Annotated in this window: 106 protein-coding genes, 1 tRNA gene, 1 other RNA gene and 2 pseudogenes (1 of these 110 running past the window's edge); 50 read left to right on the top strand and 60 right to left on the bottom strand. The window is 48.4% G+C overall.

Going from position 1 to position 115343, the window contains the following annotated elements; translation table 11 throughout:
• On the bottom strand, positions 1-2022 hold the 5' portion of the coding sequence (locus Q0698_RS10360; protein ID WP_298636437.1) for a pitrilysin family protein. Its footprint begins 834 nt before the window's first position; only the first 2022 of its 2856 coding nucleotides appear in the window; its start codon is at positions 2020-2022; the stop codon falls past the left edge of the window.
• A gap of 247 nt (positions 2023-2269) precedes the next feature.
• Between Q0698_RS10360 and katG the strand changes: the two genes are divergently transcribed.
• The 5 genes from katG to Q0698_RS10335 all read left to right on the top strand — a co-directional run bounded on the left by katG (position 2270) and on the right by Q0698_RS10335 (position 8336).
• Positions 2270-4462, top strand: a complete 2193-nt coding sequence (gene katG, locus Q0698_RS10355) for a catalase/peroxidase HPI (RefSeq protein ID WP_298636436.1) — start codon at positions 2270-2272, stop codon at positions 4460-4462.
• Positions 4463-4821: 359 nt separating this feature from the next.
• Positions 4822-5223 carry a hypothetical protein gene (locus Q0698_RS10350; protein ID WP_298636435.1) on the top strand — a complete coding sequence of 134 codons (402 nt, stop codon included), beginning with the start codon at positions 4822-4824 and terminating at the stop codon, positions 5221-5223.
• A complete protein-coding gene (locus Q0698_RS10345; RefSeq protein ID WP_298636434.1) occupies positions 5213-5431 on the top strand; it encodes a helix-turn-helix transcriptional regulator in 219 nt (72 codons plus the stop codon). The genes Q0698_RS10350 and Q0698_RS10345 overlap by 11 nt, the downstream gene beginning before the upstream one ends.
• A 230-nt stretch (positions 5432-5661) precedes the next feature.
• Positions 5662-7125, top strand: a complete 1464-nt coding sequence (locus tag Q0698_RS10340) for a M24 family metallopeptidase (protein WP_298636433.1) — start codon at positions 5662-5664, stop codon at positions 7123-7125.
• Positions 7126-7235: 110 nt separating this feature from the next.
• Positions 7236-8336, top strand: coding sequence for an energy transducer TonB (locus Q0698_RS10335; RefSeq protein ID WP_298636432.1), 1101 nt, complete (start codon positions 7236-7238; stop codon positions 8334-8336).
• Between the two features lie 93 nt (positions 8337-8429).
• Here the strand turns inward: Q0698_RS10335 and Q0698_RS10330 are convergent, their stop codons facing one another.
• On the bottom strand, positions 8430-9077 hold the full coding sequence (locus tag Q0698_RS10330; protein ID WP_298636431.1) for a Crp/Fnr family transcriptional regulator: 648 nt from the start codon (positions 9075-9077) through the stop codon (positions 8430-8432).
• Positions 9078-9167: 90 nt separating this feature from the next.
• Between Q0698_RS10330 and Q0698_RS10325 the strand changes: the two genes are divergently transcribed.
• Together Q0698_RS10325 and Q0698_RS10320 are read left to right on the top strand one after the other, a co-directional pair.
• Complete coding sequence (locus tag Q0698_RS10325; RefSeq protein ID WP_298636430.1) at positions 9168-10013, top strand: sterol desaturase family protein; 846 nt, start codon at positions 9168-9170, stop codon at positions 10011-10013.
• 542 nt (positions 10014-10555) lie between these two features.
• Positions 10556-11524 (top strand): alpha/beta hydrolase, encoded by a 969-nt coding sequence (locus Q0698_RS10320; protein WP_298636429.1) that lies wholly within the window; start codon positions 10556-10558, stop codon positions 11522-11524.
• Between the two features lie 46 nt (positions 11525-11570).
• Here Q0698_RS10320 and Q0698_RS10315 read toward each other — a convergent pair whose 3' ends face one another.
• From Q0698_RS10315 to Q0698_RS10235, 17 genes are all read right to left on the bottom strand, one after another.
• On the bottom strand, positions 11571-12935 hold the full coding sequence (locus Q0698_RS10315; protein WP_298636428.1) for a DsbA family protein: 1365 nt from the start codon (positions 12933-12935) through the stop codon (positions 11571-11573).
• Between the two features lie 5 nt (positions 12936-12940).
• A complete protein-coding gene (locus Q0698_RS10310; RefSeq protein ID WP_298636427.1) occupies positions 12941-13321 on the bottom strand; it encodes a hypothetical protein in 381 nt (126 codons plus the stop codon).
• A gap of 31 nt (positions 13322-13352) precedes the next feature.
• Complete coding sequence (locus Q0698_RS10305) at positions 13353-14336, bottom strand: SUMF1/EgtB/PvdO family nonheme iron enzyme (protein ID WP_298636426.1); 984 nt, start codon at positions 14334-14336, stop codon at positions 13353-13355.
• An 80-nt stretch (positions 14337-14416) separates the two neighbouring features.
• The gene (locus tag Q0698_RS10300; protein ID WP_298636425.1) at positions 14417-16252 is read right to left on the bottom strand and encodes an arylsulfatase; all 1836 of its coding nucleotides are present in this window, start codon (positions 16250-16252) and stop codon (positions 14417-14419) included.
• Positions 16253-16494: 242 nt separating this feature from the next.
• Positions 16495-16902, bottom strand: a complete 408-nt coding sequence (locus tag Q0698_RS10295) for a hypothetical protein (protein ID WP_298636424.1) — start codon at positions 16900-16902, stop codon at positions 16495-16497.
• Positions 16899-19115: a hypothetical protein gene (locus Q0698_RS10290; RefSeq protein ID WP_298636422.1), complete on the bottom strand. Its 2217-nt coding sequence runs from the start codon at positions 19113-19115 to the stop codon at positions 16899-16901. The genes Q0698_RS10295 and Q0698_RS10290 overlap by 4 nt, the downstream gene beginning before the upstream one ends.
• Positions 19087-19725 carry a fimbria/pilus periplasmic chaperone gene (locus tag Q0698_RS10285; protein ID WP_298636421.1) on the bottom strand — a complete coding sequence of 213 codons (639 nt, stop codon included), beginning with the start codon at positions 19723-19725 and terminating at the stop codon, positions 19087-19089. Before Q0698_RS10285 ends, Q0698_RS10290 begins: the two co-directional genes overlap by 29 nt.
• Positions 19726-19808: 83 nt before the next feature.
• Positions 19809-20267, bottom strand: coding sequence for a spore coat protein U domain-containing protein (locus Q0698_RS10280; protein WP_298636420.1), 459 nt, complete (start codon positions 20265-20267; stop codon positions 19809-19811).
• A gap of 286 nt (positions 20268-20553) precedes the next feature.
• Positions 20554-22284 carry a Na(+)/H(+) antiporter subunit D gene (locus tag Q0698_RS10275; RefSeq protein WP_298636419.1) on the bottom strand — a complete coding sequence of 577 codons (1731 nt, stop codon included), beginning with the start codon at positions 22282-22284 and terminating at the stop codon, positions 20554-20556.
• Positions 22271-22528, bottom strand: coding sequence for a hypothetical protein (locus tag Q0698_RS10270; RefSeq protein WP_298636418.1), 258 nt, complete (start codon positions 22526-22528; stop codon positions 22271-22273). Before Q0698_RS10270 ends, Q0698_RS10275 begins: the two co-directional genes overlap by 14 nt.
• On the bottom strand, positions 22529-24040 hold the full coding sequence (locus Q0698_RS10265) for a monovalent cation/H+ antiporter subunit D family protein (RefSeq protein ID WP_298636417.1): 1512 nt from the start codon (positions 24038-24040) through the stop codon (positions 22529-22531).
• The gene (locus tag Q0698_RS10260; protein ID WP_298636416.1) at positions 24037-25554 is read right to left on the bottom strand and encodes a monovalent cation/H+ antiporter subunit D family protein; all 1518 of its coding nucleotides are present in this window, start codon (positions 25552-25554) and stop codon (positions 24037-24039) included. The genes Q0698_RS10265 and Q0698_RS10260 overlap by 4 nt, the downstream gene beginning before the upstream one ends.
• A complete protein-coding gene (locus Q0698_RS10255) occupies positions 25554-25910 on the bottom strand; it encodes a cation:proton antiporter subunit C (protein ID WP_298636415.1) in 357 nt (118 codons plus the stop codon). The genes Q0698_RS10260 and Q0698_RS10255 overlap by 1 nt, the downstream gene beginning before the upstream one ends.
• On the bottom strand, positions 25907-26887 hold the full coding sequence (locus Q0698_RS10250; protein WP_298636414.1) for a DUF4040 domain-containing protein: 981 nt from the start codon (positions 26885-26887) through the stop codon (positions 25907-25909). The genes Q0698_RS10255 and Q0698_RS10250 overlap by 4 nt, the downstream gene beginning before the upstream one ends.
• Positions 26887-27216, bottom strand: a complete 330-nt coding sequence (mnhG, locus tag Q0698_RS10245) for a monovalent cation/H(+) antiporter subunit G (RefSeq protein ID WP_298636413.1) — start codon at positions 27214-27216, stop codon at positions 26887-26889. Before mnhG ends, Q0698_RS10250 begins: the two co-directional genes overlap by 1 nt.
• Positions 27217-27239: 23 nt before the next feature.
• A complete protein-coding gene (locus Q0698_RS10240) occupies positions 27240-27506 on the bottom strand; it encodes a monovalent cation/H+ antiporter complex subunit F (RefSeq protein ID WP_298636412.1) in 267 nt (88 codons plus the stop codon).
• On the bottom strand, positions 27503-27979 hold the full coding sequence (locus tag Q0698_RS10235) for a Na+/H+ antiporter subunit E (RefSeq protein ID WP_298636411.1): 477 nt from the start codon (positions 27977-27979) through the stop codon (positions 27503-27505). Before Q0698_RS10235 ends, Q0698_RS10240 begins: the two co-directional genes overlap by 4 nt.
• Positions 27980-28334: 355 nt before the next feature.
• Here Q0698_RS10235 and rsgA point away from each other — a divergent pair, with 355 nt between their 5' ends.
• The 3 genes from rsgA to Q0698_RS10220 all read left to right on the top strand — a co-directional run bounded on the left by rsgA (position 28335) and on the right by Q0698_RS10220 (position 31189).
• Positions 28335-29372 carry a ribosome small subunit-dependent GTPase A gene (gene rsgA / locus Q0698_RS10230; protein ID WP_298636410.1) on the top strand — a complete coding sequence of 346 codons (1038 nt, stop codon included), beginning with the start codon at positions 28335-28337 and terminating at the stop codon, positions 29370-29372.
• A 207-nt stretch (positions 29373-29579) separates the two neighbouring features.
• Complete coding sequence (locus Q0698_RS10225) at positions 29580-30101, top strand: phosphatase PAP2 family protein (protein WP_298636409.1); 522 nt, start codon at positions 29580-29582, stop codon at positions 30099-30101.
• Positions 30098-31189, top strand: a complete 1092-nt coding sequence (locus Q0698_RS10220) for an MJ1255/VC2487 family glycosyltransferase (RefSeq protein WP_298636408.1) — start codon at positions 30098-30100, stop codon at positions 31187-31189. The genes Q0698_RS10225 and Q0698_RS10220 overlap by 4 nt, the downstream gene beginning before the upstream one ends.
• 87 nt (positions 31190-31276) lie before the next feature.
• Here Q0698_RS10220 and Q0698_RS10215 read toward each other — a convergent pair whose 3' ends face one another.
• The 3 genes from Q0698_RS10215 to Q0698_RS10205 form a co-directional block, all read right to left on the bottom strand.
• A complete protein-coding gene (locus Q0698_RS10215; protein WP_298636406.1) occupies positions 31277-31456 on the bottom strand; it encodes a DUF6435 family protein in 180 nt (59 codons plus the stop codon).
• Between the two features lie 178 nt (positions 31457-31634).
• Positions 31635-32003, bottom strand: a complete 369-nt coding sequence (locus Q0698_RS10210; protein WP_298636405.1) for a transcriptional regulator — start codon at positions 32001-32003, stop codon at positions 31635-31637.
• Positions 32004-32036: 33 nt separating this feature from the next.
• Positions 32037-32339: a type II toxin-antitoxin system HigB family toxin gene (locus Q0698_RS10205; RefSeq protein ID WP_298636404.1), complete on the bottom strand. Its 303-nt coding sequence runs from the start codon at positions 32337-32339 to the stop codon at positions 32037-32039.
• Positions 32340-32486: 147 nt separating this feature from the next.
• On the opposite strand from Q0698_RS10205, the gene Q0698_RS10200 reads away from it, so the two are divergent.
• Entirely contained in the window at positions 32487-32930 is a 444-nt protein-coding gene (locus tag Q0698_RS10200) for a DUF4345 domain-containing protein (protein WP_298636403.1), read from the top strand.
• Here Q0698_RS10200 and Q0698_RS10195 read toward each other — a convergent pair.
• Positions 32927-33229 (bottom strand): annotated as a pseudogene (locus tag Q0698_RS10195) (transcriptional regulator). The gene Q0698_RS10200 and the pseudogene Q0698_RS10195 overlap by 4 nt on opposite strands.
• 230 nt (positions 33230-33459) lie before the next feature.
• On the opposite strand from Q0698_RS10195, the gene Q0698_RS10190 reads away from it, so the two are divergent.
• The gene (locus Q0698_RS10190) at positions 33460-34830 is read left to right on the top strand and encodes a Fic family protein (protein WP_298636402.1); all 1371 of its coding nucleotides are present in this window, start codon (positions 33460-33462) and stop codon (positions 34828-34830) included.
• 737 nt (positions 34831-35567) lie between these two features.
• On the opposite strand, the gene Q0698_RS10185 is transcribed toward Q0698_RS10190, so the two are convergent.
• The 13 genes and pseudogenes from Q0698_RS10185 to smpB form a co-directional block, all read right to left on the bottom strand.
• The gene (locus Q0698_RS10185; RefSeq protein ID WP_298636401.1) at positions 35568-35882 is read right to left on the bottom strand and encodes a type II toxin-antitoxin system RelE/ParE family toxin; all 315 of its coding nucleotides are present in this window, start codon (positions 35880-35882) and stop codon (positions 35568-35570) included.
• A complete protein-coding gene (locus Q0698_RS10180; protein WP_298636400.1) occupies positions 35882-36130 on the bottom strand; it encodes a type II toxin-antitoxin system ParD family antitoxin in 249 nt (82 codons plus the stop codon). The genes Q0698_RS10185 and Q0698_RS10180 overlap by 1 nt, the downstream gene beginning before the upstream one ends.
• Positions 36131-36266: 136 nt before the next feature.
• Positions 36267-36482: a GDCCVxC domain-containing (seleno)protein gene (locus tag Q0698_RS10175; RefSeq protein WP_298636399.1), complete on the bottom strand. Its 216-nt coding sequence runs from the start codon at positions 36480-36482 to the stop codon at positions 36267-36269.
• Positions 36479-36766, bottom strand: a complete 288-nt coding sequence (merP, locus tag Q0698_RS10170) for a mercury resistance system periplasmic binding protein MerP (protein WP_298636466.1) — start codon at positions 36764-36766, stop codon at positions 36479-36481. Before merP ends, Q0698_RS10175 begins: the two co-directional genes overlap by 4 nt.
• Positions 36767-36821: 55 nt before the next feature.
• Complete coding sequence (locus Q0698_RS10165; RefSeq protein ID WP_298636398.1) at positions 36822-37169, bottom strand: mercuric transporter MerT family protein; 348 nt, start codon at positions 37167-37169, stop codon at positions 36822-36824.
• 89 nt (positions 37170-37258) lie between these two features.
• Entirely contained in the window at positions 37259-37645 is a 387-nt protein-coding gene (gene merR, locus Q0698_RS10160; protein WP_298636396.1) for an Hg(II)-responsive transcriptional regulator, read from the bottom strand.
• A 123-nt stretch (positions 37646-37768) separates the two neighbouring features.
• Positions 37769-38844, bottom strand: a pseudogene (locus Q0698_RS10155) (IS3 family transposase).
• A 203-nt stretch (positions 38845-39047) separates the two neighbouring features.
• Positions 39048-39431, bottom strand: a transfer-messenger RNA (tmRNA) gene (gene ssrA, locus Q0698_RS10150).
• A gap of 89 nt (positions 39432-39520) precedes the next feature.
• A complete protein-coding gene (locus tag Q0698_RS10145) occupies positions 39521-40552 on the bottom strand; it encodes a hypothetical protein (RefSeq protein ID WP_298636395.1) in 1032 nt (343 codons plus the stop codon).
• 4 nt (positions 40553-40556) lie between these two features.
• Positions 40557-41735, bottom strand: coding sequence for a heparan-alpha-glucosaminide N-acetyltransferase domain-containing protein (locus Q0698_RS10140; protein WP_298636394.1), 1179 nt, complete (start codon positions 41733-41735; stop codon positions 40557-40559).
• Between the two features lie 131 nt (positions 41736-41866).
• Entirely contained in the window at positions 41867-43018 is a 1152-nt protein-coding gene (locus Q0698_RS10135; protein ID WP_298636393.1) for a hypothetical protein, read from the bottom strand.
• A 432-nt stretch (positions 43019-43450) separates the two neighbouring features.
• Positions 43451-44809: a sodium-dependent transporter gene (locus tag Q0698_RS10130; RefSeq protein ID WP_298636392.1), complete on the bottom strand. Its 1359-nt coding sequence runs from the start codon at positions 44807-44809 to the stop codon at positions 43451-43453.
• 73 nt (positions 44810-44882) lie between these two features.
• Entirely contained in the window at positions 44883-45359 is a 477-nt protein-coding gene (gene smpB, locus Q0698_RS10125; RefSeq protein WP_298636390.1) for an SsrA-binding protein SmpB, read from the bottom strand.
• A 120-nt stretch (positions 45360-45479) separates the two neighbouring features.
• Between smpB and Q0698_RS10120 the strand changes: the two genes are divergently transcribed.
• On the top strand, positions 45480-45968 hold the full coding sequence (locus Q0698_RS10120; protein WP_298636388.1) for a type II toxin-antitoxin system RatA family toxin: 489 nt from the start codon (positions 45480-45482) through the stop codon (positions 45966-45968).
• Positions 45965-46270: an RnfH family protein gene (locus Q0698_RS10115; protein ID WP_298636387.1), complete on the top strand. Its 306-nt coding sequence runs from the start codon at positions 45965-45967 to the stop codon at positions 46268-46270. Before Q0698_RS10120 ends, Q0698_RS10115 begins: the two co-directional genes overlap by 4 nt.
• A 151-nt stretch (positions 46271-46421) precedes the next feature.
• Here the strand turns inward: Q0698_RS10115 and bamE are convergent, their stop codons facing one another.
• Entirely contained in the window at positions 46422-46763 is a 342-nt protein-coding gene (gene bamE, locus Q0698_RS10110; protein ID WP_298636386.1) for an outer membrane protein assembly factor BamE, read from the bottom strand.
• 79 nt (positions 46764-46842) lie between these two features.
• Between bamE and fur the strand changes: the two genes are divergently transcribed.
• Complete coding sequence (gene fur / locus Q0698_RS10105; RefSeq protein WP_298636384.1) at positions 46843-47250, top strand: ferric iron uptake transcriptional regulator; 408 nt, start codon at positions 46843-46845, stop codon at positions 47248-47250.
• Between the two features lie 164 nt (positions 47251-47414).
• Here the strand turns inward: fur and recN are convergent, their stop codons facing one another.
• Positions 47415-49100, bottom strand: a complete 1686-nt coding sequence (recN, locus tag Q0698_RS10100) for a DNA repair protein RecN (RefSeq protein ID WP_298636383.1) — start codon at positions 49098-49100, stop codon at positions 47415-47417.
• Positions 49101-49228: 128 nt separating this feature from the next.
• On the opposite strand from recN, the gene grpE reads away from it, so the two are divergent.
• The 4 genes from grpE (at position 49229) to dapB (ending at position 54190) form a co-directional block, all read left to right on the top strand.
• Positions 49229-49789, top strand: coding sequence for a nucleotide exchange factor GrpE (grpE, locus tag Q0698_RS10095; RefSeq protein WP_298636381.1), 561 nt, complete (start codon positions 49229-49231; stop codon positions 49787-49789).
• Positions 49790-49896: 107 nt separating this feature from the next.
• On the top strand, positions 49897-51813 hold the full coding sequence (dnaK, locus tag Q0698_RS10090; protein WP_298636380.1) for a molecular chaperone DnaK: 1917 nt from the start codon (positions 49897-49899) through the stop codon (positions 51811-51813).
• 89 nt (positions 51814-51902) lie between these two features.
• A complete protein-coding gene (gene dnaJ / locus Q0698_RS10085; RefSeq protein ID WP_298636379.1) occupies positions 51903-53021 on the top strand; it encodes a molecular chaperone DnaJ in 1119 nt (372 codons plus the stop codon).
• 353 nt (positions 53022-53374) lie between these two features.
• Positions 53375-54190, top strand: coding sequence for a 4-hydroxy-tetrahydrodipicolinate reductase (dapB, locus tag Q0698_RS10080; RefSeq protein ID WP_366140327.1), 816 nt, complete (start codon positions 53375-53377; stop codon positions 54188-54190).
• A 26-nt stretch (positions 54191-54216) separates the two neighbouring features.
• On the opposite strand, the gene Q0698_RS10075 is transcribed toward dapB, so the two are convergent.
• Complete coding sequence (locus Q0698_RS10075) at positions 54217-55593, bottom strand: DUF945 family protein (RefSeq protein WP_298636377.1); 1377 nt, start codon at positions 55591-55593, stop codon at positions 54217-54219.
• A 126-nt stretch (positions 55594-55719) separates the two neighbouring features.
• On the opposite strand from Q0698_RS10075, the gene Q0698_RS10070 reads away from it, so the two are divergent.
• Positions 55720-56256 (top strand): hypothetical protein, encoded by a 537-nt coding sequence (locus Q0698_RS10070; protein WP_298636376.1) that lies wholly within the window; start codon positions 55720-55722, stop codon positions 56254-56256.
• Positions 56257-56397: 141 nt separating this feature from the next.
• Here the strand turns inward: Q0698_RS10070 and Q0698_RS10065 are convergent, their stop codons facing one another.
• Together Q0698_RS10065 and Q0698_RS10060 are read right to left on the bottom strand one after the other, a co-directional pair.
• The gene (locus tag Q0698_RS10065) at positions 56398-57645 is read right to left on the bottom strand and encodes an imidazolonepropionase (protein ID WP_298636375.1); all 1248 of its coding nucleotides are present in this window, start codon (positions 57643-57645) and stop codon (positions 56398-56400) included.
• Positions 57642-59045, bottom strand: coding sequence for an amidohydrolase family protein (locus tag Q0698_RS10060; protein WP_298636373.1), 1404 nt, complete (start codon positions 59043-59045; stop codon positions 57642-57644). Before Q0698_RS10060 ends, Q0698_RS10065 begins: the two co-directional genes overlap by 4 nt.
• A gap of 286 nt (positions 59046-59331) precedes the next feature.
• On the opposite strand from Q0698_RS10060, the gene Q0698_RS10055 reads away from it, so the two are divergent.
• Together Q0698_RS10055 and Q0698_RS10050 are read left to right on the top strand one after the other, a co-directional pair.
• Positions 59332-60231 carry a hypothetical protein gene (locus Q0698_RS10055; RefSeq protein ID WP_298636371.1) on the top strand — a complete coding sequence of 300 codons (900 nt, stop codon included), beginning with the start codon at positions 59332-59334 and terminating at the stop codon, positions 60229-60231.
• Positions 60232-60336: 105 nt separating this feature from the next.
• The gene (locus Q0698_RS10050; protein WP_298636370.1) at positions 60337-61536 is read left to right on the top strand and encodes a cupin domain-containing protein; all 1200 of its coding nucleotides are present in this window, start codon (positions 60337-60339) and stop codon (positions 61534-61536) included.
• An 83-nt stretch (positions 61537-61619) separates the two neighbouring features.
• On the opposite strand, the gene hemB is transcribed toward Q0698_RS10050, so the two are convergent.
• The 4 genes from hemB to Q0698_RS10030 form a co-directional block, all read right to left on the bottom strand.
• Positions 61620-62627, bottom strand: coding sequence for a porphobilinogen synthase (hemB, locus tag Q0698_RS10045; protein ID WP_298636368.1), 1008 nt, complete (start codon positions 62625-62627; stop codon positions 61620-61622).
• Positions 62628-63908, bottom strand: a complete 1281-nt coding sequence (gene hemL / locus Q0698_RS10040; RefSeq protein ID WP_298636367.1) for a glutamate-1-semialdehyde 2,1-aminomutase — start codon at positions 63906-63908, stop codon at positions 62628-62630.
• 120 nt (positions 63909-64028) lie between these two features.
• The gene (hemJ, locus tag Q0698_RS10035) at positions 64029-64457 is read right to left on the bottom strand and encodes a protoporphyrinogen oxidase HemJ (RefSeq protein ID WP_298636366.1); all 429 of its coding nucleotides are present in this window, start codon (positions 64455-64457) and stop codon (positions 64029-64031) included.
• Positions 64458-64459: 2 nt separating this feature from the next.
• Positions 64460-66130, bottom strand: coding sequence for a chloride channel protein (locus Q0698_RS10030; RefSeq protein WP_298636365.1), 1671 nt, complete (start codon positions 66128-66130; stop codon positions 64460-64462).
• A gap of 120 nt (positions 66131-66250) precedes the next feature.
• Between Q0698_RS10030 and argC the strand changes: the two genes are divergently transcribed.
• The 4 genes from argC to erpA all read left to right on the top strand — a co-directional run bounded on the left by argC (position 66251) and on the right by erpA (position 68846).
• Entirely contained in the window at positions 66251-67279 is a 1029-nt protein-coding gene (argC, locus tag Q0698_RS10025) for an N-acetyl-gamma-glutamyl-phosphate reductase (RefSeq protein ID WP_298636364.1), read from the top strand.
• Between the two features lie 73 nt (positions 67280-67352).
• Entirely contained in the window at positions 67353-67994 is a 642-nt protein-coding gene (locus Q0698_RS10020; RefSeq protein ID WP_298636363.1) for a DUF6776 family protein, read from the top strand.
• 10 nt (positions 67995-68004) lie between these two features.
• On the top strand, positions 68005-68424 hold the full coding sequence (locus Q0698_RS10015) for a polymer-forming cytoskeletal protein (protein WP_298636362.1): 420 nt from the start codon (positions 68005-68007) through the stop codon (positions 68422-68424).
• A 68-nt stretch (positions 68425-68492) separates the two neighbouring features.
• A complete protein-coding gene (gene erpA / locus Q0698_RS10010) occupies positions 68493-68846 on the top strand; it encodes an iron-sulfur cluster insertion protein ErpA (RefSeq protein ID WP_298636361.1) in 354 nt (117 codons plus the stop codon).
• A 49-nt stretch (positions 68847-68895) separates the two neighbouring features.
• Here the strand turns inward: erpA and Q0698_RS10005 are convergent, their stop codons facing one another.
• The gene (locus Q0698_RS10005; RefSeq protein ID WP_298636360.1) at positions 68896-70002 is read right to left on the bottom strand and encodes an anhydro-N-acetylmuramic acid kinase; all 1107 of its coding nucleotides are present in this window, start codon (positions 70000-70002) and stop codon (positions 68896-68898) included.
• Entirely contained in the window at positions 69999-71519 is a 1521-nt protein-coding gene (locus Q0698_RS10000; RefSeq protein WP_298636358.1) for a peptidoglycan DD-metalloendopeptidase family protein, read from the bottom strand. Before Q0698_RS10000 ends, Q0698_RS10005 begins: the two co-directional genes overlap by 4 nt.
• Positions 71520-71653: 134 nt before the next feature.
• Here Q0698_RS10000 and tyrS point away from each other — a divergent pair, with 134 nt between their 5' ends.
• The gene (gene tyrS, locus Q0698_RS09995; protein ID WP_298636357.1) at positions 71654-72964 is read left to right on the top strand and encodes a tyrosine--tRNA ligase; all 1311 of its coding nucleotides are present in this window, start codon (positions 71654-71656) and stop codon (positions 72962-72964) included.
• A 108-nt stretch (positions 72965-73072) separates the two neighbouring features.
• Here the strand turns inward: tyrS and Q0698_RS09990 are convergent, their stop codons facing one another.
• Positions 73073-74749 carry an NAD(P)/FAD-dependent oxidoreductase gene (locus tag Q0698_RS09990; protein ID WP_298636356.1) on the bottom strand — a complete coding sequence of 559 codons (1677 nt, stop codon included), beginning with the start codon at positions 74747-74749 and terminating at the stop codon, positions 73073-73075.
• Positions 74750-75184: 435 nt separating this feature from the next.
• Here Q0698_RS09990 and pyk point away from each other — a divergent pair, with 435 nt between their 5' ends.
• Positions 75185-76612: a pyruvate kinase gene (gene pyk, locus Q0698_RS09985; RefSeq protein ID WP_298636354.1), complete on the top strand. Its 1428-nt coding sequence runs from the start codon at positions 75185-75187 to the stop codon at positions 76610-76612.
• A 355-nt stretch (positions 76613-76967) separates the two neighbouring features.
• Complete coding sequence (locus Q0698_RS09980) at positions 76968-78503, top strand: MFS transporter (RefSeq protein WP_298636353.1); 1536 nt, start codon at positions 76968-76970, stop codon at positions 78501-78503.
• A gap of 176 nt (positions 78504-78679) precedes the next feature.
• Here the strand turns inward: Q0698_RS09980 and Q0698_RS09975 are convergent, their stop codons facing one another.
• From Q0698_RS09975 to leuA, 3 genes are all read right to left on the bottom strand, one after another.
• A complete protein-coding gene (locus Q0698_RS09975; RefSeq protein ID WP_298636352.1) occupies positions 78680-79015 on the bottom strand; it encodes a hypothetical protein in 336 nt (111 codons plus the stop codon).
• A gap of 307 nt (positions 79016-79322) precedes the next feature.
• The gene (locus Q0698_RS09970; RefSeq protein WP_298636351.1) at positions 79323-79805 is read right to left on the bottom strand and encodes a flavin reductase family protein; all 483 of its coding nucleotides are present in this window, start codon (positions 79803-79805) and stop codon (positions 79323-79325) included.
• Positions 79806-79904: 99 nt separating this feature from the next.
• Positions 79905-81563 carry a 2-isopropylmalate synthase gene (leuA, locus tag Q0698_RS09965; protein WP_298636349.1) on the bottom strand — a complete coding sequence of 553 codons (1659 nt, stop codon included), beginning with the start codon at positions 81561-81563 and terminating at the stop codon, positions 79905-79907.
• A gap of 140 nt (positions 81564-81703) precedes the next feature.
• On the opposite strand from leuA, the gene Q0698_RS09960 reads away from it, so the two are divergent.
• The 3 genes from Q0698_RS09960 to Q0698_RS09950 are packed head-to-tail and all read left to right on the top strand — an operon-like array spanning position 81704 to position 82967.
• Positions 81704-82180, top strand: coding sequence for an Lrp/AsnC family transcriptional regulator (locus Q0698_RS09960; RefSeq protein WP_298636346.1), 477 nt, complete (start codon positions 81704-81706; stop codon positions 82178-82180).
• Complete coding sequence (locus Q0698_RS09955) at positions 82177-82554, top strand: cupin domain-containing protein (RefSeq protein WP_298636344.1); 378 nt, start codon at positions 82177-82179, stop codon at positions 82552-82554. The genes Q0698_RS09960 and Q0698_RS09955 overlap by 4 nt, the downstream gene beginning before the upstream one ends.
• The gene (locus Q0698_RS09950) at positions 82551-82967 is read left to right on the top strand and encodes a DUF4399 domain-containing protein (protein WP_298636341.1); all 417 of its coding nucleotides are present in this window, start codon (positions 82551-82553) and stop codon (positions 82965-82967) included. The genes Q0698_RS09955 and Q0698_RS09950 overlap by 4 nt, the downstream gene beginning before the upstream one ends.
• Positions 82968-83017: 50 nt before the next feature.
• Here Q0698_RS09950 and Q0698_RS09945 read toward each other — a convergent pair whose 3' ends face one another.
• Entirely contained in the window at positions 83018-83608 is a 591-nt protein-coding gene (locus tag Q0698_RS09945; RefSeq protein WP_298636339.1) for a transglycosylase SLT domain-containing protein, read from the bottom strand.
• 115 nt (positions 83609-83723) lie between these two features.
• Between Q0698_RS09945 and Q0698_RS09940 the strand changes: the two genes are divergently transcribed.
• Positions 83724-84071, top strand: coding sequence for an energy transducer TonB (locus Q0698_RS09940; protein ID WP_298636336.1), 348 nt, complete (start codon positions 83724-83726; stop codon positions 84069-84071).
• A 26-nt stretch (positions 84072-84097) separates the two neighbouring features.
• Here Q0698_RS09940 and Q0698_RS09935 read toward each other — a convergent pair whose 3' ends face one another.
• Complete coding sequence (locus tag Q0698_RS09935; RefSeq protein WP_298636334.1) at positions 84098-84757, bottom strand: nitroreductase; 660 nt, start codon at positions 84755-84757, stop codon at positions 84098-84100.
• Between the two features lie 261 nt (positions 84758-85018).
• On the opposite strand from Q0698_RS09935, the gene Q0698_RS09930 reads away from it, so the two are divergent.
• A complete protein-coding gene (locus tag Q0698_RS09930) occupies positions 85019-85357 on the top strand; it encodes an Hpt domain-containing protein (RefSeq protein ID WP_298636332.1) in 339 nt (112 codons plus the stop codon).
• A gap of 81 nt (positions 85358-85438) precedes the next feature.
• Here Q0698_RS09930 and Q0698_RS09925 read toward each other — a convergent pair whose 3' ends face one another.
• The gene (locus tag Q0698_RS09925) at positions 85439-88090 is read right to left on the bottom strand and encodes an ATP-binding protein (RefSeq protein WP_298636330.1); all 2652 of its coding nucleotides are present in this window, start codon (positions 88088-88090) and stop codon (positions 85439-85441) included.
• A gap of 366 nt (positions 88091-88456) precedes the next feature.
• Here Q0698_RS09925 and Q0698_RS09920 point away from each other — a divergent pair, with 366 nt between their 5' ends.
• Both Q0698_RS09920 and Q0698_RS09915 read left to right on the top strand, forming a co-directional pair.
• Positions 88457-88945: a peptidylprolyl isomerase gene (locus Q0698_RS09920; protein ID WP_298636327.1), complete on the top strand. Its 489-nt coding sequence runs from the start codon at positions 88457-88459 to the stop codon at positions 88943-88945.
• A 58-nt stretch (positions 88946-89003) separates the two neighbouring features.
• A complete protein-coding gene (locus tag Q0698_RS09915; protein WP_298636324.1) occupies positions 89004-90101 on the top strand; it encodes a hypothetical protein in 1098 nt (365 codons plus the stop codon).
• A 9-nt stretch (positions 90102-90110) separates the two neighbouring features.
• Here the strand turns inward: Q0698_RS09915 and Q0698_RS09910 are convergent, their stop codons facing one another.
• Positions 90111-91298 (bottom strand): amino acid aminotransferase, encoded by a 1188-nt coding sequence (locus Q0698_RS09910; protein ID WP_298636323.1) that lies wholly within the window; start codon positions 91296-91298, stop codon positions 90111-90113.
• A gap of 437 nt (positions 91299-91735) precedes the next feature.
• Here Q0698_RS09910 and maiA point away from each other — a divergent pair, with 437 nt between their 5' ends.
• The 4 genes from maiA (at position 91736) to Q0698_RS09890 (ending at position 97344) form a co-directional block, all read left to right on the top strand.
• Complete coding sequence (maiA, locus tag Q0698_RS09905) at positions 91736-92371, top strand: maleylacetoacetate isomerase (protein WP_298636321.1); 636 nt, start codon at positions 91736-91738, stop codon at positions 92369-92371.
• Positions 92372-92566: 195 nt separating this feature from the next.
• Positions 92567-93676, top strand: coding sequence for an efflux RND transporter periplasmic adaptor subunit (locus Q0698_RS09900; protein WP_298636319.1), 1110 nt, complete (start codon positions 92567-92569; stop codon positions 93674-93676).
• 4 nt (positions 93677-93680) lie between these two features.
• On the top strand, positions 93681-96827 hold the full coding sequence (locus Q0698_RS09895) for a multidrug efflux RND transporter permease subunit (protein WP_298636318.1): 3147 nt from the start codon (positions 93681-93683) through the stop codon (positions 96825-96827).
• A 100-nt stretch (positions 96828-96927) separates the two neighbouring features.
• Positions 96928-97344: a cytochrome c5 family protein gene (locus tag Q0698_RS09890; protein ID WP_298636316.1), complete on the top strand. Its 417-nt coding sequence runs from the start codon at positions 96928-96930 to the stop codon at positions 97342-97344.
• 139 nt (positions 97345-97483) lie between these two features.
• On the opposite strand, the gene Q0698_RS09885 is transcribed toward Q0698_RS09890, so the two are convergent.
• Entirely contained in the window at positions 97484-99448 is a 1965-nt protein-coding gene (locus Q0698_RS09885) for a BCCT family transporter (protein ID WP_298636314.1), read from the bottom strand.
• Positions 99449-99652: 204 nt separating this feature from the next.
• On the opposite strand from Q0698_RS09885, the gene Q0698_RS09880 reads away from it, so the two are divergent.
• Both Q0698_RS09880 and Q0698_RS09875 read left to right on the top strand, forming a co-directional pair.
• Entirely contained in the window at positions 99653-100585 is a 933-nt protein-coding gene (locus Q0698_RS09880) for a 3-keto-5-aminohexanoate cleavage protein (protein WP_298636311.1), read from the top strand.
• Between the two features lie 49 nt (positions 100586-100634).
• On the top strand, positions 100635-101054 hold the full coding sequence (locus Q0698_RS09875; protein WP_298636309.1) for an acyl-CoA thioesterase: 420 nt from the start codon (positions 100635-100637) through the stop codon (positions 101052-101054).
• Positions 101055-101181: 127 nt separating this feature from the next.
• Here the strand turns inward: Q0698_RS09875 and rep are convergent, their stop codons facing one another.
• Positions 101182-103203: a DNA helicase Rep gene (gene rep / locus Q0698_RS09870; RefSeq protein ID WP_298636307.1), complete on the bottom strand. Its 2022-nt coding sequence runs from the start codon at positions 103201-103203 to the stop codon at positions 101182-101184.
• A gap of 87 nt (positions 103204-103290) precedes the next feature.
• On the opposite strand from rep, the gene Q0698_RS09865 reads away from it, so the two are divergent.
• On the top strand, positions 103291-104010 hold the full coding sequence (locus Q0698_RS09865; protein WP_298636305.1) for a hypothetical protein: 720 nt from the start codon (positions 103291-103293) through the stop codon (positions 104008-104010).
• Positions 104011-104077: 67 nt separating this feature from the next.
• Here Q0698_RS09865 and Q0698_RS09860 read toward each other — a convergent pair whose 3' ends face one another.
• Positions 104078-105571: a YifB family Mg chelatase-like AAA ATPase gene (locus tag Q0698_RS09860; protein WP_298636303.1), complete on the bottom strand. Its 1494-nt coding sequence runs from the start codon at positions 105569-105571 to the stop codon at positions 104078-104080.
• 75 nt (positions 105572-105646) lie between these two features.
• Positions 105647-105874 carry an accessory factor UbiK family protein gene (locus Q0698_RS09855; RefSeq protein ID WP_298636301.1) on the bottom strand — a complete coding sequence of 76 codons (228 nt, stop codon included), beginning with the start codon at positions 105872-105874 and terminating at the stop codon, positions 105647-105649.
• Between the two features lie 377 nt (positions 105875-106251).
• On the opposite strand from Q0698_RS09855, the gene Q0698_RS09850 reads away from it, so the two are divergent.
• From Q0698_RS09850 to Q0698_RS09820, 7 genes are all read left to right on the top strand, one after another.
• Complete coding sequence (locus tag Q0698_RS09850) at positions 106252-106920, top strand: hypothetical protein (RefSeq protein ID WP_298636299.1); 669 nt, start codon at positions 106252-106254, stop codon at positions 106918-106920.
• 52 nt (positions 106921-106972) lie between these two features.
• On the top strand, positions 106973-107311 hold the full coding sequence (locus tag Q0698_RS09845) for a P-II family nitrogen regulator (RefSeq protein WP_298636298.1): 339 nt from the start codon (positions 106973-106975) through the stop codon (positions 107309-107311).
• Between the two features lie 33 nt (positions 107312-107344).
• Positions 107345-108604 carry an ammonium transporter gene (locus tag Q0698_RS09840; protein ID WP_298636295.1) on the top strand — a complete coding sequence of 420 codons (1260 nt, stop codon included), beginning with the start codon at positions 107345-107347 and terminating at the stop codon, positions 108602-108604.
• Positions 108605-108763: 159 nt separating this feature from the next.
• Positions 108764-109858, top strand: a complete 1095-nt coding sequence (locus tag Q0698_RS09835) for an extracellular solute-binding protein (protein WP_298636294.1) — start codon at positions 108764-108766, stop codon at positions 109856-109858.
• A gap of 268 nt (positions 109859-110126) precedes the next feature.
• Positions 110127-111671, top strand: a complete 1545-nt coding sequence (locus Q0698_RS09830; RefSeq protein WP_298636292.1) for a hypothetical protein — start codon at positions 110127-110129, stop codon at positions 111669-111671.
• Between the two features lie 302 nt (positions 111672-111973).
• A complete protein-coding gene (locus Q0698_RS09825) occupies positions 111974-113080 on the top strand; it encodes a phosphoribosylaminoimidazolesuccinocarboxamide synthase (RefSeq protein WP_298636464.1) in 1107 nt (368 codons plus the stop codon).
• Positions 113081-113253: 173 nt separating this feature from the next.
• Positions 113254-115221 (top strand): alpha-amylase family glycosyl hydrolase, encoded by a 1968-nt coding sequence (locus Q0698_RS09820; RefSeq protein ID WP_298636290.1) that lies wholly within the window; start codon positions 113254-113256, stop codon positions 115219-115221.
• A 46-nt stretch (positions 115222-115267) separates the two neighbouring features.
• On the opposite strand, the gene Q0698_RS09815 is transcribed toward Q0698_RS09820, so the two are convergent.
• Positions 115268-115343 (bottom strand) — tRNA-Phe (locus Q0698_RS09815).

Raw genomic sequence — 115343 nt, 5'->3', positions numbered from 1 at the left:
AACAGTCTCCGAAGTACCTACGGTTGGTGTGGCCGCACGGAAGTCAGCGGGATATAGGGTCGCAAAGGCAGCGCGTGATGCGATGCTCATGGGCGAGGTTTCACTGGCTTGAATGCGCGTTAGCGTTTGCTGCTTTAGGCGGTCAAAGTCCGCTTGCTCAAAGCGCGGTGATTGCAGCATTTCAGACGCAATCGCCAAGGTGTCTTCGAAGTTGCGGGCTAAGCCGCTGCCGCGAAGGATGATGCCGTCCATGGACGAATTGATACTTAGCGACGAACCTAGCAGACCGATATCGTCTTCCAGTTCTGCCGGGGTCCGCATGGCGGTACCTTCGTTCATCAAACTTGCGGTGAGGGCGTTGACACCATAGTCGCTATCATCCTCTAGCCAGACACCGCCGGGGATGTAGAGCTCGAAGTTGAACAGTGGTAGCTCATTGGACTCAATGTTGAGTAAACGCACACCATTCTCGGCAAGGTTATCACTCACTACCGGGGTTTTAATCTCCGGCATTGGGCCCAGCGGTGGTTCGCTGCGGTCATGCACGGTAACGGTTCGTTCGTAGTCCGCTTCGCTGTCATCGAAGGTCGGCTCCGCGCCGGCCACAATGGCTTCTTCGACAATACCGGCATCTACTGAACCAGCAAGTACTAGTTCCGGCGCTGCCTTCGGCACCACGCTGGTGTAAATGGCATTGGCGTCTTTCACATAGGTGTTATAAACGCGCAGCACATCCTCACGCGTGACCGCTTGAATACGCTGGATGTCTGTCTGGAAGTAACCCGGGTCACCGGCGTATTCCGCATAGGTTGCCAACTGGAAGGCTTTGTTTAATACCGATGAAACACCTTGGTAGAATGAGGTTTCTAAGCCCGCTTTAATACGCTCAAGATCGCGGTCATCAAAACCGTTTTGTTCGAAGTCCGCCAGGGCGCGATCAATGGAGGCGCTAACATCATCTAGGGCAACGCCGGCGTTACCACGAACCGCTATCGAGAACTCACCAGCTAGCTCACTGCTATTTTGACTGGCTCGGACACCCGGCGCTAAGCCGTCTTCTTCCACTACATGGCGATAGAGTGGGGCGCGCTTACCATCGGCTAACAACTGAGCCAAGGCTTCCAGTGCATAGCTGTCCGGGTGATATTCCTCCACCGTTGGGATGGTGATACGCAGCTCAGGTAGCCGGGCGAAATTATCAAGGTGCGACAGGCGCTTAGATTCATCTAAGCTTACCGGCATTGGGGCTAAGTCACTGATATCCTGACCGGCCGGAATTTCACCAAACCAGGTTTCGACCAGCGCTTTGGTTTCCTCAATATCAATATCACCCGCAATCACCAAGGTGGCATTAGATGGGCCATAGTAGCGATCGTAGAACTCGCGAACATCGGCTAAGGTCGCCGCCTGTAAGTCTTCAAGTTCACCAATGACCGTCCAAGAATAGGGGTGGCCTGCGGGGTAGAGTGCACGGCGAATAATGGCGCCGGTGTGGCCATAGGGTTGGTTGTCAACACGCTGGCGCTTCTCGTTTTTAACTACCTGTTTCTCGCGCTCTAGCGCCGATTCGGTAACGGTGTTGATCATGTAGCCAAAGCGATCGGAATCAATCCACATTAGCTTTTCAATGGCGTCCTTGGGGACAACTTCGTAGTAAATGGTGCCATCACTCCAGGTGCCACCATTACGGGAGCCACCTAGCTCTTCAATCATCTGGCGGTTAGCACCGCGCGGCACGTTTTCGGAATCATTAAATGCCATGTGCTCAAACAGATGCGCGAAGCCCGTTCTACCCGTTTCTTCACGTGATGAACCTACATGAATAATGGTCGCAGCGGCCACAATAGGATCCGAGTCATCGCGGTGCAAAATGACGTTCAAGCCGTTATCAAGCTGGTAGTACTCGTAATCCAGCGAGAAATCCGTGCCCGCTTGATTACTGGTATCACTGCTCTGCTGTTCCGCTGGTGAGCAAGCCGTAACCATGACGGCTGTCATCAGGCCTACAAAGAGGTTTTTCATAGCCAATTCCCTTATAAAAACGCACAAAGACTAAGACCATAACGTGAAAGGGATAGCGACTCAAATAGGTTATTAACGCAAGATTTAATCACTCTCCCGATGAAGACACCGCGCTTTCGCCTGCGATCTCATTGAATAGTATTTAACTATCAATTCTATGATTTTAATTGATTTAAACTTATTTGAGTTGGCTACTACACTTATCGCAATGAATTAAATCGCAGAGTTAACTGCCCAGGAGAATGATATGTCCAATGAGAAAGATACCGCAGCTAAGTGCCCATTTATGCACGGTGGGAATACTCGTGCCGGGGGTAGCGCAACCAAGAACCAAGATTGGTGGCCCAACCAGTTAAACCTAAAGATTTTGCACCAGCACAATCGCACCTCCAACCCTATGGGCGAACAGTTTGATTACGCCAAAGCATTTAGCTCGTTGGAACTGAGTGAAGTGAAGGCAGATTTAACTGCACTGATGACGGACTCTCAGGATTGGTGGCCAGCCGATTACGGTCACTATGGTCCCTTCATGATCCGTATGGCGTGGCATGCAGCGGGTACCTATCGCAGCGCCGATGGCCGCGGTGGTGCAAACACCGGTAACCAACGTTTCGCGCCACTCAACAGTTGGCCCGACAACGGCAACCTCGATAAAGCTCGCCGCCTCCTGTGGCCAGTAAAGAAGAAGTATGGTGCCAAGCTTTCGTGGGCTGACCTGTTCATCCTTGCGGGTAACGTGGCCATTGAGTCCATGGGGCTACCAACCTTTGGTTTCGGCGGTGGTCGTGCTGATATCTATGAGCCAGAAGAAGATGTGTATTGGGGTAAGGAAGCCGAGTGGTTGGGTAACAATCGTTACCAGGGCGAGCGAGAGCTCGAAGCACCCTTAGCGGCTGTGCAGATGGGGCTAATTTACGTGAACCCAGAGGGCCCAGATGGCAATCCAGATCCACTGGCATCAGCCCATGATGTACGCGATACCTTCGCCCGCATGGGGATGAATGATTACGACACCGTAGCGTTGGTAGCAGGTGGTCACACCTTTGGTAAGGCCCACGGTGCCGCACCGGATTCTAACCTAGGTCCTGAGCCCGAGGGCGCAGCCATGGAAGAAATGGGTTTTGGCTGGCGCAATAGCTATGCCAGCGGTAAAGGCTCGGACACCATCACCAGTGGTATTGAGGGGGCTTGGACTGCCAACCCAACGCAGTGGGATAACGGTTATTTTGACGTGCTCTTTGGCTATGAATGGGAGCTTGTTAAGAGTCCAGCGGGTGCTCAGCAGTGGGCCGCGGTAGGCTTGGCTGATAAAGACAAAGCGCCGGATGCTGAAGATGATGCAAAACGCGTGGGTTTGATGATGACGACTGCCGATATGGCGTTGAAGCTAGATCCCGCCTACCGAGTCATTGCGGAGCGCTTCCACCAGAATCCGGCCGAGTTTGCCGATGCCTTTGCTCGCGCTTGGTTCAAGCTGACTCACCGTGATATGGGGCCGAAGGTTCGCTATCTGGGTGATGAGGTTCCGGCGGAAGATCTCCTCTGGCAGGACCCGCTTCCAAAGAGCAAAGGTGAAACGTTAACCTCGGCTCAGGTTGCTGAACTTAAGGCGGCTATCCTCGCAACCGGCCTAAGTGTCTCTGAGTTGGTGTATACGGCTTGGTCTTCTGCCTCTACCTACCGTGGTTCGGACTACCGTGGCGGTGCCAACGGTGCACGAATTCGCTTAGCACCGCAGAAGGACTGGGCGGTAAACCAGCCGGAGCAATTGGCTAAGGTATTGGCGGCACTCGCTGACGTTCAAGCTGCCAGTAGCACCAGCGTATCGATGGCAGATCTCATTGTACTAGGTGGTGTTGTTGCCATTGAAAAAGCGGCGGGAGCGGCAGGTGTTGAGGTTTCGGTGCCCTTTAGCTCAGGACGTGTTGATGCGTCTCAGGAGCAGACTGACATTGAACAGTTCGCCTTGCTGGAGCCGGCAGCTGATGGCTTCAGAAACTACCGTCAGCAATCCTTCTCGGTGGCTACCGAAGAATTACTGTTAGACCGGGCACAACTGCTTGGGCTTAGTGCCCCGGAAATGACGGTGCTAGTAGGTGGTCTACGAGTTTTGGGTGCAAACTTTGAACATTCGGATTTGGGCGTACTAACCAAACAGGTAGGCGTACTATCCAATGACTTCTTTATCAACATCACGGATATGGACGTTGAATGGAGCCCCACATCACGTGATGCGGAAACCTTCAGTGGAACGGATCGAGCAACTGGCCAGCAACAGTGGAGTGCAAGCCGCGCTGACTTGGTGTTCGGCTCAAATTCTCAGTTACGTGCCTTAGCCGAGGTTTATGCCGCTGATGATGCGAAGACTAAGTTTGTTGCAGACTTTGTCTCGGCGTGGACCAAGGTCATGAATGCAGATAGGTTTGATCTGCAGTCTTAAGACTTTTCAAATGCTGTTGATGGCGCTGAAGTGAATGAATATTTAGCCTATTAGCGGTTTGAAGAGTGGTAATTTAATTAATAGGTCACAGCGTTTACTGTGGCCTATTTTTGTTTCCGCTCAACGTTAGTGGGAGTGTGGGAAGGGGGTTGGTGCCAGTTCACTTCGGCCGAGGAAGTCCACTTTAAAAACTTAAAATGCCATCATGTAGACCTCGATTAGTAATGACTTCATTACATTATGTAAAGATAACTTGACATGTAAGGTTTTACTGACATAATGTAAATCATGCCCGACACGAAAAGCGGGAACATTACTGAGTTTTCGAGCTCTCCCCCAATGTAAACGAGGATGTATCAATGGATATGATCAATAGAATTAAAAACTGTAAGCCACAGTTCGCAATGTCCATGGGATTGTTTCTAATCCTGATGGGAATTCAGTCAGTGATTATGGCCACAACAGAGTTATCACTAATACCTAAGGTGATGATCACGCTAATCCCTATCTTGCCGCTGTTCTGGGCGTTCGCAATTTATCGCCGCTATTATCTGCGTCAGGATGAATATATGCGGGGGCGGATAGGCGAAGCCTTTATGTGGATATTGGGAACCCTGTGCTTCGTTTCCTACACCTACGGTATGTTGATGTATAAATTCGATGTACCTGCTGTGAACCCGGCATTCATTCTACCTATAGTCTTTGGCTGCCATGGCTTGGTGGTAGCGTTATTGGTTAAGCGTGATAGCCATGCAGAATAAGATCAAAGTGCTGCGGGCCGAGCAAGACTGGTCTCAGGAGACGTTGGCAAAACGCTTAGGCGTATCGCGTCAGGCCATTAATGCACTAGAACGGGGCAAGCATAGCCCATCACTGCAGCTGGCTTTTGATATTGCACATGTGTTCAACGTTGATATCACAGATGTCTTTATTCCGGAAGTTTCCCAACTGCCAGTCATTGAAGACTGATCGTTAGGGCTACCTTACATGGGTGCTGGCACAGGACATGCCTCACCCCTGTTGTCGCAGTAGCGTAACCCCTGCCTATTTCCCCCATAGGCTAGGCTACTGCGACCCTTTTACTTCCCATTCAGTATTGCTGCTTGATCACCAACCTGTGGTAGTCTTTTTGTATTAGCTTGGCTTGATGCCCATTTATGCGGCTACCACCACCATCAAAGTTTGCGAGTGTCCATCCTATGAAAGTAATGTTATCCCCTTCGTTAGCGGCAGTTGCTGTGCCGGTAATTGCTATTGTACAACGCGCTACTTCAACGCTGTTGGCAGCGGTTCTGTTGGTATCGAGTATTAGTGCTGCAACCGTTTTGGCGCAGGCTGAAGTGACGAGTTCTCATCGCGCCACAGCTCCCATGGTATTCACCGCTGAACAGCTACCTACCTTGCGCGAACGTGCGGAGATCATTGATACGGTATTAGCCGAGCGCTTTGCGACTGTCATGCCGGTCGTGATGGAGCGAGCGGGGATAGACCTATGGGTCATTATGTCGCGCGAGTACAATGAGGATCCGGTGCTGAAAACTCTGTTGCCATCCGATTGGATGTCGGCCAGAAGACACACTATGTTGGTGGTGTATAACCCCGGCAACGGCGCCGAGATTGAAGCGTTAGCGGTGTCTCGTTATGGCGTGGGCAATATATTTGAGCAAGCGTGGAACAAGGAAGAGCAGCCTGATCAGTGGGCCGCCTTAGCCGCCGTCATTACAACTAAGAATCCCGGTGCCATTGGGATTAACAAGGATGCTCACTTCGCGCTGGCAGACGGAATGAGTGCCAGTGAATACGAACAGTTTAGTCAGGCGTTAACGCCTACTCAGCGCGCCAAGCTTGTCTCGGCACAGCCGTTAGCATTGGGGTGGTTAGAGACGCGCAGTGCCAGTGAAGTCCAGATCTTTCAATCGCTGGTGGGTTTAGGTCATGAGCTCATTGCTACGGCCTTTTCGAATGCTGTGGTTACACCAGGAGTGACTACCACAGACGATATTGCCTGGTGGTTGCGCGAGCAATCGGCGGCACTAAACCTAGGCAATTGGTTTCATCCCTCCGTATCGCTTCAGCGTAACGACGGTGCCGACTTCGACCAGATCGAAACTTTTAGTAATGGCGTTGCTGAGAATGTGGTGCAGCCCGGAGATCTGTTGCACGTAGACTTCGGCATTGTGTATCTGCGCCTTAATACCGATCAGCAACAGCACGCCTATGTGCTGAAGGAAGGCGAACAGTCCGCACCAGCGGGCTTGCAAAATGCCCTGGCGCAGGGCAATCGTTTACAGGATATTCTGATGTCTGGCTTTGCGGTGGGGGTGACGGGTAATGAACTCTTGGCCTCCTCGTTAGCAACTGCCAAGGTTGAGGGCTTAGTGCCTAGTATTTACACTCATCCACTTGGTTTACATGGTCATGCTGCAGGCCCCACGATTGGGATGTGGGATTCACAGGGTGGAGTGCCGATAGCCGGGGATTACCCTATCTATCCGAATACCGCCTATTCCATTGAGCTTAATGTGAGTGCTGAAATACCCGAGTGGGACGGCCAGGTCATCCGGATTATGTTGGAAGAGGATGCTTTTTTTGACGGTGAAGGCATTGAGTTTTTATCAGGTCGGCAGACGGAGCTGCATCTAATTCAGTCTAGCGGGCTGTGAGATTAGACAACATTCACGCCTGTTCTTCGGCTTGGGTGCTTGATAGGATTGAAGGCTAACTAATCATTCGTCGGATAAGGCGAGAGTAAATATAAAAAAGGAATTTGGACATGCTTGCAACACTTGTAATAGCGGCCGCCGTAGCGGCGCCCGGTAATATCGATGGAACGTCTTCGACTCAAACTAGACCTGAAGTTGAAACGGCTCAGGACATGGTGTTACCCGGTGAGGTCGCGCGCTCAGTTAGCGAATTTATTGAACCGCAAATCGTTCGCCCCGTAGCACCCCGATACCCACGTACAGAGTTGCGCCGAGAACGGGAAGGCTGGGCGACCGTGAGTTATGTCATCGACACCGAAGGCAACGTGGCTCACGCCGTGATCGAGGATTCCAGTGGTAGCTCCCATTTTGAACGCGAAGCGCTTAAAGCGGCACTAAAGCGCAAGTATGAGCCCGCGATGCTCAACGGTGAACCTATTGAATCCTGTGATAACAGTAATATGTTCACCTTTGAAATTGGGAATTCATCTCAGGGCGGGTCGTCGCGTTTTGTGAACATCAGTAACGACGCGGTTGAAGCTTATAAAGCAGAAGATTTTGTCGCCTTTTCGGAGTTCGTTGGTCAGCTTGACGAAATGGAGCTCACTAGTTTCTATGAGGAAGCGAATTATCGGCTGCTGAGTGGTCTTAATTTTGAGCAGCAAGGCGATAGCATTTCGGCGCTTTCGGAATATCAGCGGGCAATCAGCTGGGGAGCAAACGATTGGGGGCCAGACCGATTGAGCGCGGATAACACAACTATCCTATTTCAGCGAGCCTTCGCAATTATGCTGGATAGCCAACAGTATCTTGATGCAGTAGAGCTCGCGGAGAAAATTCCCGGGGAGTTGAGGAACGAGGAGGGACTAAGTTCTTTACTTGAACTCGCAGAGACCCTTGAACTGCGACTTGCTGAACAGGAGTACCTTATCGCTAAGGGTGACCTCAGCGAACGAGGAACATGGTCTTATCGACTTTCCCGCCCGGTCTTTGAGTTTGCGGTGGAGTCTGGTGAGATATCAGCGTTTGAACTTCGCTGTAGTGGCAAATACAAACGCTACGACTATCAGGGGCAAGGCGCTTTTACGATTCCAAGTACGTGGGGGGAATGTTCAGTTCGCCTTGAGGGGCAGGTGAATAGCCAAGTTAGTCTCTACCAATTTAACAGCTAGAAGCTGTGAGGTTTAAGAGCTAGAAATCGTAAGGTTTAAGAGCGGTTGTGTAACACGCTTACGCTTCGATTGATCTCTGCGAATAACTCGGCACTAGCGCTGCGCAAAGCGCGCTAGTTCTGAGGCATTGACGACTTCTATACCACCATATTTCAGTTCAATGAGCCCTTCGCTGGCCAGTCGTTTTAGCGCTCGGTGTACGGTGAGTATCGTCAGACCTAGGTGATCGGCCAGATCACTTTGGCGTAATTTCACGTGAGGGGCGTCTTTAGCTGAGGCAAAATTTAGTAGAAGCTTGGCAAGGCGTTGAGTGACCGAGAGATGACGTAGGTCATCCATTAGATCCACGCAGGTACGTAATTTTTCCGCCAACATGGTTAGCATTACATCCCTGATAGAGGGATTCTGAGCGGCGTAGTACTCGAAGCTATCGCGGCTTACTTGAATCACCTCACAGTCCGAAAGCGCCTCAACAGTATGGCTTCGGGCGTAGTGGGTGAAGAGGGTTATCTCCCCGAAGATTTCTAGTTCCCCCAGAACCTGAGTCAATAAATAGTTGCCCTGTTTATCATAATTACCCACTTTAACGTTGCCGCGAGTGATAATTGAAAACCCCGGCTTATCCTCATCCCGCTGATGAATTACCTCCCCCTTTGCATAGTTAATGCGAGGGCAAAAGTCTTCAAAAGCATTGAGATGTTCAATGGGTAGAAGCTGTGGTGAAAGGTTGGCTGAAATCATGAAAATTCCTAAATCTATACAATGATATATTTTATAGCATAGTCTCGGGATAGGATGACAACCTATATAATAAATTTGAGTATGGCGGTTATGAAAATTGAAGTAATTATTATTTTTATCTTTGCGGGCTTTGCCTTGCTTGAGGCTTGGCGAGGTAAATTGCTTCGTCGCGACGGTGAAGTTAGCGACGACGCGCGCGTTGAGGCAATTAGCACCCTGCTGGTGGTAGCCGTAACCCAACCCACCATTCTCTTTACCGTAAGCTATCTACTAGGGTTTATCTTACCGGAGTATCGAAGCGCTCTTGCCGAAACTGCTATCGCCTTCCAGATACTGTTGCTACTGGTGTTTGATGACATGATGCAATATTGGTGGCATCGAATGTCTCACACCTTCATTCCGCTTTATAAACTACATCGTGCTCACCATAACGGTAAGTATATGAGTATTCGAATTGTCTATCGGAACAACATCTTCTACTACGCGATGATGCCGTCGCTATGGCTATCTGGGGTACTGATTTACTTGGGCCTCGGTGAGGTTTATGCGGTGTATTTGGTAGTAAAAATGGCTGTGATCTTTGGTGCTCATTCGGAGTGGAAGTGGGATCGATTTTTGTACAATAGACCGTGGTTGAACCCAATCACTTGGGTGATTGAGCGAACTATTTCAACCCCTTCCACTCATTCAGCCCACCACGGTCTAGACCCGAGCGATGGCATTACCACCTATAAAGGGAATTACGGAAATCTATTGTTCTTCTGGGATGTACTGTTTGGTACGGCGAAAATTAGTCGCCAGTATCCTGAGCGCTATGGTGTCTCAGGAATGCTGAGAGCGGACTGGAAAGAACAGCTGTTCTGGCCATTTTATACCACTCCAAGAAAACAAAAAGCACCATCAAAAGACACTGACGTGAGCATGCCGACGAAGTAGCTATTTAAATCGGCCATGGTCTATGGAAAGGTTGTTCAAATTCGAAAATATGAATCATCTTTCCAGCCCTGGGTTAGGGCGTCACTATGGGGCTAGCTCTTCAAGATAAATGCATGTCCAAGAGGTGTTTAAGGGTTTGGTCATTTTTGATACTAACATGATGTGCATCGTGTATCGCTCAGACAGATCTCTCTTCGAGTTATGTTAGTCCAATCAATAGTGTGACCTTCCGTATTGGAGGTCGCCTATGCATTGGTATTGATTTGGTTAATAAAACAACCATCTGACTGCTTTTTCGGCATTAATTTTCTCATCCGGTAGCCACTGGTTACTTCCCAACCATGCCTCTGAACTACTGTATTTTGGGGAAGCCTAGGAGTTACCCACAGGGTTATGCGGTGATATCTGTTGGTAACGAACCGCTCCCATAACGTGAATTGTCGGGATGGTTGAATTCCATTCATCGGCAGCTGAAAACTACCCATTTGCAGCATAATTAGCGGACTGATAGCGTTACTCAATTATAAAAGGGGATAACTATCATGTTGGTTAAGGCAATCGGTGATTTGTTCACAGTAGCGAGAGGAATAACTTCTCTGGTGATATTGGTCTTGGCAGGCGCTTGGTCAGCCTGCGCTCAAACCGAAGAACCGGAACTAACGAAGCTTAGCCCTAAGCCAACACTGTCAGCATTAGAGATACCGCTCTGGAACGGTGCTATCCCCATGGCCTTAGATGCCGAAAATACCGAATTCGAAGCCGATTGTTTTGGCGTGCAATGTGCTTATGAGGTGAGCCAGCCAACCCTGAGCTTTTACCCGGCAGAAGGTGAGAACACAGGTGTGACGCTACTCATTTTTCCGGGTGGCGGTTATACGGTGGAAGCGATTTATCATGAAGGTCATGATGTGGCGCAGTACTTTGCCAGCCAGGGCATTAATGCAGCCGTTTTGAAATACCGTATTCCTAACCCTATTCACTCCAATATTCCTTGGGAGGTCCCATTAGCCGATGCTCGGCAGGGCTTGCTGCGGCTCCACCAGTTGTCTGACACCTACCAGCTAAATCCCGAGGCCATAGGCGTGGTTGGCTTCTCTGCGGGCAGCCATTTGGCAACGTGGTTGAGTTTGGAACACGGTGAGCGGGCTGAGCATAATCCGGACTTCGCACTGCTTATTTACGGCGTAACGCAGATGAATGAGGAGAACACACGTTGGCTAGAAGCGTCGCTGTTTCACCGTGAAATGAGCGTTGAGGAAGTCGCGCAATTTAGCTTCCTGGACCGCGTTACAGCCAATGCCCCGCCCAGCTTTTTAGTGCACGCTATGGATGATGAGGTTTGTCATTATTACGAGAGCACTCGTTACTTGGAGGCATTAACCCAGCAGGGCGTTGCAGCAGAGATGCACCTTTTTCAACGAGGTGGTCATGGCTTCGGCTTGGGCCGAGAGGAAGATGGCACAAATCAATGGCCCGCGTTGGCGGTGGAGTGGTTAGGGCAGTTTCAATGATGATAGACATTCGCCGCATCGAGGTTGTCGCGAGTTAAGCTTGTTATTAGTCGAGCAATTCGCTAATTTTCTTTGCTACGAGCCACAACCTATCTTGTCCCCACACACCCATTATTTGCTGACCACTTGCATCGAGTAATCGGTAACTCGGAACACCCCAGCTGCCGAATTGATACATGGCCAAACGATTGCCCTCCAAAAGGTCTTTCCAATCATCATCATGAAGGTGCTGTTTCGCTTCGCTCCATGTTAATCCGGCACTCTCTACGACTTTGCGTAGACCAGATTGGCGGTTGGTATTGATGCCTCTTGCGAAGGCAGCCTTAAGAAAAGCAGTAAGTAATTCGTTGCCTTTATCTTGTGTTAACGCCCACATATATAAACTATATGCCTGCAAAACTGGCGTGCCGATAGGGTCATAGAAGTTACCATAATCAGCGCCGACGGTTCTTGCCTCTCGAGCAACGTCCGTAGCTAAGTACAAGCCTTTTTCCAGCGTTGCTGGCACGCCCCTCATTACCATCGGGAGGACGGGACGAACAACTAATTTGACACCGCTGTCCTCGGCGAGTTTAAACGTAGCATCCCATATCATTGCCGTATAAGGGCTTCTTAACGACGCAAAAAACTCTAGAGTCAGCTGGTTCGCTTTAGTTGGAAAATTGGTTTCGATTTCAGGGCGAGGAGCAATAATGCTGTTGTCATGAAGCTGATTCTGCGCCGCAAGAGAGATTAATCGCTGCTCCAAGTGGTAGCTGCGGTCCACTCCCCAGTACCATTCACCCTCATACCAAAATGTTGCCGAACTGTAATGTTTTAGAGCCTTTCGTCGAGCGCTTCCTAGATCGAGCTGGTGAGTGACTTGCTGCTTCGAGGCGGTTCCGAGTTGCTCGGCGAAATTGTCTAAGGCTGCTTCATCGCAGCGCCACAAACATTCGCTCACTAAGAGGCCTTTGGTGTAAAAGTCTTCGGTACTGAGATGACTTAGAATACAGGACGCTTTGGCCACCAAATTTGGCGGTGGCAACGACTCTGCACAATTGAAGGTTAATCCGTAGTGGGCGGCAATACGCTGTGCATCCGCTCTGGACATCTCCTGCCATAGCTCTGGCTCCGGAAAGTTATCATCACGTAAGGCCGGTACCAAGTGGATGATAAATTCTACATCATAGTGAGCTTTGAACTTCTCTAGCAGCTGCAGAGCAAGGTGTGAGTAACCGTCATCAACCTGGTGAAAATATTCAATAACGTGCCGACGGCCTTCCTTTATCCGCTTTGCCTCGCGCCTCTTTCGGACCTTGAGTAGTCGTTGCTCGCCGCCGAGGTAGGTCATGATTTTAGAGGTTAGCCACCGTTTAAAGGGCGATGGCGAACTACTTGAAGCCCCTCGTTGCTGAGTTACCTTGGACACGATACTTAATTCCCTCTTGGAGCAAGTTTTGTCGAATTGAAGTACAGGAAACCTACCAGGAAAGCTTCCACTACAATCTTATCCGTGGCTAGGTCTGCACCGTGGAATAACCACGCTAGGATTCGGCCAATCGCAGCAAACCCAAGCAGCATCATAGCAGGGTAAAACCACATCTTATTTTGAGTGATAACTCCTGCCAAAATGCAAGATCCCAAGGTAATGAAGAAAGCGGATAGATCCCCAATTTGCGTGCTCAAACCGGTTCCCTGCAGCAGTTCCATACCCAGCCTTTGGCCAACGAAGGCAGGTGAGATTAACCAGAGTAATCCCATAATGAGGAATAATCCTGAAATCGCGAAGGTCACGATTGTAAGCGCTCGATTCATCTTTTAATCTCCGGGTGAAGTCTTGTTATGATTAGTGTATCGCTGAGTCGGTATCCCTAACAATTCGAAAGCCGATGTGTGAACTACTAAAATCCTGTTCGTAGGGCTGTCTGGCTGATTTTCGAAAGCGACGACAATGGTTGTTGCTGCATAAATAGGAGCCACCTTTGATCGTAAATCGTGGTGCGCCTTCGTTATTAGCGGCTGAAAATTGGGTTTCTGTCCATTCCCAGACATTCCCTATCATGTCATAGGCACCAATTAAATTAGCCTGGTAACAACCCACAGGGGCCGTCTCAGCATAACCATCCTCTTCCGTATTGGAAGCCGGGAAACTGCCATTCCAAATATTCGCTCTGGGCTTGCCATCAGGAGTCACTATTCCAGACTCAGGATCATTGGCGTCAAAAATCCCGAGACTTGCTGCATATTCCCATTCAACTTCTGTTGGTATGCGCCCGCCAGCCCAAGAAGCAAAAGCTCGAGCATCGTTCAGAGAGATATGGACTACCGGGTGGTTTCCTTTCTGGTCGAGAACATCCTCGATGCCGTTCGGTGAACGCCAACTTACACTTTCGTCTAGTTGCCACCAGGAACTATTAGCGTTTGATGGTTGTGGTTGACGGAAGCGAGCAGAGCCGCGTTGACCGTCTTGCCCAGCCCTCTGTTGTTCAGCTTCGGTTAAATAGCCTGTCTCGGCTACGAAACGCGCAAACTGGTAATTAGTCACTTCATGGGCTTGGAGCTGGAAAGGAGAGACGAATACTTTGTGGGCCGAACCTTCTTCAGGATAAACGGGGTATTCAGCCTTGGTAAATCCGCCACCAGGGACGTTCACAAATAGGCCCAGCTCATCGGAAATCTGACTACACTGTTGGTCGCTTGAATTATAGCTGGCACCTGACGGTAGAAAACGCGTGAAGGTACCAGAGGGTGAAAAAGTGCCGATGATGAATAGGGCTAGAAAGCTAATCCCCGTTAAAATCAACCTTGGATAGCTGAGCTTATTCTTCATAAGCTAGTGCCTCTTGAGCCTAAGCATTCGTGCTATGGCTTTTTTCGGCCCCGTACTTATCGCAGTCATTAAGTTATCTATCATATGGGTCTCTTCGTCGAGCCCATGCGACTTCGAATAAGGAATTTTAGGCCACGATACAGTCCATAAACACCTAGCATGATCACTAGATTTAAGGCCAAAATTAGGTACCAATAGTTGGCGATAATCGCGAACGTAGCATTCATGGTGATTTGGCTTCGTGCGGTTTCGCCGGGAGCTAATTGATAGACACCGACGTCGTCTTGATAGAGTTCAAACTCAGCTAACATATCCTGAAATAACACAGGGTACTGGTTCGCAACATTTATTGTTTCACCAGGGTCACTGGCGACGTCGTAAAGTGCCCATTCTCCATCACCGAAGGGTGGTAGTGTTCGAGTGATCTTCCAATTACCGCGATATAGCGCGGCGTTTCCACTCACCTCGATAGCGAAACCTTCGTCCTCTCCATAGACCTGGTCAGTTTCTCCATGCAACAGCGGTTTTAGGCTTCGACCAGCAAATTCGTCGTGCTCGAGCGGCAAGCCTGCTAGATCCAGAATAGTCGGCGTGATATCGGCAACGTGTGCCATGCTATTCACAAACCCTCTGTTTTCAATACTCGGGCCACTTATTACCATGGGCACCCGAACGCCACCTTCTGCGGCACTGAACTTAAACAGGTGAAAGGGCGCCGCAGATACCGATGCCCATTCGTGACCGATAGCTCCCATGCTGCCAGGTTCTCCTAGCGTCTCGTAATCTAAATACCAACCTTCGTAGGCCATCCAAGCAGTTTCAAATAGTCGTAAAAATGGCGGAGAGGTTTGCCCAATGGTGTTGTATTCGGGGCCGTTATCGGACGTGACAATCACAATAGTATTTTCGAGCTTGCCAATAGTTTCTAGATGACTCAATAGCCGTCCTAGATGAAAATCCGCTGCTTCCATCATGCCCGCATTCACTTGCATGCTTCTAGCCCACCATGACTGCTCTTCTTCACTTAAGCTATCCCATGGCCGCTGGTTATAGGTAGGCTCTGCCAACCGCGCGGTATCCGCAACTAAACCCAACTCAATGGCACGGTGGAAACGCTCTTCTCGCATGGCATCCCAGCCACGGTCAAAGACTCCGTCGTACTTGTCCCGATATTCCTTAGGTACCTGAACTGGAATATGTAGCGCTTGGAAAGATAGGTAACTGAAAAAGGGCTGATCGGAATTGGCATCGTTAAGATAGCCAATCATCTTATCGACGATATCCTTCGATGAATAAAAGTCCTCAGGGAGCGTGGTGATTCGCTCACCATCTTCAAACCATTTTGCCTCGGTATTCAGTGGGAGATAGGATTTGCTCTCATAATTACTGGCGCCGGTGGCATCTAGCACAAACGACCTATCGAAGCCAAAACGATGAGGTAAGTTAACGCCAATATCGCCAATACCCCACTTACCGGTAATAAAGGTTTGATAGCCTGCTGATTTGAGGCGAGTTGCAATAGTAGGTTGTGAATCTTGCCAGGTCATGCTGTAAGCCGGTGCTTGGCGCATATCGTCAGTTAGCGCTTCCGTTAAGGTGCCAATGCCCACATCATGGTTATCCTGTCCAGTCAGTAAGGCGGCCCGGCTAGGCGCGCACAACGGATAGGTATAGTAACGAGTGAACATAGTTCCTGCTTGTCCAAGCGTATCGATATTAGGGGTTAGGGTGTCACTCCCGTAGGCCCCAAAATCCATAAAGCCGGCATCATCCAATACAACCAGTAATATATTTGGTGCGGCTGAAGATGATGACGGTGTCCTACTCTGATCATCCAGAGCAAACACTGATAGAGGGAGCAGGCAACTTAGTACAGCGAGGCAATATAGCTGTTTTAAACGAGTAACCGTTATCATGTAAATGATCTCTCAGGAGCATATATTATTATTGTTTTTCATGATGTTAACAGAATAATTAGTGCATAACCTAGTACCTAGCAGCTTCATTTTGGAGCAATGTGATCACTGCAAATAGTGCTTTTTAATGGCGCTCATACGCTATGAGGAATTGATGCTTTAATGTGCGGCGAGATCGTTCAGAATATAAGCCGACTCTTTGGAGTGACAGCTACTCAAGCTAACCGTACTGATTCTAAATATTAGAAGGTAAGCTCAATCTCAATATTATCACTATATCGACCGGATTCTAGTGACGTACTGACAGGAAAAGCAAAAATTGTAACGAGGTAGTATTGCGAAAAGCCGCCACTAAAGGCTCTCCGGTTACAATAGTTCTGTGCACCTGAGTTTACATAGATATCGTAGGGGATTACAGATTGTCGACGTCGCAACTGACAATTGTTATTCGAGTGAAAGCTTAGCGTAATCGCTTTATTGTTAGCGCAGCTAACACGCATATTAAGATTACTACTGGATCCGGTGTTGGGGCGATAATCTCCCAAATGCTGGTTTTGCCCGCCTTCAAAACTAATGTTACACGCGTTGGAACCTGCACTAACGAAAAGGAATACCAGTGAAATTATCTTGGCGGTGAATTTAAGCTTCATTGAGTTTCCTCGTCTATGCTAGCCCCTCGGACTTGGCAGTTGGCTTTACTCACTTTCAGTTGATGCTGATTTAAACTTTCCAGAGCGAGCTCACAGAGGTAATCACTATTTTCTAATTGTAAAACTGAGGTGATCGATGCGAGTGTAAGTTCGCCATAGAAATTACCATTATTACCAACGCTGTAAAGGTTGCCAGCAATACTAAAACTGGTACCAAGCGGAAGAGCCTCGCCGTTGGCCAGGACCAATCGCGTGTTTAAGATAAGCACTGGCTCAAGAGAGAAATCGTAAATAACCCCTCCTCGGTAATACGCAGCCTTGTCACGTTGCTCCTCGCTACGCGTTCTCAAGAATGGGTCGATCGATTGATAATAGGGCCTAATAGCAATAGCTTCATAGCTGGCAATATTTGTGAATATAACAGAAGTTTTGTTACTGCTTAACGAACTTGAACGGACTTCCACCTCTTCAGGGTTAGCGACAAGCGCAAAACCGTCGACGATTGTTGGACCGGCAAAGTGGAAGTTTTCAATAAATCCGACGGAGCCTCTCATCGTGACTCTGCCGTCAGCGTCTCCGTCGGACTCCTGTGCATAGACATAAAAATCGGCAAAATCGGCGTGGTAGTCAATGTCGGCATAGTTCACGGTACGATCAGTATCTCTGGCTACACCAGCGCGATAATTCGGAGTATAGCGGTCGATACCGGTTGATGAATATTCTAGACGCTGCTGATTAGACTGAGGCTGATAGGAACCATATCCTCGTAGACGAGACCTTCGATCCAAACGGAACTCAAAGCCGAGTGCCACAAAGAATCCCGAACCAAAGGAGTCCTCTTGATAGCCAGTTTGGAGGTTAAAGGAGCCCACTTCATCGTTGGCATAAAATTCTACCCCTGCACGTCGTGTAGAGCTTACCTGAGCACTGAAGTCCTCAAAGAATACGCCATAGCTTTTATTGCCCTGATACTGGCGGTAGCGAGTCAAGTGGCGTTCACTTCGTCCTAAACCGGGTAAATCGGGAGTTCTTTGGGTAAAGAAGGTGAGTTGGTAGTCTGCGGTGGTTCGTTCCAGGTTAGCGCTATACCCATGACTGTAGTCATCGAGATGAACAAGATGATTACTACCGATACTCAGTAACCATCTGGATGCAGGCGTAGAGGTCCACTCTGCGTCAAGTGAGCGCGTGTCATCGCTCGCGAGAATCGAAGCACTCACCGTATTTCGCACATTGATACCGTAGCTTATGCCGCTAGAAACAAAGACTTCATCTCCGAACATTGATTCGCTGTCTGTCTCACCAAGGTTAACACTCCATTCTTTAGTACCCTCAGGAAGCATATCCGCGGAAAAATAATAGGGTGTTGTAATCTGCGTTACACCCTTCGTGGGAGATTGATAGGTAGCACTGATTTCACCGTATCCGTAGCGGTAAGCCACCTGATCGACTCTGTAAATACCGGGTTCGGAAAGCGTTGCTGCGGTAGCTTGGTCTACAAAGAGGTGATCATTTTCATTGATGCTCACATCCAGGTAGGGTGAATTGAACCAAGTTTCCCGTGGGCGAAGCGAGCGTTGTGTGCCATAGCGAAGCCCATCAAAGGAGATGTAGGGCCCGAATGCCGCGCCTTGCCAACGAACATCGCCTACGGTTAAGCGCGTTCCCTGCTCTAGGAAGTCATAACTAATATCTCGATCATCAAGATAATGCTTATTGTCAATATAGTAGGTGTTTGCTGACGCACTTAAGGGGCCGTTAAATACAACCAGTCCAAGTGCTGCTGACCAGGTATTACTCTGGAATGAACTCGCACTGACCTCATAATTAAAATACGCACCCAAATTCTTGTCAGGAGTTGGACGCTCTTTTACCGGATAAATCGATCGGGTTTGGCGCAGGCTGGAGGCAAGGGAGAGTTCAACGATTAGGTTACCAACATCGTCATTACTGATGTCACCGATGACTCCCAGAGAATTCAAGGAGAGCCAATCACATTGGCTAAAGTCATAGCCTGGGATTAGCGGCGCGATATCCGAGCAAGCAACTAGATAGCCTTCTTCCGAGGATTTAACTCGTAAATAGTTTGATTGAATTCTGTTATCAATGGAGAGCCTAGCGACCTCTATGTCGTGGGAATCGCTTCGAGCAAACGTACTGATAATTAGTAGTAATATCCCACCACTAAGACGGGTCAGGTTCGATGAACTCATAGAGGCCTTTACAGTCTATTGAACTTAGATCAGCATCTGTGGCTCGTAAAATCTGGCCGGGAAGAATCACATTGGTGAGCGGAACAATGCCCTCATAGGCACTCGAGACTCGAATTGGGTAGCTGGAGCTATTTGTTAAGATATGATCGCCGTCCTTAACAGAACATTGAACGCTTTCCGCCGTCCTGCTATCTGGCGATGAACTGTTCGTAGGCCAATCGTATACCGGAAGGTTATAGCTGATGGAGAGATTTACGCTCCCTTCCGATGGCTGCAACTTGGTTTCTTTAATCACCAGTCGAAACCCTCTAACTTGTTCGCCCTGTTGGACGGAAGAGACGATCGTAAAGCGTTGACTTTCCCCCGGCTCAAGCCTTGCTATCGATGGCATGACCATTAGGGACTCTGGGTCTTCTATCTGTTTGGCAACGCCGTCCCCACCCCACTCAAGTATGGCGAGCTCATAGAGTGCGACTTCGGTGCCGTCATTCGCTACATTTATAAAGCCTCGGCGAGCCTCAGCCAAATCAACCTGTAAGGGTGAGACGAAACTCGCGTAGCTTGCCGCCGACAAGAGCCCACATATTAAAAGAAGCAGTTTTATTATCATTGTTTGTCTTTCTTAAACAGGAGGCTCGTAGTAAGCCTCAGTCTTCGATGTGCCTAAGCAACGTTACGGATTATTATCGACAGCTAGAAGGTATAGGTAATATCGACCGTGTCCGTATAGGTTCCTGGAGGTGGGATAGTAGCTAGGGTCGAGCGCCTTGCGGTGAATTGGGTGGTAACGGAGCTTGCTGCTGGGACGTTCGTCGATACCGTATCTGTATTCGATACTGCGGTACCATTAGCTAGGATCTCGTAGGCAATTTGGTCACTGGCGTTAGCTACCATGTAGCGGGTAGTTCCTGAAGCACCAGAGCTTACAAAGGTTAAGTTACCGTTAGCGGCGGTGGTGCACTCGATAGTTACGTCAAATTGTTCATCGCTTGAGGCAGAGGAGACAAGTGACCCGAAGTCTACATTGGTGGCAGTGATACCACAGCCTGAGCCTACATCAATGGTCAAAGTGATTTGTGTCGAGGACGTAGCGGCCATCGCGTTGGCGCTGAATAAAAGTGGAATGGCTAAAACTAGAGGATAAACTTTCATCTTCGTACAATCTCCGAATTACTTTGCAGTACTTTCTAGCTAACATTTTTTGAATGTCTAATTTTTACTCTAGACCGAGATATTAAGAAAACAAATTTTTTGGGTGGGAAAGGCAGAAGCGATTGAGGTGGGATGCCCAGGAAGATGGCAAGATGAATGTTATTCCTCTAGCCAATCCTAACGTAGGCTTTGCTGAACACGTTCGAACAGTGATGAACAGGCTAGGACGACAAAGGAATTTAGCCACGAAAGCATCAGCTGCGTTAACTGACACTTTCGTCTAGGATTAAACTAGCCCGAGTAAGTAGTAGAGCAGTAGATAAGCCGCTAGCAACACCGCAACCCATCCTACCATCGTCTCAATAGGCCAAAGCTTAGCAAAGTAGCCCTTAGGTTCACCCGACTCAGCGTCGTAGGAATTCGTAACAATTTGCTTAATCGACCGCACCACAGAAGCCTCAAAACTGCCGTAGGTAGCAGACAATTTAGTGCCTACACGTTGGAGTAGATTGGGTGCGAGTTTGCGATAGAACCAGTCGGCATCGAGGTTCGTTGACGGTAGCTCAGGTGGATAAAGATTACGCAGGTTCAGCCATACGAACGCTAATGCGGAGAAGAACAATAGCTGTAACTGTGTTAATACGTGGGTTAAATCGTAGGGTTGATAGTCATGTTCCCACGGCAACAGGGCATAGACAGTTTGCGCCGGAAAGGTTCCTAGAATGACACAGGCGACAGCCCCTAGCGTCATGGCGATAAGCATATTCTTTGGCGGCTCGGTAGTTCGAATACCCGAGTCGTGAGCAAAGAACGCGAAGTATGGGATCTTGATGCCCGCGTGGTGGAATACGCCCGCCGCGGCAAATAGGAGCAACAGCCAGATATAGTCATAGCCCTCTTCAATGGCGGCTGCCATGATCATGGACTTAGATACGAAACCGCTGAACAGCGGGAAGGCGGAAATCGATGCGGCGCCCACAATGCACAAGATGGTAGTTTTCGGCATACTTTTATAGAGCCCGCCGAGTTCCGAACCATTGATCTTGCCGGTCATATGCAATACCGCGCCCATGGTCATCATAAGTAAACCTTTAAAGATCACATCATTAAAGGCATGGGCTACGGCGCCATTAAGCGCGAGGGCGGTACCAATGCCAATGCCAACAATCATGAAACCAATCTGGTTAATCAAGCTATAGGCCAATACTCGCCGGAGATCGTTTTCAATTACCGCGAAGAAGATAGGGAAGCAGGCCATAGTGACCCCAATCCACACCAGAATTTCTTCACCAGGGAAGCCGCGTGCAAAGGCATAAACGGCTACTTTGGTGGTGAAGGACGCTAAGAAAATGGTGCCCGATGGCGTAGCTTCGGGATAGGAATCCGTAAGCCAGTTATGCATAAATGGGAAGGCGCATTTAATACCAAAGGCAACAAACATCAACCAAGCGCCAACTTCAGCAATTCCATCATGCGCCAAGCCGATTTGGGTAAATAACAGGCTGTCGTTAACGTGAGCGAAAATCAATACACCTGCCAGCAGAAGTACTCCTGACAGAACTTGAACAATTAAATAACGTATTCCAGCGGAGTAAGCTCTATCAGTTCGCCGTGCCCAGATGAGGAAGACAGACGTTAGAGCCAGTAGCTCCCAAAACACGAAGAGGGTAAGAAAATCTCCGGCAAACACCGCCCCCACTGCACTACCAGCATAAGCCAGGCCAGCCACGTGTTGGACTGTATCCTTAACGTGCAGGGCATAAATGATGGCAATTAAAGCGGCTAGATGGAACAGGTAGCCAAACATTAGGCTGAGCTTATCCACCTTAACGGGCTCAAGGGTGTAGCCCATAAACTCCATAGACCAGAACACCCCGTGCTCTAAGCCCATTAGATTGAGCGCACCCACAATGGGGGCCGCCAACATAATAATATTGCGGGCCCAACCTCTGAGGGACAGGGCGGCTAGGGCTCCCAGCATTAGCGGGAGAAACGGAATTACACTACTTATCATCATAGTAATCTTCAGAGCGCATCAAAAATGTACGCATCCATTTGGCGACGAACACCAATAGGGAGCAGCCTACAAAGCCGTAAATGGCATAAAACGCGGGAATCTCTTCCCAGCTGTGATAGATATGGCGGTGAACCACGAAATCTGCAATGACTAAAAGCACACACAGTACATAAAACACTTTCAACATCTTTTTGACGTTGTCTGGCTTATCGAACCAGCCACTCGAATCGTGATGATCAGACATTTAGTCTCCCCCCATATTCGTAGAAACACCCGGAATTAAATTGATTAGATCGATCAGGGGTTGAGGATAGAAGAACAAAGCCAAGCAGCCGAACGAAGTGACACCTATGGCAATCAACATCGGTAGTGGTGCCTCCTGGGTGTCGGACCAGCTCCAAGGCTGAGCGTCAGCTTCCGGCTTCGTAAAGAAGGCTTTAATGGGAATGGGTAAGAGGTAGGCGATGTTCAGCAGTGAACTGATCATCAACGCTGCCACCACAAATAGCTTGTCAGCTTCTAGTGCTCCCAGTGTTAAATACCATTTACTCCAGGTTCCAGCCATGGGCGGTAAGCCGATAATACTAATGGCGCCGATGGTAAATGCAGCAAAGGTTAGTGGCATTTTTTTGCCCAACCCTTCCATCTCGCTAATGTTCTTCTTGTGGGTGACCACCATGATGGCACCGGCACAAAAGAACAGTGTAATCTTGCCGACAGCGTGGGTGGCGATGTGTAACGCTGCCCCAGCACTAGCAATAGATGTTGCCAGCAGAGCACCAACCACGATATAGCTTAACTGACTGATAGTGGAATACGCCAAGCGCGCTTTAAGGTTGTCTTTAGTCATGGCGATACAGGATGAAAGCAGGATGGTTGCCGTACCGATATAGAGCATCATGTCGGTGGTCGCTAAACCTTGAAGCGTATCCAAGCCAAAGATATAGATCATGACCTTTAAGATACTAAACACACCCGCTTTCACTACCGCCACAGCATGTAATAAGGCGCTTACCGGCGTTGGTGCAACCATAGCGGCGGGCAACCATCGATGAAACGGCATGAGTGCTGCTTTACCAATGCCGTAGCAGAATAGAACAAGCAGTACCGCGAGCGCTATTTTGCTATGAGAATCATCAAAAATTCCCCCAGCACGAAAATCTAAGGTTCCCGCCAGGCTATAGGTACCAAGCACTGCAAAGAGCAGGAAGGCGATGGAGGTGCCCAACAAAATCCCAAGATAAATCCGTCCGCCGCGTTTGGCCGCCTCATTCCCAGCGTGGGTAACAAGCGGGTAGGTGGTCAGGGTGAGGACTTCGTAAAAGATAAATAGCGTGAGCAAGTTGCCTGCAAAACAAATGGCCATCACGGAGCTTATTGCCAGCGCAAAGCAGCAGAAGAAGCGAGTTTGGTTCGCCTCATTGTGCCCGCGCATATAACCAATGGCGTAGATGCTAGTGATAATCCACAGGAAGCTGGCGACTAGTGCGAACAGCACGCCAAGCGGTTCGACCTCAAAGCTAATGCCCAGCCCCGGAAATAGCTCAATCACATCCAGCCGCATGTCGGTACCTTGGAAGGTATGATCCGTGATGGCGAGGATAATGCTGAACAGGATTGTCGCGGTGGTGAGGGTTATGGCTTCTCTTAGGTTGGGAATCTTCCCAGTGGCGACGACTAGTAATGCGCCCACGAGAGGCACTAGTAGCGATAGAGTGATGAGTTGTGATGGGTCAATACTTTGCCAGAGGTTCATGGTGACACTTCCTGCACGCTGGCCGCAGTATCACTACTCTGGAATAGCCACTCTGCGGCGCTGCTGGCCGCCTCGGTGGTAAGGCTGGTATCAACGCCGAAATAAATATTGGCGAGTACAAGAACCCACATCGGTGCCAGCATAAGCCACGACACTTCCTTGATTTGCGTAGCATCCTGCGACTCAGGTAGGTCTTGAAAATAGGCGGCTTCCAGAACTCGACCGATATAGATAACGGCCAAGAGAGAACCAACCAAGACTAATGCCGCTAAAACCCAGTGGTCCTGTTCAAGCGCTGCGCTAACCAGATACCATTTACTTACAAAGCCAACGGTAAGTGGCACACCGATAATGCTGAGACCGGCAATAGTAAAGGCGCCCATTGTGAGCGGCATGTGCTTCCCTAGGCCTCGGAATGCTTTAATTTCAACGGAACCGACACGATAAAACACCGCACCCACGGCCATAAATAAAGCCCCTTTCATCAGCGCATGGTTGAAGATATGGATGAGACTAGCCGTCAACCCCATCACACTGACTAAGCTAAGCCCAAGAATCATGTAGCCAATTTGCGCAACACTACTATAGGCCAGCATGGCTTTAACGTTACTTTGCACCGCGGCGGTATAGGAGCACTTGAAAATAGCGACAATCGCCAACGCCATTAGGATCAGATCCATCCCCATTTCGTCGAACACATAGTTCATGCCGAATACGGTAAAGATAAAGCGAATCATTACGTAGACCGCTACCTTGGTGGCGGTACTGGCTAGAAATGCCGTCACGGCGGAAGGTGCATGGGTATAGGCGGCTGGAAGCCACATGTGTAATGGGAAGAGCGCAAGTTTGATGCTGACGCCTACCATAATAAAGGCCAAGCCGGTGTTGATGGTACGGCTGCTTTCGAGGGCGTCTATTCTAACGGCCAAATCTATCATATTCAGCGTGCCCGTCATCATATAGAGCATGCCTACCCCAATCAAAATGAGGGTTGCGCCAATGGTGCCCATTACGAGGTAGCGGAACGCCGCGGTTAAACAGCGTCGGTCAGCTGCCAGACTCACCAAGGTGTAGGTGGCGAGCGACGAAATTTCTAGGAAGACGAAAAGGTTAAAAGCATCGCCGGTAAGTAAAATGCCGGAGAGTCCGGCCAGACATAGTAAGTGAGCGGTGTAATACAAGCCGCGGTTCGCTGACGCTACCTCTTTCTTAACACTAACCTTCGAATAGATCAAAACCAGCGTTGATAGGGCGGACACGACTAACAATACAAAGGCGTTCGCGGCATCTACGCGTAATTCGATTCCCCATGGAGGCGCCCAGCCGCCCACGGCATAGCTCAAGACGCCATCAGCGAGTACGGCTGTGAATAGCTGCCAGGAAAGGAAGAAGGCACAGGTACTTATAAAGGTTGCGAAACCCCACACCAATGCAGTGCGGCCTAAAAGAATTGCGATGGGCGCGGCAACTAATGGTAAAAGAATTGGAAGTAGAGCCAAGTGTTGATCAAGCATTAGACCGCGTCATCCTCATTTTGAAATTCATTTTCTTCAACAGTTCCATAGGCGCGTTTGATGCGAATAATGAGTGATAACCCCAAGGAGGTTGTTGCCACACCTACCACAATAGCGGTAAGGATGAGTACATGCGGTAAAGGGTTTGAATATTGCGTCACACCCTCTACTAAGATCGGAGCCGTTCCGCCCGCAACATTGCCCATGGAGATATAGAGCATGAAAACGGAGGTTTGGAAGATGTTTAGCCCCACTACTTTCTTAACCAAATTATTAGCGGTAATGACAATGTAAAACCCGGTCATCATCAAAAACACCACGACCCAGTAGTTGTAATAATCGAGAATAAAATTCACTGGATATTTGCCCTCTCGGCCTGACTACTGACCGCATAAAAAATACTGAGCATCACGGCAAACACAGTGATACCAACACCGAGCTCAATGATGATAATACCGTAGTGTTGTCCAGCTAAAGGGTCTGTGACGAGCTTATTGTAATCCAAAAATTCCCCGCCCTTAAACATACTCGTTATGCCAACACCGGCATAAAGTAGCACGCCGAAGGAGGCCATGAACTTTAAAAACTTAGGGCCAACGACAGCGAATGCTTTGGGCAGCCCATACACTAGGGCGTATAAAATAAAGGCGGCGGCGGCAATTACCCCTGCTTGGAATCCTCCTCCGGGGCCAAAGTCGCCATGAAACTGCACATAGAGTGCAAAAAGAATCACCAGCGGGATGATGAATTTGGCAACAACCTGAAGGACGTGATGATCCGTTAAGCCGGATTTAGGTAGAGTATCTTCTTCCTTTCTACGAATTCCTAACAGTGAAAGCACGCCAATTAGCGCCGAAAAGACCACAACGGTCTCGCCTAGCGTATCGAAGCCACGATAACTGGCTAGCACCGAGGTAACCATATTAGGAAGCCCGATTTCCTTGGGGGATTCTTCAATATAGCGAGGCGCAACGTGCTCGTGAACCGGATTGTTTGGATGCCCAAAAGGAGGCATGTCAAGCGTGCCATAGATGAGCGCTGCACCGGTAATCCCAACGACGATTAGCGCTAGCAACGGGGAGCGGGAACTAGATTTTTCCTTCCTACCTGTTATCGCCAGCGTACCCAACATTAAGACCGATGAAATACCGGCACCCACTGAAGCCTCAGTAAAGGCGACATCTACGGCGTCAAGGTTCACGAATATCAGTGCAGACAAAAAGCTATAGATGCCGAATAGCATGACCACGGCAAATAGGTCCTTTAGAAAAATAATTCGCAACGCAGTGAGAGCCAGCATTGCTAGCAATGCTAAATCAATCCATACATCCATTAATCCACTTGCTCCTGTTTGGTTTCTTTAGCTTCAGCCAAAGTTAGAAGGCCACCATGACGCGCAGATTTAGCAAGTGCATGAGAAGCAGTGGGGCAGGTGATCATTAAAAATGCGAGAATAAATACCAACTTCGCAGTGTTTAAATCAAAGGATGTCTGCAGGAGTAAACCCGAGAGAATTAACATAGCAGAGAGGGAGTCCGTGATACTTGCTGCGTGCACACGTGTGAAGAAATCAGGGAACTTAAAAAGTCCTATCGCGCCACTCAGCCCGAAAAATACCCCTGCAAAGAGAAGGCCGCTACTTATAAAATCTAACAAAAACATAGCTAATCATACTTCTAAAAATGTTAGTCAATTGGTGCGGTGTATTCGAAAAATCGAAGTACCGCTACCATTCCGATAAAGTTAATAAGCGCGTAGACAATGGCTATATCTAGAAAGTCTGGACGTCCCATCATATAACCCCCAACCGCAATAAAGAGAACGGTCTTGGTGCCAAACATATTAACGCCGAGAATGCGATCGTAAACCGTGGGTGACTTAAACGCTCGTACTAGCGCAATACCCATAACGACCAAAATAGCCATACAAGCTGCAGTGTAGACTGCTGTCATTTCTTTTCACCCCATATTCCGGCAATCTTACGTTGCATTTCTCCCTGCTTAATCGTCTCGATAGATGACTTTTGCAGTGCGTGGACGGAGACTACGCCGTCCACCAAATCTACGCTCAATGTGCCGGGAGTCAGCGTAATAGAATTAGCATAGAGTGCGTGGCAGTTGTTTGGCACGTCTTTAGCATCAATAAGCGCGAAGCTTGGCGATACCTTTTCGGCTGAGCCCCAAATTAGTTTCGTTACGTGGATGCTAGAGCTAACGATCTGCCCGAACAGCCATGGCAGATAGCGAATCAGCGGTAGCCCAGTGCCAAGCGGTTGTTGCGTCTGATCAACGTCATTCATACGCTTCAAAACATAGAGGACAACAAGGACTGAAACCGCACCAAAACTTAGCAGTAGCGGTTGAATGTATCCTGATAACAACAGCCAGAATACTGAAAGTAACACTGTCCATCTAGTGATATACATGAATAAGGACCTACTTGTTATGAAAATTTTGCCTAACAGGGCATCTTTGACCTGCGAATCCTTAGTGTAGTTCTATAATTTAATTATATTTTAGTTGCCTAGAAAACTAGTGTTCTATTTATGCCAGTAACTACGTATTAGTTGTACCATGATTTGTACTTAGATTGTAGAGGTCTTAGTCCCGTATGAATTTTCTGTCGCTATTAATTGAGCTAAAATAACGCCAGCAATTTTTGGTTCGCTGGCGCGAGGCTGCGTGATTGCTCAACTAGCGCGATATTCATCACTTCAGTGCTCAATAACAGCTTATCGAGGCTAACGAGAGACAAGCCTGACAAATTAATTGGAGATAGCAATGAACGACTTTTCCTTAGTAGATTTAGGGATGCGACCATTCTTTCAACAGCAGCTTTCCCTAGAGGAGTTAGAAAGTTGCCAGTTAGGTAGGATTGTGGAACAGCATAAATCGGAAGTTGTGGTCTTAACGGCGGGTCAATCGCATCGTTTCAGCCTATCTCCTGCACTGGGTGTTATTTGTGTTGGTGACTGGGTGCTCTTCAATTCCGAGCGCATTACTCGCTTACTGGAGCGCCAGTCTTTATTCCAGCGTAAGGCAGCCGGTTCAGCAAGTAAGCGACAGCTTATTGCGGCTAATGTAGATTGCGTATTCATTGTTAGCTCGCTCAATGAAGACCTTAGTTTGAATCGTATTGAGCGATACCTAACACTGGCGAAGGAGGCAGGTGCTGAGCCGGTAGTAGTCCTCACCAAAAGGGATCTCCAGAGTGACTATGAAGCAATTCAGCAGGAGGTTCAGAAGCTAAACCGCCTCATGAGTGTGCAGTGTGTTAATGCACTGGACCCCAATGACATTAGCCAGCTAGCGAGCTATTGCCAAAGGGGGCAAACGGTCGCATTCCTGGGTTCATCTGGGGTTGGTAAGTCGACCTTGGTAAATGGATTGCTGGGTCGCCAACTCATGGAGACGGGTGGAATTCGCGAGAATGACGGTAAGGGACGCCATACCACAACCCATCGAGCGCTATCGCTGATGCCGGGCGGTGGATTATTAATGGACACGCCGGGAATGCGCGAGCTGCAAATTACTGATGCAAAAGAGGGCATTAAACTCACCTTTGCCGATATTGAATCACTGGCAGATTCCTGCCGTTTCAGTGATTGCCAGCATGAAAATGAACCGGGGTGCGCCGTAAACATCGCACTTAAAAACGGTGATTTGACGCAGCGGCGACTCGATAATTACCGAAAATTGCTGCGTGAGGATAGCCACAACAGCGCTACGCTCGCCCAGCGCCGTGCGAAGGATAGGGCGTTTACGAAAATGGTCAATTCGGTTCAAGATCAAGCTCGGACGGCGAAGAAATTTAAATGAGATTAAGCTCTAAGGGGCTGAATAGAGGCCCTTCATATTGCATTAGAAAACGATAGCTAGGCGCGCTAGCGCTCGCTCCAAGTCACCGCTCATGTCATAGAACTTTCATTGCTGCGTAAGAAAAAGTTCACACATCCCCTCGATAATAATTCCCATGAAGAAGCGCTCCATTGAGAAATCATTACACGTATTGTGTGAGGAGGTGTCATGAAGATTCTTGAGATTGTTCACGAACACGATGTGTTTACCTTTGACTGGGTACTTCAGCGCACTAACAAACAAGCAATGATTCGCGCTGCTCTGTTTATTTCAAAATCTGGTGACGGCCATCTCTATGCCGTTGCAGCCCTTCTGTCATTACTGTTTAGTGAGTTCGATTTGTTCCTGCTTCTGGTCTCAGCATTCGCACTAGAGCGGACGCTTTATACCATTTTTAAAAAGGGTTTTAAGCGCAACCGCCCCGCGAAGATTCTAAAGAATTACAAGAGTTTAGTGATCCCTAGCGACGAGTTCAGTTTCCCATCCGGACACACTTCGGCCTCATTCTTGATGGCCACCCTTATTAGTGTGCTAGTGCCGGTGACATTTCCGCTTTTACACATCTGGGCAATTGCGGTGGGCTCATCAAGAGTTGTGCTGGGGGTTCATTTTCCCACTGACATCCTGGCAGGCGCGACCTTGGGTACATCGGTTGCCTTGATTACTCTCAATCTATTGGGTTATCTATGAAAATACTTTTTGGCGTTCAAGGTACAGGAAATGGCCACATTACGAGGGCTAGAGCCCTTGAATCCCATCTAAGCGCTGCGGGGGTTGAGCTGGACTTCCTATTCAGTGGTCGCGCTCAGGACCAGTATTTTGATATGGAGCAATTTGGCAACTACCGGGCCTTAGGGGGTCTGACGTTCACTACTGAACGCGGCAGAATCAATGTGCTTAAAACGTTGGTGGATAACAATCTTCCTCAATTCATGAAAGATATCAGAGGGCTAGATCTGAGCAGCTACGATCTCATTCTCTCCGACTTTGAACCGGTTACCGCTTGGGCAGCACGTCTTCAGAAAAAGACCTGTATCAATATCGGACATCAGAGCGCTTTCAATTACGCGATCCCCATTGAAGGTGACTCGTTTGTTACCCGAGCAATAATGAAATGGTTTGCTCCGGCAGAAATTCAGATTGGTTTGCATTGGCATCATTTCGGCCACCCAATTCTGCCGCCCATGATTGATGTAACGGAACAGCCCCTAGCCGCTGAAAAAGACAAAGTTGTTGTGTACCTTAATTTTGAATCTCCGCAGGATGTGATTCCGTTGTTGCAGAAATTTCCGGATAAGAAGTTCTATTACTATGGCCAACACAAGCAAGCGGAGCAAGTGGGCAATGTCTTCCTACGCCCGTTATCCCGGGCAGGCTTTCAGCATGACTTAGCCAGTAGTGAAGGGGTGATCACCAATGCTGGTTTTGAGCTAGCGAGTGAAGCCCTATTCCTTGGTAAGAAGATTTTGGTGAAACCGATTTCAGGTCAAATGGAGCAACACTCCAATGCCCTTGCATTGCGAAAGCTGGGCTGGGGTATGACGATGAATTCGCTGGATGAGAACACGATTGAAGCGTGGCTTAGTGCACCAGGAAATACTCGCTGTATTTATCCCGATGTCGCCAAAGCCTTGGCGGAGTGTATTGTGCGGGGTGATTTCAAACATTACGATGAGCGGCAACTAACTGCACTGTCTCAACAGCTTTGGTCTGCGACCACTATGCCATCGTCCGAGATTAAGAGCACTCTACTTATCAATGATCACGCCACGAGCTAAAGCGAACACGCGGGAGGGTAATACCTGGTGATAAGCGATGCTCTTAATTATCAATCTCAATTATCAATCTTAATCTCAAGCGTCAGCTTAGGGCTGCTGAGCAGCTTTTAATTCATCGATCTTTACTCTTATCTCTTCCGCTTCCGCTGTGATCATCGAATAAGTCTTTATGTCACCATTACGCTGAGCGAACATCGCAGCTTCGAGCTTACTGAGATAAATTTTGTCCAGCTTCTTTATTGGGTCTTTCTTAAATAACGAAAACATAGTTTCTAGCCTAAAAGTGGGGTGCTTAAGGGATACGTTGGGTTACGGCTTTTGGTTTTGATTGTTGGGGAGAGGTCAGGTTGTTGAAGGCGCTCTCTGAGAGCTAGAAGTTCTTTTTTTTCTGTTCAAGCGCAACAAACCGAAAGCCCATCTCGGCAATGCTCTGAAGGCATCATGTTTAAGCATGTGCCTGTGGTGGCTTGATCAGAGACTCAGCCGGAATACCCAAGCCCTCATGTAGCTTCCAGATCATTTTTAGTGTGAGCGAGCGTTTGTGATTGAGAATTTCATAGACTCGGTTGCTTTTACCAATCATGGGTTCAAGATCTTTGACTGTTAAACCTTTACGTTCCATCTCAAACTTGATGGCTTCAACTGGATCAGGCAGATCCATAGGGAAATGCTTAGCTTCATATGCTTCGATAAGCGTGACCATGACATCCAGCTTTTCACCTTCAGGTGTATCAGCGCCAGCCATCATCAGGCTTTCAATTTCTTTTAATGCCACTCGGTAGTCGGCATCAGTTTTAATCGGTTTGATGTCCATTGTGTTAGCCTCTCGTTTCTACCTTTGAGGTAATTAAATAGTTTGTACGTCAATTCTATCGTATTGAGCATGGGTACCGATGAACCGAATATAAACCACGCGATAGGCATAGTTGATCCACGCGACCAAACGGTACTTGTTACCCGCAATATTGAAAACCACCCGCCCATCTTTGAGGATGCTGGCATTTCTGAAGTCCCGCTTAACGTCGGCAGGTGCTCTCCAGTCAGCCGCTAAGGCATGTCGATACCAAGCAAGCGTAGGCTCCTTCGCGTCCGAGTACTCTGGGTGTTCCTCCCAGAAAGCTTTCAGTGTCGATAAGGCAATGATTCTCATAAAGTTAATCATAGTCCCAAAATGGGACTTAGGCAACTAGAATATGATGGAGAATAATTATGACTGAGTATCAGGCAGTTATGACACAAAGAGAGTTATGTAATTGACGGCAAAGGTCAAAAATTACCCCAACAGAGGTGAACAACTATGAATTTACGTCAGATGTTTCTATTACTGGTTTCAGTTAGCCTATTTCCAATAGCACTCTCCTACGGAGTCGCGCCACAAGAAAGCCTTCATTTTTTGTTCGGTATGACGGTGACCGACATTAATGCTATTCACATTTATCGGGCTATGATGGGCCTTTATTTGGCTATGTCAGTGTTCTGGTTCATTGGCGCGTTTAACGTGCTGGTCAGGCAAGCTGCTTTATACAGCCAGATAGTATTCATGTCGGGGGTTGCTGCTGGCAGAGCGATTAGTTTAATTGTAGATGGCATGCCTCACTGGCTCATGCTTGTTTATCTGACATTGGAAATTATCGCAGTAATGATAGGAGTTTTGTTGCTTTCCAAAGTTGCTTTTTCTCCTGTTCAAGCGCAACAAACCGAAAGCCCATCTCGGCAATGCTCTGGAAATCATCATGTTTAAGCATCTGTCTGCGGTGGCTTGATCAGAGACTCAGCCGGAATAACCACGCCCTCATGCAGCTTCCAGATCATTTTTAGTGTGAGCGAGCGTTTGTGATTGAGAATTCCATAGACTCGATTGCTTTTACCAATCATGGGCTCAAGGTCTTTGACTGTTAAGCCTTTACGTTCCATCTCAAACTTGATGGCTTCAACAGGATCAGGCAGATCCATAGGGAAATGCTTAGCTTCTTATGCTTCGGTCAGCGTAACCATGACATCCAGCTTTTCACCTTCAGATGTGCCAGGGCCAGCCATCATTGGGCTTTCAATTTCTGATTGAAAAGTTGCGGGTTGATAACAATCCCTAATGGACGGTGAGGGCTAAGCGGGGATATTTACAAGTTGGTGGTCGTTATCAATATGAAAAATCGTTCGCTACTGTTCGAAGAAACGCTAAACTGCGCCATAAAAATCATTAGAAGTGGCGCAGTTCTGAAAACTGCGCCATAATTGCGCCATCTATTACTTATAAGGGCGCCAAACCGTTCATGCCTCCTAACAACGAACTTCTTGCCAGCATTAAAGTATCTTCTCAAGGTGTCACACTGGCTGAGCTGTTAACGCAACACCCAAATATCGCCCGAAGAACAGCCCAGCGGCAGATTGCCAAGTTCATTGATGAAGGTCTGGTGATTGCTCGCGGAGAAGGACGTGCTCGCCGATATTTTGGTGTGGATGCCCTCCCCAACGCTGGCCTACACACGAATAGTAGAGATGCGTTTCCTTCCTTCATTCCAGTATCCGCTGATAGCCAGGATATTTTAAGTTACATCAATCAGCCGTTAGAAGCCCGCAAGCCCGTAGGTTATCAACAGGAGTTGCTCAATTCCTATCAGCCAAATAAAACTTGGTATTTGTCTGAGTCATTGCGTCGGCAATTGCACAAAATGGGGAGAACTACAGATAGTCAGCAACCTGTTGGTACCTACTCGCGCGCCATTTTAAATCGACTATTGATTGATTTATCGTGGGCATCAAGCCATTTAGAAGGGAACACTTATTCTCGATTAGATACTCGCGAACTCATTGAGCACGGAAGATCGGCTCAGGGTAAAGCGGCGATTGAAACGCAAATGATTTTGAATCATAAGTCAGCTATTGAGTTGTTGGTAGAAAATATCGATACAGCTGAATTCAATGAATATACCTTGATGAATATTCACAGCGCGCTTTCAGAAAACTTGCTGCCCAACCCGGCAGATGAAGGACGGATTCGTCAGCACGCTGTTGATATTGGTAAGAGTGTCTTCAGGCCATTGTCGGTTCCCGCGCAAATAGAAAATACTCTGAAGCTAGTATTAAGTAAGACTAGGCAAATTGGTGATGCCTTTGAGCAGTCATTTTTTATGATGGTGCATTTACCCTATTTGCAGCCATTTGCCGATATCAATAAACGAACCTCCCGCTTGGCTGCAAATCTGCCATTGTTTCGCGCCAATCTCTGTCCGTTGACGTTCCTGGATGTACCTGAGCAAGCATACAGTCGAGCCACGCTTGGTATATATGAAATGGCTCGAGTCGAATTATTGCGCGATCTTTACGTATGGGCCTATGAGCGTTCCACTCAAGAGTATTTAGCGATTAAGCAGGATTTGGCAGAGCCGGATCCCTTGCGCCTGACATGGCGTAATTTTATCAAGCAAACAATCCACTTGGTTGTTACCAGCGTCCATCAAGATCCCTATTCTGTTATACAGCAAGCTGTTAAAGCGCAAATTCCCGAACCCGAACAGAATGATTTACAAGCCTTAGTCATCGAAGAGTTGAGGCGATTGCATGAGGGCGTACTAGCTCGCTATGGTTTGCGCCCTTCAGAATTTGCCGCGTGGAAGGCTGAGCACCACCCCTATAAGAGCTGAGAACCTTTTAGCTGGCACGTAATAATGAACAACCAAATATAAAGCGTTGTGCCATTTATTCTCGTCGCTCGTCTTTTGGAAAGGATTATCGGTTAGTGCTCAACTTATGGCTTGTACGGACTTTATAGACTCTGAAGTTGGCAAAGGCTGCCGATGGTCGATACCATCTATGAGAGCGCAATTGAACACGCGAGTTTAAAGGTGGAAAGGCTTTTAATCGCGATTCGAATTATACACTGTTGAAGAACCGTATCTATTTGGGTGAAGTCTTTTACGGTGATACGTGGTGAGATAGCGAGCATGAGTCAATTATTTATCGCGACCTTTGGAGAAAATTTGCGGCACTGTTAGATACTTGCAGTCGTAGAGGCGAAAACCGGGCTTCCTCCGATGAGGGCTCAATTCTTATGTTTCGGAGGCGTGTGTTCGGTTTAGATGGCCGAGCCATGTTGCAATGGTTGTCGATAGGGAGAGGTGCATAGAATATTCGGCAATTTAGAGAATGCTCTTCTCGAACAGCTCGAGATTAAACCGTGGGCGAAGTCCGAAAGCTCCGGCCACATAGGGTCTAAAGCGCAGAGTGCCGGCAATAAAAAGCCCTAGCTGATAACAGTTGGGGCTTGGCATTTGGTGGGAACTATCAATATGAAAAACGGTTCGAGAGTTGCTCAGTTGGTGTTGGCTAGTGATAGCTACTGCGTATTGCTTCGAAGCCTATCAGGCTTTTGATTTGGGTGTCAGTCTTCCAAGAAGTAACTAATCGTGTCCATTTCCTTGTGAGGAATGCCGATGATATCAATTGAGTAGCTGCCAAACAGGTAAAACACGACATGCTGGCCTTCTGGAAAGCTGTAGTAGCCCTCGCAAATATCTACTCGTTGTTTGCCCAGGAGTGGATTTTCGGCGAGCCAGTAGAAACGCGCTTCGATATCCTTTAAGTAGCGGTTTCGCTGAGCCTTTCCCCATGTCCCTTCTGTGTAACGACCAATGTTTATTAAGTCTTCTTGGGCGCGTGGGGTAACTCTGACCTTTCTATTGGGTGTTTGTGCCATCAGGACTCAGCGTCTAAGTCATTGATAACTGAGTCCATAGAGAAATTGTCAACAAAGTCACCATTGCTGGCCTGGCTAGCGCCTTCGGCCAGATGCGAGCGCAGGGCTTCCAGCTTGCTTTTGCGTTCTTCCATAGAGCGCAGGGCATCACGCACAACCTCACTTGCGGAGCCGTAACGGCCGCTGGATATTTCATTTTTGATGAATGCTTCCCAGTGTTCACCAAGACTTAAGCTGGTAGTCGCCATGATTTACCTCTAATATTCATATGTAACAAATATGAATATAGCGCTCATTGAACAATATGGCAATAATTGTCGGTTGCAGGATGTTGAGGGCTATGAGGAATCCTGTTTGAGGTACTCAACTCAACAAGCAGTCAAGTCATGAACAACATGACTTGTCTTGCTGAATTGGCGGGCAAGGCACTGTTCCATAGGAACAATAAACGCAACAATCACCAGCTTTTGGTTTCAACAGTACGTGACACTGTTCGCATTCATAAAACCATTGGCACGCATCGGTGGGCATGGTTTCCATTTTCCTATGGCTGCATTCCGGGCAGGTAAGCTCTGATTGCAAATTCACATTTGAAGTCATGGCGTTTCGGTTTCCACCATTGTCGATGGATAACCTGCATTGGCAGTCGCTGCGGTTAGCGCTTTAACTGTAGTTTTTTCGTCATCAAAGATCACAACCGCTAATTTGGTACTGTAGGTAATTTCAGCTTTGCTAACGCCATCAACGTTTTGCAAAGCCTGTTTCACGGTAATCGGACAGGTCGCACAATTCATGGTTGGCACTTCCAAAGTTACTGTTTGCTCTTTGGCAAACGTGCTCAGACTAAGCAGAGACAATAGGATCACTAATACTAATTTTTTCATCATGTACTCCAAGTTTAAAAGTTCGATTCTTAATACAGCTCTCTGGCGTCCAGTTTTATGCAAACCAAAGAATCCAATAATTACTGGTCACAAGTACAAATGCTGTGAGTAGGGTTAACCAAAATACCAACTGGCGTCGTTTGCGAACTTTCGGTACCGCACAAGTAGCACCGGGCTCACAATCTTTGATCGGGCGATAGACCTTCCATCCTGCAAAGCCAAATAGAACTAAAACGGCCACAATAAAAATGGGACGATACGGCTCTAAAAGCGTTAGGTTGCTAATCCAGGAGCCACTAATGCCTAGCAACAATAAAACCAAAGGTCCTGCACAACAAACACTCGCGCCAATAGCTGCTAGCACCCCACCAATAAGTGGTAGATTAGACACTTTACGGGACACCTTATGCCTCCAATATGATTAATTTATAGAGTTAGTTTAAACTCCGTACCATAGTACGGAGTCAAGGTGGTTTTTAGGATTGGATAAGGCTACGGTAGGAGAGAATCAATGATCGGGCAGTGACTGTCATCGTCATTGCTTAGGCATTGCGTTAAAAGTGCCTGCAATGCATTTTCCAAGCGTCGTAAATCAGCCATTTTTTCTTTCACGGTACTGAGTTTATGCTCTGCTAGTTCCTGCACCTGACCGCATGGGCGGTCGTTCAAGCTTAGTAGATTGGCGATTTCATTGAGGGTAAATCCTAAATCTTGTGCTCGCTTAATAAATCTAATGCGGTCAACCGTTTCATCAGGATACTGGCGATAGCCAGTTTCAGGTTTAATGGGCTGCGCAATCAGGTTTTTCCGTTCATAAAAGCGGATTGTCTCGACGCTGACGTTTAGTTCTTTGGCAACTTTACTGATAGTTCTTGTCATTAATTTATCCGGATTGATGTAGCTGACTTGCACTAAAAAAGATAATCAACGCGCCAACAATGCACAGTAGTGCACTGACCTTTCCCCTCGATTAGTACCAACCTCTCGATGAGATTTCCCATATTAGGCAGCCTTTTCCGCAAAAGCTACCGGGGTTAAATAATTTAGCGAGCTGTGGGGGCGTTCATTATTGTAATGGTGTTGCCATTTGGCGACCTCATAGCGGGCTTCTTGTAATTTCCTAAACCAATGCTGATTTAAGCAAGCATCCCTGAATCGACAATTAAAGCTCTCTACAAACGCATTTTGCGTCGGCTTTCCTGGCTGAATAAAATTGAGCTTCACTTTAGTTTCCTGACTCCAAAAGAACATCGACTTACTTGTAAATTCAGTGCCATTATCACAGGTTATACTGCTAGGCTTACTGCGAACTTCGATCAGGTCTGATAGGAAGCGGGCGACGCGAGCACCCGATATCGAGTATTCCGTTAGCTGACCAACAATTTCGCGCGTGTAATCGTCAACGACATTTAAGATTCTAAAACGTCGATGGTTCGCGAGTTGATCCGACACAAAGTCCATCGACCAACTTTGATTAATCTCAGTAGCGGGATCCGAGACAATACGCGGACGAGTAAGCTTCTTTCGTTTCTTAGTTCGCACCTGAAGGCATTCTTCGGTGTAGACGCGATAAGTACGCTTACGGTTCACCACTAATCCCTCTCGCTTTAACAGCGCATGAAGCATTAATTAGCCATAACGTGAGTACTTCGCCGCAAGTTCTTTGAGGCGCTTACGAAGTCGCTCATCGCCATATCCAGCGGCCTTGTATCGAAAGCCAGTCCGACTGACCTGTGCCAGCGCACATGCTCGGCGCTGAGAAAAACCAAACCGTTCCATCAAAAAGACTACGATCGGTTTGCGGTCGGCTGGCTTTACCAATTTTTTGAAACAATTTCCTTCATCGCTTCGACTTCAAGAAGCTTATCGGCTAGTAACCGCTTCAACTTGCCATTTTCTGGCTCTAGTTCACGTAGCCTTTTTGCCTCATTCACTTCGAGGCCTGCGTACTTAGAGCGCCAGTTATAGAATGTGCCCGACGAAATGCCCATATCTCGGCAAATATCGTCTGCCTTCGCTCCGGCTTCATGCTGCTTGATTGCCTTGATAATTTGCTCTTCTGAGTAACGTTTCTTCATTGTCTTGAGATCTCCCTCTGGGTAGATTAACTGGAAATCTCGTCGATGTCGTGGTTCTAATTACCGGGGAAAGGTCAAGCCAAGATGAGAAGATTTGAACCAAGCTGACTTCGCAACATGCACTAGAGCCCAGTGATAGCCGCGTTCTTGAGGTTCGATTTGAGGAGATTTGAAGCGAGTTGACTCGCTTCGAAAGAAGAAATTGGTGGAGCCGGGGGGAGTTGAACCCCCGTCCGCCAGTACGCCATTTTCGGCTCTACATGCTTAGTCTCCCTCAATTAAGTTAACCGCAAACAGCCCGAGGGACAGGACGTTATTGGCGATCTTGATAAAAGTTTAGTAACGCAGCCTCAAGCAAACCTTGTTACGATCCAGTTCTATATGACAGTCAGCAGCGCGATACTGGCACCTTGCTGATGACCGATAGCGGGCGAACCGCTATTAAAGGTTTATGCAGCTAGTGCGTAACCTTCATAGTTAGAGTCGTTTGCAACTATAACAAATACAGCTTTGGATTAACGTGATTGGCTGTCATCACGGCATGCACCAGAAAACTTTGTTACCGTCGTCGAATCCAAGTCGGCCCCAATGTTCTCTTGAACCCGCGCAGTATAGCTAATTGCTGTGCTAGGTGGAAGCGTTTAAGTAGGTGGGTTCTACTCAGATGCGCAGTAAATTATGCCCACCACTTTCGCATAACTCGCCACATCACAAAAAGAAACAGCAGAGGTATGAGTAGCGTCTGTAGTAGGAAGATCACCGTCAGATCCACTACCGAAACGGTGGTAGCTTGAAGGCTTTGATTTAAGGCATCCTCGTCACTCAAGAAGGCCTCTAATTCCTGCGCAATTTGCTGCCAGTCTCTATCATGCGGGTCTACCTCGGTTGTTGGCGCTTCCCAGTTCCAGTAACCAATAGGGTCTTCGGTGAACGCAGGTCGTGTACTCTCGGCCGGTTCACTGGTAGTTGTGGGGGTGACAGTGGTCCCGGCAGTGGTACTCGCGGTCGAACTGTTGGTGCTGCCGCTACTGGGCAAGCTTGAACTGGGTGCAGCACTAGCTGCCTCGTGTTCTTCAGGGCTCGTAGCGTCAGCGTTATCGGGTACGGTGTAAGTATCACTGATGCTCGTGAGTACCGCCTGACTCTGAATCAGTTCATCGTGGGAGGCACTCCGGTATTCAGACAGCAGCAACCAGTCCGCTGTTTCACTCAACAGTAAGGTGGTGGGGACTATGAATCGTAGCGCAAAGGCGCACACTAACAACCGCCTTGAGAACTCAAAGTGATGGCGATAACGCGGCAATAAACTTGCTGCCAGCGCCACGGCGGCGAGGGTTAAGAACACGTTGAAGTACTTGCCTGAAGTGATAAGCAAAAGCAGTTTCTGCATTCCAAGCGAAGCGAGTGCTAACAAACTCATCCAGCTAAAGCTCTCAATCAAGTCATTTAGCGGATCTAAAAACTCCCCCGGTTGAATAGCAAGCCCGGCAAAGACGCTGACGGAAACACTCACACTCTGGACCACGGAGATTGCCCCATTGATCAACTTAGCCGTAGCGAAGATACCGAAGGCATCGAGCATGGTGAGGTTAATAAGCTCGTGCGCGGCATCGCTAAGCCAGGGCACCCAAGCAACTACTAACGCCGCTACGAGAAAAACTAGCCAATAGCCAATCTGTCGATGACTCAATTCAGTTGCGCTAGTCATATTCTCAAACCTTTAAAAAGATGCCACGCTTGTACATTGCGTGGATAGGCAGATAACACACTGCAAGAAACACCAACGCAAAGGCTAGGGAACCTGGCTTGTCGCCAAAGGCCGGCTGAAACAGCGTAGCGTACAGCCAACCCTGCAGTGAGGTTTCGCCCACTGGAATCATAATTACTAGTCGGCTGAGTAGCGCCGCCAGTACATAAATTGCGATGGCGTTGGTGCCACAAACTACTAAGGGCGCAGACCACCCACGAATTTCTAGTTGATCTAAAATCAGCATAAATGCCGCCGTAACGACTAGCGTCACCCCCGCCGTTACCAGCACAAAGCTTGGGGTCCAAAGTGTCTTATTAATGGGGATTTGCTCGCTGATAAAATCACCAAGTACAAAGAGCACAATACCGGACAGCGCTACCCAGAAAATACTACTTGCTTCCTTATTAATGAAGAATTTTGCACACACGGCCCCAAGTAATGCCGAGCTCGTCGCTGTTAAGGTGCTGAGTAACCCCTCTGGGTCATAGGCAAATGGAACAATGATATCGAAGTAAACGTGCTCTCTACCTAAAAAGAAATCGTCAATGAAGGCAGCAAAGTTATTCCCGTGCACAAGTGTTCCCGCCATATCCACACCCAAAACGCTATAGGGGGCTAGCATCATCATTGCCCAATAGGCTGCGCACAACGCCGCTGCGCTGACAAGCCAACTTAGGGGTTTGCTATTCAGTACAATGATCGTGCAGAAGATATAGACGAGAGCAATGCGTTGCAGTACCCCCATAATCCGAATGGTTTCTACTTGAGACTCCCACCAGTTGAAGCCCTCCTGGCCAAATGGATAATAAAAGACGGCAATAAGTAAGCCTAACCCAAAAAGCTTTAATGCCCGCGTACCGATATTGGCATAGATCTTTAGGTCCGGAGTTTTCGTGTCTAGGCCGCTGGCTACAATGGACATGCCCATGATGAAGAGAAAGGCAGGAAAGATAACGTCGGTGGGTGTCCAGCCATTCCAGCTGGCGTGGAGTAAGGGGGCGTAAACATGCCCCCAGTCGCCAGGCGTGTTGACAATAATCATTGCCACTACCGCAAGTCCGCGGAGCACATCAAGACTTAGGAGCCGATTAGATGAGTAACGACTAAATACCGATTGCGTGTAGTGACTTACTGGGTTCATTTGTAGCGCTCCGACTTTTTCTCTAGATTACCGCATGCGAGGTGGGGGGGAAAGTCAAAGCGATGGTATATCATTCACGTGCGAGGTGTCAGCTAGCTATTAATTCCTTTAGTGCTAAAGCAGAGTAATCGCTATTTGAATAGCTGATAAATTGTCTGCTGCAGTTCTTGAATACTGCTTAAGCGGTTACGGGTTAATAGTGAATTCAAAAATAGCTTTGCTGTTTTCAAATTTAGATTACAGTAATGGGCTGCGCCGATTAAGTCGCCACTGCGAACTAGTTCTACACAAAGTTTCGCTTCACCAGGTGTGGCGCGAAGATTCTCCGTTATATCAGAGATCTTAAGTGTTGGAATGAGATCCCCCTCATAAAATTCAATCTGAATCGCCCCAAGGTTGTTGAATTCTGAACGTGAAACGAGCGCGAAAAGTGTTTCGTTGTCAGGTACTGGTACGACGCGAAGTGCGTTTAATTCAGAAGTCACAGACGTGCTTAATGTTAAATCTGAAGCCTGACGAAGGCTATCGCAAAAGTCCTGATCACTGCAGACAATATCGCCCTCGTCACTGATACGGATTATCTCTGATGTTTGGCAAAATTCTTGAAAACTTCGCGAACTGTAGAGAACAGAATGATCTGTATCCAAGACCACACAGGGTTGAGTTTTACCTTGGATAGCTCCGTTCTGTTCAGCGTATTCGCTAAAGTTGTCATCGTCTGTCCAATAGGCGGTAAAACTCTGCTTGGCTTTTACGGCTACCCGCTCAAGATCTCGCATATCATTTCTATTAAATTTTGCTTCAATAGCACTACGAGAAAAGATCAAAATAGCACGTAGTTCAGAATTTATACTGAATGACATAGAACAGTAATCGGAAATTCCTAGGCACGATAGATAGGCCTTTTCAAGTCCCGAAGGGGCTTCTAAGCTACGAAGTTCCAAAGATTGGGCAAGCGAGGCTACATGTAGCCCTGAGTAGTTCAAGGCATCGGTAATGGGTTGGAAGCGAAAGGCACCATACGGCCACCGATACAGCCAATCACGAATACCTGAGGAATGGGTGTGCCAGTGATCTTTGATCGTATTTCGAGTGGTCGAAAAGGAAATTAAGTCAACCTTCGACGCGCCAACTAACCGTCCAAAGCACGATAGTCCCTGAGACATTTCCGTCTCATCAATGGCTTTGCGCTGCAGGCGATAGAAAAAATCGTCCAAGTTATCGAGGTCTTCTAATCCTTTAGTCGACAACGCCTCATCGGAGGGTGGCACGAACGTTACCATGTTAGCTATTCCTTAGCGAAAACAGTTCTCTTAATGTTCCGTAGAAGCTACCTGAAAACTGCACTTCGTAAGACAATAGGAGTGGGTCGTTTTGTTGTTATTAATCAAATTTCTTATTTGAATTAACAAAAATATATCGCTTAAAAAAGTGTGATGCAAGTCACATTTACGAGCCCGGTAAAATTAATTCTGTCGTTGCGTAGTAGAAGGTCGGTATTGAGAGAGCCTACGGAGCTGTAAATTGGAGCATTTAGTCACACTAGGGATAACTCTCGGGTCACCGGTTGTAGGCTAATTTTTGTCAGTACTGAGGATTCGTTGGCGCATAGCTGATTGCTCAGATTAGTTATCTGGAGTACAGCAAGGAGATTAAGGCGTTTGGGTAAATCAGTAGGTAGCTAAGCGCTAACTTAGCTACCTAACAAAGCGTCACTACGAGAGAAGCTTTTGCAGGGTTGGAAACAGCATGGTAATAATCAGCGTAGGGCAGATTAACTTCACATACCATGGCCAGACCTTAACGAACCAAGCCGACTCCCCCTCTGGGTGACCAGCTGCAATAGCTTTCATCGCTTCATTACGATTCCAGAGCCAACCCGCAAATATACAGAACGCTAGGCCAATCAATGGCTCTAGGTAAACGGTGGCGAGATCTGCCACAAAGCCAAACATACTGTCAAAATTTAGCGCAATGATTATGCTGAACGCTAAGATGAGCGAGCCAGTAGTAAATGTCGCGATTTTTCGCTCAATATTGAAATGCTCGCTCACGAAGCTTACGGGCACTTCAAGCATCGAGATTGAAGAGGTCAACGCCGCAATACTCATTAGTAGGAAAAACGCGATGGCCACGAAACTTCCTGTTGCGCCCATTCCGTCAAATACCGACGGTAGAACCGCAAAAATTAATCCCGGCCCAGCAGCTAATTCGCCTGCTTCGCTATAAATTGTGGTGCCGTATTCCTGGGCTACAAACATCGCGGGAATAATTAACAGCCCGGCGGTGAAGGCAATACCGGTATCGATGATGGTTAGCGAGGCGCCAAGTCGTGGAAGATTTTCCTTTTCGCTGACATAGGAACCGTAGATAAGCATGGTTCCCACGCCTAGGCTCAATGAGAAAAAGGCTTGTCCCATGGCACTTAATAGCAAGTCTGGATTAGTAATTCCGGAGAAGTCAGGAACTAGGTAGAGCTTTAAACCGTCCATCGCTCCGGGCTGCATTAATACGTAAATGATCAACGCTACGAGGATGGTGATTAAACTGGGCATAAGACGCGTAGACCACTTTTCGATGCCATCACGAACCCCACCCACAATAATGAGCATTGTGAGTACCGAGAAAAGTATGGTGAAAATGATGTCTCTGCCTGGGCCTTGAGTAGTGAGCCAAGTACCCGTCTCAGTAGCGCCCGCTAGCGTAGCAATAGGCTCTATCATATGAGACATCATCCAGCCCGCAAGAATGGAGTAGAAACTCAGGATTAAACTGGCTGTTAACACCCCGGTCAAACCAACCGTCGCGCCAACATAGTGGGCGGCCTTACCCGAACTGACACTACCTAGTGCGTCCACCACGTTAGCGCGCTTAGCGCGGCCAATCGTGAGTTCTGCCATCAGTGCCGGATACGCTAACAAAAATGCCAAGGCGAGATAAACTAGGACGAAAGCTGCGCCGCCATTACTCGCAGTTTGAGTAGGGAACCCCCAAATGTTACCAAGCCCTACAGCGGAACCCGCTGCCGCCATGAGAAAACCTAAACGCGATGAAAATTGACCCCGAGCAGCCATACAACAACCTCTAATTATTATTTTGTTACTACTCTAAAGGAGCAGGCGGTGAAAAACTAGATGAGCGAAGCGGTTAGTTTGTCTCGCGAACTAATCGCTGTTTTTGGCGATCCCAATCACGATCCTTTTGAGTCTCGCGCTTATCGTGCATTTGCTTACCTTTCGCTAAGCCAATTTCAACCTTGATAAGATGAGCCTTCCAATACATTGCTGTACAAACAATGGTGTAGCCTTTCTGCTGAGCGGCGTCACGAAAACGCTGGATTTCTTTGCGATGCATTAGCAACTTGCGCACCCGATTCGGTTCAACCACAAAATGTGTTGAGACCGTATTGAGCGGGTTGAAGTGAGCATTTAACAGCACGGCTTCGTCATTGTGGAAGTCTACATAGGTATCGGTCAGCTGAACCTTACCTTCGCGCGCACTCTTTACTTCCCAGCCTTGAAGCGAGATGCCCGCTTCCAGTTTGTCAGAAATGTGATAGTCGAACTTGGCACGACGATTCTGTGCAATAGTTCCAGATTGTGCTTTCGGTTTCTTTTTTGCCATGGCTCGCATTTTAAACGCAGCGTTGAAAATAGCCAGAATTTTTCGCAGTGGATAGCCGTATCTCAAGGACACCCTTCGAATGAACGGTTATAAGGCTATCGCTTAGCAAGAGTCGCAATTATGAGTTCGCGTTGGTATGATTTGCAGGCTCTTAACACCTCAGAGATGATCATGCCTAAAATTGAACGCTCGGCGCTATTGCCCTACGCTGCTGATGACCTATTTGAGTTGGTCAATCAGGTTGAAGATTACCCACAGTACATGTCGGGTTGCGTTGGCGTTGATGTATTGTCGCGCAGCGAAGATCACTTAGAGGCTCGGCTACATCTAAGCAAAGCGGGTGTTAAACATAGCTTCACAACACGTAACGCACTAACTAAGCCAACGAAAATGGTGATGACGCTAGTTGATGGGCCGTTCAAACAATTCTCAGGAGAATGGACCTTTATTTCACTTAGCGAATCGGCGAGTAAAGTAAGCTTGAACTTAGAGTTTGAGATGAATAGTGGAATTTTGAAAGCGGCTGCCTCGAAGTTGTTCGAGTATACTGCAAATGAAATGTTAGATGCCTTAGTAAAGCGGGCGAACGAGAGGTTAAAGCCGTCATGATCGACACTATTAATGTGGAAGTAGCCTACGCAATGCCCGATAAGCAAACTATCAAGGCCTTATCTGTACCAATCGGTACCACGGCCTTAGCCGCAGTCGAGCTGTCAGGAATTACAAAAGAATATCCACAAATAAATCCTAAAACGGACAAAATGGGTATTTTTAGCAAAGCCTTCAGTGCAAAGCAGGGCCCAGATACCTATGAGCTCAAAGCGGGTGATCGAGTTGAGATCTATCGACCGCTAATAGCGGATCCGAAAGAGGCACGCCGTAAACGTGCGGAGAAGAAAGCCGCTGAGTAGTGGCTTTATGTCCTACCGAGTTTCCGAGTTAGTTCCAGCGTTACGAGTATTCGGCGTTTCGAGGTAAAGATATTAGCACGAAAAAAAACCAGCTAATGAGTCTTCTAAGAAGCATGTCAGTTAGCTGGCTTTTCGAGATGTAGTAGTTCGCTTAGTCTTCAGAAACGATTTGCGCATCCAACTGGCTATCGATCTCAATCAGCAAGTCATTATCAAATGTTAGAATCAGACGTTTAGTTCGAGTCACTTCATCTGCATCCTTGAGGCTCCAGTAGTAATCCCAACGATTCGCATTAAAGGTATCTGCGACTAGTGGCGTACCCAACACAAAGCGTACCTGTGATTTGTCCATACCAATTTCAAGTTGTTCGACTTTTTCCGCAGAAATGACATTACCCTGTTGAATGTCAATTTTGTACACCCGAAAGCGCGAGCAGCCACTTAGGGCTAGGAAGGTAGCGAGAGCTAGTACAATAAAGGTATACTTTTTCATTATTCGGTTATCCAGTACTACAAGTGAGTTGAGATAATACCTAAGCTAAAGCCAACATAGAAGAGCAAAAGGTTCATAAATGCCTAGCAAAAATATTGAGTTGAAAAAAGCGGGTCTGAAAGTTACCCACCCCCGCGTTAGAATACTGCAAGTGCTCGAAAGTTCCCCGGACCGTCATTTAAGTGCTGAAGATGTCTACCAGCACCTTCGTGACGCTGGTGACGACGTTGGTATTGCGACTGTTTATCGAGTATTAACTCAATTTGAGCAGGTGGGTATGGTACAAAAATTGAACTTCGATGGTGGTCAAGCGGTATTCGAATTGGATGATGGCGATCACCATGACCACATGGTCTGTGTCGATACGGGCAAGGTCATAGAATTTCACTCAGAGGAAATTGAGCGTCTTCAAGAAGAAATTGCAGCCGCACATGGTTATGAGATCAGTGACCACTCGCTCGTATTGTATGTAAAGCCTAAAGCTTAAGAGAAGGCGAGTCGGATCCCTGAGCGATATCTCGCCTCGGTCATAAAGTGATAGGTACTAGTATAATACGGTAACTCGTGAAGCTCGTTCCCCTTCGCACCTCACTCGTCCCGATTTTCGTTACTAACGGTGTCTGCGACGGGGCTTAGATCGATTCAAACGTACTAATGCATCAACGCAGTGAGTTCATCAACTTCCTCTAATAGCGCCCGTGCATTGGCTCGTGTTTGCTCCTTCACCTCGCTACCCCCCAACATTCTAGCCAGTTCTTCAGTACGTTCGTCCGATGATAGATAATGTAAGGTTGAATGGGTGTTGCCCTTTTTGGTTGTTTTCGAGACATGCCAGTGGTTATGCGACTGTGCTGCAACTTGAGGTTGATGAGTGACACTAAGTACCTGCAGCTTAACGCCCAATTTGCGCATCAGTTGGCCTATCTTAGACGCTGTTGTACCGCCGACGCCTACATCGACTTCATCAAATAGAAGGGTAGGCACGGTTGCTACGCTCGCCGTGACTACCGAGATAGCCAGCGCGATACGACTTAGTTCGCCACCTGAGGCAACTTTGTTAAGCGGTCCAAAGGGCTGGCCGATATTGGTTTGCACCATGAAATTGACACTTTCTGTGCCTGTAGGTGATAAGTCCGAAGAGTTAGCTGTCTGCCACTCCACCTTGAGCTTCGCGCCATCCATCGCCAACTCACCAAATAACTTATTCACCGAAGAGCTAAGTGTCTGTCCGGCTTTCACTCGCGCTTTAGCGAGTTTTGCCGCGGCCTGGTAGTAGTGGTCTTCGACTTCTGTCATGGCACTTCGTAGTGTCTCAACCTGGGCATCGATACCCGAGAGAGCTAATAGTTCATCGCTCAGTGCTAGATGAAGAGAAGGCAATGCCTCGGGCATCACTTTGTGCTTTCGTGCTACCGCATAAATGGCCTCAAGACGTTGAGTAACCGTATTCAACGCCTCGGGATTGTGCTCGACGCCACTGAGATGCTGGCGCAACTCTGAGGTGGCTTCATCGGCATGAATTAGCGCGGTGTTTAGGAGTTCAATGGCTGTTTCTGCGGAACTTGAAATAACGGGCATGTTCGTAAGGGCGTTAATGGCACCTTGGAGCTGAGTGCGAATACCATCGTCGTCATCGATGAGTGAACTAGCCTCTTCGCCGGCACTAATCAGAGCCTGAGCATGAGAGAGAACCTGTTGCTGTTCTTCTAGCGTCTCAATCTCACCCTCAGTAAGTTCTAGGGCATCCAATTCCGAGACTTGGTATTGAAGGAGTTGTTTGCGCGCAACGCCCTCTTCTGGATTAGCGGTGAGTAGCTTGAGTTCCTTTCGATAATTACGCCATTGATAGGCATAACTCGCGACGCTCGATCTCAGTGTATTGAGCTGGCCAATGTTATCGATTAAATCTAGCTGGTGTGCAGTATTAAGTAGTGCCTGATGACCATGTTGGCTGTGAATTTCAGCTAGTAATGGTGCGAGCTGCTTGAGCTGTGAAGCGGCAACGGGTCGACCGTTTAAGAACGCCTTGCTTCGCCCGTCAGCGGCAACCACTCGCCTGAGGATGCAGTGATCTTCGTCCATTAGCTCATGGGCCGTAAGCCAATCAATAGCGGCTCTGTTCTCTCGGATGTCAAAGCAGGCAGAGATGTCAGCGCGTTTTGCGCCGTGACGCACATAGCCCGCATCGGAGCGAGCGCCGAGCGCTAGACTCAGCGCGTCTAGCATAATGGATTTTCCCGCACCGGTTTCGCCCGTAATAACAGTCAGCCCAGGGCTGAACTCCAGATTAAGTTCTTCAACGAGTGCGAATTGAGATATTGATAGTTCACTTAGCATAACTGTGCATCCATACAGTGTTTTTATATACAGTACGCTGTTGATGAAAATTTGACAAGAGGGGCTTGAAAAATAATTTGTAGCATCCATATAGCTAACATCGATAGGAAATTGCAACGGAGTAAATCGTGAGCGATAAAGATGTAGAAAACGAAGAGCAGCAAGTACAGGCTAACGAAGAGGCTTCGGTAGAAGCAACGGAAGATCTGACCGCGGAAGAGCAATTGGAAGCGCAGATCGAGTCGTTGAACGATGAAGTTGGTCAGTTGAAGGATCAGATGCTTCGTGTTCAAGCGGAAGCTGCCAATATTCGCCGTCGATCTGAGATCGATGTCCAGAACGCTCACAAGTTTGGTCAAGAGAAGCTCGTCAAAGATTTGCTTCAGGTTGCCGATAACTTGGAGCGAGCGCTGACGGCGATTGATCGTGAAGACGAAGCGGTTAAGCCGCTTGCTGAAGGTGTTGAACTGACGCTTAAGTCATTCATTGACAACTTGGCGAAGCACAAAGTTGAAGCCGTTAACCCAGTTGGTGAGCCATTCGACCCGAACCTACACCAGGCCATGACGATGGTGCCGAATGCCGACCTAGAGCCGAACACGGTGATGGACGTTATGCAGAAGGGCTATACCTTGCACGGCCGTATTGTTCGACCAGCAATGGTAGTGGTTTCGAAGGCAGCGGACTAAAAATTTTTTGAATGAGGGTTGAAAAAACTTTTTCGAACCCCATTTAAGTTACATAGATTGATAAACGGTGTAGCAATACACCAACCGAAATTTGATTGGAGGCCACTATGGGCAAAATCATTGGAATTGACTTAGGTACTACTAACTCTTGTGTTGCGGTAATGGAAGGCGACAAGGTTAAAGTAATTGAAAACGCAGAGGGCGACCGTACTACGCCTTCGATCATTGGTTACGCTGACGACGGCGAAACGTTAGTCGGTGCAGCGGCGAAACGCCAGGCCGTTACTAACCCGCACAACACCGTTTACGCAATTAAGCGTTTGATTGGTCGTAAGTTCACTGACAACGAAGTTCAGAAGGATCTTAGCCTAGTACCATTTGGTATCGTAGCGGCCGATAACGGTGACGCATGGGTTGAGGTTAAGGGCGAAAAGCAGGCTCCACCACAGATTTCTGCTGAAGTACTTAAAAAGATGAAGAAGTCAGCTGAAGACTATCTTGGTGAAAGTGTTACCGAAGCCGTGGTCACTGTTCCGGCTTACTTCAATGATTCACAGCGCCAAGCAACTAAGGACGCGGGTAAGATTGCCGGTCTTGAAGTTAAGCGCATCATCAACGAGCCGACCGCCGCCGCTATGGCTTACGGTTTGGACAAAGCGAAGGGCGAACGCAAAGTAGCGGTCTATGACCTTGGTGGTGGTACTTTCGATATTTCTATCATCGAAATTGATGAAGCAGACGGCGATATTCAGTTCGTAGTGCTTTCTACAAACGGTGACACGCACCTTGGTGGTGAAGATTTCGACCTAGTGTTGATTAACTACCTTGCGGACGAGTTTAAGAACCAGTCAGGTATTGATCTGAAAGGTGATGCGCTAGCGATGCAGCGTTTGAAGGTGGCTGCTGAGAAGGCGAAGATTGAATTGTCTTCAAGCTCACAGACTGAAGTTAACGAGCCATACATCACGGCTGACGCAACTGGTCCTAAGCACTTGGTGGTTAAGCTGACTCGCTCTAAACTTGAGTCGCTAGTCGAGAAGCTCATTGAGCAGTCACTTGCTCCGGTTCGCCAGGCACTTGACGATGCGGACCTAAGCGTTTCTGAAATCGATGACGTTATCTTGGTAGGTGGTCAGACACGTATGCCTTTGGTCCAGGAGAAAGTAACAGCTTTCTTCGGCAAAGAGCCACGTAAAGACGTTAACCCAGATGAAGCAGTAGCAATGGGTGCGGCAATTCAGGGTGCGGTACTTTCTGGTGATGTGACTGACGTGCTTCTTTTGGATGTGACGCCTCTGTCGCTAGGTATCGAGACGATGGGTGGTGTTGCAACGCCACTAATTGAGAAGAACACCACGATTCCTACTAAGAAGTCACAGGTATTCTCAACAGCCGATGACAACCAGACAGCGGTAACTATCCACGTGGTTCAGGGTGAGCGTAAGCAAGCTACTCAGAACAAATCATTGGGTCGTTTCGACTTGGCTGACATCCCGCCAGCACCACGTGGTATGCCACAGATTGAAGTCACTTTCGACATCGATGCTAACGGTATTCTTAACGTCAGCGCGAAGGACAAAGCAACTGGTAAAGAGCAGTCGATTGTTATTAAGGCTTCTTCTGGTCTGAGCGACGAAGAGATCGAGCAAATGGTCAAGGACGCGGAAGCTAATGCTGAAGCGGATAAGGCGTTCGAAGAAGTTGTTCAAGCGCGTAATGCTTTGGAAGGTCTAACGCACGCTTCGAAGAAGACACTCGAAGAAGCTGGTGATAAGGCAACTGAGGAAGAGAAAGCGGCTATCGAAGCAGCGATTACTGAAGCAGAAGAAGCGGCTAAAGGCGAAAGCAAAGAAGCGATGGAAGCTGCTACCCAGAAGCTAACTGAAGCGACTTCAGGTTTGGCACAGAAGATGTACGCTGAGCAAGCTGAAGCCGAGCAAGGCCAAGCTAGCGATGCAACTCAAGCTCAAGGCGACGACGTAGTTGACGCTGAGTTTGAAGAAGTGAAAGACGAAAAGAAGTAAGCGCCTAGGCGTGAGCTAAAGCAGGGCGCATCAAGAGGGTAATACTTCTTGCTTGCGCCTTTTGCGTTATTGGATAAAGGCAAAATTTGATGTCAAAAACAGATTATTATGAAGTGCTTGGTGTAGGGCGCGACGCAACTGAGAAAGATCTTAAGCGAGCTTATCGTAAGGTTGCAGCGAAGTATCACCCAGATCGTAATCCCGATGACCCAAAAGCTGAAGAGAAGTTTAAAGAAGCTTCAGAGGCCTACGAAATTCTCTCCGACTCGCAAAAGCGTGCAGCCTATGACCAATATGGTCATGCAGCTTTTGAACAGGGCGGCCAAGGTGGCGGCGGTTTCGGTGGCGGTGGCGCTGGATTTGGCGATATTTTCGGTGATGTCTTTGGTGATATCTTCGGTGGTGGTCGTCGTCAGCGTGGACCTCAGCCAGGACGTGATCTTCAGTACAACCTTGAGCTAACGCTTGAAGAAGCGGTTCACGGTGTTAAGAAGACGATTAAGATTCCTACGGATGTAGACTGTGACACCTGTGACGGTTCCGGTTCGAAAGACGGCTCTAAGCCTGAGACCTGTGGCACCTGTAATGGCCACGGACAAGTGCGGATGCAACAGGGTATGTTTGCGGTTCAGCAGGCCTGTCCAAGCTGTCATGGTCGCGGTTCGGTTATCAAGGATCCATGCTATTCGTGCCGAGGAACTGGGCAGAAGGAAATTGAGAAATCACTTTCTGTTAATATTCCAGCCGGTGTTGATACGGGCGCACGAGTTCGTCTTTCCGGCGAGGGTGAAGCTTCACCGAATGGTGGCCAAACCGGCGACCTCTTCGTCATGGTTCATGTTCGCGAACACAAGATCTTTGAGCGCGATGGTAAGAACCTCTATTGCAACGTCCCAGTAAGTATCGTTGATGCGGCACTGGGCGGTGAAATTGAAGTGCCAACCTTGGACGGTAAAGTTAAGCTGAAGATCCCATCGGAGACTCAGTCTGGCAAGATGTTCCGTCTTCGCGGCAAGGGTGTTGTAGATCTTCGCGGCGGCTCAGCGGGTGACTTGATGTGCCGGATGCAGGTTGAGACTCCCGTTAAGCTCAACAAGCGCCAAGTAGAAATCTTAGAAGAATTCCGAGAAAGCTTGGAAGGTGATAAAAATTCACCGCGTAAAAAGAGTTGGTTTGACGATGTGAAGAATTTCTTCGCAGGCGAATAAAGACAAAGGATGCTTCGGCATCCTTTTTTTTGCCTGAACGAAGTAGCGGGCGCAGGATGCAATTAGGGGTCGGGTACATAACTAAGGATGCAATTAGGGGTCGGGTACATAACTAACGACAACCTTAAGTATGGAACGCCAAAGGTACCAGCGTGGATATTATGTACCCGTCCCCAATCGCGCAAAGCTTGTAACGCCCTCCGCACCAGTCGGCATAATATGTACCCGACCCCTAATTGCTATGTACCCGACCCCTAATTGCTATTCCGCCCTGGTATAGGAGCTATAGGGGATCTATTTTTACCTGCCAGGTATTTGGGTGTAGACTGCTAGCAAATAGTTAACGAGCAAACATCATGAAAAAAATTGCTGTAGTCGGTGCGGGTGGTCGTATGGGTCGGGCCCTAATTAATGCAGTGAATGACGCTACGGATATGAATCTGAGCGCGGCGACGGCGCGAGCGGAAAGCTCTCTGCTAGGTGTTGACGCAGGTGAATTGGCAGGCGTTGGGAAGTTGGATGTTGCCGTGGTGAGTTCGGATGACTTAGCTGAACAGAACTTCGACGTACTCATTGATTTCAGTCAGCCCGAGCTCAGCCTCAAGAACCTGAGAGTTTGTGCGCAATTAAACGCGTCGGTAGTTCTTGGGACTACCGGCTTTAGCGCTCAGGAGCGGGAACAGATCAATGAGTTAGCGAAGCAGATTCCTATCGTATTCTCCGCGAACATGAGCGTGGGGGTGAATGTGGCGCATAAGCTGCTAGCGATGGCGGCTAAAGCGATGGCTGATGACTATGATATTGAGATTGTAGAGGCTCACCACCGCTTCAAAAAAGATGCGCCATCGGGCACGGCATTAGCCATGGGCGAAGTTATTGCTGATACCATAGGTCGCAATCTCGATGAAGTGGCAATTTATGGTCGCGAAGGCTTCACTGGCGAACGTGAGAAAGAGACTATCGGCTTCGCTACGGTTCGCGGCGGCGATGTCGTGGGTGATCACACGGTTATGTTTTTAGGTGACGGCGATCGCCTTGAAATTACTCACAAAGCGTCAAGCAGAAACACCTTCGCGAAGGGCGCGGTTAAAGCTGCACGATGGCTCAAGGGGCAGGAAAACGGCCTTTACACTATGGCCGATGTACTGGGTCTTGACTCAAAGCGTTGAGCTTCCTTTAAGGCGCTATCGCGCCTTTAATTCACCGGCTCAGAGAGTGAAATTCCATTGATGATGAGTTCGCCCGATATCAACTCGATCAGCGCATCATAGCCACCCGCCTCATCTGGAATTAGGTACCCAGCTTCCCCATACTGCTCAAGTAATTGCTCTAAACTCAGTCGCACCTTTTCGCTTTCAGCTTGAAAGTCAGCGGCGTTGGGGGAAGCAAAGGGTTGACTACTAATAGTCCGAATATCGGCCAACTGAGCGATGAAGCTTTCATTGAAACCCACGTTGACTTTCATATCCAACGGGGCGTTTAAGGTATTAGTTAGTCTGAGTTCACCGTGAATACTTAACTCGGCATCGTTGTTGGTTAGCGAGAGCTCCTCCACCGTAACCCGTGTCCCAGCAATAATCTGAAGCATCTGACTCTGAAACGCCTGGGGGGTTAAGTTTTGTGCAAAGTCCTCGTTGTTAATTTCAATTTCCGAAAGTTGTTGGTAGGGAAAATCAGTTAGTGTAAGTTTTTCTGTGAGGGTACCAATAGGAAGATTGTTGAGGGTTAGCTCACTGATTTTCGCAGTTCCTGTACCTTGAAGATAGCCATCGGTAACTGTACCGGAAAAATCAGCTTCGAAGGCATTAAAGCCGCTGCGACGTTGGCCGTCACTGTACCAAATTGGTTCGCTCGATAATGAACTATTTGCAGATAAAAGAAATTCTTCAGTGAAGCTTAAATTACTTGTGTAGTGAAGGTCACCACCATAAGCGCTGGAAAACGAAGCGTGATCTAAAAATTCAAAGCCCGACCATAGCAATTCATGTTGCTCGAACCCAGTTTGATCTATTTCGAAACGGTAGATAAACGGTGCGACTGTCAGCGCAATGTCATCCTCGACAAAATTGATACCATTTGTCGTAAACTCTCCCAAAAGCTGACTGCCAAAAGTTAGCGTCAGTTCGCCGGTAATTATTTGCTGACCGAAAAGATTCAAGACCTGTCGATCCATGGATGCTTCGTCTAATGGTGGGCAGTGTGACGAATTCTCGACGTTCAACTCGATCTCGCCATGTGCGATGTCTAATTGTAGCCATTCGATTGGCGAATGTTGAAGAGAGAGTTCAGCGCTAAGGCATTGGGGTAGGGTAATCTCTTGATCTGAATGGAAGAGCTTAAACCGATACAAAGCGCCGAAGAATTGCGCTGTTTTTTGTACCTCAATGAGATGGAGTTGCCCCTGGCTTCCTGCGAGGGTGTTGTAGTCACTGACTTGACTAAGAATCTGGTCATCGATGTCTTCGGCTATGAAGCAATTTACACTATAAATTGCGCCAACAGCAGTAAAAAGGCCTAGGCCAACAGTTAACAATTTCTTCATCTCTAGCAAGTACTCGAGGTTAATATGCACGGCAGCCTATCGTAGGGTATTTTGGCTAAGAGGTGGAATTTACGGATAAAACCTAGACAAAAAAAACACAAAATGTGATGCGGTTAACTAAACTAAAAATGATTGAATATCATTTTAGGTGGACGTATGAAAGGCGCACTCATTATATTTGTAGTACTAGCAATAGGTTGCGCGAGTAATGCGGATATGGCAATTAATTCCCCGCCAACACAGGAAGCTGAATTCAGTCAGCGAGCAGATTTTCCTTCAGAGTTAGATAGGTTGACCAACCTTGAATCACTGCGGCAGTTGAAATTTAAGTATAGCGACCAGCAGAAAGCAGAGTGGCTGGGTTATCAAGCCGCGCGATGCGAATCCTTGTTTGGTATGTCAGACATCACCGAACGCTGTATTTCCAATGAGGCGCGAGTACTTCGGTTGTTCTCTACGTTACCGGTTGAGCAGATTTCTGAAGATCAATTCTTAGTCACGCTAGAAGTGTTCGAGTATTATGCAAGTATTCAGCAAAGAAGGTCGGGCTATTCTTTAGCCTACGTGAATCATTCGGAAGAACTCAGTGAGAGCCAGAAAAACTTACTACTCAGTCAGTCTGCTTCACCGCTTGCGTTATTCATTGTTTCGTTGAGGGACGTGTTAAACGAAGAAGATGAAACCGTCTACTAACGCTTTGTTATGGGATATGAGTCAAAGACGTAAAAAAAGCGCTTAGCAAGTCACTCCATAGATTGGAGCGCTCGCCAAGCGCTTTAACGGTTCTACCAATTACTGAGGATTATCGAAACTCAGAGGTAGCAACTGAAGCAATTAGTTGTAGGAGAAAGGTTCCGTTTGTTCGATATCGAAGTAACGTTTCGCCAATGCTTCTTCACGAGTCTTCAATTCAACCTGCTCCCCGTCAATCACAACAGTAGTCGGTGCGCTAGTTAACTCAAGCGGGTCACCACTCCAAACTACGACATCAGCAGTCTGACCCACCTCAAGCGTTGCCGAGTAAGCGCCACCGAAGATATCTACCGCATTGACGGTGAGTGCATCAACCGCGCTCTCCCAGGGTAGGCCGTGAGCGACAGCTAGACCGGCCGCTTGGGTGAGGGTTTGGCCGGTATATGGTTCGCCGTTATAGAACGCGATGGTCACGCCTGCCGCATTAAGCAACGCGGCATTGTCCAAACGCGCTGCGCGCTGGTCGAAACCGTAGGGTAAGTTTAGGTAAGGATCGACCAATACCGGGATGTCAGCAGCGGCTAATTCGTCTGCGACACGCCACGCTTCTGCTCCACCGCGAATAACCGCTTTGAGGTTATGTCGTTCAGCAAAGTCCATGACCAAGCGCAGATCGCTCATACGATTCGCATCGAAAACCAGTGGTACATCGCCACTGATGACCGCTTGGAGTGCTTCCAAACTATCCAGTGAGAGGACATAGCTACCAGAATTACTGTAGCGATCACGAGGGTTATTCGCATAGTGCTTAGCGTCAGTTATCACGCGCTCAAGGTTCACCCAAAGTGCTGCACGCGTGCCGCCAGAAACGTCTTTGCCAAATTCTTCAACATCAACGAACTGAGCAATATCAGCAGCAGTGACTAAGTCGTCGCCGAAAGTTTTGATGGCGGCAGCTTGCCCCATAAAGACTTTGTTACCGCCACCTGGCGCTACGATAGCTCGCGTGAAACCGAAGCGATAGGCTAGCGGAAGGCGTGTTGAATCCGGATTAATCGCATATTGCATTGAGGTGGCAGCGCCAGACTCATCTGAATAAGCATCTACCGTGCTGGATTCGGCACTAACTTCTACCGAGCCCCAGTTCACCGCAGTACCAACAAAGCCGGGTGTTACATATTGACCCGCAGCATCGATAACTACCGTGCCCTCAGGAATGTTTACAGCCGAACCGATAGCGGTGATTTCGTCACCACGAATCAGAATTGTCGCGTTTTCCAGGGTTCCCTGAGCGGACTGGGTGACAGCTTTAGCGTTGATGATTGCAATGTTATCCGCCATCGCTACGTTGCTAGCAATAAGGGCTAGTGCCAGAGTTGAACGAATCATTGTGCATCCTCCAAAGCAGGTTGTGCGACTTCGAAATCAGCGGTCTGCTGAACGGTTTCATCAAAGCGATCGTAACGCATCGCGCCATCAATAAAGACCTGGTCGGCAAGGGTGTACACGGAGAATGGGTTACCACTCCAAATGACCACGTCGGCATTCTTCCCGGCTTCGAGTGACCCGGTGACTTGCTCAAGTCCCAATGACTTAGCAGGGTTGTAGCTCAACCAACGCCACGCGTGTTCGATGGAGATATCCATACCATGACGGTTACCCGCTGCCATGGCTTTAGCGGCTTCATGATTCAAACGCTGAATTCCCATGTCGTCATCGGAGTGAACGATGGCGTCGGCGCCCGCTTTATCCATCAGTGCGATGTTCGATAGCGAAGCGTCATAAGCCTCCATCTTAAAGCCCCACCAATCTGCCCAAAGGGCGCCAGCGATGTTGTTTTCAGCCAAAAGATCAGCAATCTTGTAGGCCTCAACGCCGTGGTGGAAGGCGGTAATCTGATAATCGAATTCCTTAGAAAGATCGATCATGATCGACATCTCTTCCGCGGTGTAGCAGTGGTTGTGGATACGAATATCGCCGGCCAAAACTCCCGCTAGTGTTTCTAGCTGCAGATCTCTTGATGGCTCATCACCACCATTTGCCGCGTAGTCATCCCACGTTGCCTTGTAGTCCTGTGCCGCTAACCAAGCATTGCGATAGCCTTCAACGTTACCCATACGGGTCATTGGGCCGCCGCGGTTACCGTAGACTCGCTTGGGGTTCTCACCACAAGCCATCTTCAAACCGTAGGGTGCGTCAGGAAATTTCATCTCCATGACGTTACGGCCGATGATGGGTTTCAAAACCACGCTACGACCACCGAAAAGGTTGGCTGAACCCGGTAGGATCTGCAACGCGGTGACACCGCCGGCTACGGCGCGTGTAAAGCCTGGATCTTGTGGGTGAACCGAATGCTCAGTCCAAACACCAGCGGTATTTGGCGAAGTCATTTCGTTACCATCCTGTGATGAATCCACGGACGGCGCAGGGTAGTTACCTAAGTGACTGTGAATGTCGATGATGCCAGGAGTTACCCAACGGCCTTCACCATCAATCACCACTGTACCGTCGTCTGCAGAGAGGTCCGCACCCACGGCAACAATTTTTCCATCGCTTAATAGCACACTGGTGTTTTCATATAGCGCGCCGAGGCCATCTAGAACCGTAGCGTTGGTAATCAGTACCGGAGCCGTTTCTGGGGCAACGTACTGACTTGGGAATGCATCAAGGCGAGCAAAATCGGCTTTTGCCTGAGCATCGCCAGAAGAACTGTTACCTTGGGAGGCAGTATCGCAGGCAGTGATAGTAGCCGCTGCGGTGATTGCCAGAAAAAGGGTGCTAACTTTCATTGGTTAGAGCTCCTTAGAATGAGTGTGTGAGCTTGGGCGCCTATTAGATCAGTTTTTATAGCAACCAAGTGATGTTGAAACCGAGATTGAAGTTAACAGAAATTACCCGCCTCGTCATCCGTATAAGCCTCGAAAGTCGCGTTAACTCAAGCTTCCATCTTAATCAAAATTTGACCGATTGGTTGTGAATTGCACAGCGAGTCGGTAGACTTAATTCATAAAAATAGATTCAGTCGAGCACTATTTACTCTCTGCTAATGGCTGAAAGCTGCTTGGAGAAAGAACAATGAAGCGAAACTTAACACGTCGATCCTTTTTAGGTCTTGTGACGGGCGCTGTCGCCACCACCGCAATCACCGTAACGCCTAAGGCTAAGGCCGCTAGCGATAGCGATCCGAGCGATGGTGTTGGCGAGGGCGTCACAGGGATAACAGACTCAGATACCGGATCCAGTGCCGATAGATCGAATCGAGGTAGAGGTAACCGGTCGGGCTGCAGCGATTCTGACAGCGGGAAGAATTCTGATGACGCCGGTAATGGTCGTCATTGCTCAACACAGAGTGGTTGCACTGATTCTGACACCGGCAAAAATTCCGATGACGCCGGCAATGGTCGTCATTGTTCAACTGAGAGTGGTTGTACCGATTCCGACACCGGCAGCAATTCTGACGACGCAGGCAACGGCCGAAACTGCCAGTCAGGTTGCACCGATTCCGACACCGGCAGTAATTCTGACGACGCCGGCAACGGCCGAAACTGTCAGTCAGGTTGCACCGATTCCGACACCGGCAGTAATTCTGACGACGCCGGCAACGGCCGAAACTGTCAGTCAGGTTGTACCGATTCCGACACCGGCAGTAATTCTGACGAAGCCGGCAACGGCCGAAATTGTCAGTCAGGTTGCACCGATTCCGACACCGGTAGTAATTCCGATGACGCTAGCAATGGCCGAAACTGCTCAACCGAAAGTGGTTGTACGGACTCAGACACCGGCAGCAATTCCGATGATGCCGGCAACGGCCGAAACTGTCAGTCAGGTTGCACCGATTCCGACACCGGCGGCCGTGCTGACTCCGTGGGTAATGGTCGGAGCTGTTCAGGTAGTTCGGGTGGTTCAGTGGAGCAGGGATGTACTGACAGTGACCCCAATGATGATGCCGGCGAAGGGCGCTGCTCAACCTTCTAATTTTTGCTGAATCACGAGTAGGGGATGACGAAACGGGTCGTAATTGGACCGGACGTTAATCCCCTTTTTTGTCTCCATCTCAAACACAGACCGCAGGTTTATTTCATGGTAGCGAGCGCCAACAACGTCTTCAACAGTATCTTCTCTAGTACCGAGCTTCTCGAAGATTTTCTCTCAAATAGCTATCAATCCAAGCATCAGCGCTTCTTAGCCACCGAGGAAAGCTTGGGTGCATTACATGGCACCTTAGACGTTGCCACGCTGGATGAACTTCTGGCGAATGCGCAAATGCCTGCCTCGTCCATCGATATGGCGAGAGCCGATAGAAGAATGAAGCGCAGTGAATTTTGCTACGATAATGGCACCATTGACCTACGAGCGGTGATTCGCGAGTACCGTGCCGGCGCCACCCTTATTCTGTCTCAACTCCATGAGGCCGACACGAAGTTGGCGGATCTTTGTCGGCAGTTTGAAGCCGTCTTTAACTGCCATGTACAAACCAATATTTATTTAACGCCGCCAGGCTATCAAGGCTTCCGTCCACATTTTGATGCCCATGATGTATTCGTGATGCAGGTAGCTGGGTCGAAGGCGTGGAAGCTTTATGATCATCCCGTGAAACTGGCTTATAAGGGTGAGCGTTTCAACTCCAATGTCCATAAGCCTGGTGAGTTAACGGAAGAATTCACCATGGATGCCGGCGAAACGATCTATATCCCCAAGGGGATGATGCATGACGCTTCCAATAGCGGTGATGAGCCATCCTTACATATCACTTTGGGATTAATTACCAAGAATTGGACGGATTTGGTGATTGAAGCAGTGTCTGAGGTAGCGGTGAATCATCCAGAATTTCGTCAGGCGCTGCCGCCCAATTTTGCCACGGCTGATTTCGACAACTCGGCGGCGCAAGCGCACTTTAAAACCTTAATAGACATCATTGCGAAAGAGGCCAATCTCGACCATGCATTGGACTACTTTGCCGGAGATTTTATTCAGCGACAGAAGCCTGATATCCGTGGTGGCCTGTTGGATGCTGTATTCGCCCCTGCCGAAATGAAGCCATCGCAACGCTATCAGCTACGTGCTAACTATCTCGCTCAGTTCTTTGAAGATGGCGACAGGCTCACCTTAGTCTCGCCGGGTGGTCACATGCATTTTGAATTAGGGGCAAGCGATGCCCTAGATGAGATTCTTCGCGGCGAGGCTTTCGTTGCGACTGACCTTCCTGGCTTGGCCACGGAAGATCAGCGTGCTTTAGTGGATAAGCTAGCGGCTGCCAGTGTCATTGAATTGGCCGCCTAACTAGCTGATTGGACGGATTGCAGCGCGCCATAGCCCAACAGGGACATCGGCAAAGCGCTGACAACTTAGCCAGCCATTGAGGGTTAGCCGTTGAGGAGCTCGGCCGCCGCTTCCGCGTAGTAGCTAAGAATGCCATCGGCGCCAGCACGTTTAAACGCCATCAAACTCTCCATCATGACGGCATCACCATTTAACCAGCCGTTTGCAGCGGCTGCCTGATGCATGGCGTACTCCCCAGAAACCTGATAGGCGAAGGTTGGTGCTGCTAGCTCGTCTTTGACGCGACGCACCACATCCAGATACGGCATTCCCGGTTTCACCATAATCATGTCCGCACCTTCCTGCAGATCTAATGCACATTCATGCAACGCTTCGTTCAGGTTAGCGGGATCCATCTGATAGTTAGCTTTACTGCCACCCTTTAGATTTCCGGCTGAACCCACAGCGTCTCTGAAGGGGCCGTAATAGGCTGATGCGTATTTCGCACTGTAAGCCATGATGGCGGTGTTGCAGAAACCGTGGGACTCTAGCGCACCGCGAATGGCGCCAATACGACCATCCATCATATCCGAGGGAGCAACCACATCCGCACCCGCTTCGGCGTGAGAGATGGCCTGCTTCACCAGCACTTCGACTGTGGTGTCGTTGAGCACATAACCCGTGTCATCAATGATGCCGTCTTGACCGTGAGTAGTGAAAGGATCTAGCGCGACATCGGTCATAATGCCGAGTTCTGGCACCGCGTCCTTTAGGCTCTTAATAGCTCGCTGTGCCAGCCCATCAGGATTGAAAGCCTCATCGCCGTGAAGGCTTTTAACTTCACTAGGCGTTACCGGGAATAGCGCAAGGGCTGGGACACCAAGGGAATGAAGGTGTTTCGCCTTTTGGACGAGTAGGTCAATACTCAGGCGCTCGATACCCGGCATTGAAGCAATGGCTTCGCGTTGGTTCGCTCCCTCTAGCACGAATACTGGGAAGATCAGATCGTGCGGGGTGAGCGTGTTCTCGCGCATGAGGTTACGGCTAAAGGCGTTTGCTCTTAACCTGCGAGGCCGAGTTGCTGGGAAAGGTCCGCGCGTGAACTGTACCATTTAGATTCGCTCCATAGCTCTGTCTGCCGCCGCAATGGTGGCGTCAATGTCTTCATCGGTGTGCGCTTGCGACATAAATCCGGCTTCGAAACATGCCGGTGCCAAGTAGACGCCTTCTTCTAGCATAGCGTGGAAGAAGCGATTGAAGCGATCGTTGTCGCCGTTCATGACCTGTTGGTAATTCGTGACGTTATCCGCTTCGTTGAAGAAGAAGCCAAACATCGAACCCGCTGAGTTAGTAGTAAACGGAATGCCATGCTTGTCAGCTGCCGCCTGAACTCCCTTCACTAAGCGCTGCGTCTTCCGATTTAACTCGTCGTAAAAGCCCTCAGTAGCAATGAGCTCTAAGGTCTTAAGGCCTGCTGCCATGGCCACCGGGTTTCCAGAGAGGGTCCCCGCCTGATACACCGGGCCAAGCGGAGCAATGTGTTCCATGATTTCACGCTTACCGCCAAAGGCGCCAACTGGCATGCCGCCGCCAATGACCTTGCCCAAACAGGTGAGATCGGCCTGCACACCGAAATGCCCCTGGGCACCCGTTAGCGAGACGCGGAAGCCCGTCATTACTTCATCGATGATGAGTACTGCGCCACTTTGGTCACAGACTTCACGAAGGCATTCTAAGAAGCCAGGTACTGGCGGAATACAGTTCATGTTACCCGCAACGGGTTCAACGATGATTGCCGCAATGCTGTCACCCTGTTCAGCGAATAACGCGCGAACGGCTTCAGCATTGTTGTATTCAAGTGTGAGGGTGTATTTTGCGAGATCCGCGGGCACGCCAGGTGAGTTCGGTACGCCGAGTGTCAGAGCGCCAGACCCCGCTTTTACCAGCAATGAGTCCGAGTGGCCGTGGTAGCAGCCTTCAAACTTAACAATCTTATCTCTGCCGGTGTAACCGCGAGCTAGGCGAATCGCACTCATGGTGGCTTCGGTACCCGAACTCACCATGCGAACCATCTCCATGCCTGGGAAGATGTCACAGACCTTGTCGGCCAGTGTGGTCTCAATTTCAGTGGGTGCACCGAAAGACAAACCATCCTGTGCTTTTTCAACCACCGCCGAGATCACCTCTGGATGAGCATGTCCTAACACCATTGGTCCCCAGGACTGCACATAATCGATGTAACGTTTGCCATCGGCATCGTAAGCATAGGCACCGGCTGCTTTTTCAAAGAAAACGGGAGTGCCACCCACGGCTTTAAAGGCACGAACGGGAGAATTTACGCCACCGGGAATGTGACGCTGGGCCGAGCTAAATAGATTGTCAGAACGAGACATAAAAATCCTAAAACGAGTTAAAACGTTAATTAATGCTTAGCATTATCGCCTGTAAATTCGGGCTTTGCTAGCCGAGTTTATTGCTGCCGGTAACGATGAGCTTGACGAAAACAAAGCGACTTAAAATGGCTTCAACACGGCTAAGAATATAATGGCGATTAAAGCGATTACCGGTGCTTCATTGAAAAAGCGAAAGAACACATGGTTCCGTTGGTTGTTGTCAGCAGCGAATTGCTTGATGAAGTAACCACAGCTGAAGTGATAAATGACCAAGAGTGCAACGAATGTGAGTTTGGCATGAACCCACCCCTGCTGCAGCCAAGTGGGGTTGACCACTAACATCGCGACGCCGAACACCAGCGTTGCGATCATCGATGGGGTGCCGATACCACGATACAACTTGCGCTCCATGACCTTAAAGCGTTCTTTGCCCACTTGGTCTTCTGCTGCAGCGTGATAAACGAATAATCGTGGTAGGTAGAACAGCACGGCAAACCAACAAACCATGGCGATAAGGTGCAGAGCTTTATAACTTAAGTAGGCAGTCACGGCTATTCCTTAAATGTAGATTCGATTCCAGCTTTGGTGATGATGCCTAACACCTCGCCACGTAGCTTACCGTGTAGGCGGCGAACTAGGGCAATCTCGGCATCGTGCTTCTTCATCCCCTTAAGAATATCCCAGGCCGAAGCAGTAATGTTGGTATTCACACTATTTTGTTTCGGCAGGTCCGAGCTAAGGTCGGACTCCCCATCATGCTTTTCGAGTAGGGGCTCAAATAGATTACGGCGCATCACGTGGATAGGTTCACCGGCAAGGGTCAGCACAATCCACTTTGGCTTGGATTCAATGAACTGTTGCAGTAACGTCCTTGAATAACTCCGGTCGCGAAAACCCTCTAGGCGGATTGAGCTTATTTTACGAGACATCACTCGGCTGGCTGGAGTAGCAAGCGCCCACCTTCGCCACGGAGTTTGTTCCTTCGCGGGGCGTTCGAATACTCCGGGTTGTTTCAGTACTTCTCGACAGACAATATTTGCCACCACAATAGACGCCATGGTTGGCATTAATACGTCCGGAGCGTAGGTTAATTCGAGCACTGCGGTAAGGGCTGATAAGGGGGCATTGAGCACGGCGCTCATCACCGTACCCATAAAGATAATTACATAGCTCGAAACGGCGATGTCGGCACCGCCGCCACTTAACTGCTCGAGGATGCCACCAAGGCAGGCGCCAATAAATAAGGTCGAGGCGATGAGTCCACCGGGCATGCCTAAGCCAGTCACCAACGGGGTGAGCAGGAGTTTACCAAGCAATAGACCAACGAGTAGGGCAACCGGGAGGAAGCCATCTAGGTTAGCTTGTACTACATCATATCCGACGCCGGTGACCTGAGGGTAGAAGTAGACCACAGCAGCGGTGATCAGTCCTATAAAGGTGAACCGAGCAATGGGCGTATAGTGATGATACTCACGGGCACGGCGATGAATCGCGACAAATGCGGCGGAGATAATTCCGGCCACGATTGCTCCGAGGAGCAACCACAGGGTGTCATCCATTTCTACGCTGGTAAGCACCGGAACGAGAAAAGCAGGGTCGTCACCGTAAACTAATCGAGACAGTGCCGTGGCGGAGGTGGCTGCCACAATGATGGGGAACAGACCAGCGGCCGTATATTCCATGAGGATGACTTCCATTGCGAAGATGACTCCCGCAATGGGGGTGTTGAACGAAGCGCCGATAGCAGCGGCGACCCCACAGCCGGCAAGCAGTCGAAGCTGCGGTGACGATAGCATCAACCACCTACCAATCCCTGCGCTGGTGGCCGCACCTAGATGCACGGCCGGACCCTCGCGGCCAACAGCTTGGCCGCTAGCGATGGCAGCTGCGCCGCCGAATAGCTGCACAAAGGTATTCCGCCAACTGAAGACGCCACCACGATGGGCGAGCGTTTCAAGCACGTAACCCACACTCACCTTTTGCGCATCTTTAGGTACGAAGTGGAACACGATACCAATCAAAATGGCGCCGATTAGCGGAATCAACGCGGCTATCTCACGGCTATACTGCGCAAAGTGAGTATCGGTGTTGTTGCTCACGGCAAGGGAATAGTCAACTAAACTACGAAAGGCTATGATAATAGCGGCGGAGGCGATACCACTGATGAGGCCCAAGATTAAAAGCTGAGGCCACGACTGAACATCTCGTAAACGAGCACTCATTCGTGTGAAAAAGCTTAAAATATTAGCGGTGCTCACGTTATGATGGTACTCATAAAAGTTAATCTTCCCTAATTATAAAGGGTAAGGTTCAAATAAGAAGCGAAATATTTAGAGGTTGCTGTGCTTAAAGTTGGAATTGTAGGGGCTACTGGATACACCGGTGCTGAATTATTAAGAATTCTATCAAATCATGACGGAGTCCAAGTTGTTCTTATTACGTCTCGTGCTGAGCAAGGTAAGCCTGTAGCAGAGCTTTATCCAAATCTGCGTCATCACTGTGATCTCGTTTTTGAAGAGCCTTCGGCGGAAAAAATTAGCCTGCTAGATGTTGTGTTCTTCGCTACGCCACACGGTGTCGCGCAGTCGATGATGACCGATATCGCCAAGCATGATGTCGTAGTGATCGATCTCTCTGCAGACTTTCGTATTCGCGATCAAGCAGTTTGGGAAGAATGGTATCAGCAGCCTCACGGCGCCCCAGCGTTGATTAAAGAGGCCGTTTATGGACTCCCGGAGTTCAACCGCCGAGACCTTCGAACGGCTGATATTATTGCTTGTCCGGGCTGCTATCCAACGTCCGTGCAATTGGGCCTCAAACCGCTTCTCGAGCAAGGTGCTATTGAGTTAGACAACATTATTGTTAACGCAGCTTCGGGCGTCACCGGCGCTGGGCGTAGCGCGAAAATTGCTAATCTGTTTACTGAAGTTCATGATTCATTCAAGGCCTACGGTAGTACTGGGCATCGCCATCTTCCTGAGATTAAGCAGGGTTTATCCGATATGGCGGGCGAATTTGTTGATCTGACTTTCGTGCCTCATTTATTGCCTATGGCACGCGGTATACACTCCACTATGTATGTTCGCCTTACCCGCCAGATTGATATTCAAAAGGTGTTTGAGGAAGCGTACTTAGATGAGCCGTTTGTTGATATTCTCCCGGCTGGTAGCCATCCTGAGACGCGCTCGGTAAAGGGTACAAACACCTGCCGAATTGCAGTAAATAGAGCGCCTGAGGGTAATACGCTTGTGGTGATGTCCGTGATTGATAATTTGTGTAAGGGCGCTGCCGGCCAGGCCATTCAGTGTATGAATATTCGTTTCGGTTTACCTGAGAATGAAGGGCTGGAAGCTGCAGCTCTCATGCCTTAGGCTGAATCAAGTGATTAAACGTAATAGAAAACCATTCAAACCATTAGTTGCGGCGCGCTCTCTAAAAGTCGAAGTGAGTCGATATCTTGTTTACTTAGTCATTATCTCGGCCTGTTTGATGCTCGCCTTCGTGATCGGATACCAGTCTGCGGGCGCCGAGTTGAGAATGTCTGAACAGCGAGAAACTGATTTAGTCATGACCGTGGAACAGCAAAGCGCTAAGTTGCAGGTTGCTCAGGAGCGAGCTGCCGCAGCGGGTTTAGCCCGATCGGTGGCTGAGTCCGCCAATCAGCAATCTCGCGATGAGATGGTTAAACTGCAGGCTGAGGTTGCTGAGTTATCGCAATTGGTCAATTATTATCGCAGTCTAATGGATTCCAGTAGCAACGCTGGAGTAAGCTTTGGTAACACCGAACTCAGGCCAGCGCTCAATGGCTCTTGGACGTTATCGGCGATGGTCCACCAAGTTGCCACTCAGCATCAAGTGGTTCGCGGCGAGCTGGTCGCTCATCTAGTGACCCGTAACGAAGCGGGGCTTTATGAACGAGCCGAGATTGGTAGGGTTAACCTGAGTTTTCGATATTTTCAACGATATATCACGGAAATTCAGCTACCAGATGGTATGGTAGCGACAGAAGTAGAATTAAGCTTGATGGTCCGCGGCGAAGAGCCAAAATTGCTCTCCGTTGAATGGCCTGTAGTCATCGAGGAATAAAATAATGAGAATGAGAAAACAAAAAACTGCATCGCACATTACCTTAATTGCGCAGGGGACTGAGATTAAGGGTGATATCGAATTTTCAGGGGCAGTACAAATTGAAGGGAAGGTGAAGGGCAGTCTTCGTGCCACGAATGCTGATAACGCTTCCGTAATGATTGTCCAAGGCGCTGAAGTGGTGGGTGATATCACCGCACCGGAAGTGATGATTAACGGTCAAGTACGTGGTGATGTTTATGCTTCGATTCGCGTAGAGCTCGCTCCGGACGCTCGCATCGAAGGTGACGTGCGCTACCGTATGCTCGAAATGCTAGGTGGCGCTCAAATTAACGGCGCACTTATTCACGAAGAGCACCAAGGACAGCTTCCTGCTCCTGCTGCAAAGGGTAACGATGACGCCGAAAAGGACGACACGATAGCGGAATAAACTTAGTTGACTAAAATACTAGGTTATGTCCATAATCGCCGTCCCAGAAACCTGTTGAGAGACGATGTATGTCTGTTGCTGAAACCTTTGAACCCACACCACTCATTGTTACGGATAACACCGTTGCTAAAGTGCGTGAGCTTGTTGAAGAAGAGGGTAATCCCGATTTAAAACTACGGGTTTTCGTAACGGGTGGAGGTTGCTCCGGTTTCCAATATGGCTTTTCCTTTGATGAAGCCGTGGAAGAGGATGACACGCCTATTGAAGTGGGTGGTGTCACCGTGGTCTTAGATGCTATGTCTTACCCCTACTTGGTCGGCTCGATTGTTGACTATGAAGAGGGGCTTCAAGGGTCGCGTTTCACCGTAAATAATCCATTGGCAACCGCGACCTGCGGCTGTGGTGCAAGCTTCTCGATCTGAGGCGTTTAGTCAGCGCGGCGCAGTCCCGTCCAAGCCATTTCAGCGCAAGTTAGCCCTGGGAGACCGGGTAGATACCACCCAGAATAACGGCTCTTTCAGCGCCGGTAACACTCGGACAGTTGCCGGGTAAGTAATCGAGGCACCGTTCGGCCAACCACGCAAAAACTAGTGCTTCCATGAAGTCTGGGTCAATGTCTATTTGCTGCGTATCACGGATGACAGCAGTACAGCCCATGCTAATCAGTGCCCGCTGCAAACTGTTCATCAATGTTACGTTTTTCACGCCACCACCAAATACCCAAATATCTTGAATTTCAGCTTGCGCTACTATTTCTCTGGCGATGCTCTGTGCGGTTAATTCGGTGGCCGTTGCGACGGCATCTTCGGGGCTTATTTTACCGCAATGGGCGTCGAACCAAGCTAGGTTGAAATACTCTGGACCGGTGCTTTTGGGGGCTGTCTGCTGAAAGAATGGGTCGCTGAGCATATTGCTGAGTGCCGCAGCTTGAACTGATCCCCGTTGGGCAATGTCACCATTGAGATCATAGTCACAATTAAAGTCCCGCTGGCAGAGATGATTTATGAGGATATTGGCCGGGCCGGTATCATAACCCATTAGCTCACCGCCGCGGTTTCGATAGGCGATATTGGCGATGCCACCAAGGTTTAGTGTTAACCAGCTATTACCTGCGAATAACTCACCATGGAATGCCGGCACTAGCGGAGCACCCTGGCCCTTGGCGGCAATATCCCGGCTTCTGAAATCAGCGACTACGGTGATATGAGTTAATTCTGATAGGGTACTCGGGCAGCCTATTTGGACGCTAAATGGGGTATCCGCATTCGGGCAGTGACGAATGGTTTGTCCGTGACTGCCAATGGCGGTTATGTCTCTCGCCGAGAGCTGCATTTCGCTGAGTAATTGATCAATACACCCGGCGGCAAAGTTGCTCCAATGGATGGCTACTTGCGCCATAGATTCAAGGTTATTGTCCTGAGCCTTTGCTAAGGCCGAAAGCCTCGTCACTAAGGCTGACGGAAATGTGAACGTGCGAGCGCCTTCGATCGCCCAGGATGAGGGCTCTTCGAAAGTGGCGCAGACCACATCGAGTCCATCCAGGCTAGTGCCTGACATGAGCCCAATGAAGCGCTTCACTGAGCTACCGCAACCTGTGGCTCAGCCGAAGCACCATCCTGAAGCATCGCGAGTAAGCCAGCCGTTTGTAATCTGAAACGTTCAAATTCATCGGCACTAATGGGTTCGGCTTCAGGTAAATCAACCGTGACGGGATTACGGACCACGCCATTGACATAGAATTCGTAGTGCAGATGAGGCCCGCTGGCCAACCCTGACATGCCTACATAGCCAATCACCTGTCCCTGGCGCACACGCGAACCCTCGCGAATACCTCGCGCAAAGCGGCGTTGGTGGGCGTAAAGCGTTTTGTAGGTCTCGCCATGCTGAATAATAATCACATTACCCCAGCCGCCTTTTACTCCGGCAAAGGTAACGCGGCCGTCACCGGCAGCGCGAATAGGTGTGCCACTATTGGCAGCATAGTCCACGCCCTTGTGTGCTCGGATAGTATGTAATATGGGATGGCGGCGACTTAGGTTGAAATGCGAACTAATCCGGCGAAAATCGACCGGTGTCCGCAGGAACGCCTTGCGCATGCTGCGGCCATCCGGCGCGTGATAGGCCGTATCACCATCAGTATCCGTATAGCGCACCGCCTGCAGGTGGCGACTACGATTATCAAAACTTGCCGCCACAATATCGCCATCGCCAATGAACTCATCATTCAGATAGAGCTTCTCGTAGACGACTTTGAACTGGTCGTTCTCCCGGATATCCAGTGCGAAATCGATATCCCAACCGAAAATGTTGGCCAGCTCCATAGTGAGTCGATCAGATATTCCTACCCGCGTTGCTGCGAGGAATAGTGAATCATTGATGGTTGCGCTGGCGGTCTCGTAACGAATATCGGGCTGAAGGGTAACGAGCTCAACATCATAGCTTTCTATATCGGACGGGCTGACGGTGGCCATTAGGTAATTTAACTGGTCATATACCAGTTTGAGTTGGATGACCTGACCATCTTGAATGTCGAACCAGAGTTCTTGACCTACGTTTAGATCGGTAAACTGATCGATCTCGCCACCTTGATTTGTGAATAGGTAAACATCCCGATCGGAGAGATTTGCTCGGTAAAAGAGTTTGGAGAGATTGTCGCCCTCTTCAACGGCAAACCGCTGCCATAAATCGGGCTCAGGCTCGGTTTTCGGGGAGCTAGCTGTACCGTCGTGGGTATCGCCATGGTGCTGCGCAGCGCCTGCAAGGTTCTCGGAGAGCGAGTCGCCTTCATCATTATCGCGGCCAGCGGGTGATTCGCCATTAGCTGAACCCGGCTGTATAACAATGGTACGCATGGATTCGGCATCATCTTCATTCGGTGGCGAACTAGGCCAGTTAAACAGTAGTCCCACAACCACTAAGCAACTGAAGATAATCCAAAATCGCTTTGGGTCAAGACGGTAAGCTGCTTGGATACGCTGCCAATAAATCGTGGTGAAAGCGTGCTTCGCGCGCGCAAGAAGTGACGGACCATTGTGGCTTGCTTTGGTACGTTGTTTATTGCGAACAGCCTGCGGACGGCGCTTCTTGTTAGTCATGTTTGCCTCAGATACATCTTTTTCTAACCGTTTATATCAAAACTTAGCGTGTAACCCTAGTAATGGGTTGTAATTAAATACACATACGGTATGTTTGCAAGCTTGAAATTGAACGATTAGGTAACACAATCCCCATGTCAAATCCAACAAATGCTCTCTTAGCCGATTTAGCAGCTCGCGGTCTCCTTAATCAGATGACCGGCGACGACGCCCTGCATGAACATCTTAGCACTGGGACGCGCGCGCTGTATTGTGGCTTTGATCCAACAGCAGACTCACTACATATTGGTAGCTTAGTACCGCTGTTAACATTGAAGCGCTTCCAAGAAGCCGGTCATAAACCTATTGCACTAGTTGGTGGCGCCACGGGTCTAATTGGCGATCCAAGCTTCAAAGCTCAGGAACGTCAACTTAACACCGCAGACGTTGTCTCTCAATGGGTTGATAGACTCAAAGCTCAGGTTTCTCAATTTATTGATTTTGACGCCGGTGATAAAGCAGCGCTAGTCGTGAATAATCTTGATTGGACCAAGGACCTTAACGTTTTGGATTTTCTCCGAGATGTGGGTAAGCACTTTTCAGTCAACAACATGATTAACAAAGAGTCGGTAAAGCAGCGCATCGAGCGAGAAGGCTCAGGTATTTCATTTACCGAATTTACCTACATGTTACTCCAATCCTTTGATTTTGCAGAACTATACCAGCGTCACGATTGCACGCTGCAAATTGGCGGTTCCGATCAGTGGGGCAACATTACTGGTGGCATTGATCTAACTCGCCGAATGCACCGCGGCTCAGTGTTTGGCCTAACTCTACCGTTAGTCACCAAGTCAGATGGTACTAAATTTGGTAAGACCGAGTCGGGTACTATTTGGCTAGATGCTAAGAAGACTTCACCCTATGCGTTCTACCAATTTTGGTTGAATACTGCGGATGCGGACGTCTATAAGTTCCTCAAGTACTTCACGTTCTTGAGTGTTGCCGATATTGACGCGATTGAAGCGGAAGATCAGGCTCGCCAGGGACGTCCTGAGGCGCAATCAGTGTTGGCGCGTGAAGTGACTAAGTTAGTTCATGGCGAAGATGCCTTAGAAGCGGCGCTCCGTATTACTGAGGCACTCTTCAGCGGTGACTTAAGCAGTCTTGATGCCTCGGATTTCGAGCAGCTAAGCCAAGATGGCTTACCGTCGTCTGAGTTGACGGCTGCAAGCTTTGCAGATCAAAGTCTGATTGCGTTGCTGGTTGATGCAGGAATGGCGAATTCAGGTAAGCAGGTTAAGGATGCGCTGGGTCGCGCGGCGGTGATCGTGAACGGTGTAGCGGTGGAGCAGAGTGCGAACGGCGAGCCTGCGTCGGTGCTTAACCGTGAAGCGGCATTGCACGGTAAGTTCCTGATGGTGAAGTTAGGTAAGAAAAAGCACCATCTATTTGTCCTTGCCGATTAAGGCATTAACTAGTTGCTTTGCACTGGGCGATGAACGCCGATGCTGAATGAGCTACAGAAACAAAAAAGGGAAGGCTAATAGCCTTCCCTTTTTACGTATAGTGGATAATTACTTGTTGGTTTGCGCGATAAAGTTCGCCACCCGCTCGCCAGAAATAATACCACCTTCCATGAAGCCCCAGGTTTCACGATCTGTGCCTTCTCCGGCAAACATCAAGTTACCTTCATCTTCGAAGAGCGCACCCCACCAAGAGGTGTAGTGGCCAATGCGAGGAGAGGTGAAAGAACCACCCACTAGCGGGTAATCATACCAGTTCGAGACAATCGCATTTCCTGTGAACGCATTTTGTGCACCCGGCCAGATTTGCTCGAAGTCGTTAAGCACGCGATTCACATCCTGACTACCTGCAGTGCCGAAATACTCGCTACCGCCAAGGTTTTTACCGCGGACACCGCCGGTATAGTTAACTAGGATACCCTTTTCGCTATCGCTAGCGGGGTTGCCCTCCCAGGTGGTTACGAATTCGTCAGGGTCGGAGTAAGAAACTGCCGACTGATGAACTTCTTTGCCGTTGATTGTTTGTGTTTGGTTGAAGATCTTGCTGTTAAACTCAACATGGATCTTACCGTTGTCGCCACCGGCAATGTTCTGTAGCGCCTCAACACGCTTTGGATGCATGCCTGCAAGAATACGAGGATCCCATTCAACGTCACGGTTCTTCCAGGTCGGAAGTGCCATCACAAGGCGATCACAATTCACGACACTGCCATCTTCAAAGGTCAGTGAGTAAGGGCCTTGTGCTTCGCCACTCACCGCCACAAGTTTCTTGCCCGTGTGAATGTGGTCATGACCAATCTGATCGGCCATCTTTTGAATGACCGCGTTATTACCACCCACAATATGGAAGCGTTCATCGGTACCCGCCAATGGAAGACCGCCCGAGCCACGGTTGGTCCAACCTAAGGTGTAAATGAGGTTGAGTGCCGGACAGTCGTCTTTCAGGCCATACTCAGAAACTACGTTGGTCATCATTAACTGATGTGCCCAGTGATTACTGCTGAGGCCAGCATCGTTCAGATATTGCTCGGTACTCATCCAGTCGAATTTTTGGTGAGCCGCGGTGTTGATGTCCCAGGTTGGCTGCCACGGAGCTGCTTGCTGGTCGCGCTTAAATAGCTCATAAAGACCACCCTGCCATTCGCGATCTAGGTCATGCTCGTTGTACAACTTACCATTGATAAGGTAAGTCTCTTCCATTCCATCTGGAAGTTTATTCACGTCTTCCAAGCCGATGCTTAGCGTGTTGCAGAGATTACGAAGCGCTGTATGTTCAGTGGAAACTAATTCGCCGCCCCACTCAATAACTCGTCCATCAAAGGCGGTAGAGCTAGAGTACATCCGTCCACCTAAGCGCTCGCTGCCCTCATAAAGATCAGCATCAATATTGTATTGGCGCAGGCGATGGGCTGCACGAACACCGGCTGCACCGGCGCCGATAATGACAATCTTTGGCTGTTTCTTATTTGGGCGATTACCGTTATTGATCACATTCGCCATCGCTGGAGTCGCTGAAGTCGCGGCGACTGCACCGGCCGCTAAACCGGCTTGTTGAAGAAATTTCCGTCTTTCGCTCTGTTCGGTAGACTGCTGATGAAGTTGTGCTTGAACTTCCTTATCCTTTGCCAGGATATCTGAACTGTCTTTGCCGGTCCGCTCAGCCTCGATATGCGCAGCATGAACGCGTTGAAGCATTCGAGCTAGGGGATTGCGACTAATTTTTCTCATGGACTCTCTCTCCTTGTAATTAGCGATTTTTAACTATCGCCTTCTTGGGTTCGAATAATGGAATGTGATCAAATCTAGATGTCTATAGTTGCGTATTCAATCATTTATTTGACCCTGAATATCAAATGAGACGCAGTTCACACTTGTGGTAAATCGTTAAAAATCTTCTTGTTTGATGAGTGGACGGGCTTACGACATTTTCGGCCATCACAAATGATCTATTCTCGATACTTGAAACTAGCGGAAAGTGATACTGATAAGGTCATGAGATACGTTGAATTGTTTATTTCCTTTACTACTTTTATTTTTCTTGTAAAAAAATTACAATGAATTCAAATATTAAGTGGTTTTAGCACTTTAGATGCTAGAGATAGCATTTTTGTTAGTGTTTTCAATCAAATACTCTGTAATTTTATTACTTTTAAGGCTTTCTTAATGCGAAATACCAAAATTGTAGCCACGCTAGGCCCTGCAACAACAGACTTCGAAACGTTAAAAGATCTCATTGCGGCCGGTGCCAACGTAGTGCGTTTAAACTTCTCTCACGGCGATCCAGCAGATCATGAGGATCGTGTTACGAAGGTTCGCAAGGCGTCGGCAGAGTTGGGTGTACACGTAGCGATTTTAGGTGACTTACAAGGGCCAAAGATTCGTATCGCTCGTTTCGCTGAAGGTTCAGTGGTGCTGGAAGAAGGTGCCGAATTCTCGCTTCGTACCGATATGGATAAAACCGCCGGTGATAAGCATGCCGTTGCGGTAGATTACGAAGCCTTAATTACCGATTGTGATCCGGGTGATCGCCTGCTGTTAGACGATGGTCGAGTTGTTCTTATCGTTAAGGAGAAGCTGACTACGGAACTCAAGTGTGAAGTCGTGGTAGCGGGTAAGCTTTCAAATAACAAAGGTATCAACAAAGAAGGCGGCGGTCTTTCGGCGGCGGCACTTACCGAGAAGGATTATGCAGACATTGAATTGGCCGCATCACTAGATGTTGATTATCTTGCGGTATCGTTCCCGCGAACGGGAGCAGATCTTGAGGAAGCCCGCCAACGCATGAATGCGGCCGGTGGTAATGCGCTTATTGTCGCTAAGATTGAGCGTGCTGAAGTAGTCGCTACGCCCGAAGCAATGACTGATGTGATTTCCGCTTCAGATGTCGTGATGGTTGCCCGCGGTGATCTTGCCGTAGAAATTGGCGATGCTGCACTGCCGGGTGCCCAGAAGAAGATCATTGAACGGTCTCGAAAACTTGGCGTTCCGGTGATCACAGCAACTCAGATGATGGAGTCGATGATGGATGCACCAGCGCCAACGCGTGCTGAAGTCCTTGATGTGGCTAACGCAGTATTAGATGGTACCGATGCGGTAATGCTATCGGGCGAAACTGCCGCGGGTCGTTATCCGGTAGAAACCGTTACGGCCATGGCGGCGGTTATCGAAGGTACGGAGGCCTACGAACCACAGGCTGTTCGCGATGAGGCCCTACAACAGGACTCTGGCCAGGTAGATGAGGCCATTGCGAATGCGGCCATGTACACCGCTCGTCATATGGGAACCATCAAGGTGGTTGCTAATATGACGGAATCTGGACACACCGCATCCTTGATGTCTCGTGTGACGGGCGCGTTACCTATTGTGGCATTCTGTCGACGCAAGCGTGTTGCCAACCGTCTAGCGCTGTTACGTAACGTGACTCCAGTGCTTATTAGTGCCGATGAAATGGTCTCTGATACTCGCGCTGAGATGGTGACCCATGCGCTGAATCAGCGTGGTTGGGTTCAGCCGGGGGAACAGTTCATTCTGACCTATGGAAGCGTTAATCGCCCGGGCGGAACTAACAATATGAAGATCATTACAGTGTAATTGATTCATTAAGAGCTCATGATGTAAGTACTTGCTTACAGTGAGCTATCCTTATTAAGCGGTTTGTTGATGTAGGCGTGTTAATTGTGCTGAGCCTCAAACCGCTTTTTTTTATGGGTTTAAGGCCCTGAATAGCTATTTAAAAACAATTGTCATCCACCGAAACTTTTCCTCACGCTTCCTTCGTTATACAGAAATATTCAGTGTTAACTGCAGCAACTACCTTTGATCCTTAAAATGTGGTCGGGTAGAACTCGCTACAAAGATTACTGCTTTTTTACTGGCGGGCATCGGGTTAGTATCGCTGGGTATTTTTAATTATAACGATAAGTACTTTTTTAGGTACGGAGAGATTATGTCGAACGACAATTCACGATTAAATGATGCCGTTAGTGCGGCACGTGATGTTAAGCAGTTAGGGCTGTTTGCATCAATAGCATCACTTAGCTACGTATTTTGGGTAGTGGGCGGAATGGAGCTGGTAGAACGATTGGCCTACTATGGGGTTCGTTCCACGGCACCGATTTACGCCACCACCGCTGAATCAGAAGGCGGTTTGGGTATTACCATGACGGCACTCGGGTCTATCTTTGTCGTGTGGTCAATTATTCAGTCATTGATCCCAGTTTTAACGGGCGGTTTATCTGATCGCTACGGTTACAAAGAAACTATCTTCGTCTCAACCATTCTAAAGATGTTGGGCTACGTGATAATGGCGCTTTTCCCAACCTATTGGGGCTTCTTCGCGGGTGCAGTGATGTTGGCGCTGGGAACGGGTGTGTTTAAACCCGGGATTCAGGGCACACTGGTGATGTCGACCAATCGAGAAAATTCCTCAATGGCCTGGGGGATCTTCTATCAAACGGTAAATATCGGTGGAGCCTTGGCTCCTATCGTAGCCGGTGCGTTGCGCCAGCTTGATTGGCAATTTGTCTTTTTGGCCTGTACCGCGATTATTGCCTGTAATTTGCTCCTGTTACTAACGTATCAGGAAGTGGGTAAAGAGGAACGTCTCGCGCGTAAAGCCGCTGCCGTTGAACAAACAAGCCTAGTGAAAGAGTCATTAAAGGAGTTGGCAAACCCACCCTTAATGATGTATCTCATCGTGTTCTCGGGCTTTTGGTTCATGTTCATGTCTCTGTTCGATGTATTACCTGTTCACATTGCGGAATGGGTAGATACCTCAACCATTGTGAGTGCCATTTGGTCCGACGGCTCCACGCCTGGTCCTATTGCAACGAAACTCATGGTGCTGGATAACGACGGTACTCGAGTGCTCCCAGAAGGTTTGGTGAACATCAATGCGATGCTGATCATGACAGTCTGTTTCCTATTCGCCTGGATCTCCTCGAAATTTAAGGCCATCAGCGCAATTACCTTAGGCACCATTATGAGTTCCGGCGCATTACTGGCCATCGGCGGCTTTAACTATGCTTGGTTTGTGGCGCTAGCCATCACCACTTTCAGTATTGGTGAAATGTTATCTAGCCCTAAGTTCTCCGAGTATCTTGGGAATATGGCTCCTCGCGGCAAAAAAGCAATGTACCTAGGTTTCTCTCAGTTCCCACTGTTCATTGGTTGGACTCTGGAAAGCTGGTTGGGCCCGTGGATGTACGATCGCTGGGCGTCAAAGGACAATATCTCTCGCGATTATCTATTGAATCACGGTGTCAGTACCGCTGAGGTGGATGCGATTCCTATTGGCGAAGCATTCTATCGTTTAGTGGATTTCACCGGAATGGAATCATTGGCGGCGCAGCAGATGCTTTATGAGGCAAATGATATCGGTTTAGTTTGGTACATCATGGGCACAGTCGGGCTGATTTCGGCATTCGGAATGTTCCTTTATGGTCGTTGGATGATGCGCTTGCAGGCTTCAATCGGCGAATAAAGACTTATTTAGCAAAATGAAGAGAGAGCCGCATTTCGATGCGGCTTTTTTGTGCGCACGCTGGGGATACTAATTAAAAAAGCGCCCCAAAATGGGGCGCAGGTGTGATATCTCCGTGGGGAGGAGATAAAAAGTGGAGTTTAGCGAGGTTTTGGGGGGGGCCTCGCTAAGCTCGCTTAAGCTTTCTCGCTGAAAACATTCACAATCAACCAGATGATACCTATGACCAACAGAGCCGGCAGTATCGCCGGTAATAGGGCAACTGACGCTGCAATCAAGATCGAGAAGATTACGATGACGGCGACACTTCCCAACACGATAGCTAGGAATATGCCTACGCCAATAACGATCGCCAGAGCAAAAATTACCGCGATGGCAGCAACGAACGGTTCTAGCGCGCCGAAGTTCCCAGACATACCCGATAGGTGAATATGGCTGGTACCGATATTGCTTACCGCAACGAGTGCGCTGACGACAAATAGGACCATCAGAATCCATTTTAATGCGTTCATTATTTTGTCCTTTATGAGGCTCCTTTTCTATTTGACGTCACTTAGAACGGTTTGGATGCAGTTAAGTTCAAAGAAATTTCAGCACGTCAGTATTGAGGTATAAATCTGTATTCTGGGGGCACAGTAATGTGCAAATAAATCGGGCATCGGGCGTCGGCCAAAAAGTTTTAAAATCGGAGCGTTACCTAGAACGGGACAGTTCCAGGTCTGTGAATGAAGGGCTTGCGGTGTTCTACCTTGGCGCCATTGAAGCGCTTAGCGACAAGCGCCAAAGTCAATAAGGGTAAAAATAAGAAAGAGACGCTGATTACTCGCCAAGCTGTCCGAAGTCGCCACGATGGAATGTAAGGGTAGCGCTGGGCTTAACCTCAACCTTTTCAATTTCAGATACGAGGATGACGTGATCGCCGCCATCATAGTGGTTGTAGGCTTTACATTGAAAACGCGCGACAAAGTCCTTGAGCATGGGAATGCCGTGCTGGTTGAGCTCAGTATCCGTCGCGCCAAATTTATCGGCGCCAGGCGTCGCAAAGGTTAAGCATAGCTCTTTTTGCTCGGCGTTAAGTACATGGATGACGGTATGCGAGGCTTCGTTAAATGATTCGAAGGCATGCGCTTCTCTACCAACACTCCAAAGTACCAGTGCAGGATCCAAAGAAACACTGTTAAAGCTAGAAACTGTCATGCCAATGGGCTGTTGAGCTGCGTCGAGCGCGGTCACAATTGTTACGCCAGTGGGGAATTGGCCCAAAGCCTCGCGCAGAAGTTGACTGTCAATTGTGCTGCTCATGTTTTCTCCGTTATTGCCGCGTTAATGAGAGCGGCCGTTAAAATCCCGCGCAGTATACCACGTGCGAATTAAATGGCGATGGCTCCGTGGGGCTTGCAGCTACGCAATAGCCGTAGCGTGATGAGCAACCGCCGCAATAAGGGCTTGGAATCCTGCGCCCATGACATCTTGGCTTCTGCCGATGCCGATGTGACTCGCACCATCAATCTCAGCTTCCACGTAACAAATCGCCTCGGCACTCGCCGCGGACTGAAGCGCATGCTCGTGGTACTGTTTGATGTTAATTTCGCAGCTGAGCGAGTGGCTGAGCGCTAAGCAAAGCGCCTCTAGCGCGCCACCACCGGTCGCTTGGATCGCCAGGGGTTCATCGTGTATTTTAAGCAGCGCATCAATGGCGGTCTGCTCATCAGCATTCTTAATGTTGTAACTGGTGATTTGATAGCTCGGAAGGGAGCCAAAATGTTGCCACAATAATTCGTAAAGTAATTCTGCGGAAACCTCTCGGCCCGATTGGTCGGTCACCCGCTGCACAACTTGGCTAAACTTAATCTGTAGCCAACGAGGTAACTTAACACCAAACTCGCGCTCCAAGAGATAGGCGATACCGCCTTTTCCGGATTGGCTATTTACGCGAATAACGGCTTCGTAGTCGCGCCCTAAATCGGCCGGGTCAATGGGGAGGTAAGCGATGTCCCAGGGTTGGTCATCCTGCTGAATTGCTAAGCACTTTTTAATCGCGTCCTGGTGGCTGCCGGAGAATGCGGTATAGACCAAATCTCCAACCCATGGGTGACGTGGGTGGCGAGGTAACTGGGTACAGCGTTCGAACACTTCAAGATGTTGCTCAATGTTGCCTAAGTCGAGCTCAGGATCAATGCCCTGGCTATATAGGTTCATTGCAAGCGTAATGATATCCATGTTTCCGGTACGTTCCCCGTTACCTAGGATCGTTCCCTCTATTCGGTCAGCGCCAGCGAGAAGTGCCATTTCAGATGCGGCGACGGCACAACCACGGTCATTGTGTGTGTGAACACTGAGCTTTACCGCGTCTCTCTGGCTCAAGTGGCGCGAGGCATATTCAATTTGATCAGCGAAGACGTTCGGCGTATTCGTCTCCACCGTCGCTGGAAGATTGATAATGCATGGTTGCTCAATGGTGGGCTGCCAGATATTAATCACGTGATTACATACGGTTACCGCGAAGTCGACCTCTGTGCCAGTAAAACTCTCTGGGCTATATTGGAATTGCCATTCGGTGTGCGGGTAGCCTGCCGCGCCTTCCATGACCCACTTCGCGCCTTGTTCGGCTATCTCAATAATACCTTCTTTATCCAGTTTGAAGACTTTCTCTCGCTGGACGATAGAGGTGGAATTATAGACATGGATAATTGCCTTGGTGACGCCACTAAGCGCTTCATAGGTCTTATCGATAAGGTGCTTTCGCGCCTGAACTAATACCTGAATAGTCACATCTGAAGGAATGCGGCCTTCGTCAATCAGCCTGCGGCAAAATTCGAATTCGGTCTGAGACGCTGACGGGAAGCCAATTTCAATCTGCTTGAATCCCAGCTCAACTAGGCTGCTAAACATCTCCAATTTCTGTTCAACGGACATTGGCTCAATCAGTGCCTGGTTACCATCTCGTAGGTCAACGCTACACCAAATTGGGGCGTGACTTAGATCCGCGTCCGGCCACTGACGATCAGCGAGTTTAAACGTTGGCATAGGGCGGTACTTTTGGTGATTGAAGCCTGACATCGGAAATGGTCCATTTACTGTTTGAAAGATAATCAAATTATAGCTCAATACTGAAAGTGAGCGAATCGCCTATTTTAAATAATTTTGCTAATATTTAGCTAATTAAATTAATAAATTACTTTTTGTTAGGTTTTTTCACTATGGATAGAGTAGATAAGAAGATACTTTCAATTCTTCAGTCAGATGGCTCCATCACCAATATTGATTTGGCTGAGCGAGTGGGCTTATCGCCGACTCCCTGCGCCAGACGAGTTAAACAGCTTGAAGAGGCAGGTTATATTTCCAACTGTGTGATGCTATTGGATCGTAAAAAACTGGGGCTCGGCTTAACCGCGTATTTGCATGTTGTCCTGGAACGGCACACTCGCGATCACTTCGAGCGTTTTGAAGCGGCGTTGCGTCAATTTGATGAGGTCGTGGAGTGCGCCATGATTACTGGCCAGGATGCGGACTATCTATTGAAGGTGGTGGTCCCCGATTTAGACTATTATCAACACTTTCTATTACATCATTTAACGGAGCTTGAGGGGGTTAAGGGCGTGCAGAGTTCCTTTGTTTTGCAGACGCCGATAGCAACGACTCAATTACCGCTGAAGCACCTGGGAGATGAGCTATGAGCGATCGAAGTTGGATCCAAACTACATCGCCAAGCGAGTACTTTTTCAAAGAAGGTTGTTTTATCACCGAGTTGCTCAATGACCCTAGAGACCCGATGCTGTCGATTGCGCAGGCAAGAGTCGAACCGGGTACAGCCACTCGCTGGCATCGTCTTCGTGAGACCACCGAACGCTATTTTATTTTGGCGGGGGAAGGGCTGGTGGAAGTTGGCGATCAGCCTGCTCAACAGGTGGTCGCTGGAGCAATGGTTATCATCGCTGCAGGCGATCGTCAACGGATTACCAATACGGGTTCCGAAGATCTAATTTTTAATGCGGTGTGTACACCGCGTTTTAAGGTAGAAAACTACATTGATTGTGAGGATGAAAAATGAATAAGCGAATTGTAAAACTTGGTCTCGTGCTGTCTTTATTACTATCAAGCAGTGCCTTCGCGACAAGCCCGTCGGCCGAAGATGTCGAGCTCTATATCGTCACGCCAGCGGATAGCGCAACGGTCACTTCCCCAGTTAAAATTGTCTTCGGTTTAAGTGGTATGGGTGTTGCTCCTGCCGGTGTTAAACGTGAAAATACTGGACACCATCACCTACTCATCGATCAAGATGAGCTACCCGAGCCAGGGAAGCCCATGGGCGGCAATGTTCGTCATTTTGGCGGTGGTCAAACCGAGGTTGAGTTAACCTTGGAGCCTGGCGAGCACACGCTTCAGCTCATCTTAGGCGATCATTTCCATATACCCCATGAGCCAATGGTGGTCTCAGAGAAGATTACGATTATCGTGGAGTAAACTCGGACGAGATCTGCTGAGCACGACGTCATATTGAGGTGTGACTTGGTCTAGAACCAGCTATCGAGGTCATCTTTACAATCTCGATACTGGGCGCTATAGCTTTTTGCTCGGTCGTCGACACGTCTCGCGGTGTTCAGCAGCCATGTCTTACTTTGGTAAGAGCCGCGACTAAAACCGCCCCTTCCCTCGTGATAGGCTAAGTATTGGTTGTAGGCATCCCACTTTGAAACGCCGGTGATTCGTTGGGTTTTATTAACGTACCACGCAACGAAATCGATGGCGTCCTCAAAGTCATCTCTGTCTGCTCCCCAGTTACCTGTCTCACGGATATATTCATCCCAGGTTTCATCTTTTGCCTGAGGGTAGCCATAGGCCGAACTGGCTCGACCATAGGGAATAAACAGGAAGTAGCGCATTGGCGGTTGGGCATCGTGACGAAACGAACTCTCTTGATAGATAATGGACATGGGTACTTGAATGGGCGTACCCCAGCGATCTTCGGCTTCCAGTGCTGCATCATACCAATCTGAGCGTTGCTCGAAGATACTGCACATATTGTTTAGGTTATTGGGACGTGTTGTGGCACAGCCGGTAATGAGTGCGCTCAATGAAATCCCAATTAACAATTTACGAAGCATCTAAACACCTTTTATTATTATCGTTAGTAGTTAATTATGATACATGACCATGACAGAAAGGGAATGGCTATGGTACAACTGCGAAAACAATTTATCTCATCGCTTAGGAGCCTTCGTGATTAGACTCACCTTCATCCTCACTATCGCTTTGTTCTTTGCATTTAGCCCAATTAACTCAGACGCTTTAGATCGAGAACAACCTGCGCCCGTTGTGCGCATACTGCCTCAATATCCTGCTAATGGCTTAGGGAGAGAAGGCGAGGTAGAACTGGCATTCACCATCAATGAAGAGGGCCGTGCCGTTGATATCAAAGTAGTAGCTGCAGACCCTGAAGGCGTTTTTGAGCAAGCCGCGATGGATGCTTTAAAGCAATGGTTGTACCGGCCCATTGAGCTTGCCGGTAAACCGATTGCTGTAACGGGTGTTCACGAGCGCTTCCGCTTTCTACCACCCACCACGTAGCGTTGCTTAATTTCTAGGGTTTTTAATTACTCTCTAAACACCACGGAGCCGGCTATATCTTCTCGGCTAATTCGCGTTCTGTTTGCTGCGACAGTCGTGTCCTCGTAGCCAAATGATAGCCCCATTAAAATGTTGATATTGTCTCCAAGACCGAAAAAGTCCCTGACGATATCGGGATACTGACGCAGTGCGCCCTGAGCACAGCTGGCCAAACCCTCTGATGTCAGCGCTAACATCAAGGTTTGAGCGTACATGCCAACATCTAATGCGACACTAGCGCCAAATTTCGCATCCATACCAATGAACAGCACGTGGGGTGCATCGAAGAATTCAAAGTTTCGTAGTGTGGCAGCATCACGCGCGGCCTTATCACCCCGAGCGATCCCCATTTCCTTGTAGAGTTCAATCGCGCAGTCAATTTGACGCTGTCGATAAGGTTCTGGAAAGGGGCGGGGGCTGGGGTAGTCTGGATTTGGTTGAGAGTTTTTAGCTGCCTTGAGATAGGCCGCTTTTAATGTCTGTAGGCTTTGTCCCGACGCCACATAAACATACCAAGGTTGAATGTTGCAGTTGCTGGGCGCCAAATTAGCCAGCGTTAGAATGCGCGTTAACGTTTCCTGAGGAATCATTTTGGGTAAGTAACCACGCACACTTCGGCGCGTCTTCACCACATCTTGGAAGTTCATTGGTGACCTCGAAATTATCGTGTTGGTAAGTTCCTACTATAAGACGCCTGATGGTAAAACCCCAGTGTTTCGAGTGATCTCATTGTTCTAAACATCGGCGAATCTGAATTTCTAATCAGTCGATGACTCGGGATTTTTTCGTGGTCATGGTTACTGAATTGAAACAGATTGACGAAGCAATAGACTAGCTAGGTCACTCAGCAAAGCCTAGATTGAAAGCTATAATCCGATTAAGACTAACTGAAATAGGATGCAGTTCTAATGTCAGTGATTGATCAAGCTCATGCGCTATCACTATTAAATGGGCATGAGATTATCTACAAAAAGATTCTTCAAAAATTCGTCGATTCGGTTGAGGGCGGGAGTTATCGCTTCACCGCTCACGACGTCAATAGTGACTTCGAGACCGTTGCCAGAATTATCCACTCAGTCAAAGGGGTAGCAGAGAATGTGGGTGCTATGAAGCTGAAGGAATTAGCCGTACTGTTGGACCAACAGGCTAGGGATGGACGTGTAAACGACATTATTTGCGGTATCGATAGCTACAATGAGACGCTGTCAGAAGCCTGCAATGCAATTCGTCAAATTCTGTCATGCTAAGTGTAATATCTATCACGATTTGCTTTAGTGATACGAGTAATAAAGCCCGTCCGCACGGAGCGGTAGCTGCCTTGACCGCTTCTACGAAATAATGGTTAGAATTTTTCTTATCAAGACCTCAATCTCATACGGCTTGTGAACAATGGCATCCATACCAGCGTCAAGGCAGGCCGTCACATCATCCTCCAAGACACTTGCAGTGAGCGCGACAATCGGAACGGGTTCGCGGTTCAACGTTTTTTCCTTAGCTCTGATACCTTGAGTACATTGAAAGCCATCCATTACCGGCATCATGCAATCCATTAGCACAATATCAAAAGGAGAGCCCTGGGTAATGGCTTTAACCCACTCACTAATGCCTATTTCGCCGTCATCGGCGAGAATGACCTCAAAGCCATGCTCTTCAAGCCCTAGTTGGGCCACCATTTGGTTGACTGGGTTATCCTCTACTACGAGCACTCTCAAGCCGTCCCCCCGAACGTCAAGCTGAAAGGAATCACCACACTGAGTACTAAAATTAATTAAATGTTGTGCTAGGGTCTTACCGCGAATTGGTAGCTTGTAAACCGAGCCAATCTCGGTTTCATCTAGCACCCGGTCGTTAATCACTAGGCATGAGTCCCTAACGATCACTGCTCGGTGAGTGAGTTTTCGATGCGATAAAATTTGCAGTAAAGCGATCAGATGCTCGGAGTTTTCCGGCTGAGCTACAACGATAGCATTCTCGGGAACCTCGTCATCGCCCAGCTTCTTCAGTTTAGGGAAAAAGTAATGCAAACTCTGCCAGGTTGATCTTGCTGAGTGGTTATCTCGCGCTAACCAGTAAACTGGAAGATCCTTTAACTGTGAATTATCAAATGTGTCGGCGCTGCCTGAAATAGGAATGGAAACCGTAAAGGTGGAGCCCTTTTCTGACTCACTCACTACGGTTATATCACCGCCCATCAAGCGCGCAAGCTGTCGAGAAATTGCTAATCCTAAACCCGTACCATGGAAATCTCGTGCAATATAATCATCAGCCTGTTTGAAAGGCTCGAAGATTTTCTCAGTAGCTTGCTCATTAATACCAATTCCCGTGTCCTTGATATGACAGTAGAGCCATTGATGCTCCGGTTGCTCATAAGGGGGGTACTCAATGATTAATGAGACGGTGCCATGGTCAGTGAATTTGACGGCATTCCCCAAAAGGTTGAGTAAGATTTGTTTTAAACGGTGATCATCTAAGATTAGCGTTGATGGAAGATCATCAGGTGCTTGGAACTCAAACTGATTAGAATTTTGCTGCAATTCCGGTATGACAATGGCGGTGATGTCGGTAAAGAGCTGCCAGATATCGCAGTCGACTGGCAAAATCGTTAGGGATTTAGCTTCAATCTTGGAGATATCTAGAACATCATTAATGAGATTTAGTAGATGCTTGGATGACGTCAGGATAGTGCTCAAGTGCGCGGCTTGAGCGGAACTTAGGTCTGAGCGGCGAAGAATATCGCTCATACCGATAATCCCATTCAGGGGGGTACGAATTTCGTGCGACATTTTTGCGAGAAACAAACTTTTTGCCGTATTCGCTTTATCGGCTTCGTTCTTAGCCTCTAAAACGTTATCGCGCTCTTCACGGATTACGTGTTGATTGCGGGTCCGAGCTTCAATTAGCGTATTGATTGTTTGTCCGAATTCAGCAAACTCATCATTACCTGGAATATCAACGCGCTGCGAAAAATCTCTTTTCGCTTCTACTGTTTCTAAACATCTAGCTACTGTGTTGATCGTCTGAAGGACCCTGCGTGATACAAGAACGCCCAAGCTCACTGTCGTGAGTACGATAAGAATCATCAATATTAAGTTTAAATAAGCGTCAATGAGTAGCTCGTTAGATCGCAAGCTAGCATCATCAATAATGCCATCTTTGGATGTTTTGATTAACGCTTCAATGAGGAGACTTCGTGCCGTGAGCTGAGCTATATCTGCATCAGAGAGGTTCATCTGGCCGCCATTTGCGTTGCTCGCTAACTGGCGTAACTCAATTGCATGAAGGAATTCGGGTGTCTGAGTGATGTCTAGCAGAGTACGCTTGTCTTCTTCGCGCGCGGACAGGGTTAGATATCGCCGCATTGCAATGGATTGTTGAATATCATTGAGTGTTAGTGACTTGCTAATTGCAATGCTGGGCCATTCAGAATAACTACTAATCAGCAATGATTCTAAGGACACTCTTGTGCCCAAGCTAAAGAGCTGTGAAAAAGCGTCTGTCTCCCTCCCAGATTGATCGTCAGCAATATCTGCTACGAGGGATTGCGCGAGGTTGTCGCCGTTTTCAATTTCGGCTCGTACTCGTATAGTAAGCTCTTCGCCACTCAACTCCTGGGTCATTACGATCGAAGCCAGGTTATTGAGGCTTTCCAGCCAAACGGTGAATTCCTGTTGTAGCTCCGGGGTCATACCCGCAGAAGTGATGTCAGCTATCAACTCGTTGCTGGTGCTCAATGGGTTGGCTAGGGCAATGGTATCTTCCTGAGAGCCTGTGATAGCCATAATGCCAAGTGCCTCGAGTTTGGAAATTTGCGCGCCAATTACCGAGTATGATTCATAGGTGGTAGCTAGATTTTTTATTTCCTGAGAACGAACTAGATTCTGCATCACCGAGTTAGCAAGGAATAAAAGCAATACGACCAGCGGAATTCCCACCGCTAGCGTTAATTGCCAGCGAAATCGCAAATAATAAAATTTATTCATTTTGGCGTTAAACTCACTTCGATTTTCTCCATCCTATACACGGACTCTAGACGAAATTCATGAGGTTTACGGAATCAATTGCGTGAGATTACGACGCGACGTTTGGGATTCGATAACTGTCTCGTTAAATGGCGTATTTTGGGCGATTAGCGGCTGGTTTAGCGCCCGAGTCCATGATCAAAATGATCGTTTTTGGATGGCAACTACGCCTAGTGGTTGATCGGCGATAAGCCATTCCCAAGGCGAGCTATAGGGTCGTTCTTTTTGATGAACTCGTTTCGAGGCCTCAAGATGTACGCATAGAGTTGCTCAAATCTCACTGCCCCATCATAATGCAAGTTAATTCGCATTTTTTAAGGATGTACTATGAAAATCTCCAAGGATTCTGTTGTTAGCTTCCACTACACGGCTAGTGAAGCTGGAGCTCAATTAGAAACGTCTCGAGAGACTGACCCAATACTTTATCTCCATGGTCACAACGGTATGTTCGATGGTATTGAAAAGTTGCTGGATGGGCAGGAAAAAGGTGCCAAGATCACCGCTGAATTACCGCCGGCAGAGACGTATGGTGACCGTGTGGAGGGGCAGACTCTTCGCGTGCCACTCAAGCACATTCAAGGAGCTAAGAAAAAGAAGCCAAAGGTTGGCGACACCGTAGCAGTAAATACCGCCAATGGTGTTAGCGAGATGGTCGTACTTAAGGTAGGGTTGAAGAATGTGGATGTTGATGCAAATCATCCGTTTGCGGGTAAGACCTTAACCTTTGATTTGGAGGTTATGGATGTTCGTGAAGCTTCGGCTGATGAACTCGCGCACGGTCATGCTCACGGTGTGGGCGGTCATCAGCACGACTAAGCAACGTTAACGAAGCAGAGTCCGGTACCATCTATCACGAAGTTCGGGAAGCGCTCCAATGTCAGTAGCTACAAGTTCGTTATCGAGTCCTATCAAGTTTGCCGATGCAAGCGAGGCTAAAAATCGTTTTGTAAAGGGATCCTGCCAAGAGGGTTTAGCTAATCCGTTGAATGACCCCACGCATCAACTAGATCAACTCTACCGGTGCTGGTCAGAAGGTGGCTCGGGGGTGATTATCAGTGGTACTGTCTGGATTAATCGGAGTGATAACACCCCCCAAGGCGATCTCGTTTTAGATGATGAGAGCGATATGGTGGCCTATCGTCGTCTTGCCAAAGCTGGACAAGTGAATAATAGCCAGAGCTGGCTCCAGCTTGGTTATTATTGTATTTCGCCAGAGTCCAGCATTAATGACCTTGGCTCAGAAAGTCTGATGGCTATCATTCAAGAATTCGTTCAAGCAAGTCGACGAGCTGAATTAGCAGGGTTTTCTGGGGTGCAAATTGCGGCGCATGGCGGACATTTTCTTGGCGCTTCGCTGAATGAAGAGGTTAATCAACGCAGTGATATGTGGGGCGGTGATGGCGGTCGACGCGCATCGCTTGTCATTGCGATCTTGACCGAAATTCGCAAAGCGGTTCAGCCTAATTTCTTAGTGAGTTTAACCCTCGATGTTGCGGCTTTTGCGAGTGATGATGAGGGCGAGTCGACTCAGCATTTTGTCTCTCTTCTAAATCAACATTTAGCTTCAATTCAGCTTATCGGAAAAATGACGCTCGAGTCGTTGGCGGAGCAATTTACCGAAACGGCAATGATTGGTTCAGTTGATGCTTGCGTTTTTCAAGAGGATACCCATTTGCCATTCACCACGCCGTTCGACTTGATTGCCTTCGATCGTCATTGTGTACTAATGCCTGATTTGCCAAAGCAAATGTTAGCGAATCCTCAGTTTAAGTGGCCGTCGTCCTGGCCGAGTGATACAGCTACTTCAAAGGCAAGTTCCCAATTGAGTAGCTGGTATCAATGCCAGATGTATTTACTTGCGATGGGAAAGAAAATACATCCGCGTGCCGGCGAGTTTATCCTAGGCCTTCGAGTTGCTTTGCTTCGCTGGCGAAGCGAGCGTGCTCAACGACGACTATTTGGAAGTCGCTGAGCACGATCGTTATTCGAGTACCGCGACAATGCTATCAGCTAAGTACTCGAGGTTCGCTGAGCTAATCCCAGCAATATTGATTCGTGATGAACCCACCATGTAAATAGCATATTCAGACTTAAGTCGCGCAACCTGCGCTTCGCTAAGGCCTAAAAAGCTAAACATGCCTTTTTGCTCCTCGATGAAATCGAAATTATTCGCACCACGAGCTTTCAATGCTCGGTTGAGCGCCTGACGCAACCCCGAAATTCGTCCGTGCATTGCTTCAAGCTCTTCAATCCAGAGGGTTTTCAGCTCGGTGCTCAGGATTTCTGCAACAATGGCTGCTCCATGAGAGGGAGGCATTGAGTAATTCGCGCGCGTTGCCGCCAAGAGTTGGCTGAGCGCTTTAGTAGTGGCCGTTTCATCATGAGTAATCAGCATCGCCAGTCCAGTTCGTTCGCGATACAAACCAAAGTTTTTGGAGCAGCTGGCAGCGATAAGTACTTCAGGACATTGTTCGGCGACTAGGCGAAGACCCGCAGCGTCTGTTTCGAGATCGATACCGAAACCTTGATAGGCGACATCAATGAAGGGTGTAAAGCCATTTTTATTGGCTAGCTCCGCAAACATCTGCCATTGCGCTAACGATAAATCTGCGCCACATGGATTGTGACAACAGCCGTGGACTAATACTAAATCGCCCGCTTTAGCCTTTTGAAGGTCCTGCATCATGAGGTCGAAAGTGAGTTGGCTGTTTGCTTTGTCGTAATAGCCGTAATATTCGACAGTCAAACCCGAACCGGAAAAAATGGCTTCGTGATTAGCCCACGTCGGATTACTTACGAATACCTTGGCACCAGGCTTGGTTCTAGCGATTAAATCAGCCAACGCCTTTAGTGCGCCACAACCACCGGGTGTTTGGATGGCCTTTACGCGCCCAGCGGATATTGCAGAATGATTTTGACCAAGGAGTTCGGCGCTCAGGAGTTGGTTGAACTCGTGATTTCCAGCAGGGCCAACGTAGGATTTGGTGGATTCAGACTCAAGTATTCTGGCCTCGGCAATCTTGACAGCTTTGAGGACGGGAGTATCACCTTCTTCATTCTTATAAACACCGACACCTAAATCAATTTTTTCGGCGCGAGAATCGGCCTGATATTCGCCCATCAATTTAAGGATTGGGTCCGCGGGGAAATTTTCTAAATGTTCGAACATGAGGTGTATCTCTCCAAGTTTTTAGCTGACCTAGTGTAACCGTTTTTTTATCAGTATTACGCTATTAGTTTCTCATGTAACCAAAAAAACTATCAATAGGTACTGATCTTTCCCGAACCAGTGCTATCCAGAGTTGTTCATGAGAGCGCGGGTTAATGGCGCCAGTGGCTACAACAACTAGCTGCTAAGTCCAAGTGAAGGGAATTGCTTAGTGATGCAGCGCCGTTAGGTTTTCGCGTGGAAAGCGAGTAAGCGGGACGTTTTCAACGGTTGTTTGATCTTTGTTGCTATGTTAGAAAATAGATACAGATTGACTAGTACACTAGTCATTAAAATATGATCGAATAGTCACAGTTTTTCGTAGCAAGAACTATTCGTACAAAGAGTTCTGGCAATGATGCCGCTGTCAATAGTATTGAGTTTTAGGATAACCCCACATGAAGCTGTACAGTTATTACCGATCGTCGGCTAGTTTTCGAGTCCGAATAGCGCTCAATCTCAAAGGCGTTCGGTATACTCAGATTCCCGTGAACTTAAAACTGGGAGCGCAGCTATCGGATGACTACCAATCAATCAATCCTCAGCGCTTACTCCCAGCACTTGAAACGTCAGATGGGCTGCTAACTCAAAGCTTCGCAATCATGGCTTGGCTTGACGAAAAATTTCCCGAAAGGTTACTCGTTTTGGGTGATGCTGAACAGCGTGCAAAGATTCGCGCCTTGGCGGCGATACTTGGTTGTGACACACAACCTCTGCAGAACTTAAGAGTCCTTAAATACCTCTCATCAGAGATTGGTGTTACCGAAGCTCAGCGCCTCCAATGGTCGCAGCATTGGATTCGAGATGGGCTCAGCGCATTTGACGCTCAGCTGAAGGAAGACGCCTATAGTGTCGGTAAGGTTGCTTCATTAGCAGATATCTGCCTGATACCTCAACTATATAATGCCCGAAGGTTCGGTATTGATGTGGCTAGTGAATTTAAGCGGCTAGCCGAAATTGAGTGCCGCTGTTTGTCACAGGAGGCCTTTCAGCGTGCGTTGCCTGAGCAACAGCCCGATTATATTCCCGATTAGCTGCCCCTAAAGCTACCGCTTAGACCTTTATGTTCAGCGGGTTTGGCTAATCATTAGCTTAGTTGCTAAACTATTGATAGGTAAACTATTAGAGCGTCAGCGCTTATTCGTCTATTCTTTGACGAAACATCACTATCATCTATAGTTTAGTAACGCATTAACCTTAACCACTGATATCATTTTTTGGAGCTATTAATGAGACATACCATACCGGTTTCCCTGGTAATCATATTTGGTTTTCTCACCGGTTGCGGCGGGAAAGAAGAAGCGGAAGCGCCTGCCCCACAGGTGTTTGTTCAAGAAGCTCAAATGATTGAATATAATCCCGTCGGTAGTTTCAATGCGCGTTTGGAATCACGTAATGAGGTACAAATTACCGCTTTGGTATCGGGGGAGTTACAAGCCATTCATTTTGAAGAGGGTAGAGTGGTTAGTGCCGGAGATCCATTATTTGATATCGATCCATCAAGTTATGCGGCAACGGTGGCATCGTATGATGCTGAAAGACTTCGCGCTAAGTCTACGTTAGATAATAATCGAAAGACGTTAAATCGAGCTCTTGCATTAATCGAAGATGGTTATATTTCTCAGTCCGAATTTGATCAAATTGAGTCTGACGTTAATACTGCTGCAGCTCAGCTTCGTAGCGCTGAAGCCAATCTAGAGCGAGCTCAAGTGGATTTAGATCACGCGACTATTAGGGCCTCAACGACTGGCCGTATGAGCCGCTCAAACTTTAACTTGGGTGAGGTTGTTGGCCCGGATAGTGGCCCGCTGGCAATATTGATCGGCGGTAATATGATGGATGTCATTTTCCAGATTAGCGAGGCTGCGTGGTATCGTGCTACGCAAAATGGCTTAGAAGATGACTCGTTATCAGGCGCAGCTGATGTTGAATTAGTATTTAGCAATGGCGACGTTTATAGCGAAGTTGGTTACATTGACTACATCGCTAACCGTGTTAATGAGAGCACGGCTACCGTTGAAGTTCGCGCTACGGTTCCGAATCCAAATGATACGCTTCGGCCTGGACAGTTCGTAACGGCTCGACTTACATCGACTGCAACAGAGTCGGCATTAGTGGTCCCTCAAGCCGCGGTACAAGTTGATCAACGCGGTACTTATGTCTTGGAAGTCCTTAGAGATAACACCGTGAGTCGGACCAACATTGTTACTGGGCAACGGCTAGCTGAAAATGTGGTGATTGAAGAGGGGTTAGAGGAAGGCGCTTTAGTTATCATAAACGGCATCCAACGAGTTAGAGAAGGTCAGGAAGTTTCTGTCAAGATTGCAGGGCAGGAGTAAGAAAATGATATCTAAGGCATTCATTAGCCGACCTAAATTCGCGATGGTCATTGCCATCGTGATTAGCTTGGCAGGCTTAATCGCGTTGCGGGTCTTACCTATCGCCGAATTTCCAGAGGTTGCTCCACCTCAAGTTAGTGTGAACACTTCTTGGCCTGGTGCTTCGGCAGAAGTTATGGAGGAAAGTGTTGCTCAGATTATCGAGGATAAGGTAAATGGCGTAGAGGGCATGACTTACATGACCTCACAGAGCGGCAATGACGGTTCTTACGAATTGAGCGTTGTATTTGATGTGGGAACTGACGTCGATATGGCTCAGGTTTTGGTGCAAAACCGAGTCTCATCAGCGGAACCAATGCTGCCTCAGGATGTTCGAACTCAAGGGATTACGGTTAATAAAAAATCTCCAGACATTCTGTTCACCATTAACCTTTATTCACCGGATGGCAGTCTCGACGATCTTTTCATTTCTAACTACACCAAAATTAATATCCAAAATGCCATCAAGCGTGTCCATGGCGTCTCGAGTGCAGACACCTTCGGTGGTTCTGATTACTCAATGCGTATTTGGTTAGACCCCTTCAAAATGGCGTCTTATGGAATATCTCGTGATGATATTTCCGATGCGCTTCGAGAGCAAAATGTTCAAACCCCAGCTGGTAAAATTGGCGCTCCACCCTTCGAAGGCGAACTCGTCACCGAATACTCGCTGCGAGTTCAGGGCCGTTTAGCTGATGAAGAAGAGTTTGGCAATATTGTGCTTCGCGTTGACGAAGATCGCTCAATGTTGCGTATCAAGGACGTGGCACGCGTTGAACTTGGCGGTCTTAGCTATGATATCTCGGCGGAAAAGGACGGTGATTCTAGCGCTGTTATCATGATCTATCTATTGCCTGGCGCCAATGCGCTTGAGACGGCAGAGAATGTAAAAGCTTTAATGGCCGACCTGAGCGAAACCTTTCCACAGGGACTGGAATACTCAATTGGTTACGATACCACTCGCTATGTTGATGTCTCGATCCAGCAGGTGATTCAATCGCTTATGGAGGCAGTGGGTTTAGTTATTTTAATTACCTTTATGTTCTTGGGCGACTGGCGTTCCACAATTATTCCGGCGGTTGCAGTCCCAGTTAGTCTGGTGGGTACCTTAGCCGTCATGTATGCCATCGATATGAGTATCAACACGGTGACGCTCTTCGGTTTAATTCTGGCGATCGGTATCGTGGTGGATGATGCTATCTTGGTGGTCGAGAATACGGACCGTCATTTGCGTGAAGGTGAGATGACTCCCAAGGAGGCGGTCACTAAAACCATGGATGAGGTGACTGGTCCGGTAGTGGCTACAACACTTGTATTACTCGCTGTATTCGTGCCGACGGCTATGCTGCCGGGTATCACGGGTGTTATGTACAATCAGTTCGCTGTGACGATCTGTGTGGCGGTAGTGATCTCGTCAATTAACGCTCTGACATTATCCCCAGCGTTAGCAGGACTGTTACTCCGGAAGAACCAGAACCAAGCTCGCTGGTATGCAAAGTTTAATGAAATTTTTGATCGAATTACCAATGGGTACGTCAGTTCGGTAAAACACTTTCTTGTCCGTGGAAAAACAGTGGTTATTTTCTTCGTTCTCACGATGGTGGGCGCGGGTTGGTTAGCGAAGACGCTCCCCAGTGACTTTGTGCCGTATGAGGATAAGGGTGTTTTGATGATGAACGTCCAATTACCTGACTCCGCTTCAATTTCTCGAAGCACAGAGGTGATGGAGACGATCACTCAATTAATCAGTGAAGAAACCCGAATTGAAAGTAGTACGACTATCACTGGGTTTTCTATCTTTAACGGTGCCGCCCAGAGTAACGCCGGCGCCGGTTTCTTAGTCTTAACACCGTGGGATGAGAGACCGGGATACGAGAATCTTTCAGCAATGGTGGGTATGTCTCTCATGCAAAAAGCTGCGGAGACTATTCCCGAAGCGGAGATCTACTTCTTCCCGCCACCAACTCTACCGGGTATGGGCTTAACTGGCGGCGTGGAGTTTGTTGTCCAAGATACAACGGGCGGAAGCTATGAGGAGCTAGCTGGAAACTTGCAGACGCTTTTGGGTGAACTTAACGCCTCGCCTTTGGTCGGCAATGCTTCAACTTCCTATCGCGCCAATGTGCCACAATACTTTATCAATATCGACCGAGACAAGGTTAAGAGTCTTGGCATTACGTTGACGGAAGTCTTCGGCGTGTTACAGACAAATCTTGGCTCAATGTACGTCAATGACTTTTCGATATATGGTCAAACCTACCGAGTGATGATGCAGGCAGAGCCCGAATTCAGAGACGAAATTAACGATATTAACTCCCTGGAAGTGCGTACTAAGAATGACGAAATGGTTCCATTAGGGTCACTCGTTGAGATTGAACCAATCTTGGGTCCCGATGTAGTAACGCGTCACAATAGTTTCCGCGCGGCATCCATTCGAGTAAATATTGCGCCGGGTGCTGCCTCAAGCGCGGTGATGGAAATGATTAAGGAGAAGTCAGCCGAACTGCTTCCTGATGGGTATCGGACTGAGTGGACAGGGATGAGCTATCAACAGGCTGCGGCAGGTAACCTAGCCGTCGTCGCGTTTATATTGGCTAGTGTCTTTATCTATTTGTTCCTGGTTGCTCAGTATGAGAGCTGGACTATTCCTATCGCCATTATTCTTGTTGTGCCGGTGGCCATTGCAGGTGCCTTAGTTGGACTTAAAACTATTGGTATATTCTTGGGTGTTAGTAAGATGACACTCTATGCGCAAGTGGGCTTTGTTCTTCTCATTGGTATGGCCGCGAAGAACGCAATCTTGATTGTAGAGTTTGCGAGAGAGCGACGAGAGAAGGAAGGTGATTCCATTCAAGACGCCGCGATTAACGGTGCTCATCTGCGCTTTCGAGCGGTTTGTATGACTGCCATCTCGTTCATTTTAGGTATTCTTCCGCTGGTAATGGCGTCGGGTGCAGGGATGTTTTCACAGCGAGGCCTGGGCCTTACCGTGTTCTCAGGCATGTTGGCGGCTTTGGTGATAGGTACCGTATTGATACCAATTTTCTTTGCGGGTATTCAGTCTGTTCGAGAACGAGTGAAGGGAATTAGTGACGAGAAATCGCCTAATTAATAGTTAGAACGTCGCCGCGCGTTATTAGCGTGGCGAATTCTTGATAAAGGCGTTAGAATCTTGATGTTGTTTTTAGTGACCTAGAGTTGAGGGATTCTCAGTGAAAGTATTTATTAAGTTAAGCGCAGTTTTGGTGGTTGTCTTAGGTTTTAATTCCAGTATTGCGGACGATGTAACTAATAGCATCAAAGAGCGTACAGAATCGCCTGCGAGTATTTGTCTGGTCGGTGATCCCTGTGCCGCCGCTCCCGCGCCGAGTGCATCAGCGGAACCTCGTTCAGGAGAACAGGTTTATACTGCTTCCTGCGGTGCTTGTCATGCTTCGGGTGTGAGTGGAGCTCCTAAGTTTGGCGACGCGGCCGACTGGAGTAATCGTCTTTCAAGTAAAGGCCTAGAAACCCTTTACAGCAATGCGATTAATGGTATCAATGCGATGCCTGCTAAGGGCCTGTGTATGGACTGTTCGGACGAGGAAATTCACGGTGCTATCGACTACATGCTAGAGAACTCAAAGTAATAATTTTATATTGATTCAGTATTTATAGTCGTTAAGAAAAAATGCCGCGAGATGACTCGCGGCATTTTTTTTGGATAAGGCTTTGATCCTCATTAACCGGAACAGTGCTGACTGTACCGGTAATGTGCTAATCGACGCCCTAGAGTTTGCGAGCTAGATGGACGAAATAGCCATGCTTTTCACAGTGATTGAGCATGTCGTTGATAATCTGTTGTTCGCTGTAGCCCATGAGGTCATAGTGCTGAAATCCTTCGCGCAGATAGACTTCACAACGAGCGCCAGCGGTCTCAGCAGGCACATCCTCATCTTCATCCATTTCACGCAACTTCAATTGATAAGCGAAACTTGTTCCATCATCGAGTTTAACTGCCAACGTGACTGAGTCTTCCTCAATGGTTAGTTCGCTATCCACTGATTGTTCATCAAAGGCTTCATGGAGTTCCGTGAGCGCCGGTACACCCACTACATTAATAAAGGTGCGTACTTCGTCAGCAGTGCTCGTCATATTTAACCGATTAATCCGCTCTCGCCAGTCGATATCTTCATCGTGGGGTGTAGTGTTCATACTGTGCTGCATGCTCTGTCGCTTTAATTTCTCAGTATTGAGCGACTTGAAGAGGGATATAACGATGAGTGCTAACACTACCGAGAATGGGAGCGCGCTAATAATGGTAGCCGTTTGTAAACTCTTTAGCCCGCCTGCGTAGAGCAATAGCATGGCGAGTAGACCAATCGAAAATGACCAATAGATGCGCTGCCAAACGGGATTGTTCTCATTCCCCTTGGCTGCCAGCATATTGACCACCAAAGCGCCCGAATCCGCAGAGGTTACGAAGAAAATGACAATCATAACAATCGCGATGAGTGACACAATTTCAGTCATCGGGTAATACTCGAGGAATTTGAATAGCGCAATGGCATTATTTTCGAGCACAGCTCCCGAGAGTGACGGCCCATGTTCGCGGATCAAGTTAATCGCGCTGTTACCGAAGACGGTCATCCAAGTAAAGGTAAAACCAACGGGAATTAGAATGACCCCGAGAATGAATTCGCGAATAGTTCTACCGCGTGAAATTTTGGCAATAAACATGCCCACAAATGGCGACCATGAAATCCACCATCCCCAGTAGAATAACGTCCATCCGCCAATCCAATCATTGGGCGCGTAGGCATATAAATCGAAGGTCTTATCCACAACGCCAGAGAGGTAGGTGCCGATGTTCTGCATCAGTGTCTGCATCAGATGCACTGTTTCACCAGTGGTAAAGACAAGAATGAGTAATAGCACGGCCAGCGACATGTTGACCTGCGATAGGATACGGATGCCCCTATTGAGGCCAGATAGTACGGAAATCGTAGCAAGGATGGTTACGCCTACAATTATCCCCGCTTGAATGCTAATGGAATTCGGTACACCGAAAAGATAGTGAAGACCCGCGTTAATTTGTGCGACACCGAATCCGAGGGACGTGGCGACGCCGAGCACCGTACCAATAATGGCGAAGATATCAACGGAATCGCCTATTGGCCCATAGATTTTGTCACCTAAAACTGGGTACAGGGTAGACCGTAAGGTAAAAGGTAAGTTGTGGCGATAACCGTAGTAGGCAAGCGCCAAACCAACGAGCGCATAGATTCCCCAAGCATGCAAACCCCAGTGGAAGAACGTGATTTCTAACGCCTGTTCCGCGGCCGCAATGGTTTCTGGGGTACCTTCGGGGGGCATTAAATAATGCATCACCGGTTCCGCGACACCAAAGAATAGCAGGCCAATACCGATACCTGCGGAAAACAGCATGGAGAACCAAGTTGGATAGGAGTAGTCGGGTCGGGAATCATCGGGGCCAAGGCGAACATCACTTATGCTACTAGCCGCGAAGTAAATTAGCGCGATGGCGATTGAAGCGACAACCAGAACATAAAACCAGCTAGCCGAATCAACTATTTGGCTCTGAGCGGCGACAAAGGCGTGTTCAGTCCAAGAAGGAGCGCTAACGGCAAGAACAATGAGTGCCACTAAGAGTGCGCTCGAAATGATAAACACATGACTGACACGATGTGGTTGAAGGTTATTGTTATCAGCGCTTTCGGAGCTACTATCCATGAATTTAATCCTTAAGGTCTACGTCAGTTTGGGGAAACCACTACCTAATTAGGTAGAACTCAAATTGTTTATCGGATGGTAAGAGGTTAAAGTAGTGCTAATTTTTTTCCATAAATGATAGATAGTAGCTGAATTTTCTCGGAAGTTCTTCATTAAATCTAACCGTTAGGATTCAGCCAGACGGATAGAGCTCAAAGGGATATCATGAACAGAAGTATTATTATTACAGCAGCAATTACTGGTTCTGGCGACACCGCTGAGAAAACGCCTCATTTACCAATCACTCCAGCCGAAATCGCTCGAGATGCCATTGAGGTCGCTAAGGCGGGTGCTGCAATTGCTCATATTCATGTTCGTGATCCAAAGACCGGAGCTCCAAGTCGAAAGCTTGAACTTTATCAGGAAGTCGTTGAGCGTATTCGTGAAGCCGATACGGATGTCGTGATCAACCTAACCACGGGAATGGGCGGCGACCTCTACTTGGGGCCTGATGACAACCCCTTAGACCTTGGTGTTGAAACCGATTTAGTCGGTCAGATTGAACGCCAGGCTCACATCGAAACATTATTACCTGAGATTTGCTCGTTAGACTGTGGTTCCTTCAATTACCCTGCAGGTAACTACGTTTACGTTTCTACTCCAGACATGCTTCGCCTAGGTGCGAAACGCCTCTTAAACGTTGATGTAAAACCAGAACTAGAGGTCTTTGATCTCGGCCATGTATGGTTCGCTAAGCAGATGATGGAAGAGGGCTTGCTTAAAGCTCCACCGTTATTCCAGGTATGTATGGGTGTTCGTTGGGGTGCCGAGGCTAGCACTCAGAACTTCCAAACAATGGTTGCGAACCTACCTGCGGGAGCTAACTGGGCAGGCTTTGGCTTGGGCGCTATGGAAATGCCGATGGTTGCTCAGGCGGCGTTGTTGGGCGGAAATGTCCGAGTTGGCCTTGAAGATAACCTTTTCTTAAGCCGTGGTGAGTTGGCTACTAACGCGCAACTGGTCGAACGAGCCCGCAATATTGTTGAGCTTATGGGTGCGAGCATTCAAACTCCAGCTCAAGCAAGAGAGCAGTTAGGCTTGGTTAAGCAAGAAGCTAAGATCAAAGCCTTCAATACGGCAGCGGCGCTAGTAAGCTAATCCGTTTAGATTAGGCTGCTGCGTTTGAACCAGCTTTAGGACAAAATTAATGGCTATTAATAACGTTGTTTTTCAGGCGGTCGCTCATCCTTGGATGTGCGACGCGATGCTGCATCTTACCACGCGCCACTACATGGCGATGTTTGATGACGCGAGTTATCATTTTTTGCATAAAGTGTTCGGCTGGACCGCTACCCAAGTTAAAGATAATGGAATTGGTTTCGCTGATGTAAAGCACGTCATTGAGTACCAAGCTGAAGTCGGTAGTGGCGAATTGCTATCGGTGTCCGCTCAGTTAACGAAGCTAGGTGGTAAATCGATGACGGTGTTGTACAGCATGTATAACAGCCAGACGGAAGAGCTAGTAGCAACGCTTGAGAGCACGTCGGTCTTATTTGATACGAATGCTCGAAAGGCGATCGCGTTTTCTGATGATTGGCGATCGCGTGCTTCGGACTATTTAGCCTAGAAGACTTTTTAGTCTAGAAGCTTTTTTTGGTCTAGAAGCTTTGGCGTAAAAACTAAGCTAGAAGTCGGCAACAAAAATTGATTTTAGGATGGCGAGTTATCGATGTGATACTCGCCATTTTTTTAGGCTATTTTTTAAGTAAATCTCTCAGAGAGGCCAGTGTTTCTCTCCCGCGCTCTTTATTTTGCGCTTTTTCGGTATCCGTTCCAAAGCCGAGTTTATCAATATCTTCTTCGGGAAGTTCATCAAGAAAGCGAGAAGGTTGACAGCTTTGCCATTCACCGAATTGTTTGCGCTTGGCTGCTAGCGTGATGGTTAAGTTTCGCTTAGCTCTCGTTATTGCTACATAGGCTAATCGTCGCTCTTCCTCAACACTACCTTCCTCGATTGAAGAGCGGTGCGGGAGAATTTCCTCCTCCCAGCCTAGTAAGAAGACGTTAGGATACTCCAGACCCTTAGAGGCGTGAATAGTGAGTAACTGTACTCGATCTGAATCATCCTCTTCCTCCTGTTGCTCCAGCATATCGCGAAGAAGTAGTCGGTTGATCACCGCCTCCAGGTCGGCATCCGGGTCGTCTTCCTGAAGCCAACCTAAGGTCTGTTTAAGCTGGTCTACCAGAGAGTGAACATTGCCCATCCGTTTCTCAGCGACATTGGGAGACGATGCATTTTGGTGCAGCCAGTTCTCATAATCCGACTCGTCGATCATGGCTTTCACTGCAGCAATAGGGTCACCGTCATCGGCGCGCTGACGCACGCCACTTATCCAGTCGTGAAAGTCGAATAGTCGTTTAGCGGCTTCTGGCGCAAAGTTGTGATTCAAGGCCTCAGCGTCACCGCAGGTATTAAACAGACTCTGCTCTCGCTGTACGGCAATTCCCGCCAACTTCTCTAGCGTACTGGGACCAATTTTACGGCGCGGAACGTTGATAATACGTAAAAACGCATTATCGTCCGTAGGGTTTACAAGCAAGCGCAAATACGCCAGCGCATCCTTTACCTCTTGGCGCGAGAAGAAGCTCGTGCCGCCGGACATAACGTAGGGAACCTGGAACTGCTGAAGCTTCATTTCCAAGAGGCGAGACTGATGGTTGCCGCGGTATAAAACTGCGAAATCACTATATTTCCCGCCGGTACGTAAGCGTTGATCCATGATTTCCGTTGCTACTCGCTCGCATTCAGCGTCTTCGTTAGCGGTGCGGATTACTCGGATGGGGTCACCGTAACCCATTTCACTCCAGAGCTTCTTGTTGAAGTCGTGAGGGTTATGATCAATAAGGTGGTTAGCGGCCTTTAGGATGCGGCTGGTGGAACGATAGTTCTGCTCCAGTTTAACCACGTGTAGGCCAGGGTAATCCTTACTCAGTTGAGCTATGTTCTCAGGTCTTGCCCCGCGCCACGCATAGATGGACTGGTCGTCATCACCTACTACGGTGAGTCCACCACGGTTACCTAACAGCGTTTGAATCAGCTGATATTGGGCGCCATTGGTATCCTGGTATTCGTCTATGAGGAGGTAGCGAAGTTTGGCGCGCCAGCGTTCAAGAATATCCGAGTGTTCGTCGAAGAGTAGGCTCGGCTGTAAAATAAGGTCGTCAAAGTCAAAGGCATTGTAGGCCTTCAGGGCGCGATTATAACTCTGATAGATGATCGCAATCTGCTGCTCCCCTTGAGAGCCGGCCATCGAAAGCGCCTTCTCAGGGGATATGAGTTCGTTCTTCCAGTTGGATATCATATTCTGAATCATTGCTACGTGATCCATATCGATATCACCATCTTTCATCATGAGCTCTTTAAGCAGGGCTAAGGCATCTGACTGATCAAAGATGGAAAATCCAGGCCGATAGCCTAGGGTCTTGAGTTCACGCCTAATAATAGTCAGGCCGAGGGTATGAAAGGTACAGACCATTAACCCACGAAGTTTCTTTTTGTCTACCAGCTGGCCAACGCGTTCCTTCATTTCTCGCGCGGCTTTGTTGGTAAAGGTCACCGCAGCAATGGCGTGCCCAGGATAGCCGCACTCTTCGATTAAATAGGCTATCTTGCGGGTGATAACACTTGTTTTGCCGGACCCTGCGCCGGCCAATACCAATAGCGGGCCATCGATATATTTTACGGCTTCGGCCTGGCGGGGATTTAGTTTAGACAATGGGCTAGCTCCTTCGGGGAACGTTATTGTAAACTCAAAGGGCTTGTTAAACGAGTATCAGATACACGAATTTATGGGAAGTTACCCTTGTCTAATTACTTGGCGTTACCGTTATCTCCACCACCTACCTTTACGATTCTGTTCGCCATGGAATCTGAGGCTGAACCCTTCCTTGCCCTTGGTCAGACAGAAACCATTGAGGTGGGCTTTCCCTCCACAAGTCGATTTCTGAATTGGACCTGTGGAGGAGCTTGTTGTTTAGTGGTCATAGCTGGAGTGAGTTCACGCCATGGCTGTGATCGTATTGGGCAAGTCGCTGCCGCCGTTATGGCGAGAGAGGCGCTGTTATTAGCCCCAACTAGTTGTCTAGTTTCTGCAGGAACCTGCGGTGCGGTGTGCGGTAGTTTATCCGTTGGCGATGTGATTACAGCAGCTACCACAGCAACCTTTTATGATCATCGGATTCCGCTTAAGGCGTTCTCCACCTACGCCGACGGTAACTATCCACTGTTTGATCTTTTACCCTTTCTTCCGGATTCGACGCGCAGCGCGCGCGTATCAACAGGGAGTTCGCTTGATATGAGTGAGCGAGACGTTAGCAACCTACGGCGCTTAGATATTGCAGCAAAGGAAATGGAGTTGGCTGCCATTGCTCAAGTGGCTTTTGAACTCGGTGGCCAAGCGGCTGGTTTAAAAGTGATCGCCAATGCTGCCGGCGATCAAGCGCACGGTGAATTTACTGAAAACCTTAATGATGTGTCACAAGGTTTGGCGTTGTCGTTAAAACATCTCATAACCAAGGAGTGACAACTATCTGTTGTTCCCTACTAATTTTCTTTGGGCTGGGCGGCCACTCAGCTAGCAAACTAAGTGGTTAGTTACTCTGGCCAAACGAGGCCGAACGAAAGTGAATAGCCTGCATCAAGTGCTTCAACTCAATCTGCTCGCTCTCGTGAAAATCCGCAATGGTCAACGCTAGACGGTGGACTCTATCCCATGCGCGCATAGACCACCCCCGCTGCTCACAAACCTTTGCTAGCTGCTGCTTGAGTGTCAGTGTTAACGGAGCGTATTCTGGGAGTTGGGCCGAATTCAAATCACTATTATAACAACCCTGTCGGTTGAGTTGCCGAGCGCGTGCTATCGCCACCCTGTTACGGACTTCCTCTGTTGAGGGCTGTGCGCTGTTTTCACCGTTAATCCACTGACTCATGGCGACCGGTTTCAATTCAATCAACAGATCAAATCTATCTAGCAGCGGCCCGCTTAGCCTGCTTTGGTATCGATCTACCTGTGCCTTTGAGCATCTACAGGATGAAGTGCCAAAATACCCGCAGGGGCAGGGGTTAGTGGCGCCAATAAGCTGGAAGTTGGCGGGGAAGTTAACTCGGCTACCTGAACGTGAAATCTGAATTTGACGATTCTCAAGTGGCTCCCGAAGGTGATCGAGAATATGGCGAGGGAACTCGGCCAGTTCATCGAGGAAAAGTACGCCACCGTGAGCAAAGGTGATTTCACCGGGTTGAGGAGGGTTTCCTCCACCAATCAATGCGGCCGCAGAAGCAGAGTGATGAGGTGCCCGATACGGGCGTATACCAAAGGGGTGAGTCTTAGCTACCGCAGAGTAAACGGACTGAATCTCCAGTGATTCGGCCAGTGTACACTCCGGTAGAAGAGGCGCTAAGCGCTTCGCCAACATCGACTTTCCGGCGCCAGGAATGCCGTGAAAGAGTAGGTGATGTCTACCGGCTGCCGCCAGCGTTAAGGCATATTTGGCGTCACGTTGACCGATTACATCTCGCAGGTCTGGTTGGTCCTCAGTGTATTCATTCACCGCTTCCGGGCAGGGAGTTAGCGGTTGCTGAAGGGCTATCTGATCACAAAGTGATCTGAGTGAGCTAGCGTGGAAAACTTCATTGGCGGAAAGTGAAGCAGGCTCATGCGCCTGACTAGGGCAGACCAGTGTTCTGCCACAGGATCTGGCTGCTATGGCGGCGGCAAGAGTTCCATTGACCACTCGCAAGCTGCCATCGAGTGCAAGCTCTCCCAAATATTCTCGGTTGCCAATTGCGTGAGGAGGGAGTTGTTGGCTGGCCGCGAGAATCCCAAGCGCAATGGCTAGGTCGTAACGTCCACCCTGCTTGGGGAGATCGGCTGGCGCTAGATTGACGGTGATCCGCTTAACGGGGAATTCAAAGCCACTATTCTTGAGTGCGCTGCGAACCCGTTCTCGCGATTCCTTAACGGCCATCTCCGGGAGGCCGACCAGACAAAAATTGGGTAGGCCATTGGTGAGGTGAACTTCGACACTCACCGATTCAGCTGTTATCCCACGCATCGCGCGAGTGAAGACTGTTGCTACGGCCATCGCACCTTCCTTGGTAATTGGCATAACAGGTGTTGATTATCAATTTGGCCTATCCGGCCATTTGATAATAAAGGTCTAGCGCTTCTCGAGCGCTTCGAACTGACGCTCTAGTTGTTGGAGGCGCTCACGTGTGCGCAGTAGCACCGCCTGTTGAGCGTCGAACTCCTCCCTGCTTACTACGTCCATTTTTCGTAACTGAGACTGAAGAAGTGACTTAACGTGCGCTTCAGTATCGTCGATGGCGCTGCTGTTAAAGATTTCTGTAAGTTGGCTGGTAATAGCTGTGAAGTTTAGCTTTTCCATAATGGCTCTCCTAGTTACCGCCACTTTAGCAAATCTTAGCCTCGATGGCAGCTCAGCTTAGAGGTAGTTTTATCCAAAAGTAGGGTGTGGCAGGTCGATTCCATGGTGTCCATTGTGGTGCAGTTATTCCAAATTGGTGCTCAAGTGCGAGCTTTGAGCATTGATATCGAAAGGAAAATTTACGGTCGTTAACTATGTTAAGCCCTCAAAACAGTGCTTTGCGGAAAGTTGGCACGGATTCTGCTTTGCAATCATTGAGTGGACAAGGAAGTGCGCTCGAGCGAGCCAAAGTAGCTCGTAGAAAAAACTTAAACGCATAGGGTAAAGGTCGAACAAAGATTCGACCAAATGAATAAACATCTTCAGGGAGAGTAAACATGTTTTCAAAAAAAGCGTCGGTCATCGCATTTACAGCAGCACTATTAGGTTCAGTATCCGTTAGTACTCAAGCCGAGGAAAGCGCAATTAGCGGCTCAGCGGGTCTATCAAGCGCCTATTTGCTTCGTGGTTTAGATCTTGATTCACCTCAGTTCTGGGGACAGGTTGATTACACCGCGGGCGGTTTTTCAACTTCTGTATGGATCAGTAGCTTAGCGTCAACGAGTTATGAGCTGAATCTGGTACCGAATTACAACTTTGCTATCTCCGAGAATGTTTCCATTGATGTGGGTGCCATTCTCTACAAGTACGAAGATACTGACTTCGGCGATTATGTGGATTTAACTGCCGGTGTAGGCTTCGGTAACTTCTACGTAGGTTACATGCATACAATTGGTTCGGACTACGAAGATATCGATTGGGATTACCTAACCTTTTCGGGAGAGTTTGGCGCTTTCTCTGCGCTAGTCGGTTATGACGCTTGGGATGACGGCATGGACGATGGTAGCTATGTTCACCTTGATCTTAGCTATGCAGTGACCGATGAGTTGTCTTTCACCGTTTCGAAAATTCTAACCACCGATGGTAGTTATGGTGACAGCATTGAGACGAACTACTCTGACGATGTTCAGTTCCTAGTAGGTTACAGCTTGCCTATTGGCAACTAATACAAGAGTGAAATTAGTGGGTACTCCGGTGCCCGCAGAGAGGGAGAAAACTATGAAGTTAGTTACTGCAATTATTAAACCCTTCAAGCTGGACGATGTCCGAGAAAGCTTGTCTGAAATTGGTGTTAACGGCATCACAGTGACCGAGGTTAAGGGGTTCGGTCGTCAAAAGGGACATACCGAGCTGTATCGCGGCGCCGAGTATGTTGTTGATTTCTTGCCGAAGGTGAAAATTGAGATTGCGGTGCCTAATGAATTGGTGGATACAACCACTGAAGCCGTGGTTCAAGCGGCCGCTACGGGCAAGATCGGCGATGGCAAAATTTTTGTCAGTGAACTAGAAGAAGTTATCCGCATTCGTACCGGTGAGACCGGCAACGAAGCAGTTTAAGCTAATTTAATAACGAACCATTGGAGGCTCGTAATGAACGAGATCTATGAAATCCAATATGCATTGGATACCTTTTATTTTCTAGTGTGTGGTGCATTAGTAATGTGGATGGCAGCTGGCTTCGCTATGTTAGAAGCTGGTCTAGTTCGCTCAAAGAACACCACTGAGATTCTTACCAAAAACGTGGCGCTATTCGCTATTTCCTGCACCATGTACCTGATCTGCGGTTACGCCATTATGTATGATGGTGGCTTGTTCCTATCTGGAATCGAAGCATTTAGCCAAGAGGAAGTCCTTGCTGCTTCAGCTGAAGAAGGTTTTGCTGGATCGTCGGTTTATTCAGCGGCTTCGGATTTCTTTTTCCAGGTAGTATTTGTTGCCACAGCGATGAGTATTGTTTCGGGTGCAGTAGCTGAGCGTATGAAACTTTGGGCTTTCCTAGCTTTCACGGTAGTGATGACGGGTGTTATTTACCCGCTTGAAGGTAGCTGGACTTGGGGTGGTCAGGATGTATTTGGGCTATTCAGCCTGGGTGATGACTTTGGCTTCTCTGACTTTGCTGGCTCGGGTATCGTTCACATGGCCGGTGCAGCAGCTGCACTAGCAGGTGTACTCCTTCTAGGTGCTCGTAAGGGTAAGTATGGTTCGAATGGCCAAGTAAACGCTATCCCAGGCGCGAACCTTCCGTTAGCGACTTTGGGTACCTTCATCCTATGGATGGGTTGGTTCGGCTTCAACGGTGGTTCAGTACTTAAGCTGGGTGATGCTTCAAGCGCACATAGCGTAGCGATGGTCTTTTTGAACACTAACGCAGCCGCGGCTGGCGGTTTGGTCGCAGCGCTAGTACTTGCACGACTAATGTTCGGCAAGGCTGATTTAACCATGGCACTGAACGGCGCACTAGCTGGATTGGTTGCCATCACCGCAGAGCCTTCAACACCAACCGCGCTCCAAGCAACGCTATTTGGCGCTGCAGGTGGTGTGCTAGTTGTCCTTTCAATCTTAGGGTTGGAGAAACTGAAAATTGATGACCCGGTAGGTGCTATCTCGGTTCACGGAACAGTAGGCCTACTTGGTTTGCTATTAGTGCCAATCACTAACGATGGCGCTACGTTCTTCGGACAAATAGTGGGTGCCGCAACAATCTTCGCTTGGGTGTTTACAGCAAGTCTCGTCGTGTGGATGCTCATCAAAGTGATTTTCGGTATTCGTGTAACGGAAGAAGAAGAGTTTAGCGGTGTGGACATCGCAGAATGTGGTATGGAGGCATACCCAGAGTTCACAACGAAATAAGTTTGACACGTCCCAGTGTGTTGGCGCTCATTTGAGCGCCTTTTTTTTATCGAAAATAAATCAAGTATTCTTTCGGTTAAATGGTGGATTTGTGATCACATTAACAGTTAGAATCAGTCCTAATAATAACTTCTGCTGTTTGTTGTAATAGGAAATTTTATGCGCTTCAAAGTAAAACTCGGAGGAATTGCCTTCTTAGCTCTAGCATCTTCGTTATCGACAGCGGAAACTCTGCGAGTCTACAACTGGTCAGATTACGTTGCCGAAGACACCATTGCTCAATTCGAAGCCAAAACTGGTGTGACCGTCGTTTACGAAGAGTATGAATCAAATGAGCGCCTTGATAGGGAGCTACGTACCGCTTCAGAGGCGTGGGATGTCGTTTTTCCTTCCGATAACTTCTTTGTATCACAGCTTCGCGACGGGCTCTTCACGCCACTTAAAAAGCGCAATATTCCGCACTATTATACTAATTTAGATCGCGGCTTTTTGGCGAGGATGCAAACTGATATTGACCCAGGTAACCGCTTTGGCCTGCCCTACCTTTGGGGTACCACGGGTATTGCTGTCGATAGAGCAAAAGTGGCCCAGGTTATGGGGCCAGACTTTAGTTTTACCAGTTGGGGACAGTTATTTGATCCGGTGAACCTGCGCAAGCTGCAACGCTGCGGAGTGAACTTTTTGGACTCACCTGACGAGATGTTGCCGCTAGCTTTGTTAGCGCTAGAGAAATCACCTAATTCAGACTCAACGGCTGATATTCAAGAGGCGATAAACCTCGTCAAACGTGCGTCGAGCTATGTTCAATTCTCTATGGAGGATTTTGAGGACGGGTTAACCTCCGGTGAGACCTGTGTGACGGTAGCTTGGAATGGCGATGTTATTGCAGCGTTTGCAGAAGTTGATAATGGTGATAACTACGAGTATGTCATTCCAGACGAAGGTAGCATCCTCTGGATTGATATGGTTGGAATTCCAGCTAATGCTGCTAACCCAGAGCGCGCCCATGAATTCATTAACTTCCTGTTAGATGCTGAAGTGAATGCGGCGATTGTGAATGAGATTGCCTACCCTTCTGCGGTGAGGGCTGCTGAACAGTTCGTTGATCCTGAGGTGCAGACTAATGAAGGCATCTATCCAACGGATTCGGTTCGATCGCGCCTGATTATTCCAGCTGCCGATAGTGATGAAATCCTCGAATTGAAGCTTCGCGGCTGGCTATCTATCCGCGGTGCGGATTGGACTGCGGAATAAAAAATATTAGGCTTGGACTACTAGCAAGTAGTTCAAGCCCTAACCATTTTGAAACGGCTAATTCAGCTTTTATATTCCCACTCTAATTCTGTGCATAAAATAACCAAAATTCTGCATTGAATCATATTTTCATTGATCTATAAGCTTTTTAATTGCGTAATCAATAAGCTGCTGCTTAAAAGTAGTACTTATAATGGATTCATTCGAATAGCTCATAAGCTGTCAGAATCCTAATAGTTTATTACTTGTAATTAGAAGGGATCTATACATGAAGATTAAGGACATTTTAACGCCAAGCCTATTAGCGTTAGCGATATCACCATTCGCGGTTGCCCAGGAAACGTTTGACTACTCTGAACTTAAACTAATCACTGATGATTGTGGCGGGGCGGGTTGTTTTGATCGCCGTAACTTGACCGCTGATCAAGTTCAACTGGTGTTGGATAGCGCCCAGGCTCAGGCAAGAAAGAGTTTAAATAGCTCCGGTAATCAAGATGGTTCGGCCGCGAATGGTCAGGGACTGGCTATCGGTAGTGGTAACAATGATACACAAGTTGTCTACCTTGACTTTGAAAATAGTTCGCCATTCTTCTGGGCTGTCATATTTGGCGGTCAGTTGGCGCAATTTCCAAGTTACGAATTTTCCGCAACTGAGCGTGATGAAATCCAACGCCGACTAGAGGCGGATTATTCAGGCTTCGATATTAGTTTTACGCAATCGGTCCCTGAAGAAGGGGAGTTTTCGACACTGAACTTCGAATGCGAAGATCAAATTTGTATCGATTTCACTAGCGGAATTCTATTTGGCCGGGCTCAGGGAATTGATATCGGTAACCAGGTTCGCAACGACTCGGCCTTTGTTGACGCCAACCTTTGGTCTGTATTCGCTCAGCTTGACCCATCAGGTAGTTTCCTAACCTCATTATCGGGTATTCCGGTTGAGAACGGTGACGTTGCAGCAGCGCTGTCAACGGCGACCGTTAACCAAGCTTCAAATACAGCGGCTCACGAATTGGGACACAATCTTGGACTGCGTCATCATGACTCGTTTGGCTCGCCAGGTACCGGCATACCTACTACGGGCGTTCCATCTCCCTTTGACTTCTTCCCCGTTTTTGACGGGCTCGCTGAAGGTGATGAGGCGCAGCTTCATATGATGGCGTCAGGAGCCAGCGTTGGTATTGGACTATCGGACAGTACTTTGAGAGATCGTTTCTTCTCAGAACGTTCAGTAATTAAGTTGGCGGCGGGCGAGAGGCCTCGCTTAGTTTCCGAGGCGTCGGTGACGGGTCGAAATAAACTCGTTCATCTTCGCAAAGTTGTTGCGCCTAATACCCTAGTTGAGGGCGAGAATGCAGGGGGTAAGCTAGATATCCGTGAGGCACTTATCCGCGGTCAAATTAGTCAGTCTGGTGAGGTTGATAACTATCGTTTCCGAGGTAAAGGTGGATCGTTTGTTAGCGCCGAATTCAATGGCTTTGATGTTCCTGTTGGTGAGCCGGTTATCGGAGCGGTGTCTCTCTATCGCGAGTTGGGAGATGGTTCTAGCGAGTTGGTTGCTGAAAACTTCCAAAACTTCGAAGGTTTTGATGCGTTATTAATTGATGCAGAGCTTCCTGTTGATGGAATCTATCGCCTTGAAGTCAGTGCGCCAAACCTACTGAGTTTTGGCTATGATGCAGCGGGTAATCTGCAGCTCTTCCCGCTGGATGAGACTGGTAACGGTGCCCTACGAACAGGTGATTATAACTTAAGCTTGTATCAAGTTGATGGCAAGCCAGGTCAAGGAGTGAGTTCAGTTCCTGGAAGCTAGGACTTGAACGCTATTCTATTTTGCTTAAGGGCGGCTCACTGAGTCGCCCTTTTTGTTTGTCTATCTCGCGATGGAGGGTATTTTTTTGCTGGAGCTAAAAAACTACTGTGCTCGGTTCGCTTTGACGAGCTGTGAGCGATTCATCTTATTTAGGTGGCCTTCTTACTAACGTTTTAATTCCCCCATGGCACTAGAAGAATTTTAATGTGTCGTCCGTTTATGGCAAAAGTAACGATACCCTTGCTACCCTTGCTCGCTCAGTTATCCTGCCCATCATAGATGATGTTTTTAGAGGATTTCGCATGACCATCGCCCAGCAGGTTCTGGCTGTCAATGATGACCTACCCATTCGTACCGATGCCCCAGTTCACTCGGGTAAAGTTCGCTCAGTTTACTGGCTGACGGAAGCTGATAGTGCTCGCCTGATTCGTGAGCGAGGCTACGATGTGCCGGTTGATACACCGTTAGCGATCATGGTGATTAGTGATAGGCTCTCGGCTTTTGATTGTATATGGCAGGGTGAGGGTGGACTTGCGGGAGTTCCAGGTAAGGGCGCTGCCCTAAACGCGATCTCACACCATTGGTTTGAGCTATTTAAGGAAAATGGATTGGCTCATAGTCATATCCTTGAGGTGCCCCATCCACTGGTTTGGATTGTTCGCAAAGCGAAGCCGGTTAAAATCGAAGCCATTGCCAGGAATTACATTACCGGCTCAATGTGGCGAGCTTACAGTAATGGCGAGCGCAACTTTTGCGGCATTGAACTGCCTGAAGGTTTAGAGAAAGATCAAAAGCTTCCTGAACTCCTCATTACGCCTTCCACAAAGGGTATTCTAAGGGGGATCCCTGGTGTCCCTGAAGCTGACGACGTGAATATCAGTCGGGCTGACATTGTGGCTAACCATGAAGCATTTAATTTCCTGTCTGTCGATGACATCAGCACCTATGAACGCTGCTTGAGCGAGGGCTTTAGATTGATCGAAAGTGCTCTCGCGGAGGCGGGTCAAATCTTCGTCGACACGAAGTTTGAGTTTGGCTATGTGACGAACAGCAACGGTGAGCAAGAGCTGATTTATATGGATGAAGTGGGTACGCCTGATTCATCGCGGATGTGGGATATTAACGCTCATGCTAACGGAAAAATCATTGAAAATTCAAAGGAAGGTTTCCGACAGCGTCTGCTCAATCACTTTCCTGATGCTGATATTCTTTTGAATAAAGAGCGTATGGATGAGCGCGAGAAACTGGCAGCGGAGAACGAGCTTCCGACGAATTTTCTCCTGGATGTTTCAACTACTTATGTCACGACAGTTGAACGGATTATCGGTCGAAAATTGAACCTCTCGACAAACCCTAGGGCCGAAATCATTGACATTTTGGCTGCCGATTTCGGGCTGATTGAGTCATAGCGTCACGTCACTCGTGTTGCCATCGATGCGGTAAGCGTTTTATGGCTTAATCGGCTTTCAGTTCCCTTCACTATCAACTTCAGCGTCTACTATCCCCCTAGAGAAGGGGGATAGCACCGCGCTTTGTCTTTGCTACACTCCAGAGTAATTAAACGCTTACGGAGAGGCGAATAATGCGATTATTAATAGCCGGTATTTCTTTACTAGGCATGCTTAGCGCATGTGATACCACTCAACCTGAGCCGCGAGAGAGTGATGTTCCTTTGACTGACTCAGCTCACGCCAAGGCGCCGCAATCTGACTTTACTGCTCCTCCTGATTGGGCGCTAGACGCGATTTGGTATCAAATATTCGTGGAGCGTTTCTATAACGGAAATACTGAAAATGATCCTCGCCTCGCGGATATTCAGGGTGCCTATCCAGGCACTGCTCCCGCAGATTGGCATATAACGCCGTGGACACAGGATTGGTATCAGCTAGACGATTACGCCACCGGCAGTGACCTAGGTCAGGATTTCTATGGAAATGAAATCACCAGTTTTAATCAAAAGTCTGCTTGGCGACGTTATGGCGGTGATCTGGAGGGTGTCCGACAAAAGCTAGACTACATCCAATCCCTTGGCGTTAACGCGATCTATTTTAACCCTCTCAACGATGCACCATCGCTGCATAAATACGATGCCGCTAGTTGGCATCACATTGACCGCAACTTCGGACCTAACCCCAGCGCAGACGTTACAATGATGCAGGAAGAGGATCCCCTGAACAGTGACAATTGGATCTGGACCAATGCGGATAGAGATTTTGTGGAGTTAGTGGATGAATTTCATCAACGAGATATCCGCGTGATTATGGATTTTTCTTGGAATCATACGGGAATCAACTTCTGGGCTTGGCAGGACGTGCTGCAGAAGCAAGCCAGCTCCGAGTTCGCGGAGTGGTACTGGGTAAAACAGTTCGATGACCCAGACACTGAAGCGTCGGAATTTGAATATCGAGGTTGGTTAGGCGTTCACTCATTGCCCGAAATTCGTGAAACTGAATACGCCGATCACAGTGACCGTACCTTCGCCTTTGAGGGGAATATCTATAGTGAGCAAGCAAAGGAGCACATCTTTGCCGTGGCCAGTCGTTGGCTTGATCCTAACGGCGATGGAGACCCAAGCGATGGGGTAGATGGGTTTCGCTTAGATGTAGCAGCAGAACTACCGCTGGGCTTCTGGCGGGAGTTTAGGGCGCATGTCCGCAGTATCAACCCAGAAGCCTATTTGATTGGGGAAGTTTGGTGGGAGAAATTTCCTCACGAACTATTAGATCCAGCACCTTATCTAGAAGGCGATATGTTTGATGCGCATATGAATTATCGCTGGTATCGGATTGCTCGTCACTTAATAGCAAACGCTCCTGATGAGCTCGCTATTTCGTCGGCGGTAGATCGCTTGGAGGATATCAAGCAGGGTCTTTCCCCGGAGCAGCTGATGAGCTTTATGAATATGAGCGCCAGCCACGATTCACCTAGGCTCTCAACCTCTTTGTATAACGATAATCTTTATAAGCTAGACGCCTCTCCGGCGCCCGATAGGGACTATCGGATAGAGCGGCCGAGTAGCGATGCCTTTAATGATGTCCGCCTGCTCATTACGCATCAGTTTAGTTACATCGGTGCTCCGCAAATCTGGGCGGGCGACGAGATGGGGATGTGGGGTGCAGATGATCCGCATACTCGAAAGCCCTTAATCTGGCCAGAGTTTGAATTTGATACGGAGGTTAGCCATCCGTTTGGCGCTTCCCGACCGCATGATGAAGTTCGTTTCGATGAATCATTACATCGCTATTACCAGCAACTTTCAGCACTACGTAATCAGCGACCTGAATTAAGGCGAGGCGAAGTTGAACACGTGTTGGTTGACGACGACGCCCGGACTTGGGGCTATCGACGTTGGATTCCTGGAACGATGCAAGACAGCTATGCCGTATTTAATCTTGCTGATGAGTCAAGGCGGGTTGAGTTGCCGCTTGCTACTGAGGCCTTGGATTACCAGAATGCCCTATCTGGCGGCACGGTTGAGCGACGGGATAATGTCCTGGTCTTAACGCTCTCACCGAGATCCTCGACGATTATCTTATCGAAGGCTCGCTAATGTGGTGACGAAAAAAAACCTCGTCAAAGACGAGGTTTTTTAAAGGTGGTGCCCAGAGGCGGAATCGAACCACCGACACGCGGATTTTCAATCCGCTGCTCTACCGACTGAGCTATCTGGGC

The organism is uncultured Umboniibacter sp., assembly GCF_947497555.1.
Lineage (GTDB): Bacteria > Pseudomonadota > Gammaproteobacteria > Pseudomonadales > DSM-25080 > Umboniibacter.
This window is presented reverse-complemented; position numbering and strand designations above follow the sequence as displayed.

Coding starts and splice junctions, on each gene's coding strand:
- Q0698_RS09910 (WP_298636323.1), bottom strand. CDS start 91,298: ATGTTCGAACATTTAGAAAATTTCCCCGCGGACCCAATCCTTAAATTG.
- maiA (WP_298636321.1), top strand. CDS start 91,736: ATGAAGCTGTACAGTTATTACCGATCGTCGGCTAGTTTTCGAGTCCGA.
- Q0698_RS10320 (WP_298636429.1), top strand. CDS start 10,556: ATGTTGGTTAAGGCAATCGGTGATTTGTTCACAGTAGCGAGAGGAATA.
- Q0698_RS09820 (WP_298636290.1), top strand. CDS start 113,254: ATGCGATTATTAATAGCCGGTATTTCTTTACTAGGCATGCTTAGCGCA.
- Q0698_RS10240 (WP_298636412.1), bottom strand. CDS start 27,506: ATGACAGCAGTCTACACTGCAGCTTGTATGGCTATTTTGGTCGTTATG.
- Q0698_RS10070 (WP_298636376.1), top strand. CDS start 55,720: ATGAAAGGCGCACTCATTATATTTGTAGTACTAGCAATAGGTTGCGCG.
- Q0698_RS10115 (WP_298636387.1), top strand. CDS start 45,965: ATGATCGACACTATTAATGTGGAAGTAGCCTACGCAATGCCCGATAAG.
- Q0698_RS10285 (WP_298636421.1), bottom strand. CDS start 19,725: ATGATAATAAAACTGCTTCTTTTAATATGTGGGCTCTTGTCGGCGGCA.
- Q0698_RS10250 (WP_298636414.1), bottom strand. CDS start 26,887: ATGGATGTATGGATTGATTTAGCATTGCTAGCAATGCTGGCTCTCACT.
- hemL (WP_298636367.1), bottom strand. CDS start 63,908: ATGTCTCGTTCTGACAATCTATTTAGCTCGGCCCAGCGTCACATTCCC.
- Q0698_RS10225 (WP_298636409.1), top strand. CDS start 29,580: ATGAAGATTCTTGAGATTGTTCACGAACACGATGTGTTTACCTTTGAC.
- Q0698_RS10215 (WP_298636406.1), bottom strand. CDS start 31,456: ATGTTTTCGTTATTTAAGAAAGACCCAATAAAGAAGCTGGACAAAATT.
- mnhG (WP_298636413.1), bottom strand. CDS start 27,216: ATGTTTTTGTTAGATTTTATAAGTAGCGGCCTTCTCTTTGCAGGGGTA.
- Q0698_RS10270 (WP_298636418.1), bottom strand. CDS start 22,528: ATGTCTGATCATCACGATTCGAGTGGCTGGTTCGATAAGCCAGACAAC.
- Q0698_RS10280 (WP_298636420.1), bottom strand. CDS start 20,267: ATGAAAGTTTATCCTCTAGTTTTAGCCATTCCACTTTTATTCAGCGCC.
- Q0698_RS10295 (WP_298636424.1), bottom strand. CDS start 16,902: ATGAAGCTTAAATTCACCGCCAAGATAATTTCACTGGTATTCCTTTTC.
- Q0698_RS10145 (WP_298636395.1), bottom strand. CDS start 40,552: ATGACTAGCGCAACTGAATTGAGTCATCGACAGATTGGCTATTGGCTA.
- Q0698_RS09930 (WP_298636332.1), top strand. CDS start 85,019: ATGTCAGTGATTGATCAAGCTCATGCGCTATCACTATTAAATGGGCAT.
- Q0698_RS10235 (WP_298636411.1), bottom strand. CDS start 27,979: ATGTATATCACTAGATGGACAGTGTTACTTTCAGTATTCTGGCTGTTG.
- Q0698_RS09840 (WP_298636295.1), top strand. CDS start 107,345: ATGAACGAGATCTATGAAATCCAATATGCATTGGATACCTTTTATTTT.
- Q0698_RS09960 (WP_298636346.1), top strand. CDS start 81,704: ATGGATAGAGTAGATAAGAAGATACTTTCAATTCTTCAGTCAGATGGC.
- Q0698_RS09860 (WP_298636303.1), bottom strand. CDS start 105,571: ATGGCCGTAGCAACAGTCTTCACTCGCGCGATGCGTGGGATAACAGCT.
- Q0698_RS10175 (WP_298636399.1), bottom strand. CDS start 36,482: ATGACTTCAAATGTGAATTTGCAATCAGAGCTTACCTGCCCGGAATGC.
- Q0698_RS10330 (WP_298636431.1), bottom strand. CDS start 9,077: ATGATTTCAGCCAACCTTTCACCACAGCTTCTACCCATTGAACATCTC.
- Q0698_RS10015 (WP_298636362.1), top strand. CDS start 68,005: ATGAGAAAACAAAAAACTGCATCGCACATTACCTTAATTGCGCAGGGG.
- Q0698_RS10135 (WP_298636393.1), bottom strand. CDS start 43,018: ATGGTAACGTTCGTGCCACCCTCCGATGAGGCGTTGTCGACTAAAGGA.
- Q0698_RS09915 (WP_298636324.1), top strand. CDS start 89,004: ATGTCAGTAGCTACAAGTTCGTTATCGAGTCCTATCAAGTTTGCCGAT.
- Q0698_RS09895 (WP_298636318.1), top strand. CDS start 93,681: ATGATATCTAAGGCATTCATTAGCCGACCTAAATTCGCGATGGTCATT.
- Q0698_RS10120 (WP_298636388.1), top strand. CDS start 45,480: ATGAGTTCGCGTTGGTATGATTTGCAGGCTCTTAACACCTCAGAGATG.
- Q0698_RS09990 (WP_298636356.1), bottom strand. CDS start 74,749: ATGAGAAAAATTAGTCGCAATCCCCTAGCTCGAATGCTTCAACGCGTT.
- Q0698_RS09975 (WP_298636352.1), bottom strand. CDS start 79,015: ATGAACGCATTAAAATGGATTCTGATGGTCCTATTTGTCGTCAGCGCA.
- Q0698_RS10000 (WP_298636358.1), bottom strand. CDS start 71,519: ATGACTAACAAGAAGCGCCGTCCGCAGGCTGTTCGCAATAAACAACGT.
- Q0698_RS10325 (WP_298636430.1), top strand. CDS start 9,168: ATGAAAATTGAAGTAATTATTATTTTTATCTTTGCGGGCTTTGCCTTG.
- dnaK (WP_298636380.1), top strand. CDS start 49,897: ATGGGCAAAATCATTGGAATTGACTTAGGTACTACTAACTCTTGTGTT.
- Q0698_RS09970 (WP_298636351.1), bottom strand. CDS start 79,805: ATGAGCAGCACAATTGACAGTCAACTTCTGCGCGAGGCTTTGGGCCAA.
- Q0698_RS10335 (WP_298636432.1), top strand. CDS start 7,236: ATGCTTGCAACACTTGTAATAGCGGCCGCCGTAGCGGCGCCCGGTAAT.
- Q0698_RS09830 (WP_298636292.1), top strand. CDS start 110,127: ATGAAGATTAAGGACATTTTAACGCCAAGCCTATTAGCGTTAGCGATA.
- Q0698_RS09935 (WP_298636334.1), bottom strand. CDS start 84,757: ATGAACTTCCAAGATGTGGTGAAGACGCGCCGAAGTGTGCGTGGTTAC.
- Q0698_RS10290 (WP_298636422.1), bottom strand. CDS start 19,115: ATGAGTTCATCGAACCTGACCCGTCTTAGTGGTGGGATATTACTACTA.
- Q0698_RS09850 (WP_298636299.1), top strand. CDS start 106,252: ATGTTTTCAAAAAAAGCGTCGGTCATCGCATTTACAGCAGCACTATTA.
- Q0698_RS09920 (WP_298636327.1), top strand. CDS start 88,457: ATGAAAATCTCCAAGGATTCTGTTGTTAGCTTCCACTACACGGCTAGT.
- recN (WP_298636383.1), bottom strand. CDS start 49,100: ATGCTAAGTGAACTATCAATATCTCAATTCGCACTCGTTGAAGAACTT.
- Q0698_RS10190 (WP_298636402.1), top strand. CDS start 33,460: ATGCCTCCTAACAACGAACTTCTTGCCAGCATTAAAGTATCTTCTCAA.
- hemB (WP_298636368.1), bottom strand. CDS start 62,627: ATGGTACAGTTCACGCGCGGACCTTTCCCAGCAACTCGGCCTCGCAGG.
- Q0698_RS10055 (WP_298636371.1), top strand. CDS start 59,332: ATGAAGCGAAACTTAACACGTCGATCCTTTTTAGGTCTTGTGACGGGC.
- Q0698_RS10210 (WP_298636405.1), bottom strand. CDS start 32,003: ATGGACATCAAACCGATTAAAACTGATGCCGACTACCGAGTGGCATTA.
- Q0698_RS10205 (WP_298636404.1), bottom strand. CDS start 32,339: ATGAGAATCATTGCCTTATCGACACTGAAAGCTTTCTGGGAGGAACAC.
- katG (WP_298636436.1), top strand. CDS start 2,270: ATGTCCAATGAGAAAGATACCGCAGCTAAGTGCCCATTTATGCACGGT.
- Q0698_RS09955 (WP_298636344.1), top strand. CDS start 82,177: ATGAGCGATCGAAGTTGGATCCAAACTACATCGCCAAGCGAGTACTTT.
- Q0698_RS10065 (WP_298636375.1), bottom strand. CDS start 57,645: ATGATTCGTTCAACTCTGGCACTAGCCCTTATTGCTAGCAACGTAGCG.
- Q0698_RS09885 (WP_298636314.1), bottom strand. CDS start 99,448: ATGGATAGTAGCTCCGAAAGCGCTGATAACAATAACCTTCAACCACAT.
- Q0698_RS10260 (WP_298636416.1), bottom strand. CDS start 25,554: ATGCTTGATCAACACTTGGCTCTACTTCCAATTCTTTTACCATTAGTT.
- Q0698_RS10200 (WP_298636403.1), top strand. CDS start 32,487: ATGAATTTACGTCAGATGTTTCTATTACTGGTTTCAGTTAGCCTATTT.
- Q0698_RS10310 (WP_298636427.1), bottom strand. CDS start 13,321: ATGAATCGAGCGCTTACAATCGTGACCTTCGCGATTTCAGGATTATTC.
- Q0698_RS10130 (WP_298636392.1), bottom strand. CDS start 44,809: ATGGCTGCTCGGGGTCAATTTTCATCGCGTTTAGGTTTTCTCATGGCG.
- Q0698_RS09950 (WP_298636341.1), top strand. CDS start 82,551: ATGAATAAGCGAATTGTAAAACTTGGTCTCGTGCTGTCTTTATTACTA.
- erpA (WP_298636361.1), top strand. CDS start 68,493: ATGTCTGTTGCTGAAACCTTTGAACCCACACCACTCATTGTTACGGAT.
- smpB (WP_298636390.1), bottom strand. CDS start 45,359: ATGGCAAAAAAGAAACCGAAAGCACAATCTGGAACTATTGCACAGAAT.
- Q0698_RS10180 (WP_298636400.1), bottom strand. CDS start 36,130: ATGGCGACTACCAGCTTAAGTCTTGGTGAACACTGGGAAGCATTCATC.
- Q0698_RS09875 (WP_298636309.1), top strand. CDS start 100,635: ATGGCTATTAATAACGTTGTTTTTCAGGCGGTCGCTCATCCTTGGATG.
- dnaJ (WP_298636379.1), top strand. CDS start 51,903: ATGTCAAAAACAGATTATTATGAAGTGCTTGGTGTAGGGCGCGACGCA.
- merR (WP_298636396.1), bottom strand. CDS start 37,645: ATGACAAGAACTATCAGTAAAGTTGCCAAAGAACTAAACGTCAGCGTC.
- bamE (WP_298636386.1), bottom strand. CDS start 46,763: ATGAAAAAGTATACCTTTATTGTACTAGCTCTCGCTACCTTCCTAGCC.
- Q0698_RS10265 (WP_298636417.1), bottom strand. CDS start 24,040: ATGAACCTCTGGCAAAGTATTGACCCATCACAACTCATCACTCTATCG.
- Q0698_RS09855 (WP_298636301.1), bottom strand. CDS start 105,874: ATGGAAAAGCTAAACTTCACAGCTATTACCAGCCAACTTACAGAAATC.
- Q0698_RS10340 (WP_298636433.1), top strand. CDS start 5,662: ATGAAAGTAATGTTATCCCCTTCGTTAGCGGCAGTTGCTGTGCCGGTA.
- Q0698_RS10275 (WP_298636419.1), bottom strand. CDS start 22,284: ATGATGATAAGTAGTGTAATTCCGTTTCTCCCGCTAATGCTGGGAGCC.
- Q0698_RS10220 (WP_298636408.1), top strand. CDS start 30,098: ATGAAAATACTTTTTGGCGTTCAAGGTACAGGAAATGGCCACATTACG.
- Q0698_RS10350 (WP_298636435.1), top strand. CDS start 4,822: ATGGATATGATCAATAGAATTAAAAACTGTAAGCCACAGTTCGCAATG.
- Q0698_RS10300 (WP_298636425.1), bottom strand. CDS start 16,252: ATGATAACGGTTACTCGTTTAAAACAGCTATATTGCCTCGCTGTACTA.
- pyk (WP_298636354.1), top strand. CDS start 75,185: ATGCGAAATACCAAAATTGTAGCCACGCTAGGCCCTGCAACAACAGAC.
- Q0698_RS10050 (WP_298636370.1), top strand. CDS start 60,337: ATGGTAGCGAGCGCCAACAACGTCTTCAACAGTATCTTCTCTAGTACC.
- merP (WP_298636466.1), bottom strand. CDS start 36,766: ATGAAAAAATTAGTATTAGTGATCCTATTGTCTCTGCTTAGTCTGAGC.
- tyrS (WP_298636357.1), top strand. CDS start 71,654: ATGTCAAATCCAACAAATGCTCTCTTAGCCGATTTAGCAGCTCGCGGT.
- Q0698_RS09900 (WP_298636319.1), top strand. CDS start 92,567: ATGAGACATACCATACCGGTTTCCCTGGTAATCATATTTGGTTTTCTC.
- Q0698_RS10030 (WP_298636365.1), bottom strand. CDS start 66,130: ATGAGTGCTCGTTTACGAGATGTTCAGTCGTGGCCTCAGCTTTTAATC.
- Q0698_RS09835 (WP_298636294.1), top strand. CDS start 108,764: ATGCGCTTCAAAGTAAAACTCGGAGGAATTGCCTTCTTAGCTCTAGCA.
- Q0698_RS10305 (WP_298636426.1), bottom strand. CDS start 14,336: ATGAAGAATAAGCTCAGCTATCCAAGGTTGATTTTAACGGGGATTAGC.
- Q0698_RS09925 (WP_298636330.1), bottom strand. CDS start 88,090: ATGAATAAATTTTATTATTTGCGATTTCGCTGGCAATTAACGCTAGCG.
- Q0698_RS09825 (WP_298636464.1), top strand. CDS start 111,974: ATGACCATCGCCCAGCAGGTTCTGGCTGTCAATGATGACCTACCCATT.
- Q0698_RS09880 (WP_298636311.1), top strand. CDS start 99,653: ATGAACAGAAGTATTATTATTACAGCAGCAATTACTGGTTCTGGCGAC.
- leuA (WP_298636349.1), bottom strand. CDS start 81,563: ATGTCAGGCTTCAATCACCAAAAGTACCGCCCTATGCCAACGTTTAAA.
- Q0698_RS10185 (WP_298636401.1), bottom strand. CDS start 35,882: ATGGCACAAACACCCAATAGAAAGGTCAGAGTTACCCCACGCGCCCAA.
- Q0698_RS09845 (WP_298636298.1), top strand. CDS start 106,973: ATGAAGTTAGTTACTGCAATTATTAAACCCTTCAAGCTGGACGATGTC.
- Q0698_RS09980 (WP_298636353.1), top strand. CDS start 76,968: ATGTCGAACGACAATTCACGATTAAATGATGCCGTTAGTGCGGCACGT.
- Q0698_RS10345 (WP_298636434.1), top strand. CDS start 5,213: ATGCAGAATAAGATCAAAGTGCTGCGGGCCGAGCAAGACTGGTCTCAG.
- Q0698_RS10060 (WP_298636373.1), bottom strand. CDS start 59,045: ATGAAAGTTAGCACCCTTTTTCTGGCAATCACCGCAGCGGCTACTATC.
- fur (WP_298636384.1), top strand. CDS start 46,843: ATGCCTAGCAAAAATATTGAGTTGAAAAAAGCGGGTCTGAAAGTTACC.
- rsgA (WP_298636410.1), top strand. CDS start 28,335: ATGAACGACTTTTCCTTAGTAGATTTAGGGATGCGACCATTCTTTCAA.
- Q0698_RS10140 (WP_298636394.1), bottom strand. CDS start 41,735: ATGAACCCAGTAAGTCACTACACGCAATCGGTATTTAGTCGTTACTCA.
- Q0698_RS09945 (WP_298636339.1), bottom strand. CDS start 83,608: ATGCTTCGTAAATTGTTAATTGGGATTTCATTGAGCGCACTCATTACC.